98 protein-coding genes, 2 pseudogenes and 2 other annotated features are annotated in these 107,972 nt (G+C 37.9%); of the genes and pseudogenes, 77 read left to right on the plus strand and 23 right to left on the minus strand.

Going from position 1 to position 107,972, the window contains the following annotated elements; all coding sequences use genetic code 11:
• The first annotated feature begins 100 nt into the window (after nucleotides 1-100).
• The 5 genes from RUH74_RS06435 (at nucleotide 101) to RUH74_RS06455 (ending at nucleotide 7,320) form a co-directional block, all read left to right on the plus strand.
• Nucleotides 101-1,468, plus strand: a complete 1,368-nt coding sequence (locus RUH74_RS06435; RefSeq protein ID WP_313799451.1) for a sigma-54 interaction domain-containing protein — start codon at nucleotides 101-103, stop codon at nucleotides 1,466-1,468.
• A gap of 303 nt (nucleotides 1,469-1,771) precedes the next feature.
• Complete coding sequence (locus RUH74_RS06440; protein ID WP_313799452.1) at nucleotides 1,772-3,091, plus strand: GntP family permease; 1,320 nt, start codon at nucleotides 1,772-1,774, stop codon at nucleotides 3,089-3,091.
• Nucleotides 3,092-3,139: 48 nt separating this feature from the next.
• Complete coding sequence (locus tag RUH74_RS06445; RefSeq protein ID WP_313799453.1) at nucleotides 3,140-3,916, plus strand: 3-hydroxybutyrate dehydrogenase; 777 nt, start codon at nucleotides 3,140-3,142, stop codon at nucleotides 3,914-3,916.
• 175 nt (nucleotides 3,917-4,091) lie between these two features.
• Nucleotides 4,092-4,315 (plus strand) — a binding site (T-box leader).
• Between the two features lie 173 nt (nucleotides 4,316-4,488).
• Entirely contained in the window at nucleotides 4,489-6,906 is a 2,418-nt protein-coding gene (gene leuS / locus RUH74_RS06450; protein ID WP_313799454.1) for a leucine--tRNA ligase, read from the plus strand.
• A 96-nt stretch (nucleotides 6,907-7,002) separates the two neighbouring features.
• Nucleotides 7,003-7,320: a rhodanese-like domain-containing protein gene (locus RUH74_RS06455; RefSeq protein WP_313799455.1), complete on the plus strand. Its 318-nt coding sequence runs from the start codon at nucleotides 7,003-7,005 to the stop codon at nucleotides 7,318-7,320.
• 53 nt (nucleotides 7,321-7,373) lie between these two features.
• Here the strand turns inward: RUH74_RS06455 and RUH74_RS06460 are convergent, their stop codons facing one another.
• On the minus strand, nucleotides 7,374-8,270 hold the full coding sequence (locus tag RUH74_RS06460; RefSeq protein ID WP_313799457.1) for a selenium metabolism-associated LysR family transcriptional regulator: 897 nt from the start codon (nucleotides 8,268-8,270) through the stop codon (nucleotides 7,374-7,376).
• 228 nt (nucleotides 8,271-8,498) lie between these two features.
• Between RUH74_RS06460 and RUH74_RS06465 the strand changes: the two genes are divergently transcribed.
• Complete coding sequence (locus tag RUH74_RS06465; RefSeq protein WP_313799458.1) at nucleotides 8,499-8,681, plus strand: sporulation protein Cse60; 183 nt, start codon at nucleotides 8,499-8,501, stop codon at nucleotides 8,679-8,681.
• A 320-nt stretch (nucleotides 8,682-9,001) separates the two neighbouring features.
• Here the strand turns inward: RUH74_RS06465 and RUH74_RS06470 are convergent, their stop codons facing one another.
• Nucleotides 9,002-10,273: a BaiN/RdsA family NAD(P)/FAD-dependent oxidoreductase gene (locus RUH74_RS06470; protein WP_313799459.1), complete on the minus strand. Its 1,272-nt coding sequence runs from the start codon at nucleotides 10,271-10,273 to the stop codon at nucleotides 9,002-9,004.
• 267 nt (nucleotides 10,274-10,540) lie between these two features.
• Here RUH74_RS06470 and RUH74_RS06475 point away from each other — a divergent pair, with 267 nt between their 5' ends.
• The 7 genes from RUH74_RS06475 to RUH74_RS06505 all read left to right on the plus strand — a co-directional run bounded on the left by RUH74_RS06475 (nucleotide 10,541) and on the right by RUH74_RS06505 (nucleotide 16,251).
• Nucleotides 10,541-10,783 (plus strand): sulfurtransferase TusA family protein, encoded by a 243-nt coding sequence (locus RUH74_RS06475; RefSeq protein WP_313799460.1) that lies wholly within the window; start codon nucleotides 10,541-10,543, stop codon nucleotides 10,781-10,783.
• A gap of 45 nt (nucleotides 10,784-10,828) precedes the next feature.
• The gene (locus RUH74_RS06480) at nucleotides 10,829-11,191 is read left to right on the plus strand and encodes a DsrE family protein (protein WP_313799461.1); all 363 of its coding nucleotides are present in this window, start codon (nucleotides 10,829-10,831) and stop codon (nucleotides 11,189-11,191) included.
• Nucleotides 11,192-11,215: 24 nt separating this feature from the next.
• Nucleotides 11,216-11,929: a sulfurtransferase TusA family protein gene (locus RUH74_RS06485; RefSeq protein ID WP_313799462.1), complete on the plus strand. Its 714-nt coding sequence runs from the start codon at nucleotides 11,216-11,218 to the stop codon at nucleotides 11,927-11,929.
• Between the two features lie 11 nt (nucleotides 11,930-11,940).
• Nucleotides 11,941-13,119 carry a cobalamin-independent methionine synthase II family protein gene (locus tag RUH74_RS06490; protein ID WP_313799463.1) on the plus strand — a complete coding sequence of 393 codons (1,179 nt, stop codon included), beginning with the start codon at nucleotides 11,941-11,943 and terminating at the stop codon, nucleotides 13,117-13,119.
• A 19-nt stretch (nucleotides 13,120-13,138) separates the two neighbouring features.
• Nucleotides 13,139-13,579 carry an OsmC family protein gene (locus RUH74_RS06495; protein WP_313799464.1) on the plus strand — a complete coding sequence of 147 codons (441 nt, stop codon included), beginning with the start codon at nucleotides 13,139-13,141 and terminating at the stop codon, nucleotides 13,577-13,579.
• 285 nt (nucleotides 13,580-13,864) lie between these two features.
• Entirely contained in the window at nucleotides 13,865-15,478 is a 1,614-nt protein-coding gene (locus tag RUH74_RS06500) for a putative polysaccharide biosynthesis protein (RefSeq protein ID WP_313799465.1), read from the plus strand.
• A 53-nt stretch (nucleotides 15,479-15,531) separates the two neighbouring features.
• Nucleotides 15,532-16,251, plus strand: coding sequence for a pseudouridine synthase (locus RUH74_RS06505; protein ID WP_313799466.1), 720 nt, complete (start codon nucleotides 15,532-15,534; stop codon nucleotides 16,249-16,251).
• Between the two features lie 108 nt (nucleotides 16,252-16,359).
• On the opposite strand, the gene RUH74_RS06510 is transcribed toward RUH74_RS06505, so the two are convergent.
• Nucleotides 16,360-16,581 carry a DeoR family transcriptional regulator gene (locus RUH74_RS06510; protein ID WP_053477612.1) on the minus strand — a complete coding sequence of 74 codons (222 nt, stop codon included), beginning with the start codon at nucleotides 16,579-16,581 and terminating at the stop codon, nucleotides 16,360-16,362.
• A gap of 393 nt (nucleotides 16,582-16,974) precedes the next feature.
• Between RUH74_RS06510 and RUH74_RS06515 the strand changes: the two genes are divergently transcribed.
• From RUH74_RS06515 to RUH74_RS06555, 9 genes are all read left to right on the plus strand, one after another.
• Nucleotides 16,975-17,688 (plus strand): ABC transporter ATP-binding protein, encoded by a 714-nt coding sequence (locus tag RUH74_RS06515; RefSeq protein ID WP_313799467.1) that lies wholly within the window; start codon nucleotides 16,975-16,977, stop codon nucleotides 17,686-17,688.
• Nucleotides 17,681-18,871, plus strand: a complete 1,191-nt coding sequence (locus RUH74_RS06520) for an ABC transporter permease (protein ID WP_313799468.1) — start codon at nucleotides 17,681-17,683, stop codon at nucleotides 18,869-18,871. Before RUH74_RS06515 ends, RUH74_RS06520 begins: the two co-directional genes overlap by 8 nt.
• A 105-nt stretch (nucleotides 18,872-18,976) precedes the next feature.
• The gene (pepV, locus tag RUH74_RS06525) at nucleotides 18,977-20,395 is read left to right on the plus strand and encodes a dipeptidase PepV (protein ID WP_313799469.1); all 1,419 of its coding nucleotides are present in this window, start codon (nucleotides 18,977-18,979) and stop codon (nucleotides 20,393-20,395) included.
• A 115-nt stretch (nucleotides 20,396-20,510) separates the two neighbouring features.
• Complete coding sequence (gene dat, locus RUH74_RS06530; protein ID WP_313799470.1) at nucleotides 20,511-21,368, plus strand: D-amino-acid transaminase; 858 nt, start codon at nucleotides 20,511-20,513, stop codon at nucleotides 21,366-21,368.
• A gap of 154 nt (nucleotides 21,369-21,522) precedes the next feature.
• The gene (gene thpR / locus RUH74_RS06535; RefSeq protein ID WP_313799471.1) at nucleotides 21,523-22,092 is read left to right on the plus strand and encodes an RNA 2',3'-cyclic phosphodiesterase; all 570 of its coding nucleotides are present in this window, start codon (nucleotides 21,523-21,525) and stop codon (nucleotides 22,090-22,092) included.
• A 37-nt stretch (nucleotides 22,093-22,129) separates the two neighbouring features.
• Nucleotides 22,130-23,110: a nuclease-related domain-containing protein gene (locus RUH74_RS06540; protein WP_313799472.1), complete on the plus strand. Its 981-nt coding sequence runs from the start codon at nucleotides 22,130-22,132 to the stop codon at nucleotides 23,108-23,110.
• Between the two features lie 35 nt (nucleotides 23,111-23,145).
• Nucleotides 23,146-24,093: a diacylglycerol/lipid kinase family protein gene (locus RUH74_RS06545; protein ID WP_313799545.1), complete on the plus strand. Its 948-nt coding sequence runs from the start codon at nucleotides 23,146-23,148 to the stop codon at nucleotides 24,091-24,093.
• Between the two features lie 24 nt (nucleotides 24,094-24,117).
• On the plus strand, nucleotides 24,118-26,274 hold the full coding sequence (gene pulA / locus RUH74_RS06550; RefSeq protein WP_313799473.1) for a type I pullulanase: 2,157 nt from the start codon (nucleotides 24,118-24,120) through the stop codon (nucleotides 26,272-26,274).
• Between the two features lie 218 nt (nucleotides 26,275-26,492).
• Complete coding sequence (locus RUH74_RS06555) at nucleotides 26,493-27,281, plus strand: phosphotransferase family protein (RefSeq protein ID WP_313799474.1); 789 nt, start codon at nucleotides 26,493-26,495, stop codon at nucleotides 27,279-27,281.
• Here the strand turns inward: RUH74_RS06555 and RUH74_RS06560 are convergent.
• Nucleotides 27,269-27,547, minus strand: coding sequence for a YtzH-like family protein (locus tag RUH74_RS06560; RefSeq protein ID WP_313799475.1), 279 nt, complete (start codon nucleotides 27,545-27,547; stop codon nucleotides 27,269-27,271). The genes RUH74_RS06555 and RUH74_RS06560 overlap by 13 nt on opposite strands.
• 286 nt (nucleotides 27,548-27,833) lie before the next feature.
• On the opposite strand from RUH74_RS06560, the gene trmB reads away from it, so the two are divergent.
• The 4 genes from trmB to RUH74_RS06580 all read left to right on the plus strand — a co-directional run bounded on the left by trmB (nucleotide 27,834) and on the right by RUH74_RS06580 (nucleotide 32,077).
• Complete coding sequence (gene trmB, locus RUH74_RS06565) at nucleotides 27,834-28,472, plus strand: tRNA (guanosine(46)-N7)-methyltransferase TrmB (RefSeq protein WP_313799476.1); 639 nt, start codon at nucleotides 27,834-27,836, stop codon at nucleotides 28,470-28,472.
• A 199-nt stretch (nucleotides 28,473-28,671) separates the two neighbouring features.
• Nucleotides 28,672-29,769, plus strand: coding sequence for an enoyl-CoA hydratase/isomerase family protein (locus RUH74_RS06570; protein WP_313799477.1), 1,098 nt, complete (start codon nucleotides 28,672-28,674; stop codon nucleotides 29,767-29,769).
• A 33-nt stretch (nucleotides 29,770-29,802) separates the two neighbouring features.
• The gene (locus tag RUH74_RS06575) at nucleotides 29,803-31,164 is read left to right on the plus strand and encodes a sigma-54 interaction domain-containing protein (protein ID WP_313799478.1); all 1,362 of its coding nucleotides are present in this window, start codon (nucleotides 29,803-29,805) and stop codon (nucleotides 31,162-31,164) included.
• A gap of 109 nt (nucleotides 31,165-31,273) precedes the next feature.
• Nucleotides 31,274-32,077 carry an enoyl-CoA hydratase/isomerase family protein gene (locus RUH74_RS06580; RefSeq protein ID WP_313799479.1) on the plus strand — a complete coding sequence of 268 codons (804 nt, stop codon included), beginning with the start codon at nucleotides 31,274-31,276 and terminating at the stop codon, nucleotides 32,075-32,077.
• Nucleotides 32,078-32,153: 76 nt separating this feature from the next.
• Here the strand turns inward: RUH74_RS06580 and RUH74_RS06585 are convergent, their stop codons facing one another.
• Nucleotides 32,154-32,975, minus strand: a complete 822-nt coding sequence (locus tag RUH74_RS06585; protein ID WP_313799480.1) for a hypothetical protein — start codon at nucleotides 32,973-32,975, stop codon at nucleotides 32,154-32,156.
• 369 nt (nucleotides 32,976-33,344) lie between these two features.
• On the opposite strand from RUH74_RS06585, the gene RUH74_RS06590 reads away from it, so the two are divergent.
• From RUH74_RS06590 to RUH74_RS06620, 7 genes are all read left to right on the plus strand, one after another.
• Complete coding sequence (locus RUH74_RS06590) at nucleotides 33,345-34,109, plus strand: enoyl-CoA hydratase/isomerase family protein (protein ID WP_313799481.1); 765 nt, start codon at nucleotides 33,345-33,347, stop codon at nucleotides 34,107-34,109.
• A 13-nt stretch (nucleotides 34,110-34,122) separates the two neighbouring features.
• Complete coding sequence (locus RUH74_RS06595) at nucleotides 34,123-34,965, plus strand: 3-hydroxyacyl-CoA dehydrogenase NAD-binding domain-containing protein (protein ID WP_313799482.1); 843 nt, start codon at nucleotides 34,123-34,125, stop codon at nucleotides 34,963-34,965.
• 58 nt (nucleotides 34,966-35,023) lie between these two features.
• Nucleotides 35,024-36,604: a long-chain-fatty-acid--CoA ligase gene (locus RUH74_RS06600; protein WP_313799483.1), complete on the plus strand. Its 1,581-nt coding sequence runs from the start codon at nucleotides 35,024-35,026 to the stop codon at nucleotides 36,602-36,604.
• Nucleotides 36,601-37,767: an acyl-CoA dehydrogenase family protein gene (locus RUH74_RS06605; protein WP_313799484.1), complete on the plus strand. Its 1,167-nt coding sequence runs from the start codon at nucleotides 36,601-36,603 to the stop codon at nucleotides 37,765-37,767. Before RUH74_RS06600 ends, RUH74_RS06605 begins: the two co-directional genes overlap by 4 nt.
• Nucleotides 37,767-38,465: an alpha/beta fold hydrolase gene (locus tag RUH74_RS06610; RefSeq protein ID WP_313799485.1), complete on the plus strand. Its 699-nt coding sequence runs from the start codon at nucleotides 37,767-37,769 to the stop codon at nucleotides 38,463-38,465. The genes RUH74_RS06605 and RUH74_RS06610 overlap by 1 nt, the downstream gene beginning before the upstream one ends.
• Nucleotides 38,466-38,552: 87 nt before the next feature.
• The gene (locus tag RUH74_RS06615; protein WP_313799486.1) at nucleotides 38,553-39,926 is read left to right on the plus strand and encodes a hypothetical protein; all 1,374 of its coding nucleotides are present in this window, start codon (nucleotides 38,553-38,555) and stop codon (nucleotides 39,924-39,926) included.
• 139 nt (nucleotides 39,927-40,065) lie between these two features.
• Complete coding sequence (locus RUH74_RS06620; protein ID WP_313799487.1) at nucleotides 40,066-41,496, plus strand: NAD-dependent succinate-semialdehyde dehydrogenase; 1,431 nt, start codon at nucleotides 40,066-40,068, stop codon at nucleotides 41,494-41,496.
• A gap of 202 nt (nucleotides 41,497-41,698) precedes the next feature.
• On the opposite strand, the gene RUH74_RS06625 is transcribed toward RUH74_RS06620, so the two are convergent.
• The gene (locus RUH74_RS06625) at nucleotides 41,699-42,013 is read right to left on the minus strand and encodes a PepSY domain-containing protein (RefSeq protein WP_313799488.1); all 315 of its coding nucleotides are present in this window, start codon (nucleotides 42,011-42,013) and stop codon (nucleotides 41,699-41,701) included.
• 163 nt (nucleotides 42,014-42,176) lie between these two features.
• On the opposite strand from RUH74_RS06625, the gene RUH74_RS06630 reads away from it, so the two are divergent.
• The 8 genes and pseudogenes from RUH74_RS06630 (at nucleotide 42,177) to murC (ending at nucleotide 51,294) form a co-directional block, all read left to right on the plus strand.
• On the plus strand, nucleotides 42,177-43,250 hold the full coding sequence (locus RUH74_RS06630; protein ID WP_313799489.1) for a M42 family metallopeptidase: 1,074 nt from the start codon (nucleotides 42,177-42,179) through the stop codon (nucleotides 43,248-43,250).
• 184 nt (nucleotides 43,251-43,434) lie between these two features.
• Nucleotides 43,435-43,943: pseudogene (locus RUH74_RS06635) on the plus strand (DUF84 family protein).
• A 146-nt stretch (nucleotides 43,944-44,089) separates the two neighbouring features.
• The gene (locus tag RUH74_RS06640; RefSeq protein WP_313799490.1) at nucleotides 44,090-44,596 is read left to right on the plus strand and encodes a hypothetical protein; all 507 of its coding nucleotides are present in this window, start codon (nucleotides 44,090-44,092) and stop codon (nucleotides 44,594-44,596) included.
• Between the two features lie 123 nt (nucleotides 44,597-44,719).
• Complete coding sequence (locus tag RUH74_RS06645; protein ID WP_313799491.1) at nucleotides 44,720-45,037, plus strand: thioredoxin family protein; 318 nt, start codon at nucleotides 44,720-44,722, stop codon at nucleotides 45,035-45,037.
• Nucleotides 45,038-45,123: 86 nt separating this feature from the next.
• Nucleotides 45,124-45,924, plus strand: coding sequence for a DUF1444 domain-containing protein (locus tag RUH74_RS06650; protein WP_313799492.1), 801 nt, complete (start codon nucleotides 45,124-45,126; stop codon nucleotides 45,922-45,924).
• A 377-nt stretch (nucleotides 45,925-46,301) separates the two neighbouring features.
• A complete protein-coding gene (locus tag RUH74_RS06655) occupies nucleotides 46,302-48,557 on the plus strand; it encodes a DNA translocase FtsK (protein ID WP_483863901.1) in 2,256 nt (751 codons plus the stop codon).
• Nucleotides 48,558-48,631: 74 nt separating this feature from the next.
• Complete coding sequence (locus RUH74_RS06660) at nucleotides 48,632-49,729, plus strand: nicotinate phosphoribosyltransferase (protein ID WP_313799494.1); 1,098 nt, start codon at nucleotides 48,632-48,634, stop codon at nucleotides 49,727-49,729.
• A 269-nt stretch (nucleotides 49,730-49,998) separates the two neighbouring features.
• Nucleotides 49,999-51,294 carry a UDP-N-acetylmuramate--L-alanine ligase gene (gene murC, locus RUH74_RS06665; protein WP_313799495.1) on the plus strand — a complete coding sequence of 432 codons (1,296 nt, stop codon included), beginning with the start codon at nucleotides 49,999-50,001 and terminating at the stop codon, nucleotides 51,292-51,294.
• Nucleotides 51,295-51,353: 59 nt separating this feature from the next.
• Here the strand turns inward: murC and RUH74_RS06670 are convergent, their stop codons facing one another.
• A complete protein-coding gene (locus tag RUH74_RS06670; RefSeq protein ID WP_313799496.1) occupies nucleotides 51,354-52,469 on the minus strand; it encodes an aminopeptidase in 1,116 nt (371 codons plus the stop codon).
• A 232-nt stretch (nucleotides 52,470-52,701) separates the two neighbouring features.
• On the opposite strand from RUH74_RS06670, the gene RUH74_RS06675 reads away from it, so the two are divergent.
• The 3 genes from RUH74_RS06675 (at nucleotide 52,702) to ytxJ (ending at nucleotide 54,069) form a co-directional block, all read left to right on the plus strand.
• Nucleotides 52,702-53,178 (plus strand): DUF948 domain-containing protein, encoded by a 477-nt coding sequence (locus RUH74_RS06675; protein WP_313799497.1) that lies wholly within the window; start codon nucleotides 52,702-52,704, stop codon nucleotides 53,176-53,178.
• Between the two features lie 16 nt (nucleotides 53,179-53,194).
• Nucleotides 53,195-53,665 (plus strand): YtxH domain-containing protein, encoded by a 471-nt coding sequence (locus tag RUH74_RS06680; RefSeq protein WP_313799498.1) that lies wholly within the window; start codon nucleotides 53,195-53,197, stop codon nucleotides 53,663-53,665.
• 74 nt (nucleotides 53,666-53,739) lie between these two features.
• On the plus strand, nucleotides 53,740-54,069 hold the full coding sequence (gene ytxJ, locus RUH74_RS06685) for a bacillithiol system redox-active protein YtxJ (RefSeq protein ID WP_313799499.1): 330 nt from the start codon (nucleotides 53,740-53,742) through the stop codon (nucleotides 54,067-54,069).
• Nucleotides 54,070-54,082: 13 nt separating this feature from the next.
• Here ytxJ and RUH74_RS06690 read toward each other — a convergent pair whose 3' ends face one another.
• Nucleotides 54,083-56,248 carry a cell division FtsA domain-containing protein gene (locus RUH74_RS06690; RefSeq protein ID WP_313799500.1) on the minus strand — a complete coding sequence of 722 codons (2,166 nt, stop codon included), beginning with the start codon at nucleotides 56,246-56,248 and terminating at the stop codon, nucleotides 54,083-54,085.
• Nucleotides 56,249-56,705: 457 nt separating this feature from the next.
• Between RUH74_RS06690 and RUH74_RS06695 the strand changes: the two genes are divergently transcribed.
• The 4 genes from RUH74_RS06695 to motS all read left to right on the plus strand — a co-directional run bounded on the left by RUH74_RS06695 (nucleotide 56,706) and on the right by motS (nucleotide 60,715).
• Nucleotides 56,706-57,779, plus strand: coding sequence for a bifunctional 3-deoxy-7-phosphoheptulonate synthase/chorismate mutase (locus RUH74_RS06695; protein WP_313799501.1), 1,074 nt, complete (start codon nucleotides 56,706-56,708; stop codon nucleotides 57,777-57,779).
• 339 nt (nucleotides 57,780-58,118) lie between these two features.
• Nucleotides 58,119-59,117, plus strand: coding sequence for a catabolite control protein A (ccpA, locus tag RUH74_RS06700; protein WP_313799502.1), 999 nt, complete (start codon nucleotides 58,119-58,121; stop codon nucleotides 59,115-59,117).
• Nucleotides 59,118-59,163: 46 nt separating this feature from the next.
• Complete coding sequence (motP, locus tag RUH74_RS06705; RefSeq protein WP_313799503.1) at nucleotides 59,164-59,982, plus strand: flagellar motor protein MotP; 819 nt, start codon at nucleotides 59,164-59,166, stop codon at nucleotides 59,980-59,982.
• On the plus strand, nucleotides 59,972-60,715 hold the full coding sequence (gene motS, locus RUH74_RS06710; protein WP_313799504.1) for a flagellar motor protein MotS: 744 nt from the start codon (nucleotides 59,972-59,974) through the stop codon (nucleotides 60,713-60,715). The genes motP and motS overlap by 11 nt, the downstream gene beginning before the upstream one ends.
• Before the next feature lie 233 nt (nucleotides 60,716-60,948).
• Here motS and RUH74_RS06715 read toward each other — a convergent pair whose 3' ends face one another.
• From RUH74_RS06715 to RUH74_RS06725, 3 genes are read right to left on the minus strand one after another with little or no spacing between them, the layout of a single operon-like run.
• Entirely contained in the window at nucleotides 60,949-62,121 is a 1,173-nt protein-coding gene (locus tag RUH74_RS06715; protein ID WP_313799505.1) for an acetoin utilization protein AcuC, read from the minus strand.
• On the minus strand, nucleotides 62,118-62,765 hold the full coding sequence (locus RUH74_RS06720; protein WP_313799506.1) for an acetoin utilization AcuB family protein: 648 nt from the start codon (nucleotides 62,763-62,765) through the stop codon (nucleotides 62,118-62,120). The genes RUH74_RS06715 and RUH74_RS06720 overlap by 4 nt, the downstream gene beginning before the upstream one ends.
• A gap of 33 nt (nucleotides 62,766-62,798) precedes the next feature.
• Complete coding sequence (locus RUH74_RS06725) at nucleotides 62,799-63,431, minus strand: GNAT family N-acetyltransferase (RefSeq protein WP_313799507.1); 633 nt, start codon at nucleotides 63,429-63,431, stop codon at nucleotides 62,799-62,801.
• Nucleotides 63,432-63,727: 296 nt separating this feature from the next.
• On the opposite strand from RUH74_RS06725, the gene acsA reads away from it, so the two are divergent.
• Entirely contained in the window at nucleotides 63,728-65,446 is a 1,719-nt protein-coding gene (gene acsA, locus RUH74_RS06730; protein ID WP_313799508.1) for an acetate--CoA ligase, read from the plus strand.
• A gap of 71 nt (nucleotides 65,447-65,517) precedes the next feature.
• Here acsA and RUH74_RS06735 read toward each other — a convergent pair whose 3' ends face one another.
• Entirely contained in the window at nucleotides 65,518-68,442 is a 2,925-nt protein-coding gene (locus RUH74_RS06735) for a transglycosylase domain-containing protein (protein ID WP_313799509.1), read from the minus strand.
• Nucleotides 68,443-68,649: 207 nt separating this feature from the next.
• Nucleotides 68,650-68,876: a binding site (T-box leader), on the plus strand.
• A gap of 88 nt (nucleotides 68,877-68,964) precedes the next feature.
• Between RUH74_RS06735 and tyrS the strand changes: the two genes are divergently transcribed.
• Nucleotides 68,965-70,221, plus strand: a complete 1,257-nt coding sequence (gene tyrS, locus RUH74_RS06740) for a tyrosine--tRNA ligase (RefSeq protein ID WP_313799510.1) — start codon at nucleotides 68,965-68,967, stop codon at nucleotides 70,219-70,221.
• 332 nt (nucleotides 70,222-70,553) lie between these two features.
• Here the strand turns inward: tyrS and RUH74_RS06745 are convergent, their stop codons facing one another.
• The 3 genes from RUH74_RS06745 to RUH74_RS06755 form a co-directional block, all read right to left on the minus strand.
• Nucleotides 70,554-70,688: a hypothetical protein gene (locus tag RUH74_RS06745; RefSeq protein ID WP_313799511.1), complete on the minus strand. Its 135-nt coding sequence runs from the start codon at nucleotides 70,686-70,688 to the stop codon at nucleotides 70,554-70,556.
• A 319-nt stretch (nucleotides 70,689-71,007) separates the two neighbouring features.
• A complete protein-coding gene (locus RUH74_RS06750) occupies nucleotides 71,008-71,199 on the minus strand; it encodes a DUF1272 domain-containing protein (protein WP_313799512.1) in 192 nt (63 codons plus the stop codon).
• Nucleotides 71,200-71,567: 368 nt separating this feature from the next.
• On the minus strand, nucleotides 71,568-71,957 hold the full coding sequence (locus tag RUH74_RS06755) for a hypothetical protein (RefSeq protein ID WP_313799513.1): 390 nt from the start codon (nucleotides 71,955-71,957) through the stop codon (nucleotides 71,568-71,570).
• A gap of 210 nt (nucleotides 71,958-72,167) precedes the next feature.
• Between RUH74_RS06755 and RUH74_RS06760 the strand changes: the two are divergent.
• Both RUH74_RS06760 and RUH74_RS06765 read left to right on the plus strand, forming a co-directional pair.
• Nucleotides 72,168-72,414, plus strand: a pseudogene (locus tag RUH74_RS06760) (IS1595 family transposase); the annotation flags it as partial.
• 79 nt (nucleotides 72,415-72,493) lie between these two features.
• On the plus strand, nucleotides 72,494-72,976 hold the full coding sequence (locus RUH74_RS06765) for an HXXEE domain-containing protein (protein WP_313799514.1): 483 nt from the start codon (nucleotides 72,494-72,496) through the stop codon (nucleotides 72,974-72,976).
• A 330-nt stretch (nucleotides 72,977-73,306) separates the two neighbouring features.
• Here the strand turns inward: RUH74_RS06765 and rpsD are convergent, their stop codons facing one another.
• A complete protein-coding gene (gene rpsD, locus RUH74_RS06770) occupies nucleotides 73,307-73,909 on the minus strand; it encodes a 30S ribosomal protein S4 (protein WP_313799515.1) in 603 nt (200 codons plus the stop codon).
• Between the two features lie 350 nt (nucleotides 73,910-74,259).
• Here rpsD and RUH74_RS06775 point away from each other — a divergent pair, with 350 nt between their 5' ends.
• From RUH74_RS06775 to megL, 3 genes are all read left to right on the plus strand, one after another.
• On the plus strand, nucleotides 74,260-74,856 hold the full coding sequence (locus tag RUH74_RS06775; RefSeq protein WP_313799516.1) for a hypothetical protein: 597 nt from the start codon (nucleotides 74,260-74,262) through the stop codon (nucleotides 74,854-74,856).
• Between the two features lie 114 nt (nucleotides 74,857-74,970).
• Nucleotides 74,971-76,842 (plus strand): sensor domain-containing diguanylate cyclase, encoded by a 1,872-nt coding sequence (locus RUH74_RS06780; protein WP_313799517.1) that lies wholly within the window; start codon nucleotides 74,971-74,973, stop codon nucleotides 76,840-76,842.
• A 139-nt stretch (nucleotides 76,843-76,981) separates the two neighbouring features.
• A complete protein-coding gene (megL, locus tag RUH74_RS06785) occupies nucleotides 76,982-78,169 on the plus strand; it encodes a methionine gamma-lyase (protein WP_313799518.1) in 1,188 nt (395 codons plus the stop codon).
• A 45-nt stretch (nucleotides 78,170-78,214) separates the two neighbouring features.
• Here the strand turns inward: megL and RUH74_RS06790 are convergent, their stop codons facing one another.
• On the minus strand, nucleotides 78,215-78,694 hold the full coding sequence (locus RUH74_RS06790) for a GAF domain-containing protein (RefSeq protein ID WP_313799519.1): 480 nt from the start codon (nucleotides 78,692-78,694) through the stop codon (nucleotides 78,215-78,217).
• A gap of 172 nt (nucleotides 78,695-78,866) precedes the next feature.
• Between RUH74_RS06790 and refZ the strand changes: the two genes are divergently transcribed.
• Nucleotides 78,867-79,499, plus strand: coding sequence for a forespore capture DNA-binding protein RefZ (refZ, locus tag RUH74_RS06795; RefSeq protein ID WP_313799520.1), 633 nt, complete (start codon nucleotides 78,867-78,869; stop codon nucleotides 79,497-79,499).
• Nucleotides 79,500-79,517: 18 nt separating this feature from the next.
• On the opposite strand, the gene hisJ is transcribed toward refZ, so the two are convergent.
• Nucleotides 79,518-80,324 carry a histidinol-phosphatase HisJ gene (hisJ, locus tag RUH74_RS06800; protein ID WP_313799521.1) on the minus strand — a complete coding sequence of 269 codons (807 nt, stop codon included), beginning with the start codon at nucleotides 80,322-80,324 and terminating at the stop codon, nucleotides 79,518-79,520.
• A 244-nt stretch (nucleotides 80,325-80,568) separates the two neighbouring features.
• On the opposite strand from hisJ, the gene ezrA reads away from it, so the two are divergent.
• Nucleotides 80,569-82,257, plus strand: coding sequence for a septation ring formation regulator EzrA (gene ezrA / locus RUH74_RS06805; protein WP_313799522.1), 1,689 nt, complete (start codon nucleotides 80,569-80,571; stop codon nucleotides 82,255-82,257).
• Nucleotides 82,258-82,355: 98 nt separating this feature from the next.
• On the opposite strand, the gene brnQ (RUH74_RS06810) is transcribed toward ezrA, so the two are convergent.
• Together brnQ (RUH74_RS06810) and brnQ (RUH74_RS06815) are read right to left on the minus strand one after the other, a co-directional pair.
• The gene (gene brnQ / locus RUH74_RS06810; protein ID WP_313799523.1) at nucleotides 82,356-83,696 is read right to left on the minus strand and encodes a branched-chain amino acid transport system II carrier protein; all 1,341 of its coding nucleotides are present in this window, start codon (nucleotides 83,694-83,696) and stop codon (nucleotides 82,356-82,358) included.
• 311 nt (nucleotides 83,697-84,007) lie between these two features.
• Complete coding sequence (brnQ, locus tag RUH74_RS06815) at nucleotides 84,008-85,345, minus strand: branched-chain amino acid transport system II carrier protein (RefSeq protein WP_313799524.1); 1,338 nt, start codon at nucleotides 85,343-85,345, stop codon at nucleotides 84,008-84,010.
• Between the two features lie 359 nt (nucleotides 85,346-85,704).
• Between brnQ (RUH74_RS06815) and RUH74_RS06820 the strand changes: the two genes are divergently transcribed.
• From RUH74_RS06820 to RUH74_RS06850, 7 genes are all read left to right on the plus strand, one after another.
• Entirely contained in the window at nucleotides 85,705-86,847 is a 1,143-nt protein-coding gene (locus tag RUH74_RS06820) for a cysteine desulfurase family protein (RefSeq protein WP_313799525.1), read from the plus strand.
• Between the two features lies 1 nt (nucleotide 86,848).
• Nucleotides 86,849-88,054, plus strand: coding sequence for a tRNA uracil 4-sulfurtransferase ThiI (gene thiI / locus RUH74_RS06825; protein ID WP_313799526.1), 1,206 nt, complete (start codon nucleotides 86,849-86,851; stop codon nucleotides 88,052-88,054).
• A gap of 110 nt (nucleotides 88,055-88,164) precedes the next feature.
• The gene (locus tag RUH74_RS06830; protein ID WP_313799527.1) at nucleotides 88,165-88,368 is read left to right on the plus strand and encodes an alpha/beta-type small acid-soluble spore protein; all 204 of its coding nucleotides are present in this window, start codon (nucleotides 88,165-88,167) and stop codon (nucleotides 88,366-88,368) included.
• 255 nt (nucleotides 88,369-88,623) lie between these two features.
• Nucleotides 88,624-90,210 (plus strand): acyl-CoA synthetase MbcS, encoded by a 1,587-nt coding sequence (gene mbcS / locus RUH74_RS06835; RefSeq protein WP_313799546.1) that lies wholly within the window; start codon nucleotides 88,624-88,626, stop codon nucleotides 90,208-90,210.
• Between the two features lie 80 nt (nucleotides 90,211-90,290).
• Nucleotides 90,291-91,913: an amidohydrolase gene (locus RUH74_RS06840; protein ID WP_313799528.1), complete on the plus strand. Its 1,623-nt coding sequence runs from the start codon at nucleotides 90,291-90,293 to the stop codon at nucleotides 91,911-91,913.
• A 93-nt stretch (nucleotides 91,914-92,006) separates the two neighbouring features.
• Nucleotides 92,007-92,939, plus strand: a complete 933-nt coding sequence (gene rarD, locus RUH74_RS06845; RefSeq protein ID WP_313799529.1) for an EamA family transporter RarD — start codon at nucleotides 92,007-92,009, stop codon at nucleotides 92,937-92,939.
• Nucleotides 92,940-93,004: 65 nt separating this feature from the next.
• The gene (locus RUH74_RS06850) at nucleotides 93,005-94,618 is read left to right on the plus strand and encodes a M20/M25/M40 family metallo-hydrolase (RefSeq protein WP_313799547.1); all 1,614 of its coding nucleotides are present in this window, start codon (nucleotides 93,005-93,007) and stop codon (nucleotides 94,616-94,618) included.
• Between the two features lie 48 nt (nucleotides 94,619-94,666).
• Here the strand turns inward: RUH74_RS06850 and RUH74_RS06855 are convergent, their stop codons facing one another.
• Nucleotides 94,667-95,467 carry an NAD kinase gene (locus RUH74_RS06855; RefSeq protein WP_313799530.1) on the minus strand — a complete coding sequence of 267 codons (801 nt, stop codon included), beginning with the start codon at nucleotides 95,465-95,467 and terminating at the stop codon, nucleotides 94,667-94,669.
• 153 nt (nucleotides 95,468-95,620) lie between these two features.
• Between RUH74_RS06855 and sppA the strand changes: the two genes are divergently transcribed.
• The 9 genes from sppA (at nucleotide 95,621) to RUH74_RS06900 (ending at nucleotide 103,593) form a co-directional block, all read left to right on the plus strand.
• Nucleotides 95,621-96,631: a signal peptide peptidase SppA gene (gene sppA, locus RUH74_RS06860; protein WP_313799531.1), complete on the plus strand. Its 1,011-nt coding sequence runs from the start codon at nucleotides 95,621-95,623 to the stop codon at nucleotides 96,629-96,631.
• A gap of 11 nt (nucleotides 96,632-96,642) precedes the next feature.
• The gene (locus RUH74_RS06865) at nucleotides 96,643-97,209 is read left to right on the plus strand and encodes an RDD family protein (RefSeq protein WP_313799532.1); all 567 of its coding nucleotides are present in this window, start codon (nucleotides 96,643-96,645) and stop codon (nucleotides 97,207-97,209) included.
• A gap of 67 nt (nucleotides 97,210-97,276) precedes the next feature.
• Nucleotides 97,277-97,981, plus strand: a complete 705-nt coding sequence (locus RUH74_RS06870) for a DUF2953 domain-containing protein (RefSeq protein WP_313799533.1) — start codon at nucleotides 97,277-97,279, stop codon at nucleotides 97,979-97,981.
• 17 nt (nucleotides 97,982-97,998) lie between these two features.
• The gene (gene ytfJ / locus RUH74_RS06875) at nucleotides 97,999-98,478 is read left to right on the plus strand and encodes a GerW family sporulation protein (protein WP_313799534.1); all 480 of its coding nucleotides are present in this window, start codon (nucleotides 97,999-98,001) and stop codon (nucleotides 98,476-98,478) included.
• 216 nt (nucleotides 98,479-98,694) lie between these two features.
• Nucleotides 98,695-99,195: a thiol peroxidase gene (gene tpx, locus RUH74_RS06880; RefSeq protein ID WP_313799535.1), complete on the plus strand. Its 501-nt coding sequence runs from the start codon at nucleotides 98,695-98,697 to the stop codon at nucleotides 99,193-99,195.
• Between the two features lie 323 nt (nucleotides 99,196-99,518).
• Nucleotides 99,519-100,505 carry a class I SAM-dependent methyltransferase gene (locus tag RUH74_RS06885; RefSeq protein ID WP_313799536.1) on the plus strand — a complete coding sequence of 329 codons (987 nt, stop codon included), beginning with the start codon at nucleotides 99,519-99,521 and terminating at the stop codon, nucleotides 100,503-100,505.
• Nucleotides 100,506-100,892: 387 nt separating this feature from the next.
• Nucleotides 100,893-102,080, plus strand: a complete 1,188-nt coding sequence (locus tag RUH74_RS06890; protein WP_313799548.1) for an acetate kinase — start codon at nucleotides 100,893-100,895, stop codon at nucleotides 102,078-102,080.
• Between the two features lie 161 nt (nucleotides 102,081-102,241).
• Entirely contained in the window at nucleotides 102,242-103,084 is an 843-nt protein-coding gene (locus RUH74_RS06895) for an EcsC family protein (protein WP_313799549.1), read from the plus strand.
• Entirely contained in the window at nucleotides 103,081-103,593 is a 513-nt protein-coding gene (locus tag RUH74_RS06900) for a MogA/MoaB family molybdenum cofactor biosynthesis protein (RefSeq protein ID WP_313799537.1), read from the plus strand. The genes RUH74_RS06895 and RUH74_RS06900 overlap by 4 nt, the downstream gene beginning before the upstream one ends.
• A gap of 127 nt (nucleotides 103,594-103,720) precedes the next feature.
• On the opposite strand, the gene RUH74_RS06905 is transcribed toward RUH74_RS06900, so the two are convergent.
• On the minus strand, nucleotides 103,721-104,035 hold the full coding sequence (locus RUH74_RS06905) for a hypothetical protein (RefSeq protein WP_313799550.1): 315 nt from the start codon (nucleotides 104,033-104,035) through the stop codon (nucleotides 103,721-103,723).
• A 216-nt stretch (nucleotides 104,036-104,251) separates the two neighbouring features.
• Between RUH74_RS06905 and RUH74_RS06910 the strand changes: the two genes are divergently transcribed.
• From RUH74_RS06910 to RUH74_RS06920, 3 genes are all read left to right on the plus strand, one after another.
• Nucleotides 104,252-105,460, plus strand: coding sequence for an argininosuccinate synthase (locus RUH74_RS06910; protein ID WP_313799538.1), 1,209 nt, complete (start codon nucleotides 104,252-104,254; stop codon nucleotides 105,458-105,460).
• Nucleotides 105,457-106,845, plus strand: a complete 1,389-nt coding sequence (gene argH, locus RUH74_RS06915) for an argininosuccinate lyase (RefSeq protein WP_313799539.1) — start codon at nucleotides 105,457-105,459, stop codon at nucleotides 106,843-106,845. The genes RUH74_RS06910 and argH overlap by 4 nt, the downstream gene beginning before the upstream one ends.
• Nucleotides 106,846-107,003: 158 nt before the next feature.
• On the plus strand, nucleotides 107,004-107,174 hold the full coding sequence (locus RUH74_RS06920; RefSeq protein ID WP_313799540.1) for a DUF2087 domain-containing protein: 171 nt from the start codon (nucleotides 107,004-107,006) through the stop codon (nucleotides 107,172-107,174).
• A 37-nt stretch (nucleotides 107,175-107,211) separates the two neighbouring features.
• Here RUH74_RS06920 and RUH74_RS06925 read toward each other — a convergent pair whose 3' ends face one another.
• Entirely contained in the window at nucleotides 107,212-107,664 is a 453-nt protein-coding gene (locus tag RUH74_RS06925; protein ID WP_313799541.1) for a universal stress protein, read from the minus strand.
• 113 nt (nucleotides 107,665-107,777) lie between these two features.
• Between RUH74_RS06925 and RUH74_RS06930 the strand changes: the two genes are divergently transcribed.
• Entirely contained in the window at nucleotides 107,778-107,939 is a 162-nt protein-coding gene (locus RUH74_RS06930) for a hypothetical protein (protein WP_313799542.1), read from the plus strand.
• Nucleotides 107,940-107,972 lie beyond the last annotated feature (33 nt).

Raw genomic sequence — 107,972 nt, forward strand, 5'->3', positions numbered from 1 at the left:
TTGTTATGTGCATAAAAGCAGAAAAAAATACTACTCAACAATGAATTATCAGAAAAGTGTGATAAGATGATGGTAAATTATTTTTGATAAGGGGATTTCAATGAAAAGTGCATTATTAGATATACCAATAGATATCGTTGAGACCATTGTGGAAAATGCTTTTGGCTGGCTCGTCGTCGTTGATAAAAAGGGAAAGATCATTTATATAAATAAAAATTACTGTGATTTTCTAGAAGTAGAGCGTGATGCAGTGATTGGGGTACATGTGTCCAAGGTAATAGAAAACTCCCGGATGCATATCGTTGCTGCCACGGGAAAAGAGGAAATTGCCGATCTTCAGTACATAAGAGGGAACTATATGATTGCTAATCGCATTCCAATTATTTCAAATAATCATGTGGTTGGCGCATTTGGGACTGTCTTTTTTCGTGATACAAAGGAATGGATGAAAATGAACAGTCATGTAAAAAGCATGCTGACGAAAATTCAAAGCTATATACAAGAAATTGACCGTAGTGTGAAATATAGCTTGGATGATCTTTTAGGAAGCTCAAAGCAAATCCAGAGCTTAAAGGAAAAGGTAAAATTGATTGCAGCAAGTGATATTTCAGTGTTAATCCGCGGAGAAAGCGGGACAGGAAAGGAATTATTTGCTCATAGCATTCACCAATTAAGCAACAGGAGTCACCAGCCTTTTGTGAAGATCAATTGTGGGGCAATTCCAGAGCATCTTCTGGAATCAGAATTGTTTGGTTACGAGGAAGGTGCTTTTACTGGAGCTAGAAAAGGTGGAAAGAAGGGGAAATTCCAATTAGCAGACGGTGGAACTTTATTTTTAGATGAAATTGGTGATATGCCGATCAATATGCAGGTGAAGCTATTAAGAGCTTTACAGGAGGGAGAAGTGGAGAGTGTAGGGGGAACTGAGCCCGTTCATATTGATGTCAGAATAATTGCAGCCACGAATCGCCCGCTTGAAAAAATGATGGAAGAGAAAAGATTTAGAGAAGACTTGTTTTATCGAATAAACGTAGTGCCGTTTACGATTCCTCCATTACGCGAGAGAATGGAAGATGTTCCTATATTAATGGATTATTTTATAAAAAAAATTACTAAGAAGTCGGGAAAAAGAATTATGTCCATAGACGAGGATGTACTTGAAAGGTTTAATCAATATAGCTGGCCAGGAAATATAAGAGAATTAGAAAATGTGATCGAAGCTTCCATACATTTAACAAACAAGGAAGTGATTACATTAGAATCCCTTCCGGATTATTTGAAGGAGTCAGCACTTTTTCCTGTCGGAAAGAAAAAATTAAAGGAAATCCTTGAAGAGACGGAAAGGCAAATACTACTGCAAAGCTTGGCAAAATTCGAGAACAATAAGCTTGAAGCAGCAAAGGCATTAGGGATTAGTAAGTCATCATTGTATGAAAAACTTAAAAAATATGAAATTGCCCATTTGTAGTCCAGAATTTCGGAATTCTTTCCAGAAATCTGGACTTTCCTAGTTTTCAACAATCACAAAGTATTTTAGGAAGCTAATTCCTTTCTATGATTCCGAATATCTGGAATAAAAGTTCACATAATTTTCAAATTTATCTGCCGCATATTGCTTTTAATTTTTGGCATGCTACTTGCATTAAAGGAGAAAGAGGAGCATTTTGACCTTGCTAGATTGTTATTTCGAAATGTAATCGTTTACAAAAGGGGGATGGAATACGGCAAATAGGTAATTTAAGCTTCAAACTCAAAAAAAGGAGGAACTAAAATGCTTAGCATGATCGGATTAATCGGTGGATTGGCCTTATTAATTTTTTTAACCATGCGTGGAATGAACCTTCTTGTTGTCGGTCCTTTGTCAGCCATATTTGTTGCTGTGTTTAGCGGGATGCCGTTATTTCCGCAGCTAGCTGGGGAGGGAGAAGCAAATCTGGTAGGCAATTATATGTCAGGGTTCTCCGGGTTTGTTACCTCGTGGTATTTAATGTTCCTATTAGGTGCAATTTTTGGAAAAGTAATGGAGGATAGCGGAGCTGCAGATAGTGTTTCTAAGCTGATAGTCGATAAGCTTGGAATGAAGTATGCAGTTCTTGCCATTGTCGTTTCCTGTGCTTTTTTAACCTATGGGGGTGTCAGCTTATTCGTTGTTGCCTTTTCTGTTTATCCAATGGCATTAAGCTTATTTAAGCAAGCAAACTTGCCGAGAAGATTTATACCAGCTGCACTTGCTTTCGGGTCGGTCACATTTACAATGACCTCTGCGGGGTCTCCAGAAATTCAAAACTGGATTCCAATTGAATATCTCGATACAACTCCATATGCTGGCTGGGAGGTTAGTTTAATTGTTGCGGTCTTTATGATGATTTTTGGCTATTGGTGGCTGAAGAGAATGATTACTAAAGCTGTTCAAAGAGGAGAGACATTTATAGCAAGAGAAAAAGATCCTGTGACAATGGACAAAAATTTGCCAAACCCGCTGATGGGAGCAATCCCATTAATTGTAGTACTCGTTATTTCATTCATTTTCCATGATTCGCTTAAACAATCGGCACTAATCATTGCTTTATTAGGCGGGGTAATTGCTACTTACCTATTAAATCGCAAGTATTTCAATGATTTCTGGAATGCAGTTTCTGAAGGAACTCTGGGGGCATTAATTGCCATTGGAAATACAGCAGCAGTTGTCGGTTTCGGCGGTGTGGCTAAGGCAGTACCTGCGTTTGAAATGGCAGTAGAATTTATGACGGATATTCCAGGTAGTCCGTTAATCGGGGCAGCGATTGCAGTTAGTGTTATTGCAGGAATGACTGGGTCGGCCTCCGGTGGACAGGTCATTGCACTTCCGCTTTTAGCACCACACTATATGGATATGGGGGTTAACCCGGAAGCGCTGCATAGGGTCGCTGCCATTTCTTCAGGTGCACTAGATTCACTTCCTCATAATGGGTATGTTGTAACAACGGTTCGTTCCATTTGCGGGGAGAGTCATCAGGATGCCTATGGTGCAGTTGGTGCGGTTACGGTTATTGTACCGTTAATAGGCCTTGGAATTGCAATTATTTTATTTTCTATTGGAATGGGCATCTAAATCTAAGAGTTTCTTTTTCTAGCATCGTTTTTCGAAAGGAGCTTATACATGATTCAGAAAAAGGTAGTTTTTATAACCGGAGCAGCACAAGGCATCGGTTATGAAATGGGAAAAAAATTTGCAGCAAACGGTGCAGCAATCGTTTTAACAGATATCCAAGAAGAATCTGTGAAACGATCTGCCGAAAAATTGCAGGAGGAAGGCTACAAAGCGATTGGACTAAAATGTGATGTCACCTCAGAAAAAGAAATAGAATGTTGTATACAAGAAACCATCCGGCATTTCGAAAGGCTGGATGTTCTTATAAACAATGCAGGGCTTCAGCATGTTTCAATGATTGACGATTTTCCAACAGAAAAATTTGAATTCCTTATAAAAGTTATGCTGACGGCTCCTTTTATTGCAATCAAACATGTCTTGCCAATCATGAGGCAACAAAAATTTGGACGGATTATTAATATGGCATCAATCAATGGGTTAGTAGGATTTGCTGGGAAGGCAGCCTATAATAGTGCAAAGCATGGAGTGATTGGGTTAACAAAAGTGGCAGCATTAGAAACAGCAGAGGATGGGATTACTGTTAATGCCATATGTCCCGGCTATATTGATACCCCTCTTGTCCGTAACCAGCTTAATGACCTTGCAGCAATGAGGCATGTTCCTATTGAAAAGGCTCTTGAAGAGGTTATATTTCCGTTAGTCCCGCAAAAAAGGCTATTAACAGTTGAAGAAGTTGCTGATTATGTTATTTTTCTGTCAGGTGAAACGGCAAGAGGAGTAACAGGCCAGGCAATAGTTATTGATGGGGGATACACGGTGCAGTAAGCGGGGAGAAGGGCAGAAGAACGCTGCCCTTTTTTAAATCCCAAATAATAAATAATATTCTTCCAAAGGAGCACTTTCCCTGATTCTATGCATATACTATCTATTACACTTCCCGTCAGGATGAGCCCTCTTGCATCTTGGCGGGAAATTTTATACAATAGCAATAAAATATTAACTATCTGCCATGAGAAGGAGCAGTAATGGTGTCGAATCCTTTTTAGAGAGCTGACGGAAGGTGCAAGTCAGCAGGAAGCATCATGAACTCGCCTTTGAGCTGCAAGTGTGAAGGATTAGTAATGCTTGCCGTATTCCGCGTTAAGGATGAATGAAGCGAATGACTATTGTCATTAATGTGGGTGGTACCGCGGGAGATTTATACATAATCCTCTCGTCCCTATTTAGGGATGAGAGGTTTTTTTATTACTTGCTTTGTTACTGTTGATTAAGAGCCCTTTGTATACATGTGAATGTGTTTAAGTCAAATGAATAATTTAATGAACAGGTTTACCAAGGGTGGACAAATGCGTCAACAATTAACAGAGCCCATTACTTAAAAACAGGAGGAACATATTATGAGCTTCAATCATAAAAAGATTGAAAAAAAATGGCAAAAAGTCTGGGAAGAAAATAAGACCTTTAAGACAAGTGAAGATAAAGGAAAAAATAAATTTTATGCATTAGATATGTTTCCATATCCGTCTGGTGCTGGCCTTCATGTAGGACATCCAGAAGGCTATACAGCTACAGATATTCTATCCCGCATGAAGCGGATGCAGGGCTTTAATGTTCTTCATCCAATGGGATGGGACGCATTTGGATTGCCGGCTGAGCAGTACGCATTAGATACAGGCAATGATCCAGCTGAATTTACAGCACAAAATATTAATACATTCCGCCGTCAAATTAAAGCATTAGGTTTTTCTTATGATTGGGATCGTGAAGTGAATACGACGGATCCTGAATATTATAAATGGACGCAGTGGATTTTCTTAAAGCTTTATGAAAAAGGGCTTGCTTATATTGATGAAGTAGCGGTTAACTGGTGCCCCGCACTTGGAACTGTGCTTGCCAACGAAGAAGTAATCGATGGAAAAAGTGAGCGCGGTGGACATCCAGTTGTACGTAAACCTATGAGACAGTGGATGCTGAAAATTACAGCTTATGCTGACCGCTTACTTGAAGACTTAGATTTATTGGATTGGCCAGAAAGCCTTAAGGATATGCAGCGCAATTGGATTGGCCGCTCAGAAGGCGCAGAAGTCACTTTCCAAATTGAGGGACATGAAGGAACCTTTACAGTATTTACAACACGCCCAGATACACTTTTTGGTGCAACGTACGCGGTGTTAGCTCCGGAGCATGCTTTAGTTAATGAAATAACAACTGACGATCAAAGAGCAGCAGTTGATGCTTATATCGAAAAAATTCAAAGCAAAAGTGATCTTGAAAGAACAGATTTGGCAAAAGAAAAGACAGGTGTATTCACGGGTGCCTATGCAGTAAATCCAGTAAATGGCGAAAAGATGCCAATTTGGATTGCTGATTATGTATTAGCCAGCTACGGAACAGGTGCGATCATGGCAGTTCCAGGACATGACGAGCGTGATTATGAGTTCGCAAAGCAATTTAACCTTCCTATCATTGAAGTAGTTGCTGGCGGAGATGTTCAAATAGAGGCATACACTGGGGACGGAGAGCATGTAAACTCAGGCTTCTTGAATGGAATGAACAAGGAAGATGCCATTGAAAAGATGATTGCGTGGCTTGAAGAAAAAGGGATCGGGACCAAAAAGATAACCTATCGTCTTCGTGATTGGTTATTTAGCCGCCAGCGCTACTGGGGTGAGCCGATTCCAATTATCCATTGGGAGGATGGCACAATGGAAGCTGTTCCAGAAGACCAGCTTCCATTAATCCTTCCAAAGACAACGGAAATCAAGCCTTCTGGTACAGGAGAATCTCCACTTGCGAATATAGAAGAGTGGGTAAATGTTGTAGACCCTGAAACTGGTAAAAAAGGCCGCAGAGAAACGAATACAATGCCGCAATGGGCTGGCAGCTGCTGGTATTATTTACGCTATATCGATCCGAAAAACACAGAAGCACTTGCAGATGCAGAAAAATTAAAAGAATGGCTTCCAGTTGATATTTATATTGGCGGAGCAGAGCATGCCGTTCTTCACCTTCTATATGCACGCTTCTGGCACAAGGTTCTATATGATATCGGTGTCGTTCATACAAAGGAGCCTTTCCAAAAGCTATTTAACCAGGGGATGATTCTTGGAGAAGGCAATGAAAAAATGAGTAAATCAAAAGGGAATGTTGTAAACCCAGATGATATCCTTGAAAGCCATGGTGCAGATACACTTCGCTTATATGAAATGTTCATGGGCCCATTAGATGCATCGATTGCCTGGTCAACAAATGGATTAGATGGATCCAGAAGATTCTTGGATCGAGTTTGGCGATTATTAATTGAGGAAAATGGCGAGCTAAATCCAAAAATCCAAGCAGTTGAAGAAGCCGGTGACTTAGAGAAGGTTTATCACCAAACAGTGAAAAAGGTAACAGAGGATTATGAAGGATTGCGCTTCAATACCGCTATCTCGCAATTAATGGTCTTTATAAATGAAGCGTATAAATCAACTGTTCTTCCAAAACAATATATTGAAGGATTTATAAAATTACTATCACCAATCACACCTCACGTCGCAGAAGAGCTTTGGGAAAAGCTTGGCCATAACGGCACGATTGCATATGAAGCATGGCCAGCATTTGATGAAGCAAAACTAGTGGACGATGAAGTTGAAATTGTTATTCAGATTAACGGAAAAGTAAAAGCGAAACTTCGCGTTCCATCTGATGCCCAAAAAGATGCACTTGAAAAAATCGCCATGGATGATGATAAAGTGAAAGAGCAAATTGATGGGAAAACAATCCGAAAAGTGATTGCCGTTCCAGGAAAGTTAGTTAATATAGTGGCTAACTAGGAAGGTGCAAGCGATTATCAAAACATCCTCCGATTGTGTTTTCGGGGGATGTTTTTTACAATAGGGAATAAATACTTTTTAGAAGGGATTTTTTCAATGGAATCAATCGAAATCATTACAACAGATGAATTAGAGGAAAAAATTGCTGCCGGTGAAAAGCTGGAGCTTGTTGATGTAAGAGAAGACGAAGAAGTGGCACAGGGGATGATCCCAGGTGCTAAGCATATCCGCATGATGACTATTCCCGAAAACCTAGATTACTTTGATAAAGATAAAGAATACATTTTTATTTGCCGTTCTGGCGGGCGCAGCGAGAACGTTTGCCATTACATGCAAGACCAAGGATTTAAGGTTAGAAATATGATTGGCGGCATGCTGAATTGGTCTGGGGAAACAGTAAAGCCTCAGAAATAAATATAATTCTCCAAAGAAAAGAACAGACAATGTGTATAGCAGCCTGTTCTTTTTTAATACGCATCTTTTTCTAATTCTTTTACATTCTCGATAAATAACTTTGCAGCTAATGATAATGTTTTGTTTTTATGATAAACAAGGTAGAAAAATCTTTCATCATGAAAGTCTTTGATTTCGTACATGTGAATTAAATTGGCAGCTGCAAATTCTCGTGCAGCCATTTCAGAAATAATAGAGATGCCCACATTTTGTATGACAAATTGAATTAAGCTATTCCCAGAATCTGTATGAACAACAATGTTTAAATGTTCCTTTGAAATCTGTTTCTTCTCTAAAAACTTATTTATTAGTGACCTTGTTCCGGAATCAGAGTTTCTCATAATTAAAGGATGCTTAATGATTTCCTCTAAACAAACAGGTTCATTAAATTCCAGTTCATTTGAAGCAATTAATACTAATTTTTCTTTTTGAATAGGAAGATAGAAAAGCTTATCATTTTCATATTTTTCTCCTAGAATTCCAATATCAACCGTCCGATTAAGGACATATTCTACGACTTTTTTTGAGGAGGATTCTGAGATATGAAAAGAAATATTCGGATAAATTTGATGGAAATGTTTAATCATATTTGGAATGATAAATGAGCCAGGAACAGAGCTTGTCGCCATTTTTACAATGCCGCGAAAGTCCATCATTTCCCTCTTTAGATCTAGCAAGGCTTCATCTTTTAAGAGTAAAATTTTTTGTGCCCAATGATACAACCGTTCCCCATGCGGTGTTAATATTGTATCTCTTCCTTCCCTGTCAAATAGTTTAAGGTTTAAACTTTTCTCTAATGCCATAATATGTGAACTAACTGTCGACTGGCTTAAAAAAACGTCATCTGCTGCTTTTGAAAAATTCCTATGCTCAACAACCTTTGTAAAAACAAATAATTGATGCAGGTCCATTTTTTCTCCCTCCAATCTCATGGATCGTATCGATTGAATATTATTTATGAAATCGATTAGTTGTATGTATATAAGAATACCATTTCTATATGAGATAAGTGTGTGGAGTTTTGTCCAAAATTAAAACCTTTATCCGAATATGCTTCTAGATTAATTTGTTTTAAAATGACTAAATATTGACTATTCAGTTAATAATGGTTTTAAAACGCTGGAAAGGGTGAGGGGTCTTTGATTCAGGTCAAATTATTTGATCAAGAGCATGAGAAAGATCTCGAGTTGGAAATGAATCGTTTTTTACAGAAAATTGAAGAGAAAAAACTGCTCGATATTAAGTACAATGTAGCAGCTGTTCATGAGGATGAAGATGAGCAGATTTACTGTTTTTCGGCAATGATTATATACCGATCTTAACGGGTTCCGTTCACTTTGTGTGAGCGTTCTTTTTTTTGCTTCTTATAAAATTAGTCGAGTAACAAGATATATGAACCCAAAAATGGTAATAAATGAAAAAAACAGTCGCGTAAAAAGATTTATGAACCTGAGAATGGTAATAAATGCAAAAAAAGGTCACGCAAAAAGATTTATGAACCCGAAAATGGTAATAAATGAAAAAAACGGTCACGTAAAAAAATTTACGCACCCAAAAATGGCAATAAATCCAAAAATCGGTCACATAAAATGTTTATGTGACCGCAAATTAATCATCATGTAATTCTGTGCAATCCATACATCTATTTAAGATTACGCGCTGTTAATGCAGCATTGATGCCAGCGAGCCTTCCGGTTACAAGTGCAGAGGTGATATTGTATCCGCCTGTATAGCCGTGGATATCAAGAATTTCTCCGCAAAAAAACAAGCCAGCCATTAATTTTGAAGCCATTGTTTGCGGCTCGATTTCTTTGACAGAAACGCCCCCGCCAGTTACAAATGCTTTCTCTAATGGAAGTGTCCCATTCACTTGAAATTGGAACTTTTTGCAGCTATTCACAAAGCTTCTCAGTTTTTCATTTGAGATTGCTGCACCTTGAGCGGAAGGATCAATTTCACTTTGTTCGAGAAGGAATAATAAGTATCTTTCAGGTAAATAGCCTTTTAAAAGGTTTTTAATGCTTTTCTTAGGTTCATCCTTAATGAGCTTATATATTTCCTGGAGCAATGGTTCTTCTTTTTTATCAGGAATGGCGTCAAGGCTTATTGTAACTTCACGTAAATCCCATTTTTTCATCGCCTTGACGACAAATTGGCTGCAACGTAAAACGGCTGGGCCGCTGACACCAAAGTGTGTAAAAATCATATCCATCCGATGGGTAACCAATGCCTTGCCTTTTGGATTCAATACACTTAAAGCTACACTTCGTAAAGATAATCCTTGCAAAGTTTTGTTTTTAATAAAAGGTTCTGCGGATGTGACTGGCACTTCTGTTGGAAATAAATCAGTTATCGTGTGACCAGCCTTTTTTGCCCATGCATAACCGTCCCCTGTAGAGCCTGTATGTGGCACAGACTTTCCGCCGACGGCAATAACGACTGAATCTGTTTCATATACCTTTCCATTTTTCAGTTCAACCGATTGGACTTGTCCGTTCTTATAATGAACATGGCTAATGGGACAATTTGTTTTGATCTCTACCTTTAAATCCTTCAATCTTGTAAGCAATGCATCGACAACAGACTGTGCTTTATCTGTAACAGGGAACATTCTGCCGTGATCCTCTTCTTTAAGCTGAATCCCAAGCTTTTCGAAAAACTTGATGATGTCTTCATTGCTAAAAAGTGAAAAGGCACTATACAAAAAGCGGCCATTTCCTGGAATGTGCTTAATAATTTCATCAACTGGCAGCCTGTTCGTCACATTGCATCTGCCCCCGCCTGAAATGGCTAACTTTCTTCCTAGCTTGTCTCCTTTATCAATAAGGAGGACCTTTGCCTTTTTTTCTGCTGCACCGATCGCTGCCATCAAGCCAGAAGGTCCTCCGCCAATTACTATTACATCATATTTCATTTATTCACCAACTTATTTCATCCTAATTTACTTAACAATTATAAACGATTAGCGATGAAATACATAATATGCTTTAGTTTATTTGTTTGAAAAAGCCAGATTTAACCTTCTGCTTTAACTATTCGAAAAGACGATACATCTACATTGATACTATAGATAGATTGAATTTATCTTGTCATACGAATTCATTATAATTGAGTAGAAAGCGCTTTATTTATTAGTATTTCCCAATCTTTTACCATCAGCATGATAAAAAGGTGGTGTCAAATGGAAAATCACATGTCAGTGGATGTTACTTATGATGCCGGTCCAACCGGGTGTGGAGAGCTAATAATGAATTTATTTCTTACGATGAGGAAAATGGAGGAAGGGAATATCATTAAGGTAATCTCATATGATCCTGGTGCACGTGAGGATTTGCCTGCATGGTGCCGAATGCAGCACCATACACTGTTAAACCGCCTCGATGAGGGGCATATCAGCCATTATTTTATTAAAAAAGGGAAGTAACTTAGATCGATTATTCATTTAAATTAAACCTTGGGAGGAATTATTATGTCAGGAACATTCGCAGTGAGTATTACAAGTGCCAAAAATGATACAGATAAAGCAACAGTTGGATTTGTTGTTGCCAATGCAGCAGTTGCATCAGGTCAGGAAACAGTTGTTTTTTTAAATGTTGAAGGGGCATATTTAGCTGAAAAGGGATATGCAGAAGATATTCATGAAGAAGGCTTCGCTCCATTAAAACAATTAATGGATCAATTTGTTGAAGCAGGTGGTACGATTTGGGTGTGCAGTCCTTGCTACAAAAAGAGAGGGCTATCAGAAGATCATCTAATCGAAGGAGCAACGATTGTCGGAGGAGCTAGATTAGTAGAATTTCTATCACAAGGTGCTGCTTCAATTACATACTAATCTTTCTGTTAGGAGGCAGCACTTATGTTAATTCCACATGCTGTTTGCGATGGCGGAGATCTTGATTGCGGATCAGGTTTATTATTAATAATAAATAAAAGTATGAATCCGCTTGCTCCTGGACAAGTCTTGGAAATTAGAAGCAGAGAAAGAACGGTTGCTGATGATTTGCCTGCTTGGTGCCGTATGGTAAAGCATGAATTTATCGGATCAGAGCAAGGTGAGAATACGGTTAGGTACTTTGTCCGTAAAGGCCAAGGTAAATCAGTAGTAGAGAGCGATCTTGCGGCTGCGAAAGGATACAAATGGAATGTCCGCGTACAAGGGGAGAAAGATTTAAAGGCAAAAGTGTTTGCAAGAAATCACCACTTTTACTCAGGTCAGCCTGCAGACTTTAGCGCCCGTGTGGATGCTCCTAGTTCAATTGATTATTTACTTGCTTCTCTTGCTTCTTGTTTAACAGTTGGATTCAAAGCGCATGCATCAAGAAGAAATATCGTTGTTGACCAAATCGAATTATCAATTAAATGCGCTATAGAGAATATTTTATCTCACTTGGAAATTGAAGAAAATGGGAATCCTAATATCCAGCAAATTTCAGGTACATGCTATGTATCCTCTGCTGCGGATGAAGATTTATTGAAAGAGATTTGGCAAATTACTTTAAATAAGTCACCTATCTATCAAACGTTGAAAAGGGCAGCAGAGATCAAACTGACGTTTTCAATTGTTTACTAGGAGGAAATCAAATGGAATCAACACTCTTTGCTACATCTGTCATTGGCAGCTGGCCTCGATCAGTTGAAGTGCAAAAGGCAATGAGAGAAAAAAGAGCTGGCAGAATGACAGAAGAAGCATTTCAAACGATTGCAGATCAGGCGGTTATAGAGTGCCTCCGTCTGCAAGAAGCAGCAGGCATAGATATCGTTTCTGATGGGGAGCAAAGAAGAGATAATTATATATCATTTGTTGCTGAGCATTTACATAATGTGAAAATGCTAACGGTTTCTGAGCTGCTTGAATACATCGATGACAAAGCAAGCTTCGAGGAAATTCTTGGAACACTTGACGTTCCAGCCTTTTCCCTATCCAATCCTGCAGCAGCAGGAAAAATTAGCCGGAAGAAACCACTTGCATTAAATGACTTTCGATTTCTCAAGAAGCATACGGATAGAAAGATAAAAGTAACGCTTCCAGGCCCATATTTGTTAACAAGGTCTATGTGGGTTGAGGGGCTATCGGAAGAAGCATATCCAACAAAAGAAGACTTAGCAATCGATATTGTCAGCGTTTTACGAGAAGAATTGGAAGATTTGATTGCCGAAGGAGCCGATTTTGTTCAATTTGATGAACCTGTACTGACGGAGCTTGTATTCACAAAGAAAAATGAAAACCGAACATTTATGTGTGGTGCCTTGACAGCAAAGGCGGATGCTGAGGTTGAAATGGAACTTGCACTTGGGTTAATGAATCGGGTAATGGAAGGAATGCGTGGGAGAGGAACGAAGATGGGTGTTCATATTTGCCGCGGAAATTGGAGCAGAGAAGATGACATCCTTTTAAGAGGTCCATATTTTCCACTTATCCCGTATTTATCAAGGGTAGATATAGATCAGCTTGTTCTTGAGTATGCGACGCCAAGAGCTGGGGAAATTGAGGCGATTAAGGAGTTTACTCATGCTGAAATTGGTTTTGGCGTTGTGAACCCTCGAACGGAAGAGATTGAAACCGCAGAAGAAATTGTTGAGAAGGTTAATCATTTACTAAAGCTCATACCAGCTAATCAGATCTATTTAAATCCAGATTGCGGGTTTGGAACCTTTGCCCAAAGACCGATGAATAGTGAACAGATTGCTAGTAAAAAGCTTAAGGTGCTGAGTGAAGCCGCAAGCTTATTAAGAGAGCAAATTAAATTAGCAAATCTGTGAGTATGAGGAGGGGGATTAGATGAGCCAAAAACTTACTTTTAAATTAGATGTGACGGGTTCTGGAATGAGGACAGATTCTGCAAATGGCAAACATATAATCAGCATTGATGAACCAGAATCTTTTGGGGGAAAAGATTCTGCTCCTGATCCAATGTCTACCATGTTAGCTGCCCTCGCAGCTTGTGAGAATGTAATGGCACAAATAATTTCAAAAGAAATGAATATCCAAATAGAGGATATTTCTTTTAAAGTCGAGGGTGAACTTGATCCTAGCGGATTAATGGGAAATTTAGATGTAAAACCGTACTTTGAAAAAGTGAAGGTAGAGGCTTTCCTAAAAACATCAGCCTCTCAAGAGCAAGTGGATGAATTACGTAAAAAAGTGGATCAAAGATGCCCTATTTTCCGAACAATAAAGGATGCTGGAATTCCAATTGAGAATTTATGGGTGAAAAACTGAATATTACTGAAAAAAGCCAAATTCCGCTGGCTTTTTTTCTTTTTTATGAGTATTTTGTTCTGCAAAGCGATTTTTATAAGCTCTAAGTAGAAATCCTGTAAGAAGAGGAGTAGAATACAAATAGTGTGCAAAAAAATTTGTGATGGTTATTTACATAAATAAATTTTCCTATAGAATATCTTTTGTTACGATAACTTAATGGTGAAACGCAGACAGCTGAGGTTTCTTTAAATAAGAGGACTTTAACTGGCAAGTTTAGCGCTTTTTTGAAGGGGAATGGGTTCTATGTCATCAAAGCTTTTAAGGGGTACTTTTATAATGACCTTAGCTACGATTATTTCAAAAGTACTTGGGTTATTTTATGTGATTCCTTTTTATCATATTGTTGGGGAAGAAGGGAATGCGCTTTATTCTTTTGCCTATATTCCTTATACAATCTTTATTAGTTTAGCAACAGCAGGTATACCTGCCGCAGTTTCAAAGTTTATTTCTAAATACAATGCATTAGAGGAGTATGCCGTAGGAAGAAAGCTATTTAAATCAGGGCTAGTTGTGATGTTATGTACGGGTACATTATCCTTTCTATTCCTATATTTTTTAGCCCCATCGTTAGCAGATTTTATTATTCCTGATAATGTGGATACGAGTGTGAAGGATGTAACAACTGTTATTCGAGCTGTAAGTTTTGCGCTTATTGTTGTTCCGATTATGAGTTTGATTAGGGGCTTCTTTCAGGGACACCAATCGATGGGACCTTCAGCTTTATCTCAGGTCATTGAGCAAATTGTCCGGATTGTGTTTGTTCTCGCAGGTGCATTTATTGTTCTATATATCATGAAAGGCAGTCTTGTTCAGGCAGTAAGTGTAGCTACCTTTGCTGCATGTATTGGAGCAATTGGCGGACTAGCGGCACTTCTTTGGTATTGGTATAAAAGAAAGCCTTATTTGGATGGCCTTTTATTGAATGATAAAGGCACAATGGATATTTCTTTAAAGGAAATGTACAAAGAGATTATTGTGTACGCGGCACCATTTATTTTTGTCGGCTTATCTGGTTCGCTTTTCCAATTTATTGATCAGCTGACTTTTATCAAAACGATGGCAAAGATTGGTTTAGAAGATGTAGCGGTTTCATCCTTCGCCGTATTAAACTTCCAGACACATAAGCTTGTCATTATTCCTGTATCTTTGGCGACTGCTTTTTCTTTAACACTTGTGCCGAGTATTACGAAAGCATTTGTGGAAAGCGATCGTACCAATTTAAATCATCAATTGAATCAAGCGTTTCAGGTACTATTATTTCTAACACTTCCAGCAGTTGTAGGTCTTTCCTTATTGGCAGAGCCAATATTTACATTGTTTTACGACCATAATGAGCTTGGAACAGAAGTGCTTAGAACCTATGCGCCTGTGGCAATTCTTTTTGCTTATTTCTTAGTTACTGCAGCCATTTTGCAAGGAATAAATGAGCAGCGGTTTACGGTTCTAAGCTTGCTAGTCGGGTTATTGCTTAAATTGAGTTTAAATATCCCTCTTATCAAACTGATGGAAACACAGGGGGCTGTTGTAGCAACAGCTATCGGCTACTCGGCTGCTATTTTAATAAACTTATTTGTAATAAAAACGTATGCTAAGTATCCATTTAGGCTTGTGCTCAGAAGAGGAATATTGATTGTAATTTTTACAGCACTGATGTTTGCGGGTGCAGGAATTACGTATAAGCTTCTGACACTATTCTTATCACCTGCAGCTAATTTGCAGGCGTTCATCATCGTGGTCATTTGTGCAGCGGTTGGTGCGGGAATCTATTTCTATTTAAGCTTTAAAACAAAGCTCGTTTATTTCTTATTTGGGCAAAAGGTCGATCGGTTATTGAAGAAGGTCAGATTGCGCGGATAATGGGAAACAACGTTTATTTAGGTTTCACACAGCCCACTAAAAGAGGTGAAAATATGAGAATTGATAAAATGCTAGCTAATTTAGGCTTTGGAAGCCGAAAGGATGTTAAGCAGCTTTTGAAGAGCGGGGCTGTAGTAGTCAATGAGCAGAAGGTAAAGGATGCGAGCAAGCACGTCGACCCGGAAAAAGATGTGGTAACAATCAACGGAGAAGAAGTGGTGTATAAGGAGTTTATTTATTTAATGATGAACAAGCCTCAAGGAGTGATCTCCGCAACAGAGGACTCGCAGCATGAGACAGTTTTAGATATATTAGAGCCAGAGGATAGTATATTCTCGCCATTTCCTGTTGGACGGCTTGATAAAGATACAGAAGGGCTGCTGCTGTTGACGAATGACGGCCAGCTTGCCCATCGCCTCTTATCACCGAAAAAACATGTACCGAAAACCTATTTTGCTGTTATAAACAGTGAAGTAACAGAAGAAGACATTGCTGCTTTTAAAAAAGGTGTTATTTTGGATGATGGATATGAAACAAAGCCAGGGGATTTGAAGATTATAAAGTCCGGTCTCACATCAGATATTGAACTAACGATTACAGAAGGAAAATTTCATCAGGTGAAAAGAATGTTTGAGGCGGTTGGGAAGCGTGTCATTTATTTGAAGAGGCTATCGATGGGACCGCTGCTGCTAGATGAAACTCTAGAGCTTGGTGAATATAGGGAATTAACAGAGGAAGAATTATCCAGCTTAATCGAATATGAGGTCAAATAAAAATCGCCTAGGTTGGCGATTTTTTTTCATACTATTTTTTTACAATCGTAATGTGGTTCCTCACTTCAGACATCAGACCTCATATGAGATCAGTGCACGAAAGGAAACTTATGATGACATCTTTACCTTCTTTTTTGTAGTTGTCCATTTTCCTCGACTAGGGCTTTTCACTAAGTCGTTATAAACAAGAACATTTAAATCTCTCTGAATGGTGCGAGGAGTAATACCAAATTCCTCTACAAGCTCTCCCGTTGTTACAGTTCCACGCTTATTAATAAACATGTAGACGGATTTGATACGGTTTAACATCCGGTTAGTCGAAGGTTTCAAAAAACCACTCCCTATCCTTTTTTCAAACCAATGGCAAATTCCTGCAACTGACAGTTCATTGAAGAAACTATGTCCTTCAAGCATATGTAGTTTTCTTTTCCTCAGCCAACTCCTTTGCAAATATCAGATGTATTTTCTAGAGATGTCAATCTTACCTTCATTGTACTCCTAATTTTTGATAATTTCTACTTTATTAAAGAATTTACACCATATTCATATAAACTATTCCTTTCTCTTTATTAAATTCTTTATATATCCTATGGTGTAACACACTTATATTATGTTGGAAAATTCTAAAAACTACTTCCTTCAGATTTTATGAAGAATAATTTTGGGGAAAAAGCAAACCTTTTCCACTTGTCATTCGTAAAAAATAGGTAGGGGGAATAAAAAATGACTTTATTAGATGTAGATATTAAATCAGCAGGCTATGATAAGGAAAAAGCCATTATCCATAATATTCATTTTACTGTTAAAGAAGGGGAGCTAATTGGATTAATTGGTCCAAATGGTGCCGGAAAAAGCACGACAATTAAAACGGTTCTTGGGTTATTGGAGAACAAAGAAGGAGACGTTTCCTTCAGGAAGAATACAAAATATTCTTATGTGCCGGAAAGACCCATTTTTTATGATGAGCTGACGTTATGGGAGCATCTAGATTTTATTGCTGCTGTTGAGGGACTCCCGGATAGGGTATACAAAGAGAAAGCGGAAGAATTACTGGAACAATACAAGCTAACGGAGCATGCACATGAATTTCCAGGTAAATATTCAAAGGGCATGCAGCAAAAAGCTATGCTGATTTTAGCGATGATTACAAGTCCAAATGTATATATTATTGATGAGCCATTTATTGGTCTCGACCCGAATGCAATGAAGCTTTTTTTAAAGCTAATCGAATCAGAACAAAAGCGGGGGGCTGGCATATTGATGTCCACCCACGTATTAGATACTGCGGAAAAGGTATGTGACCGCTTCTTAATGATTCATAATGGGCAGCTGCAGGCAGCTGGAACACTTGATGACATTCGAAAACAGTGTAAGCTTCCAGATGGCTCCCTGTATGACTGCTTTCACTTAATAGCAGAGGGAAATCCGGATGAGTAGTTGGAAACTATTTCGTGACCGGTACATAAGAGAACGAAAATATCAGTATGGGGTTATCCGATCTATTGCTGATTGGACAATCATGGTTTATCTTATTATTCCAGCAATTTTATTTATCATTTTTCGATACCGCTCTTGGTGGCTGGAACTGCCGGGCTGGATTGAATCGATCCCATTTATCCTTATATTCATGCTCCTTTATCTTTTGTCGTGGAACGTTAGCATTCGTACATATGTAGAGGAAGCTGACAAAGTATTTCTAATAAAGAAGCAGCGAATCTTTTTTGGAATGAAAAAATGGGGCTATACATGCTCGCTCCTTTTACAGTCGACTGGAACGGTGATTACATTTCTTATTCTATTGCCATTCTTAAGAAATCATTTCATACTTAGCTGGCTGGAAATTTGTACACTGCTATTTTACTTTATTGCATTAAAGACATTGATTATGCTCCTAAAATATCATCTGAAAAAAATAAACAAAAGATTTAAAAAACTGACATTTAGTTTTCTATTGTTTGTTCTCTTATGCTGGTTGAGCCAGCTAATCTTTTTCCTTTGGGATAAAGGGTCAATGTTTCTCGTTTGTTTATTTGGTAGTGTTCTGTTAACTGCTTCAATCTATTTCAGTTTAAAGGCAATCCAAAAATTATCAACAATTGATCATGAAATTGATATGGGTCGAGCGGATAAAACGAAAAATATTGAGTTTATATTCATGCTTTCAAATGAGATCGAAAAACCTATCGTTACGAAAAGAACGAAGCCACTGTTATTCCGTCGTTCAAAAAGAATCTTTAAACAGCGGACATCAGTAAACGGATTTATTGAATTGTTTTATAAGGTTTTTCTAAGAAACCGTTCGTATGTGATGAGCTATTTTCAAATTATTTCCGTCGGAACAGTTGCAATCGTACTCATTCCCCCTCTCTGGATAAAGATTATCATTTTCTTCGGTTTTCTTATTATGATGAATTCATGGCTTTCACTCGTTTGGGATAAGATTGCATCATCAAATCCACTAAGCAAAAAATATACTGAAACAGACTTCTACTTTACAGCAAGGAAAAAGGCTGTTAGGTCATTATTCATTACAGCGATCATCCTGCTATGTATGTTTATATTATGTTGGCATAGCATAGTGTCTCATTTTGGAATGCCATTTGGTCTGTTTAAAGGGTAGGAAAGTATTTCTATTTAATTGTGTTAGGTGTATGATGGTGCATAAGGAAAAATGAATTGATATAATTTTAAATAGATTTAATTTTTTTACACTGGAGGATTAATCATGAACGTGATAGATTGGCAAAAAGAAGTCGAACAAAGAAAAGACGCACTGATTGAAGATGCAAAAAAACTGCTGCAAATAAAAAGCGTCCTGGATGAGGAAAATGCAACAGAGAATGCTCCATTGGGAGAAGGGGTAAAGGAAGCATTGGATTTTATGCTTCAGCTTGGCGAGAACGATGGGTTCACCTCTAAGAATGTAGGAAACCTTGCAGGACATTTAGAATTTGGGCAAGGGGAGGAAATTGTTGGGATATTATGTCATGTGGATGTTGTACCAGAAGGGGACGGCTGGTCAAGTGATCCGTATGGTGCCGAAATCCGCGATGGGAAAATATTTGCAAGAGGAGCCATTGATGACAAAGGCCCAACCATGGCTGCTTATTATGCAATGAAGATTGTGAAGGAATTGGGGGTGCCATTAAATAAGCGTGTCCGCATGATTATTGGAACGGATGAGGAAAGTGATTGGCGTTGTGTAGATCATTACTTTGAACATGAAGAGATGCCGGCAATGGGATTTGCACCAGATGCGGATTTCCCTATCATCTATGCAGAAAAAGGGATTGCTGATTTCGACCTTGTCCAAAGTGGGGAAGGTTCTAAGTATGATGGAGAAATAAAGGCCACTGTTCTCTCCTTCGAATCAGGCAGAAGATATAATATGGTTCCAGACTTTGCAAAGGCATCACTTGAAGTGAATAATGAACCTACAGAGATCGTGCAAATGTATGCTGATTTTCTTAAACAGAATGAATTGCCGGGAAAATACTATATTGAAAACGGTGTATTAATTCTTGAGGCGGAAGGAGTTTCAGCCCATGGGATGGAGCCGAATAACGGGAAAAATGCAGGTCTCTACATGGCTAAGTTTTTATCAGAAATGAAAATTGATTCAAAAGCAAGCCACTTTTTCCAGTTTGCGACTACTTATTTTTATGATGAGTCAAGAGGAAAAAAACTGGGTATCGCCTATTCAGATGAGATTACAGGAGATTTAACTATCAATGTAGGAAAGCTTGCTTTTTCACAGGAAAAAGGAGGTCGTCTAGGGTTAAATGTTCGCTATCCTGTTACAAATAATATGGATGATACGAAAGGCAAGCTTGAAGATTTACTAAAAGAAGAACAGTTTATAATTGAAAACTTCTCAGATTCGAAGCCGCATCATGTGGCTGAAGATGATTTTCTTATTCAAACGCTAAAGAAGGTATATGAAGAACAAACAGGTGAGAAGGCAGAATTGCTATCTATTGGTGGAGGAACCTATGCACGTTCGTTAAAGTCTGGTGTGGCATTCGGTCCATTATTTCCGGGGAGAGAAGACATCGCTCATCAAAAGGATGAATATATGTATTTAGAAGACATGTTAAGAGCAACAGCCATATATGCACAGGCTATTTATGAACTAGCTAAGTAATTGTAATTACAAAATAGTATGTAATTCTCGGTTGGCATAACCGGTTATTCGGTTAGCCGACCGACAATTTGCTTTCTGCAAATAAAAAAATCCACAAACAGGGAGTCAAGGAGAAATGGCATACGTTATCGTAAATGGAGAGTTTGTTCATCGTTCAGAAGCAAAAATAGATATTGAAGATCGAGGATACCAATTTGGAGATGGTGTTTATGAGGTAATCCGTGTATATAACGGGAAAATGTTTACCGGCACAGAGCATCTTCGTCGTTTGATTGATAGCGGAAAGAAGATTGGGATGGAGATTCCTTATACAGTTTCTGATTTAACGCAACAGCTTAAGCATCTAATTGATAAAAACGGGCTCATTTTAGGAACCTTGTACTTGCAGGTCACACGAGGAATAGCCCCAAGGAATCATGCCTTTCCTTCAAGCAATGTTCCGCCAACTTTTGTTGCTTATTCAAAGGAAGTGGAGCGACCTGTTGAAAATATGAAATCAGGGGTAAAGACGATTCTGAACGAGGATATTCGCTGGCTTCTCTGCGATATTAAAAGTTTGAATCTTTTAGGTAATTTAATGGCTAAACAAAAAGCTGTGGAGGCAGGCTGCTTTGAAGCAATCCAGCACCGTGATGGAGTGGTAACCGAGGGAAGCTTATCCAATATTTCAATCGTCAAAGATGGAAAAGTAATCACACATCCTACTAACAATCTTATCCTTAATGGGATAACAAGACAGAAGGTTTTAGAAATATGCAGGCATAATGGCATTCCTTTTTCTGAGACTCCTTTCACACTTGATGATTTAAAGGATGCAGAGGAAGTATTCCTTTCAGGAACTACAGTTGAAGTGACACCAATTGTTGAAATAGAAGGGGAAAAAGTAGGAGATGGCAGTGTAGGCCATCTTACAAAAAAATTACAGGCACTTTTTGTTCAAGAAATTGAAAAGGAATGCGGCGCGATTAGCTAAATATAATTGATGGAAAAAGTAAGCAATGATCATCTGAAAGGTTGCTTGCTTTTTTCAATTTAGTCGAAAAAGTCACCCTCACCGCCGAATAAAGTAGAACCTATTATCAACATCTGCTAAAATAAGTTCAAATATTGCTCATTGGAGGATGAAGATGGAACAATCAACTCATTTTTTCTTTGCGGTTAGCTTACCTGAGGAAGTTAAAAAGGAGTTACATAAGCAATGTTTAGCGATAAAAGAAAGGTTTCCGTTTCAGCGGTGGGTTCATCAAGAGGATTATCATATTACGCTAGCCTTTCTAGGAGCTGCAGCAGAGGACAAGCTTGAGAAGGCAAAAAAGCTCGTCATGACAGCGTTGAACGGACAAAAGGCCTTTCCTCTTCAGATTAATCAGCTTGGTGTGTTTGGAAAAGTCGATTCACCAAGGATATTTTGGGCAGATACAGCAAAAGAGGAACGATTAAATACGATACGAAGCATCGTATTTTCTGCTTGCCTAGAGGCTGGATTTAAGCTAGAAACGAGGGCATTTAAATCTCATATTACGCTAGCAAGAAAATGGGTTGGAAATCATCCGTTTGAGGTGAAACATTTAAAAAATCATCCATTTGAAAAAGCGCCTCTCGCTTTTCAAGCGAAAGAAGTTGTTTTGTATCAAACACATATCGATCGAATCCCCAAATACGAAAAAATAGCAGCATTCCCGCTGCTGGAAGAATAAATGAATACTAGAGATAAGACAAGGCAGGCAAAGATAAATGGGACAGTTAATTAAAATGCAAGATTATGCTTCGCGGTATGAACAAAATATTTATTTATATCCATCCCGCTATGTTAGGCTTAAAAAGCATCAATGGGAAAAGTTAAAAGCTGCGTGGGAAAATAATGATGCGTCTGTATTTATGAACCAGTCGCAGGAAGAAAATCCTGATTGGCTTGAAGAAGAGAGAAAGCCTTTAATAGATAAGCTAAAAGGGCTATGGAAGTTGGGCAAGAAGGGGAATGAAGAGGAAGATTTGTTAGACATAGAGCAGATAGAGCATGATAGCGAAGAAGAAACCATTCTGCAATTCGAAACAAACTTTACCTATCGCCCGGATACAGTGGAAGAATTAAAACACCAATTCCTGGATCAACTATTCCGTTTTCAAATGAAATGGGCAAGCTCTACTTTGACTGAAAAATCGTTTGTGGACAAACGATTTTATTATGATGAACGATTAAAGTTTTTTCTTCAACGATTTCCCGATACATTTCTCGTTCTCTATTTACCGCTATTTTTATTGAAAAAGGCACCGGTGGAAGTAGAAACAATTATTATAAGTCCGACGGGCGTCTGGTGTATTAGTCTTCTAGAGGAAGAAGATTCTTCTGTTTTTATTGGTTCAAAAGAACGTTTCTGGGTGAAACGGGTGAATGGGGAAGAAAAAAAGGTGCTGAATCCAATATTAGCATTGAATCGAACAGCGAAAATTGTCCACCAAATATTTCGCATGAATGACATCGAATTACCGATCCATAAAGCAGTTTTATGTAGAAATGGATATATTGACCACCCTGCAGCCCCCTTTGATGTCCAATTGATTGAAAAAAGGAATTATGAGGAATGGTTTAATAATATGAGAAATCTTCGTTCCCCGCTTAAACATATACAGCTTAAAGCAGCCCAAGGCTTATTACAATATTGCCAAACGACATCAATCAGAAGGCTTGAGTGGGAGATTGCTGAAGAAGAATAAGTGAACAAAGTCTATATAGAAGGTAGAATAATGTGATGAAAAATCTGTATTTTATCATAAATCCTCAAGCGAAAAATGGCCGTTGTCAAAAGATCTGGAGGAAATTAGAGAAAATACTTAATGATAAAGATATTTCATACGAGGCATTTTTTACAGCGTATCATGGTCATGGAAAGGAAATCGTTCGGTTTATTTCTAGAAAAGAGACTGCTAAAGAAATAGTCATTGTCGTTGTTGGAGGAGACGGGACCATGCACGAAGCAGTGAATGGTGCTGTAGGTAATAAGCAGATCCATTTCGCCTATATTCCTGGTGGGTCTGGAAATGATTTTTCTAGGGGATTTGGCATCCCAAGAAATCCAGTTGCAGCGCTTAACCATCTTTTAGAACAACTAAAGGAAGAATCTTTACTTATCGATCTAGGGCTAATAAAGAATAAAGACGAGAAGGAAATCTACTTTGTCAATAATATGGGTGTTGGACTGGATGCACATATAGCAAGGAAGGTAAACCTTTCAAAAATAAAAAAGGTTTTAAACCGTATTTCCCTAGGAAAGCTGGTTTATGTTTATTTTTTGCTAAAAAGCGTGTTTACTTACCAACGATCATCCATTGAAATAATGGTAGATGGGGAACGGTATACGTTTGATTCTACTTGGTTTGTAACCGTTTCAAATCAGCCGTTTTATGGCGGGGGAATGAAGATATCCCCTAATGCTTCCCCATTTGATGGTCACCTAAATATTACTGTTGTCCATAATTTATCCCGATTGAAGCTCTTATTTGTATTTATTACTGTTTTTTGGGGAGGACATGTTGCATTCAAGGAAGTGGAAACGTTTACTGGTAGTGAGATTAGAATTTTTTCAACCGACCCGATACAGGCTCATGCAGATGGAGAGGGTATCGACAGTACTCCATTAACAACCATTACTTGCCGAAGATCCCTTCCAATCCTTTCAAAGGCAAGTGGACAGGAATAAATATTTGAAATTGGAGGTAGGATCATGAAAGTCATTAATCGAAAATTTTTTGCTTACTTAGATGACATGCAAATCATTACGATCTTACTTCCTTACGATTATTTCGGAGGAAAATCTTCCTATTTTTTTATTAGAAAAATGACCGAGAAAGAGCAGCTTTCTCTGACAATTAAGAATCGAATCCCATTAGAAGATAGAGTTAAATATATTTGCCAGATTGAAGGGAGACTAGTAATTGGTGAACAATATTGGGTATTCGATGAGAATGGCGAGAAGACGGACTTGCAAATAGGCGCTGTCATACGAACAGATGCTTTTGATACAGAATTTTTCTATGATGGGACACTTGGGTGCTTTTATCATTCTGATCAAACTTTATTCAAGCTTTGGGCGCCCACTGCAACAAAGGTGAAATTAAAATTGTTCCCAGCAGGTTCATCCAAGGCTGAAATAGTCTATCCGATGACGAGGAAAGAGAAAGGTGTTTGGCGCATAACGGTAAATGGAGATCTTGAATACTATAACTATTCCTTTCTAGTATGTGTGAATTTAGAATGGAGAGAAGCGGTTGATCCTTACGCCCTTTCGGTTAGCCCTAATGGAGAATATGCTGCTGTCATTGATCTGAATAAAACAAAAGTAACGAAACCCCCCCTTCCCCTTTTCAAACAACCTACTGATGCAATTATCTACGAAACACACATAAGAGACTTAACCATCCATTCAAATAGCGGAATTACAAATAAAGGCAAGTACCTGGGTGCTTCAGAACTGAATACAGTGGCGATAGATGGAACGCCAACAGGGCTTTCGTATGTTAAGGAGCTCGGTATTACACATATTGAATTTCTTCCATTTAATGATTTTGATGGGATAGATGAAAGAAGGGATACGAACGACTACAATTGGGGGTATAATCCATTGCACTTTAATGCACCTGATGGCAGTTTTTCATCAGACCCTTCTAATCCATATGCTAGGGTAAAAGAATTGAAAGCTATGATTCAGGCATTCCATATACAAGGTATAAGGGTAATAATGGATGTTGTTTATAATCACGTGTATATTCGGGAGTGCTCATCTTTTGAAAACATTGTTCCCGGCTACTATTTCCGCCATGATGCATATGGAATGCCATCCAATGGAACAGGTGTGGGCAATGATTTTGCCTCAGAACGACTGATGGGAAGGAAGTTCATTATTGATTCCGTTATGTATTGGCTGAAAGAATACAAAATAGATGGCTTTCGATTTGATTTGATGGGGATTCTTGACGTTGAAACAATGAATGAAATCAGGAAAGCAATTGATTTCATTGATCCTGCCATTCTTATTATTGGAGAAGGCTGGGATATGGATACCCCAATTCCCGCTGATAAAAAGGCTTGTATTCGCAACCAAGAAAGACTTCCAAGAATTGCCCATTTTAATGACAGATTCAGGGATACGGTTAAGGGGAGTACATTTCAGTTAGCAGATAAAGGCTATGCGTTCGGAAATGAACATTATTATGAGACTGCTAAACAGGTTCTAGCAGGAAGCGTTGGCCTAGAAAAGAAAGACAAAGGGTTATTCCATTCCCCTGTTCAGTCGGTCAATTATGTAGAATCGCATGATAATCATACGCTATGGGATAAATTAGCGGTCTGCTCTGCTTCACTAAGTAAGGAAACAAGACAAAAACAGCATAGGCTCGCAACTGCAATGGTGCTCCTTTCGCAAGGCATTCCTTTTTTGCATAGCGGGCAGGAGTTCTTTCGAACGAAGAAAGGGGACGGAAATAGTTATTGCTCCTCTGATGAAATAAATCAGCTAGATTGGGATCGAAAATCCTTTTATAAAGCGAATGTAGCTTATTTTCGTGAATTGATTCGAATTCGCAAGTCGCATGGAGCCTTCCGGTTATCTAATCAGCAGCTTATCCGCAAGCATATGTTCTTTCTTCCTGTTGAAAAGCCGGTAATCGGCTTTCTTTTAAATGATGTTGCTGAATATGGAGATTGGGGAAAGATAATTGTATTTTTTAATCCGGCCTGCTCAAAAATAATGGTTAAGCTTCCAGATGGGCAATGGCAGGTACTTGCGGATGAACATACCGCGAATATGAAGCCGATAAGGACGCTTGAAAAAAATACGTTAGAGCTGCCACCTATATGTTCTTATGTCCTTGTATGTAAGTGAAAAATAAATAAGCTTGACGATAAAAGCATGAAAGAGATAAAATTTATAGAGATAGCTATTGAGAGATCGTAAAACGATAGCTATCTTTATTTTTTGAAATGGAAAAGTTACTTTGAAATAGATTGTCTAGCGTGAGCTGCTTGCCCCATAAAGAACTTGGTGCCTTTGTTGGGAGTAAGCTAGGCGTTTGCGCTTTTCTACTAAGCAGGTGAACAATTTTGGAACATATATTAGGTAATGAGTGGGAGATTGTTCCCGCGGGCGGGGCGACAGGTGAAGCTTTTTTTGCTAAGCATAAAGGGCAGCAGCTGTTTTTAAAACGGAACACATCACCATTTCTTGCTGTACTATCCGCTGAGGGAATTGTTCCTAAGCTTATTTGGACAAAAAGACTGGAAAATGGGGACGTGATCACTGCACAGCAGTGGGAAAGCGGAAGGGAACTCAAGCAAGCAGACATGAACAATGAACGAGTCGCTAAGCTGCTGAAAAAGATCCACGGCTCCAAGCCTTTACTTAGCATGCTTGAAAGATTAGGAAAATCCCCGCTAACTCCAGAAATCATCCTTCAAATCATCGAAGAAGATTTGGATGCTGAATTAAGGGATATGGATGTAATTATTCAATCAATCGAATTTTTAAGGAAGGAAATTGACCATATTCATTGTGAAGAGATGACTGTATGCCATTGCGATGTGAATCATAACAATTGGCTGCTAGCAGAAAACAACCAGTTATATTTAATTGATTGGGATGGGGCAATGATAGCTGATCCTGCCATTGATCTTGGCATGCTATTGTACTGGTATATTCCGAAACACGAATGGGACGGGTGGATTATTCGGTACGGTTTAACTCTTACAGATGATTTACAATTAAGAATGAAATGGTATGTCATTGCTCAAACAATTAATTCCATCCAATGGCATAAAAGCAAAAGCCGTTTTGAGGAAATGGATAGATGGGTCCAATTCCTCATTGAACTTCATAGAGCCTATGAAAATTGATTAATTGAATTAACCCATCCAGATAATTCCTGCTGGTGCATTTCAATATGGTTGTCTAAATGAGATGAGTTTATTCCATTCTGACTGTAATTATATATTTCTTCTAAAACTGTTTTTGCATGTTGATCTACATTCGGACTGCTAATTAATGATTTAACTAATCGTTCAAGCTGTTCACATTCTGATACTGACCCGCAACAATCTATTTGATGGTTGCTTAATATATCTTTTAATAAATTTAGCTGATCCTGCTGATTGATTGGCATGATTGACACCCTTTCAACTATTATAAAAGGAATTCACCTTAGGTTGTGAGTTCCTTTTTCGATTTATACATGCTTCATTAGGAAAGAGTTTCTGTGAAAAAATAAATTGTCGGACTGCATAATTGAACAAACCATTATGTACGAAGTAATAACCAGCGCAGTGAAATTAGGCAGACCGTCATTTACATGTTTGGTTGGTAGCAGATACTCATGATAATCTTTTAGTTGCATCACTGCCATTTGCATGATAAGGTTTGAGCGATATAACTTTTATAGGAGTGTAAGTATGAGACAAAGAAATAAACCATGGGCAAAGGAAAAGCTTGCTGAGTATCCGCAATATGTCATTCAATCCCCTGATCAATGGAAGGGGAAATGGCATGAAGTATTTGACAAAAAGCAGCCGCTTCATATAGAAATTGGAACAGGAAAGGGCCGTTTTATAAGCGGGATGGCGAAGGCAAATCCCGATATTAATTATATTGGAATTGAGTTACAAGACAGCGTGATAGTAACCGCCCTTGACCATATTATTGAAGCTGAATTACCGAATGTAAAACTTATGAATGTAAATGCGAATGATCTTCATACATTTTTTGAAAAAGGAGAAGTGGACAGGGTGTACTTGAATTTTTCTGATCCTTGGCCGAAATCCCGTCATGCGAAGCGGAGATTAACTTACAAAACCTTTCTTAAAATTTATGAGGAGATCTTAGTTGATCAAGGAGAAATCCATTTCAAAACAGACAATCAAGGATTATTTGAGTATTCCTTAATTAGCTTTTCCGAATATGGATTGCTGTTGAAATATGTAAGCCTTGACCTTCACAATAGTAATTTTGAAGGAAATATTATGACTGAATACGAAGAAAAGTTTTCTAATAAAGGAAACCGTATTTATCGCTGTGAAGTTCAATATAGATAATGGTTCGCTTATCCAATCGGATAAGCTTTTTTGATTGATGGAATACTTATTAAAAAGGGTTAAGATGTTGTGCAAATCCTCTGTCACAGCTATTTTTTAATTAATAGTTAACCTTTAATAATATGTTATAATCAGTGATAATACAGAAAATTGTGTATATTATTCTAAGAAATTAATAGTGGAAGGAATAGTACATATTATGATGACTGAAAATGATGTTTGGTTTGAAGAAAATCAAGGGACTGGATGGATTATACTAAATCGTCCTAAAGCTTTAAATGCATTATCCCTTCGGATGGTTAAAGATATTTATAAGCAACTAAGGGTGTGGGCCCATAATGAAAGCATTGCATTGGTTTGTATAAAGAGTCAAAGTGAAAAGGCATTTTGTTCAGGTGGAGATGTGCGGGCTGTATACGAAAGTGTTAAATTACATTCTGATAGGACGGTTCCTAAAGAATATTTTATAACAGAGTATAAAATGGACTTACTCATTCATGAATACAACAAGCCTATACTAGTTTTTATGGATGGTATCGTAATGGGAGGAGGTGTAGGTCTCTCTGTTGGCGCTCGATTTAGAATAATCACAGAAAAAACGAAATGGGCCATGCCTGAAATGAATATTGGCTTTTTTCCTGATGTAGGGGCGAATTATTTTCTTAATCAAATGCCTGGTAGAATTGGATTATATCTCGCATTAACAGCAAAGATAATTATGAAAGGGGATATTATTTCTACAAATATGGCCGATTATTATCTTGAAAGTAGTAGGTGGATAGAAGTAGAGGAGTTTATAAAGGCACATACATGGACATCAGAAAATGTAGAAAATGAATTGGTTAAATGTTTAGAAAGTATTTGTATAAGGTCTGATCAACTCCCTCATGATTTAAACGTAGAAAAGATTAACCATTATTTTCAATATGAAACGATAGAACAAATCATACACTCATTGGATGTAGCTGCCAGTAATGGAGATGATTGGGCATCCGAAACGAAGAACACTCTTCTTAAGAAATCACCTACATCACTAAAAGTTACTTTAGAATTAATGAAGAGAGGGAAAGGCAAGACCCTTAGGGAGAGTTTTGCAATGGATACTGAAGTTGCTCTAAACTTTTTACATACTGAAGATTTCTTTGAAGGGGTACGGGCAGTATTGGTTGATAAAAATCATATGCCAAAATGGAAACCAGCTTCTTTTAGCGAAATTAGTAATGAAAATATTAGCCAATTCTTTCAAGTTGATTGGAAAAATGGATGTAATCCGTTTAATAGCCATAACGATCATTAGTGGAAATTACGCTGCTAAAAAAGGAGAGGTTATATGAAGTTAGAAAAACATTTGCTCTCTATCTTAGAATCACTCCATGATGCAGTTATTGTTATTGTAAGGGATAGTACAATCGTTTTTGTAAATAAAGCGTATTCGGAACAATTTAAAGTTCCCGCTAAAAAGATTATTGGCAGAAAGTTAAAGGACATAGAAGGGGATTCGCGGATCCTAGAAGTATTAAAAAGTGGTAAATCCTTAATCAATGATTGCAGTTACGTTCATTCACTAAAAAAGGATGTATGTGCAAATATTACTCCATTAATTGAGAATGGTGAAATGATTGGGGTGGTTACAATCATGAAGGATATTACGGAACTCACTAAAGTCCAGGACGAATTAACAAAATATAAAAGGGACGTGTCCTATCTTCAAGAGCAATTAGATAGAAGATATTTTTATAAACTTGAAAGTAAATCGAGGGGAATGCAAAAGGCTGTTCAGTTATCAAAGCAAGTGGCAGATACTGATGCATCAGTTATTCTTTATGGAGAAAGTGGAACCGGTAAAGAAATTTTTGCAAATTCAATTCACGAAGCTAGCAAAAGAAATAATAAGCCATATATTGCAATTAATATTGCTTCAATACCTGATTCGTTGTTTGAAAGTGAAATGTTTGGGTATGAAGAAGGATCTTTTACTGGGTCTAGGAAAGGCGGGAAAAAAGGACTTCTTGAAATGGCAAATGGCGGTACACTCCTTCTAGATGAAATAGGAGAAATGTCATTAAATTCGCAAGCGAAGATCCTTAGAGTCATCCAAGAGCGAAAATTTCAAAAAGTGGGTGGAACAAAGCTTTATCCGATTGATGTAAGAATCATATGTGCAACCCATAGAAATTTAAAAGATATGATCAAAGCAGGTCAGTTTAGAGAGGATTTATATTATCGAATTAATGTCGTTCCAATCCATATTCCCCCTCTACGGAATAGAAAGGAAGATTTGTCCTTTTTATCAAATACAATTCTCAATGAATTATGTTTGAAATATAGTAAGCATGTAAGAATGAGTGAAGAAGTATTACGTATTATGGAACAGTATGATTGGCCAGGAAATGTTAGAGAACTAGTGAATGTTTTAGAAAGAATGCTAGTCGTCTGTACAAAACAATTTTTAGAATTAGACGATCTTCCAGATTATTTCTACTTAGATAGACACCCTTCCTCAAATAATTCTAATTCATCTATTGCATCACCCTTGTTTACAACTAAGTTAGACGTTCTTTTGGAAAAAATGGAAAAAGAACATATTGAATTTATTTTAAAAAATGCTCGAAATCGAACGGAGGCCATTCAGAAGTTAGGGATAAGCAGAAAATCCTTTTATACGAAACTGAAAAAATATCAAATTGAATAATAATGAAATAGTTTTAATTCCTTGTTACATTTTATTATAAATTTACATCGATTGTGGCATGAAAATTGCATTGAATTTTATAATAACTTTGACAAGGAGGAAAAAACAAATGAAGGTTGATATACAGAGAATGAAAGATGAGCAGGCAAAAATTATCTATCAGGAAACAGCTGGATTGGCTATTATCACTATACACAGACCACAAAAAAGAAATGCATTAACTGCAAATATGTGGAAATATTTATCTGGAATTGGACAAAAGATATTAGAAAATCCCAAAAATAAGGTTGTGATTTTAAGGGGGGCAGGGGAACAATTTACAGCCGGTTCTGATATCAGTGAGTTTCATCAAATGTCACTGGAAGAGGCTGAAAACTCCTTTAGCTTAATGGAAAAGGCTATTTCGACTTTTGAAAATTTACCAATTCCAACAATAGGAGTTATTAATGGTCCTGCAATGGGAGCGGGTCTTGAGTTGGCCTTAGCCTGTGATTTGCGGATTGGTTCCAGTAAGTCCCGATTAGGTATTCCTGTAGGGAAATTGGGAATAACATTAAACAATAAATTTGCACAACGTCTTGTTAATCTAATAGGCCCTAGTCTAACGAAGGATTTAGTTTATACAGGCCGAGTGCTAAAAGCGGAAGAAGCTTACCGTTTAGGAATGATCAATTACTTGGTACAAGATGATGTATTAGATCGTTATTCCATAAGGATGGGTAAGCTGGTAGCTTCTCAGGCACCATCTTCATTACTAGCTGTTAAGCAATCTGTCAATCAATGCGTGAATAGTGTACCAGTATTATGGGAGGGATCGACTCCTTTTGTAGATAAATATGATTTTCCGGAAGGAGTAGCTGCATTTGTTGAAAAACGAATCCCTCGTTTTTCTCGACGCTCAATTTCAAATTAAAGGTATATTACTGTTGTCGCCTACTTGGTTATATGTCAATTCACCTCAGAATGTTAACCTGATTTTTAAAGGAAGCTCATCTTCTTCTAGGGCTTCCTTTCTCTATTTTGTTTACTGAAATATTGATAGAGGATAGTTCAATATTTAGATAATCAAGAAAATGTTGATAAATTTCCATTTGCAATGCTGTTAATTTCTCAAAAATATTATTATGAATGGGAAGTCTTATGGATACGTTTAAATTTAGCTTGGGGAGTCCTTGTAGCTGGATCGAAACGGATTCGTAATTTACAAATTCTTTAAATTTCACACAGATATATTCAACAAGTTGTTTAAAAACTTTTTTATGGATATTAATCGTTCCATGATGGAAATCAGGATAAACGATTGTTGTTTCTCCAATTCTTTCCTTCTTTGTTGAAAAGACCTCCACCCCCTTATAGATTAATTTTTTAAAGAAATTTTGATCAACTTGCTTATACGGTATGGGGATCACATGCTTTCCCTCTGTATTTCTTACATATTGTGCTATTTTGATTTCACTGGATGATCGAATGTTTTCAACATAGTAATAATGTTTGATTTTACCTAATTCAAGACGCTTGGCTATTAAGTTGACCATTTTATCTGAAGTTCCAATGATTAGGATCTTGCCAATAAAATGATTGCGAATGGCTTGTTGAACTTCTTTCTTATGCTGCACGTCAAAAAAAGTAGCTCTTTTGACTGCTGAAATATAATTCTTTTCAAACTTAGCAGATGAACCAGCAATTTTTTGCCCGTTCAAAACTAAGAGGCCATCATCTATGATAGCTGGAATCCTTTTTTTATACGCGAAAGATAGCGCACTAGTACTTTTCCCTGTCCCACTTGCTCCACTTAACGTATAAATTTCCACTGTTTCCACTCCTTTATGTCTATTTTTTCCAGTGATTGATAGAACCAAATTGAAAGTAGTTGATAAGCTCACTACTCATTATAAAGTAAAGAGTCTGTTTAATATATGGAATATTTTTAATTTTGTTATTTTAGAAGAGGCAGAAGGAGTCCTAATTGCATTGGATTTTTTTGTTTCTATTTGATAACAACTGTATCAAGAAGAAACAAAGTTGTATCATCTGGAAACAGTTATTTCGAGGGTTTAAAGGTTGTAGATGAAACTAGATGATCCAATGGAACTCTATTTAGGAAAAAATAGATATTTGTTTTTTGGCACGAAAATTGCAAGTGTAAATTTGAAGGTCAAGAAAAAATAGGAGTGATAATTATGGGAAAGGTCAGGTATGAGAGGAAAAATAACATTGGGATTATCACTATTGATTCCCCCCCTGTGAATTCCTTAGACCGCGATGTTTTTAATAAGTTAGAGGAAGTTGTTCTGCAACTAGAAGATTGTGTAAGAGTCGTTATTATCGAAGGTGCTGGTACAAAGGCGTTCGTAGCAGGCGCAGATATTAAAGAATTCCCAGGATTAACATCTGAAGAAGGGGAAGCGCTTTGTTTAAGAGGGCAGGCAGTATTTAATCGAATAGCTGCTCTTTCACAGCCAGTGATTGCTGCTATTGATGGATTCACATTAGGTGGGGGTCTAGAGCTTGCACTTGCTTGTGATATTCGAATGGCTTCTAATCGTTCACAATTTGGTCTCCCAGAAGTAAAGCTTGGAATTATCCCTGGTTATGGCGGTACACAAAGACTGCCTCGACTGATCGGACAAGGAATGGCGAAGAGGCTAATTTTTTCAGGTGAGTTTATTTCGGCTGATACAGCATATAAATATGGCCTCATTGAGGAGGTAATAGAGGACGATGTACTATCTAAAGCAATTGAGCTAGCCAATATTATCGCTTCAAGAGGACCGATTGCTGTACAGAAAGCGAAGGAAGCAATCAATGTGGGAGCGGAAATGACTTTAAATGAAGCCCAACAAATTGAAGCGAAATTATTTGGAGAAATCTGTTTAACAGATGATAAAGAAGAAGGCGTATCTGCATTCTTGAAAAAAAGAGAGCCATTATTTAAAGGAAATTAAGGAGGAAAATCTTATGAAAACAATAGGTGTAATTGGTTTTGGAACAATGGGGTCAGGCATTTCACAAGTTTGTGTGGAGGCAGGGTACCAAGTAATTGCAATCGAACAGGAAAAGGCATATTTTGATCGGGGCTTAAAACAAATAAGTAAAAATTGGGCAAGGGCTATTGAAAAAGGAAAAGCTAACAAAGAAACAATAGAGGGGTACGAACAATTATTAAGTACTTCTACTGAATGGGAAAGTATTGCAGATGCTGATTTTATCATTGAAGCAGTAAGCGAAGATATGGGGTTGAAAAAGGAAGTTTTTAAGAGGATTGATCAAATGGTTAATGAGAAAGCAATTATTGTAAGTAATACATCTGGATTAAGTATTACAGAAATTGCAAGTGTAATGAAAGATCCGGGTAGAGTAATGGGGTTCCATTTTTTTAATCCAGTGCCAGTAATGAAGTTGGTAGAACTTATAAAAGGATATGATACTACTGAAGAAACTTATCAAAGGTCAAAAGAGCTGGTTGAATCTCTTGGGAAAGAAGCTGTTGCAGTAAAGGAATCACCATTGTTCGCAGTAAATCGCATTTTGGTTCCTATGATTAATGAAGCAATATTTGTGTTACAAGAAGGTGTCGCAAGTGCTGATGATATAGATAAAGGGATGAGGCTAGGAGCAAACCATCCAATCGGACCGCTTGCTCTAGCCGATTTAATCGGATTAGACACGCTATTATTTGTTCAGGATTCATTATATGAAGAAACACAGGATTCAAAATATCGAGCAGCACCGCTGCTTAGAAAATTAGTTCGAGCCGGACATTTAGGAAGAAAAACAGGAAAAGGTTTTTATGAATACTAAGTGTTTGATAATAGTAGAGACAGATTAAAGATGCCTATTGAACAGAGGAGGAAAAGAGATGACAACCACGATTGGAGAGATAATAGAATGGACGGCACATAATTACCCTGATAAAACAGCACTCATTTATAAAGAGAAAAAGCAGCAATTTACATTTTATGAATTAAATATAAAAATAAATCAATTTGCCAACGCATTAGCAGAATTAGGGGTACAGAAAGGAGATGTGGTTTCTACCTTTCTCTATAACAATAGTGAATTTGTCATTGCATTATTTGCTTCGGCAAAACTTGGAGCGGTCTTTAATCCTATTAACTATCGATTAACAGCAAATGAACTTCAGTTTATTTTAAACAATGCTCGTTCGAAGGTGCTTTTGTTTGAAAGGGAAGTGGCAGAAGTTGTAAAAGAGACCATCCAATTAGGAATAAATGTTGAACAGTTTGTATACACAGATGAAAATGCTCCAAATGGTTCACTTGATTTTTATAAAATGTTAGAAAAAAGTAATGGGGCAGCACCAGATGTTCAAGTAACTGAAAATGATACGTATATCATGATGTACACAAGCGGAACAACTGGACGACCAAAAGGTGTAATCCATAAACATCGTGACATGATTCATCATAATTTTTTAATGATTGAATGTATGAAATTAAATAAAAATGATATCGGATGCTCGGTTGCACCCTTAAATCATACAGCGGAGCTTCATACTTCATTTCTTCCGAGAGTGATGGTAGGGGCAACTACTATTATCATGCATCATTTTGAAGCAGAAAAGGTGCTAAGAACAATTGAAAAAGAAAAAGTAACTCATATCTTTGCTGCACCAACAATGGTGAATATGCTACTAAATGTAAAGAGTTTTGACTCATTTGATTTATCCTCTCTGAGATTATTAGGATACGGGGGAGCGTCAATGGCTCCAGTATTAATCAGGAGATTTCAAGAGAAAACAAATGCAGATCTGGTGCAGATGTTTGGTACAACAGAAATGGGACCTGTAATGAGCGTTTTATATCCAGATGAACAGCTGACCAAGGCAGGCTCTGCTGGAAAAGCCATACTTACCCATCAAATAAAGATTAGCCGTATTGAGGAGAATGATAGACCTACAAATCCCGAAAATGAATGTTTAGTTGGTGAAATTGGTGAAATTTTAGTCAAAGGTCCTTGCATGATGAAAGAATATTATTGCCGTCCAGAAGCAACCGAAAAGGCGCTTGCTTACGGCTGGTATCATACAGGGGATATGGGGTATGTAGATGCAGAAGGCTATATTTGGATTAAAGACCGTATGGATTACATGATCAACACGGGAGCTGAGAATGTATACCCAAGAGAAGTAGAGGACCAAATTCTTGAACATCCAGAGGTATTAGAAGTAGCGGTAATCGGCAAAAGCGATCCAATCTGGGGAGAAACGGTTGTTGCGTTCGTAGTCAAAAAAGCAGGTAGTCATATTACGAAAGAAACGATTGATAGGTTTCTAGTCGAGGGAAAAAAACTAGCAAAATATAAGAGACCGAGAGAGTATTACTTTGTGGAAAGTCTTCCGAAAACTACTAGTGGAAAAATGCAAAAGTTTGTCCTTACAAAACAGCTTTCGGAATATAGCGGGGAGGGAGTACAATGAACGCGGAAAAGCTTTTAAATAATTTTGACTTATCAGAAGATCATCTTCAAATTAAACAGGAGATTTACCGTCTAGCACAGGAACGGATAAAACCAAGAGCAATTGAAATTGATGAACAAGCGGAATATCCAATGGATATTTTACATCTCCTTTCGGAATATGGATATATTGGCGCAAATATGCCAGAAGAATATGGTGGACTGGGGCTTGATTTACTTAGCTTTTGCTTGATTGTCGAGGAGATTTCCCGCGTTTGTGCCTCTTCTTCACAGGTAGCCGTTGTACAGGAATTAGGCTCATTGCCAATTATTATCGGTGGAAATGATGCTTTGAAAAAAAGATTTCTTCCGGATTTAGCGAATGGACAAAAAATTGCGGCTTACGCTTTGACAGAACCTGATGCAGGGTCCGATGTAAAGAGCTTAAAAACTCGCGCTGAGCGAGATGGAGATTCATATATTCTAAATGGGCAAAAGATGTTTATTAGCAATGGCGGTGTAGCAGATGTATATTCAGTTTTTGCGCAGACGGATAAAGGAATTACGGCTTTTGCAGTAGAGAAGGATACCCCTGGCTTTGTTGTAGGAAAGCTGGAAAAAAAGATGGGAATCAAAGGGTCACCAACTGCTCAACTATATTTTGATCATTGCAGAATTCCTATAGAAAATAGGATTGGTGAAGAGGGGGATGGATGGATAATCGCTATGAAAACCTTTGATAAGTCCAGGCCAACAGTTGCTGCACAAGCTCTAGGAATTGCTCAAGGGGCATACGATGCTGCATTACAATATGTACAAGAAAGACAACAATTTGGGAAAAACATTTCTTCCTTTCAAGCTATTCAATTCATGCTTGCAGATATGGCAACACAGATAGAAGCTGCACGTGGTCTTGTGTATAAAGCTGCTTCAAAGGTGAATGAACTTTCAGCTACAGGGAAAAACCCAGAATTGACACAATCATCCTCAATGGCAAAAATGTTTGCTGCAGATGTTGCAATGAAGGTGACGACAGATGCTGTACAACTTCTAGGAGGATATGGATTCATTCAGGAGTACCATGTTGAAAGAATGATGAGAGATGCGAAAATAACACAGATTTATGAGGGGACAAATCAAATTCAGCGAGTTATTATCGCTAGAACAATCTTAGGAGGGAAATGATGGGGAATGTAAAACTATTATTTATTCATGGTGCAGGGGGAACAAGGAGCAAATGGAGATCACTTAGAATTCCCTCATCATTACTATATGAAGTAATAGATCTGCCTGCGCATGGAGAGAACGAGTATAATATTATTTCTTCTATTCAAGATTATGCGGCATATATTGATCAATCTATTCAAGAAGATACGATTGTTGTAGGACACTCAATGGGGGGGCTAATAGCCATTGAATTAGCTGCTCGAAACAAAAAAGTGAAAGGATTAGTCCTTGCTGCAAGCTTTTATGAACTACCAGTACATCCGAAAATACTTGATAAGTTAGCAGATGGTGAATTTCCGGATTCTCTTTTTTATGCATCGTATAGTAATGAGGTGTGTGCATCTTTATTAGAAGAGGAAAGAAAAGAGTTGAGCTTAGTGCCAATAGAAATCACTCATGCAGATTTCCAAGCATGTAATGAGTATTCAGAGGGCAGGGAGGTATTATTATCACTACAAATTCCAGTATGTGCTATTTTAGGTAGTCAAGATAAGCTTTTGCCTAGGGGAGCAGGGGATTTACTAAGAAAAATAAAACCTACTATCCATGTTTCAGAAATTGAGGGTTCAGGTCATTATGTAATGTTGGAAAAGAAAGAGGCATTTCAGATAGCATTAAATAAGTTTGTGGAAATAGTTGAGAAACAAACAGTATAAATGCTAGTGGTTTTAAACATAGGAATCACTATGAAAAAAGTGTCGTTATAAGTAATAAAACGAATTGCAATATGAAGGGGTGGGAAGATGGGCCTGTATAAAAAGAGGAAAGATGGCAGTGAACAACCTTCAATGCTAGGACCTTTAAAGTTAAGGTTGCCATTTATTCATTATAAAATAGAATATCCTGATTGGATTCAAGGTGCAATATTATGTGTAGTTCCAATGGGGATAACAGCTGTAATGATGGATGTGCTAGGTATTCCATTTGAATTGGCGATTGCTTTCGTCATTATTAATAACTTTCTTTATCTGCTCCATACCCATTTTGGTGATCCCTCAATTGCTGGGTGGATCACAGCGGGGATTCCGTTGTATGTTGGGTTTTTGGTTGGTTTTCCAGAAGGAGAAGCAAGAATTCTTGCATTAATAGCACTACAATTAACAGTGGCCCTCATTTTTTTATTAATGGGACTATTTAAAGGGGCGGACATTTTAGTTAAACGACTGCCGACCTCATTGAAAGCGGGTATTTTGTTAGGGGCTGGGTTTGCTGCCGTTTATGGGGAGTTTTCAGCTAATGGTCGTGTTTGGACAATGCCAGTTACCATCCTGGTAGGAGCAGCTTTTGGCTTTTTTATGATGTTTTCTAAAACAGCCGCACCTCTTAGGGAAAAATATTCATTTTTTCGGTATATCGCTCAATTTGGTATAGCTATCCCATTTGCAGTATCTTATATTATTGGTTTGGTCATCGGCGAAGTAGCTGCCCCAAATATTTCATGGGACTTAGTACCACTCCCAATAGGTGAAATCATTGCTAATTATAGTATCTTCGGAGTAGGATTTCCACCAGTTGAATATTTCCTGAAAGCGCTACCAATGGCGATTGCAGCTTATATTATTGCATTTGGTGATATATTAGTAGTCAGTTCCCTTCTAAATAGTACGAACGAAATACGGAAGGACGAAAAGATTGTTTTTAATGCTAGCAGAAACAGTATAATTGTTTCAATTCGTAATTTTATTGAAGGGATATTTATGCCTTATCTGCCTTTATCAGGTCCGCAATGGACTGCTGGACAGGTGCTTGTTGTAAATAGGTTTATGAGTAATGGCCGTAGTCAAGTGGATAGCTATTGGGGAGGAGCAACAGGGATATTTTGGGGAATGAGTATTGCACTAATGCTTGGACCTATTGTTTCAATTTTTCAGCCTGGAATAAATATTGGAATGGCACTGACCATGCTCATTCAAGGGTATCTATGCGGCTATCTGGCAATGGACGTATTAAAAGAGAAGGGCACTCTAGAAAAAGGAATTGCAGTAATTATAGGTGCGGTTCTAGCAACACAAGGTGCAGCTTGGGGACTTGGTGTCGGAATTGTACTATGGCTTCTTCTAGAAAGAAATTGGTTTAAGAATGGAGACAGGGAGGTACCTGAAACAAAGTCAGCATAGATATTTGCCGATAGAAGGTTTTGAATATTCAGACAAAAAGCGAATTACCCTGTCCTTATTACTATAATTTTAAAGCGATAGCTTTGAAGTTAGAAAATGGTCTTGTTTTTGTGTGTTCTCATAATAGGAGGTTATTAACTTGCTTTATATTGATGGCAAATGGACTGAATCAGAATCACAAAAAAGATTTCCAGTTTTTAATCCAGCAGATGGGAAGGAAATTAATAAAGTGGCAGACGGAAATAGAAATGATACAAAACAAGCGATTAAAGCTGCTTCGTCGAGTTTTCATAAATGGTCGCGACTAACTGCATATGAACGTTCTAATTATTTATACAATGCATATGAAATCATGATGCAGCGTAAAGAAGAACTTTCGCAATTAATGACCATTGAGCAAGGAAAGCCATTGAAATCTTCACGTAATGAGGTTCAATATGCTGCTGATTTTCTTTTATGGTATGCAGAAGAGGCAAAGCGCGTTTATGGCGAAGTGATTCCTTCGTCAAGACGAGACCAGAGGTTTATCTCAATTCGAAAGCCAATAGGAGTAGTAGGTGCAATTACCCCATGGAATTATCCGGTCTCTATGATTACCCGGAAAATTGCTCCAGCTCTTGCAGCGGGCTGTACAATTGTCTTAAAACCTGCAGAAGAAACACCATTGTGCGCAATGGAAGTATTTAAAGTTTTTGATGATGCTGGGATTCCTAATGGGGTAGTAAATTTAATTTCCTCAACAAATGCTGAACTGGTTGGTGATGAGTTATTAACTAATCCTGCTGTTAAAAAGATAACATTTACTGGATCAACTGAGGTAGGAAAGCTTATTGCTGAAAAGGCAGCAAGGAATGTAAAAAGAGTTTCTATGGAACTAGGGGGGCATGCGCCCTTTATCGTTTATGAGGATGCCGACCCTATCCGTGCAGCAAAGGGAGCAGCACTTGTGAAATTTCTAAATACAGGGCAAGCATGCATTAGCCCAAATAGGATATTTGTACATCGTTCAATTGCGGAGGAATTTACAAATACACTTATTAATAGAGTTAGAAACTTAAGGGCTGGGAATGGGTTGGAGGAAGGTATTAGTATTGGTCCACTTGTGAATGAAGCTGCGATTGAGAAGGTTGATGGACAAGTAAAGAATGCGGTTGAAATGGGAGCAACCATTGAATTAGGTGGATATAGACTGTTGGATAAGGGGCTAGATAAAGGCGTTTTTTATGCACCAACAATTCTATCGGGGGTTCATAAAGATATGAGGATCTTCCGGGAAGAAACATTTGGTCCGATTGCTCCGATAGTTATATTTGACAATAATGAGGAAGTAATAGAGATGGCCAATGAAACGAATTACGGTCTGGCTGCATATGTTTACACGAAAGATATTTCGCAAGCGATGAAAGCTTTTGAGGAACTGAACTTTGGCATAATTGGCATCAATGATATTAACCCAACAGCTGCTTCAGCACCTTTTGGGGGGATGAATGAAAGTGGATTGGGGAGGGAAGGAGGGAAGGAAGGGATCGCAGAGTATCTTGAAACAAAACTGGGTGGATTTTCAATCTAGATTTATATGTTAATTATCTTGCATAGATTATTTAAGAAAATGTAGACTGAATCATTAATATTTAAATTGGAAATATCAGGAAAACACATCCCGTAGAGCCAAGCAAATTTTCTGCGAGATGTGTTTTTAGAAAGTAATTAGGAAGAACATAGCTAAGTTGTCCAACATGTATAGCAATGTGCTAATTTTGGGTACTCTTCTGCTAGCTTAGTTTATATGCATCCAAGATGATGCCAGTTCCTGCATCCGCAATAAACTCATATTGTTCGTGCGCTTCACCGTCTTTTCTTGAAATGCCTCCCCGATATACTTCATATGCTAAATGTCCCTTTTTATAGGGTTCCTTCGTCATTTGGATCCATGAGCCGCTAATCGGCCCATCTTTCTTGAATGCTTCCTTTGCATTAGCTAATGCTCGTTCAGGAGAAATAGACGTTTTCTGTGCCAATAGCTCCCTTGCTGCATATCCACCTGCTAATCCGACTCCAACACCTAATAAAAATGATTTCCAGTTCATATGATTCACCCCCATAAAGAAATATTTAGATTAATTTTTCTAGGCTCCGTATCCATCTTACCAAAAATTACGAGATGTTAAAAATTCTATTAGTGGCAAGTGCTGTGAAAGTTCTGTAAAATAAAAGAATACATACTATTATTCTAATTCAAGGAGATAAACGATGAACGATAAAACATTGGAGCTCTTCAAAACATTAACGGAACTGCCTGGCGTGCCGGGAAATGAACATCTTGTCAGAAATTTTATGCGTGAGCAGCTTAGCCAGTATGCGGATGAAGTAGTTCAGGATAAGCTGGGCGGTATTTTCGGGGTGAAAAAAGGCGACGAAAATGGACCGACAATTATGGTGGCGGGCCATATGGATGAAGTTGGTTTTATGGTCACCTCCATAACAGAGAATGGGATGATTCGTTTTCAAACACTTGGTGGATGGTGGAGCCAAGTGCTACTTGCACAAAGGGTGCAAATTATGACAGATAATGGACCTGTGATCGGTGTCATTGGCTCGATTCCCCCGCATCTTTTAGACGAAACAAAGCGCAGCAAGCCGATGGAAATTAGTAATATGCTGATTGATATTGGTGCCGACGATCGGGAGGATGCGAAGAAGATTGGTATTAAGCCAGGACAGCAAATTGTCCCTATATGCCCATTTACACCGATGGCAAATGAAAAGAAAATCCTAGCAAAAGCCTGGGATAATCGTTATGGCTGTGGATTAGCAATCGAATTGCTTGAAGAAGTAAAGGATGTAAAAATTCCGAACATTCTTTATTCTGGAGCAACGGTTCAAGAAGAGGTTGGATTAAGAGGTGCACAAACAGCAGCTAACATGATCAACCCTGATCTATTTTTTGCAATGGATGCAAGTCCTGCGAATGATATGTCAGGTGATAAAAATGAGTTTGGCCAATTAGGAAAAGGAACGCTTTTAAGAATTCTTGACCGTTCAATGGTGACCCATCGCGGCATGAGAGAATTTGTCTTAGATACAGCTGAATCAAATAAGATTCCTTACCAATACTTCGTTTCCCAAGGCGGTACAGATGCGGGCCGTGTCCATGTCTCGAATGAAGGTGTCCCAAGTGCAGTAATTGGGATTTGCTCCCGCTATATTCATACACATGCTTCAATCATTCATATTGATGATTATGCAGCTGCAAAGGAATTAATTGTCAAGCTAGTGAAAGCATGTGATCGTACAACAGTTGAAACCATTCGACAAAACAGTTAGGCTGTGGGGAGGCAACCATATGTTGCCTCTTTTTTGTATTAAATAAATTGTCGGTTGGCGTACTGAACAAGCCTTTATGACGAAAGGAATAACCAGCACAGAGAAGTATGCCAACCGACATTTACATGTTTGGTTAGGAGAGACCCATAAAAGTTTTATATTTTAGTAAAAAGGAGCTGCTATCATGAAAATCATTATTGGATCCAAAAATCCTGCGAAGGTAAAAGCGGTTCAGGATGTATTTCAAAAGTATGGAGCAGAATATATGACCTTAGACATACCATCTGGGGTGAATAATCAGCCATTTTCAGATGAAGAAACAATTAAAGTGCAATAAACAGAGCCTATGGAGCGCTAGAGGCAGGAAATGGAGATATCGGTATTGGCCTCGAAGGTGGCGTTCAAGACACTGAATTCGGCCTTTTTTTATGTAACTGGGGTGCACTTGCAGAGAAAGGAAAGCCGCCGATTATTGCTGGAGGAGCGCGGATTCCGCTGCCTGATGCTATTGCTGCAAAATTAGCAGCTGGTGAAGAACTTGGCCCTGTGATGGATGATTTTACAAATAAGAATGACATTAGGAAAAAAGAAGGAGCAATTGGTGTTTTTACAAATGGAGAGATTAGCCGTTCTGACATGTTCTCACATGTTATGAAGCTTTTGGTCGGGCAGTTTGAATATCGGAAAAAATAGTAGGTCATAAGCTCTTTATTTTTCTCCCTTTTATAGGACGTTATTTAAGATAAGCCTGACAATTCCAAAAGAAGGGTTGTCAGATTATTAGGAAGAAATGTATGATAGAAAAGTATGATGGAGTTCCCAGCAAGGAGGAAAAAAGTATGAGAAACATATCGAAAGCTGCCTTGCTCTTATTTACTGTTGTTTTACTGCTAAGTGCTTGTTCTGCTTCTTTAAAAGAAGAGCAAAAAGCTGCTAAGGATGCTGTAAATGAGGCATTCAAGGACACACCAAAAGAAGTTAACAACAAAAATGAAGATATATCGTTTTATCTGCCTTTTGGTGTGGAAGTGAAAGAAAAATCGCCTAATAATATCATTTTGAAAAATGGCTCAAAAACATATATTCTTTTTTATAATCAGCATGAGGGTCCAGAAAGTAAAGTGGTATATGAAGCGACAATGAAGCAAAAGGACTATGATTTAAACGAAACATTTGAAAAAGATCAGCATTTTGGGTTTTTATTAATTAAGAATACAGATAAAAAAATGAATGAAATGACGATTGGTGTTGGCGGTGTAAAAATAACTTCGCAGTCGAAAACAAAACAATTGTCATCTGATGCGGCAATTATGAGTGAGATTGTTAATTCAGTTACGATGAAATAAAATAAAGCGAAGAGGGGCATCCCCTTACGCTTTATTTATTTTCATTGGTTTAGAATTTTGTTATGATCAGAATATATGAGGAGAATTTTGACGATAGAACTGTCCGCATAGGAGGAAATAAATATGAAAAAGCTTGAATCAATGGAACAATTTGAACAATTTAAGGAAAATGGAAAATATATCTTTATGTTTTCAGCAGACTGGTGTCCGGATTGCCGCATAATCGAACCTATCATGCCTGAAATTGAAGCAAAGTATCAAGAATACACGTTTGTTTATGTTGACCGTGATCAGTTTATCGATCTGTGTGTTCAGCTTGAGGTGTTTGGTATTCCAAGCTTTATTGGCTTTAATAATGGGCAGGAAACAGGCCGTTTTGTCAGCAAAGATCGTAAAACCCAAGAAGAAATTGAAAATTTTATAGATGGCCTAAGTGAATAGAAAGCAGTAAATCTCCCCATCCTTTATCGATGGGGGTTTTTCATGTACAATATTAGTTGGAATAGCTCCTTTAAGGAGGGACTTATATGAAAATGGATAGTATAAAAATGAAGAACGAATTAGAAAAACGATTACTTCATTCGAATCGTTCTTTATCTTTCGATAAGAAGAAAGATGAACTGAGAATTGAAAATAAACAGACAGGTAAAGGGATCACAATTTCCTTACCGGGTATTATCGCCAAGTGGGAAGTACAAAAGGAAAAGGCGATTGATGAAGTGGTTTACTATGTAGAAGAAGGACTTCAAGCGATGGAAGGAGATATTCAGCTTTCGGGGCAGGAGAAAAACATCTTTCCGGTTATTCGTTCCACCTCTTTTCCTTCTGAATCTGAAGAAGGGAACTCCTTCTTATTTGATGAGCATACAGCAGAAACTAGAATTTATTATGCACTTGACTTAGGCACAACCTATAGGCTAATCGATAAAAAACTCATGGAGAAAGAAGGGTGGGTTCACGATAGAATCAAGGAAACAGCTCTATTTAATGTACGCTCTCTTTCTACAGATATGAAAAGTGATGAGGTTGCTGGAAATACGTACTACTTTCTGAATAAAAATGATGGGTATGATGCGAGCAGAATATTAAATGAACCATTTATTAAGAAGATGGAGCAGAGAATAGAAGGCTCTATGGCGGTGGCTGTTCCCCATCAAGATGTATTAATCATAGCAGACATTAAGAATGAGACAGGATATGATATACTTGCCGAGCTAACAATGAGCTTTTTCGCCAGCGGTCGTGTACCAATAACTGCGTTATCCTTTCTTTATGAAAATGGAGAATTTGAACCAATTTTCATCCTTGGGAAAAATCGAAAACAATAAATATAATTACTTATATGAGGATCACTTCTAGTGGTCCTTTTTGTCTAAAAGTTAAGGAGTTATAAACTTCGAATCAGAGATTGTCATGCTCTAGCGCCTATTAAACTTCAGATCGTCTCCCTGAGATTAGTCAGCTTCGATTCGCTCACGCTCATCATGGTTCCTTGATCTCAGTTGAAGCCCTTCAGCGTTTGTACGGTGTTGATTATGGTGCTATCGCTTTTCGTATTTTTTTCTCCAAACTTTGCGAAATACTGCTAAAATAAGAAAGATAGAATGAAAGAAAGAGTTGGTATACATTGAGTTTGTTTAAAAAGTTTTTTCAATTATTTAGGAATGATGAAGAAGATTATAAAGATGAGGTAAGTCAAGAATACATGGATCATCAGCGGATGAAAAGACAACATGAAATGCCAAAAGAGATTGATGCAAAAATCGTGTATCAATACCCAAAGGGCCAATTTCGTTTCCCGTTAATTCCTGATGAGCCAAAGAATAGAGAGCCAAGAGTGAGGCAGGCAAATAAAAGAGAGCCAGTGGAAAAACGAGAAGCAGCTGAGTCCATTTCAACTCCTTCTCAACCGTCTAAAAAGTCGAAAGAAAGGTCCGAACCAGTAAAAAAGAGAGGACCGTTTAGACCAACGGAAATTCCTTCTCCGATATACGGCTTTGATCGTCCAAAAGCAAAAATGAGAATGACAGAACAACATAAGGATGTTGAACCAATAGAATACGAATTAAACGATTCATTTAAAATGGGGGATACATCTGCAGTCGAAGAAATAGAGGTTTACGAAAACAATAATTATGGACCAAATCATCCGCAGGATGTAGCTGAAAATGAAATAGATCTTCCTTCAAATCATGAGGGAATTCATCCGGAAGCGTTAGTAGAAGAGCCTGAACAGAATATGGAAGAGCCCTATCCTATTTATAGAGAAGTTGAAGAAAGAGAAGAAACCGAGGCAGTGACAGAAGAAATAAATCATTCTTCAGAAAGTCAAGAGGAGATTGCCGAGAAAGTGAAACCCGTTTCTTCAGCAAGAAAGCATATTCCATTTAATGTAATCATGCTTAACCAAGATAAAAAAATTCTGGCTGAGAATATCAACCCTTTCAAATCAGAATTAGAAGCGGCGCGTCCTTCTGCTGCAAGAGTTGAATCGGTTCCTCCTAGCGATAAACAAATGCAAGATGAGGGAATTTCCTATTATAAATTTCCATCAAAGGCACTCCTGACCCCTGCTATCGATCAGGAAGAATCATCTGAATGGATACAGGAACAGGAACATTTATTGAACTCTACTTTAACAAACTTTAATGTACATGCGAAAGTAGTTAATATTACGCAAGGCCCATCCGTAACGAGGTATGAAGTCCAGCCTGAGCCAGGTGTAAAGGTAAATAAAATCACAAATCTTTCTGACGATATTAAATTAAGCCTTGCTGCAAGGGACATTAGGATTGAAGCCCCAATTCCCGGTAAGCATACCATTGGAATAGAAGTGCCAAATAAAAAGAGCAGACCCGTATATATAAGCGAAATTATCAATAGTCCTGAATTTCGTAACAGTACCTCGCCATTAACAGCAGTCCTAGGGCTAGATATTGCTGGCAATCCGATAGTAACAGATTTAAGAAAGATGCCTCATGGATTAATTGCAGGAGCAACAGGGTCAGGAAAAAGTGTATGCATCAATTCAATATTAGTCAGCTTATTATATAAGGCAACGCCTGATGAATTAAAGTTAATCCTAATTGATCCAAAAATGGTTGAATTAGCACCATATAACCGCATTCCACACTTAGTTAGTCCGGTTATAACAGATGTGAAAGCCGCAACTGCTGCATTAAAATGGGCTGTAGAAGAAATGGAACGTCGGTATGAGTTATTTGCCCATGCAGGTGTAAGAGATATTAATCGCTTTAATGAACTGGCTATGGAGCATAAACGTTATGCCGATAAGCTTCCGTTCATGGTTATTATTATTGATGAGCTTGCTGATTTAATGATGATGTCACCTGCAGATGTCGAGGAAGCCATCTGTCGAATTGCTCAGAAAGCAAGGGCGTGTGGCATTCATTTGATCATTGCTACACAAAGACCGTCGGTGGACGTCATTACAGGCTTAATCAAAGCAAATGTTCCAACTAGAATTGCTTTTTCTGTTTCATCGCAAATAGATTCACGGACGATCATTGATATAAGCGGAGCTGAAAAGTTGCTTGGCCGTGGAGATATGTTATTCTTAGAAAATGGCAGCTCTAAACCAGTTCGCCTCCAAGGCACTTTTGTGTCTGATAATGAAATCGATGATGTCGTGGCACATGTAAGAAAGGAAAGAGAGCCTGAGTATTTATTTGAACAGGAAGAGTTATTGAAAAAGGCACAAGTGCTCGAGGAAGAGGATGAGCTTTTCTATGAGGCATGTGAATTCGTTGTGGATCAAGGAACAGCCTCAACCTCTAGTCTCCAAAGAAGATTTAAAATTGGCTATAACCGTGCTGCACGGTTAATCGATATGATGGAAAAACAAGGAATGATCTCTGAGGCACGAGGAAGCAAGCCGCGTGATGTTCTTATTACCGAGGCGGATCTTGAATCCGTCCAAGGTACTAGTACAATAAATTAATCCATGGTATTCTTTACTTGCATGTAAAAAATAATAAGAATAAATATTTGTTAATTACTGAGGAGCTTTTAGAAATGAAAGAAATTGAGTTAAAACTTCAAGGGAAAATTAAACGTCTAACAAACCAGACATTTAAATTCGATGAACGCGTGAAGGACGGTTGGTTTTCTGCTGTTTATTTTTTAAAGACGAGAGAGATCGTGAATAAATACAAGAAGGATAACATTGTCACGATGCAGTTCTTTCAAAAAAATCATGCGGTATTATGTGGAACAGATGAAGTGATCGCACTTCTTAAAACTTTTGCTGATAATCCCGATGAACTTGAAATATATTCATTAAAGGATGGCGATCAAATATCACCATTCGAAACAGTGTTAACCATTACAGGTCAATACCAGACGTTCGGCTACCTTGAAGGTGTGATCGATGGAATTCTTTCAAGACGGACATCTGTCGCTACAAACGTATATAATGTTGTTAAGGCGGCAAGTGCTTCAGGAAAGCAGAAGCAAGTAATCTTCATGGGTGATCGCGACGATCACTATATTACACAGGCTGGAGATGGATATGCAGCCCATATTGGCGGGGCAACAGCTCAGGCGACCCATGCTATGAATGAGTGGTGGGGAAAACAAGGCATGGGGACCATGCCGCATGCCCTTATTCAACTATTCAATGGAGATATTGTTGCTGCAACTAAAGCTTATCAAGAAACCTTCCCTGAAGATGATCTAGTTGCTTTAGTGGATTACAATAATGATGTAATTACGGACTCTCTCAAAGTTGCAAGAACATTTGGCAAGGATTTAAAGGGAGTTCGCTTAGATACTTCAAGAACATTGATTGACCAATACTTCTTACGTAATCAGCATCTGTTAGGTACGTTCGACCCTAGGGGTGTAAATGCAGAATTAGTATTCGCCCTTAGAAACGCTTTAGATGAAGAAGGATTTACCCATGTGAAAATTGTTGTTAGCGGCGGATTTAATGAATCACGGATTCAGGAATTTGAAGAAAGAGGCGTCCCAGTTGACACATACGGGGTTGGAAGCAGTTTATTAAAAATTAACATCGGATTTACAGGTGACAATGTGTTAATTAATGGAAAACATGCAGCTAAAGCAGGCAGACGGTATCGGCCAAACCCAAGACTAGAAAAAGTAGAATAAATAAAAAAGAAAGCATAGGGACAATCGTTAAGTAGATTGTTCCTAGCTCCTGCTTGACGGTAAAAAGGGACTACTTTTCATCCTTTTTATTACATAGTTATTAACGATAAATAATGGTATAATGATTGAATATGAATTTTAAATGGATAATTTATTGTCTTTTAAAAATTTATTCTGCTTAAAAAGCATGTCTTAGATTGAGATGTGCGCAAAACTAGATAAATGTCATATACTGTTTTACAGATATACGATGGTTGGAGGTTCTTTATATGACTATTTACCATTTCGTAGGTATTAAGGGGTCTGGAATGAGTGCCTTGGCTCAAGTTCTCCATGATATGAATTTTCAGGTTCAAGGCTCAGACTATGAAAAACATTTCTTTACTCAATTGGCCCTTGAGCAATCTGGAATAAAGATCCTTCCCTTTCAAAAGGAAAATATACAGCCAGGTATGACGATTATTGCCGGGAATGCGTTTCCGGATACTCATGAAGAAATACAGGAAGCGATGAAGCTTGGCTTGCCAATTATACGTTACCATCGCTTTTTAGGTGACTTTATGAATAACTTTACGAGTATCGCCATTACTGGTGCACACGGGAAAACGTCAACTACAGGCTTGCTTGCTCATGTAATGAAAGGTGCAAAGCCCACTTCATTCCTAATTGGAGACGGTACAGGAAGAGGAGAAGAGAACGCGGAGTATTTCGTTTTCGAGGCATGCGAATATAGAAGACATTTCTTATCCTATTTCCCTGATTATGCAATCATGACAAATATTGATTTTGATCACCCAGATTACTTTGCCAATATTGACGATGTATTTTCTGCTTTCCAGGAAATGTCATGGCAAGTAAATAAGGGTATTTTTGCATGCGGAGACGATGAACATTTGCAAAAAATTCAAGCGAAAGTTCCCGTTCTTTTTTATGGATTCGGTGAAGAAAATGACTTTCAAGCGCGGAATATCATTAAAACAACAGAAGGAACAACATTTGATGTCTTTGTTAGAAATACTTTTTATGAAACGTTCTCCATTCGTTCCTTTGGGGACCATAATATCCTAAATTCACTGGCAGTTATTGCAATTTGCCACTATGAAGAAATCGACTCTCGTATTGTTCAAGAATATCTTCAATCCTTTGAAGGGGTAAAAAGAAGATTCTCTGAAAAAGAAATTGGAACGCAAATTATCATAGATGATTATGCACACCATCCAACAGAAATCAAGGCAACAATCGATGCGGCCAGACAAAAGTACCCAGAACGGGAGATTGTTAGTGTTTTTCAGCCTCATACATTTACTAGAACACAAACCTTCCTCGATGATTTTGCGGAAAGTTTAAATTTAGCAGATAAAGTTTATTTATGTGAAATCTTTGGATCTGCACGGGAAGTTCATGGACAGCTTTCCATTGAGGACTTAAAAGAAAAAATTCCTGATGCCGAAATCCTGTTAGAGGAAGAAACTTCTATTTTGAAAACACATGACAATGCCGTTATCATTTTTATGGGGGCAGGAGATATTCAGAAGTTTCAGGAAGCATATGAAAAACAGCTATAAAAGAGATGCAGCTATATGTAGCTGCATCTTTTCTATTAGATCGGGGCAATTCTGCTTTTCTATTTTAAATTCTCTGGATTAAGTGCGTCTAGCTCAGGGATAACGAAGCGGCCGTCCTTACGGATAAGACGATCGTCAAAATAGATTTCCCCGCCGCCATAATCTGGTCGCTGGATATTGACCATATCCCAATGAATATTTGATTTATTGCCGTTATAGGCATCATCATATGCTTGACCTGGAGTAAAATGGAAGCTGCCATCTATTTTTTCATCGAATAAGATATCCTGCATCGGATGCTGGATGAAAGGATTTACGCCAATGGCGAATTCACCAATATAACGAGCGCCCTCATCTGTATCAAATATTTTATTAATTCTCTCTCTATCATTTGCAACTGCTTCAACAATTTTTCCATCCTTAAAGGTTAATTTCACATTTTCGAATGTGAAGCCCTGATATGGAGAAGGAGTATTATAAGTGATCACTCCATTTACCGAATCACGGACGGGAGCAGTGTAAACTTCTCCGTCAGGGATATTCATTTGCCCTGAGCATTTAATCGCCGGAATGTCCTTGATTGAGAATGTTATATCTGTTCCAGGGCCAGTGATTTTTACTTTGTCTGTCTTATTCATTAATTCAACAAGATTGTCCATCGCTTGATCCATTTTTCCATAATCAAGATTACATACTTTGAAGTAGAAATCTTCGAAAGCTTCTGTACTCATTTTAGCTAGCTGTGCCATTGAAGAATTCGGATATCTAAGAACAACCCACTTCGTTTTTGGAACGCGAATGTCACTATGGACCTTTCTGCCAATCGTTGAACCGTGGATTCTCATTTTTTCATCTGGCACATCTGCATGTTCATTAATGTTATCGCCGGATCTAAGACCTATGTATGCATCCATTTTACTCATCACGTTTGCTTCAAAGTCTGCCATCATAGTAAATTGCTCTTCCTGTGCACCTAGTAAAAGAGCACGATCCACTTGATGATCTTTCAGTGAAACAAATGGAAAGCCGCCAGCTGCATATGCTTCTTTAACCAGGGCAATCACAAGCTCTCTTTGGAGCCCAAAGTTCTCAATAAGAACTTTCTCACCTTTTTGCAGGCGGACTGAATAGTTTATTAAATTTTTTGCCAGTGTTTCAATTCGAGGATCTTTCATTTTTATCCCTCCGAATAAATAATTAGTATGTCACCATCCTATTGTACCCGAAATAACCATTTTTGTTTATTTAAACCCTTCAAATATGATAAATTTATATTTGTAATGGAAAATGTCGAAAACAAAAGAAGGAATGCACTGGGTAGTATGGAGATGGTAGGGAAATAAAGGTTTATGTCGAACAAAAGAGGGTAGAAAAATAGTAGTAATATTCCATTGGGAGGTGCTTTTATTGCAAATTATATTATATTTGAGTATAGCGGTTATTGCGATTGCATTTTTGATTCTAGTTATTTATTTATCAAAAACATTAAAATCTTTACAGGTAACATTTGATAGTGTATCGAAAACATTAGTAGGGCTTGAAAAACAATTAGATGGGGTAACAAGAGAAACAACTGAACTTTTACATAAAACTAATGCACTTGCAGAGGATATACAACATAAGTCAGAAAACCTAAATAGTGTAGTTGTAGCGGTTAAAGATGTTGGAGAGACCGTTCGCAGTTTTAACGGTTCGATTCAAAAGGTCACAACATCTGTGAATAATCAATTTGAAGAGAATAAAGATAAAATTGCTGCAGTGGTTCAATGGAGTCAAATTTTTCTCGAGATGAAGGATAAATGGAAAATGAGAAAACAAAACTCCAATCAAATAGTGGAGGGCGAACAAGTCCTTCAGAAAAAAAGGGTTAGAGGAAGAAACTAAAGGAGGAGTAATGAGTATGGGTAGTCAAGAACGAATCCAAAATGATCAAAATCAGTCGAAATCAGATGAAAGTATCAACACAAAGGATTTTTTGATTGGCGCTTTAATCGGTGGGATCGTTGGTGCTGCAACAGCTCTTTTCCTAGCGCCTAAATCTGGTAAAGAATTAAGAAGCAATATGAATGAACAGGCGATTGTGCTAAAAGCAAAAACTGGCCAAATCCGTGAAACCGCAGTTGCAAAGGGAACAGAATTGGCAAGTGCAGCAAAGGAAAAAACCAATGCCATTACAAATACAGTTTCCAAGCAAAGTGTAGAAATTCTGAATAAGGTAAAAGGTTTAAAAACCAGTGGTGAATCGCAGCCTTATGCTGAGAAAAGTAATAAAGGACATATTGCTTTGCCTGCACATGACTCTGAGATTCAAAAAAGACTGGAAGAAACGAAAAGAGCTTTCGATGAAACAGAGGAAAAGGTTCGTCAATAAAGGGTGTAATTGTATTATAAACGGTGAAGTGGTAAGATAGCTTCACCGTTATTTGTGACCAAGGAGGGATTACAATGGAAAGATTGAATGAAAATGTATCATTTGATAAGAAAGTTGATGAAGGAGAAATGTTCCTTCTGTTCAAGCATAGTTCAACTTGTCCGATTAGTCAGGCTGCTTATGAGGAATATAGCACGTTTGCAAATGAAAATGAGATTGTAAAGACTTATTATCTTATCGTACAAGAAGATCGTCCTCTATCCAATCATATTGCTGAAAAATTTCAAATCAAACATGAATCACCACAAGCGATTCTCTTTAAAAATAGTGAACCGGTTTGGCATGCATCTCATTGGAAAATTACAGTTGATTCCCTTAAAAAAGCAATTGAAGAAAATGAATAACAAAAAACATCCATTAAATGGATGTTTTTTGTGTGGATGGCCATACAATTGTAAGGTCATCTCCTGGCTCTAGCTTGCTCTGAAAGGTTGTCTGTTCCCCGTTTTTTAATAAAACGAAGTTTCCATTTGCCTGTTCAGGCATTTTAATGTCAACATGACCAAATAAATCTTGAAATAGGAAGGGTTCTAGCTTTCGATGCTCAATTAAAATATGATCCCCATCTTGGATGGGATCACTTTCTGCTAAAATTGTATCTTTTCTTCTAATGATTGAAAGAGGCTTATGAAGATGGATTTGTTCCCCATTAAATGAGATGGGAATCGAATGCGATAGCAAAATTTGTTTCACTTCAGCTATTTCCTTCGTCGTAGGTATTGTTTTTTTCTCTATGATAATATGATCTTTATGTTCATAGCTGTTATGTAGCTTAACTTCTATGCCGTTACGATAAATCTTGCCAGATAACGATGGGATAAATGTTTCTTTTCCATTAATATTAACTCTGAATGGGCGTGATTCTATTATATATTCATGCAAGTTTAGTGAGGTTAGCATGTCTTCAATCGTCTCTGGAACTTTGCATTCAATTACATCACGATCTTCAACAACTTTGTCTGCTGTAACAACCTTCCCATTACATGTGATTTTCGCCTCTATCGAAAATTCTTCATCGTTTATTTTTACTTCTCTTTTTGGAATTTCATCAATCAGATCTTTTATTTGTAGCTCTGCCCGTTGGCCATCCATCCCTTTTTCAATATGGAGCTGATCTCCGTTTTCGATTTCGCTATCTAATGAACTTATATGTCCATTCCGCAGTATAGCCGGTGCCTCGCCATGTCCGCCAGGAATGGTAATATTTTGCCCGTTTAACGTAACAATAAGAGCTAAGCCTGGCTTTCCATATAGCTTATTCATTTTTATGCCAGCTGCAAGCAGACAGTCACCGACAGTCAGCTTTTTAACCTCGAATAATCGGACAGGCTGTTCATTCACATAGATTGTTTTATATTGAACAGGTGAGTGATGTGCAGCTATGGCGATTCCGATTGGTGTAACAAGCTCTGGCCCTTGAGCAATATGATCAGCGATTGTTAATGATCGAATGGCATCGATTCCCCTGATTGCCACCCTGTTTTCAGGAAGATTTAGTTTTTCAGCAACTCTTTTTGGCAATTCTGGCGTCAGACTCCCGCCGCCGACAAGCATAACTGCTTTAGGAGGCTTGTTATTGTTCAGGCTTAATATTTCATTACAAATAGATGTAGCAAGCCGATCAAGAACAGGGGAAATTTGGGACACGAGGTCTTCTTTTCTTACTTCCGTTTCAAATCCTAGAATATCCGTAACTGTTATTGTATCATTCTGATATAATTCTCTTTTTGCTTCTTCTGCAAATGGGAAATCTAAGAGTAACTGGTCGCTAATTGCTTCAGTTATTTCGTCACCAGCAACAGGAACCATTCCATAAGCAATAACTGTTCCTAGGTCTGTTATAGCAATATCTGATGTCCCTGCACCAATATCAACTAATGCAACATTTAGTCGGCGCATAGAGGGAGGAATTAACACATGAATGGCAGCAATAGGCTCCAGTGTTAATGCTTCCATTTCAAGGCCGGCTCTGTGAAGTGCTGACAGCAGCGATTCGACAACCACCTTTGGCAAAAATGTGGCAATAATTTCAACCGAAGCTTCTTTTCCCTGCTGATCGATTAAATTGCCGATTTCTTCTCCATCCAGTCGGTAATAAAGAACAGAATAGCCAACACAATAATAATAATGGCTTTGATCGGATTCATGTTTCTCTGCGACAACAGATTGAGCTTGTTGGACGGCAGAAAGTTCGAGATGAAGAATATCCTGGTTTTTAATTAGCGGTTGTCCATTTATATCAATCGTTACTTTCGAACGTTCCGTTTTTAATGCTCTACCAGCAGCAGCTACACAAACCTTTTTCAGCGGACCATGTCTTTCCTCGAGCCCTTTTTTAATTTCAGAAATAATTTTTGATACAGATAAGACATCATGTATTTGTCCATCAAGCATTGCTCGTTCAGTATGCTCTTTAACTAGACTGTCTACAACATGGTAGTGCCCTTCGTGTTCTTCAAGGATAATACCAATTACAGAACGTGTACCAATATCTAAGGCAAAAAGCTTTTTTTGTTCTAGCAAGGGAAACACCTTCTTCATCGTTCATTAAATTCTTTATCACTTAAAAGCGTTTAATCAATAAAGAAATTATTAGTGACATACTAAGATAATTCATATATAATAACTCTAATTATTTAAAATGTAACACATAATATCGGGTCGATAAAGAAGAAAAGCGCAAGCGCCTTGATCATCGCCGTACAAACTGGAAGGACTCCGCAATCTAGCTGCGGCTCCTAGCCCCTCGAGGTCATAAGTTGTACTGCTCTGTGGCAAAATACGTCACTCCGCAGCCCATCTTATGCTTGTCGGGGCTAAACAGTCGCCTCGCCTTTTAATGACTGAGATATAGGAAGCACGGGGAGCGAGAGCGAACCGATGTTGACTTATCGCAGGGAGGGGCCTGAAGTTTGAAAGGCAATTATCAAAGTAAACTTTTTTCTGACTCAACATTTAAAATGGAAAGGAAGGGAATGGAATGAGTAAGGAACTTGATCAACTACGAAATCGTGTGGATGAACTTAACCTTCAGCTTTTATCATTAATTAATGAAAGGGCTAAGCTTGTTCAGGAAATTGGAAAGGCGAAGGAAACACAGGGAGTTTATCGCTATGATCCTGTAAGAGAGAGAAAAATGCTTGATCAGATAAAGGAGCATAATGATGGGCCATTTGAAAACTCAACCATTGAGCATGTGTTTAAGGAAATTTTCAAAGCTGGCCTTGAACTTCAAGAGGATGATCATCGCAAGGCTCTATTAGTTTCTAGGAAAAAGAAACCTGAAAACACAATTGTTGATCTTAAAGGAGAAAGAATTGGTGATGGGAAACCGCACTTAGTTTTTGGCCCGTGTGCGGTGGAATCCTATGAACAAGTAGCAACTGTTGCTAATGCTGTAAGAGCAAAGGGGCTAAAGCTTCTGCGTGGAGGGGCTTTTAAACCAAGAACATCTCCATATGATTTCCAAGGCCTTGGCTTAGAAGGCCTAAAAATCTTAAAAAGAATTGGTGACGAGTTTGATCTTGCTGTTATTAGTGAGATTGTCAGCCCTGCTGATATTGAAGTGGCAGTGGACTATCTCGATGTCATTCAAATTGGCGCAAGAAATATGCAAAACTTTGAACTATTGAAGGCAGCTGGCGCAGTAAATAAACCTATCCTTTTAAAACGAGGGATTTCAGCTACGATTGAAGAGTTTATAAATGCTGCTGAGTATATTATGGCTCAAGGAAACGGGCAAATAATCCTTTGTGAACGTGGAATTCGGACGTATGAACGAGCAACAAGAAATACGCTAGATATTTCTGCAGTTCCAATTTTGAAGCAAGAAACCCATTTACCAGTATTAGTAGATGTCACGCACTCGACTGGAAGACGCGACCTGCTACTCCCTGCAGCAAAGGCAGCTCTAGCGATTGGCGCTGATGGGGTGATGGCTGAAGTTCATCCAGATCCAGCAGTAGCGCTTTCAGATAATGCGCAGCAAATGGATTTAAATCAATTTGATGAATTTATGAATGAGCTTCGATCATTTGCCTTTGCCAGAGTTTAATATTGAAAGGCCTTCTGCATTTTGTAGAAGGTTTTTTTTGTGAAAAGCAAATAGGCATTCGGTATACTGAACAAGCTTGAGCCGAATAACTAGCTCAGGTGTTGTAATACCGACTGATATTTACATACTTAGGTGTGAGCAGATGCTCCCGATCGTTTATGTATTTTTTATAAAAAATTAGGTCTTTACATTGCGGCTTGTCAATTACTGTCGTATGATTGAATACATAATTATACATATATTTATAATCAGATTCGAAGAGAATGAGTAGGTTGCGGCAGGTTGCAGTAAACTACTTATAAACAATATGAATCGCTATCATAATAGGGAGTGAAAAATATGAATGTAACAATATATGATGTGGCAAGAGAAGCCAATGTATCAATGGCAACTGTTTCAAGGGTTGTTAATGGGAACCCAAATGTGAAGCCGGCAACCCGAAAGAAAGTATTGGAAGTAATTGATAAACTAGGCTATCGTCCAAATGCTGTTGCCCGGGGTCTCGCCAGTAAAAAAACAACAACTGTTGGCGTAATTATTCCCGATATTTCAAGTACATTTTTTGCTGAGCTAGCCAGAGGCATTGAAGATATTGCGACAATGTACAAATATAATATTATTCTTAGCAATTCAGACCAAAACTTGGATAAAGAGCTGCATTTATTAAATACAATGCTTGGAAAACAAGTGGATGGAATTGTTTTTATGGGAGGAAATATTACTTCGGAACTTGTTGAGGAATTTGAAAAGTCTTCTGTACCGATCGTACTAGCAGGTTCTATTGAAGAAAGTGAGAAAATCCCGTCAGTAAATATTGACTATGAACAAGCTACATATGATGCGATTCATTCGTTTATCGAAAAGGGACATAAGGAAATAGCGATTGCTATTGGTCCTTTAGTGGAGCCGATTAACCGGGAAAAAAAATTAGCAGGGTATAAACGAGCACTTGCTGAAGCAGGAATTCAATTTAAAGAAGACTTCGTAGTAGAAGGGGATTATACATATGATTCCGGAATAGAAGTCATTGAAAAGCTTCTTGAACAAAGTACGAAACCAACGGCGATCTTTTCAGGATCAGATGAAATGGCCTTAGGGGTTGTTCATGGAGCAGAGGATAGGGGCTACAATATCCCTGACGATTTTGAAGTGATTAGTTCGGATAATACTCGTTTATCATTAATGGTAAGACCGCAGCTCACTACTGTTGTGCAGCCTTTATATGATATTGGTGCAGTTGCAATGAGACTTCTTACAAAATTAATGAATAAAGAAGAAATCTCCGATCATATTATTGTTCTTCCCCATCGAATTGAACAACGAAACTCAACTAAATAATGGAGTAGTAGATCATACATTATTTTAAATGATTGGGAGAGGGAATATGAAAAGATTTGATGCGTTAACACCCATTGGATTAATCGTTGGTTTTGGGATGCTTATTTTTGGGGTAATTACAAATGGAGGAATTAGTGGATTTCTTTCGTTTATTGACCCTGCCTCTATGTTAATTGTAGTTGGCGGTCTAATCGCTGGACTGCTTGTAAGCTTCCCATTAAAAGATATGAAGCATATGTTTACTGTCATTAGACATGGATTTTCACATAATGAGCAAAATTTAAGCGAATTAATTAAGACATTTGTTCATCTATCTGATCGTGCACGACGTGAGGGATTATTATCGTTAGAAACACAATTAGATGAGGTTGATGATCCGTTCATACGCAAAGGGATTTTACTTGCAGTTGATGGGATTGAGCCGGATGTTATTAATGATATTATGAATGCAGAAATAATAGCAATGGAAGAAAGACATAGAAAAGGCAGAAGTATTCTTGAAAAGGCTGGAGAATATGCTCCAGCATGGGGGATGATTGGTACGCTGATCGGCTTAGTTCTTATGCTAAAAAGCCTGAATGACCCATCCTCATTAGGACCTAATATGGCCATTGCATTATTAACTACCTTATATGGAACACTTTTAGCCAATTTATTTTTCCTGCCTTTAGCCTCCAAGCTAGCTTTAAAGACAGAGCAAGAGGTATTTTTTAAACAAATCATTATTGAGGGAGTTATCGGTGTGCAATCAGGCCAGAACCCAAAATTATTGGAGGAGAAATTAAGTGCCTTTTTATCCTCTAAAGAGCGAAAAGAAGCAATTCATGCTATGAATTCAGGGGAGGCTCTGGATAATGAAGCTTAAGAGAAGACCAGCTGGGCGAGCAAAAGGTGCCCCGAGCTGGATGGTCACATTCTCTGATCTGGTTACACTCATATTAGTTTTTTTTATTTTGCTATTTTCAATGTCACAAATAGATATGATCAAATTTAAAGCCATTACTGAATCATTTCAGGAGCATTTTTTTGATTTTTATCCTTCGATGGTCCCCCTAGAAAACCCGGCTGTAGGGGAGGCGGACTTGCCTGAGAAAAATAGTGAGAAAGATATGACTGAGAAATCCTTACAGAATTTATTATCCGAAGTACAAAGCTTCTTAGACAAAAATGGATTAGAGGATGTAATTATTGCCAATCGTACGGAACGTGGAGTCGTTCTCGTTCTGCAAGAGCAGGTTTTATTTGATCCGGGGCAAGCGACTCTTCTTGGGGATTCATATGCGTTTTTAAATAAGGTAGGGGAACTTTTAGTGAAACTGCCTAATTTAGTTAAGGTAGAAGGCCATACAGATGATATTCCAATGAGTTCTTTTAGATACCCATCCAATTGGGAGCTTTCCGCTGCACGTGCCAGCAGTGTAATAAATTACCTGATAGAAAGCCACCAGCTTGATAGCCGCAAATTTATTGCAGTTGGCTACGCGGATACAAGGCCAATTGTATCAAATGACAGCCCCGAAAATCGGCAGAAAAATCGCCGGGTTGAAATTATTATTTCAGATCCAAAATATAATGAAGATGATCTTGTTTCAAAATAAAAAGGACCCATTCGGTCCTTTTTTTAATAGAAGAAAGTATAGCTTTTGTACGGCGATGGTCAAGGCACTTGCGCTTTTCGATATGTCTATCTCCAGCGCCTATCGCCTATCAAACTTCAGGCCCCCTCCCTGCGATAAGTCAACATCGGTTCGCTCTCGCTTCCCGTGTTTCCTATATCTCCGTCGCGGTCCTTCCAGTTTGTACGGCGATGGTCAAGGCGTTTGTACTTTTCTTATATCGATTCTGTTTTTTTCTGATTTCTGATTGGGTATAGTGCTTTTTCTAATGTTTGTCTGTTTTTTTCGGTTATTTCTAATTTGCGAGGGATTGGCTTGTACATATCTTCTGGGTCATCCCATTCTACTGGGAGAGGGATTGGTGCTTGATCCTTCCAGATATTGATCCATTCTGATGGCAAACTGCCATAACAGTTAGAGTTTTCAGTCATTTCCATCCAGATTAGCGCCCATGCTCGTGGAACGACTCGCCATATGTCATAGCCGCCGCCTCCAACAGCTATCCATCTTCCATTGCAATACTGATGGGCAATTTCATGAGCAAGTTTTGGGATTTCACGGTAAATTTTCATCGTTGCTGATAAATGAGTAAGGGGGTCATGATAATGTGAGTCAGCTCCGTTTTGAGTAAGTATGACATCGGGTTTGAAAAATTCAGCTACTTCTCTAATGGATGAGCGATATATATCCAGCCAGGATTCATCTTCAGTAAACGCGTCTAGCGGGATATTAAACGAGTATCCGTATCCTTTTCCCTGCCCTCTTTCATTCACATTTCCTGTCCCAGGAAATAAATATCTGCCTGTTTCATGGATGGAGAGTGTACAAACATTCGGGTCATCGTAAAAGGACCATTGGACGCCATCTCCATGATGGGCATCAGTATCAATGTATAGTACTCTCGCATTATATTTCTCTTGAATATACTTAATAGCAACCGAACTATCATTATATACACAAAAGCCCGATGCTTTTCCCCGAAAGCCATGATGCAGTCCGCCGCCTAAATGAAGGGCATGTTTTGCCTGTCCGCTCATCACCCAATCAACTGCTGTTAAAGTTCCTCCGACGAGCAATGAACTTGCTTCATGCATATTTTGAAAAATCGGAACATCCTCAGTACCAAGTCCATAATTATCTGCTTGTTCAAGAGAGAGCTGCCCGCTTCCTGCGAGCTTGACTGCTTGTATATATTTAGGGTCATGAATTAATTGTAGCTCGTCATCTGTTGCAGGACGCGGAGGAATAAGCTGATTGTCCCGAATCGCCTGCAAATGTTGAAGCAAATCAAGTGTTAATTTGATTCTTATTTGATTAAAGGGATGATTTGTATTAAATCTGTAGCTTAGCAAATCCTCTGAATAAATAAATACTGAATCTTGTATCATGATGGCATCCCTGGGTAATTGGGCCATAAAACTTGAAGACCCGCATTTTTTAAATCCTCTATCAATGAAAGAGGGTTCATCGTTTGTAGTCTTATGACAATTATTTTATATTTGTCATCACTTTTATCAGGATAAACGAGTACACTTTGAATATTTGCATTTTTATTTCTAATTACGCTTGAAATTTCATGGAGCATTCCTGCTTTGTTAGGAACTCTTACCTCAATTTGAGATCCTGGCTGGTGTGCCCCGGTCAATTCAACTAAGGTTCGAAGCAAATCTGTTTCTGTTACAATCCCGACTATTTTTTTATTGTTTATTATTGGAAGACAGCCAATTCGGTGCTCATATAATAAAGCAGAGATTTCTTCAACAAAGTCAAGCGGGTGACCGGTAATTACATCGGTTTTCATGATCATTCTCAGTGGATTTTGTAATCCGGCTTTAAACTTCTCCGTTTCAAATATGGATGGTGTTGCATCACGAATATCTCTATCTGTGACTAAGCCAACTAAATGTTGTTCATTATTTATAATAGGAAGATGACGAATTTTCTTCTCACCCATTAGTCGTATAGCATCTGCTATACTATCATTCTCAAATAATGCAACAACATCCTTCTTCATAATTTCTTCAACAATCACTTAAAATCCCTCCATCCTAATATGATTGTAAATCTAGTACATAAATCGGTTCATAAAACGGAGACGATCAAATTTCTGGATGGATTCTATATCGACTCTTTTTCCTATTTTTGCCATTAAACAGTTAGCAGGATGTGAACTGATTTCAGGATCATCTGTTGCATACCAGACAAGACCTCCTGCATTCATCATTTTCTCCATTATTTTACGGTATTCCCAAACATTCAGTCCTGTTCCTTTTAAGTCCCAGTGCCAATAGTATTCGGTAGTGATCGTTATATAGTCTTCCATAGCATCATCCATCATGGAAACCCTCAACAAATTTTTGCCTGTTCCAGATCCTCTGAATTCAGGTATTACTTCAATGGCTCCTAACTCAATTAAATTTTCCATTTTTCCTTCAGACCATCTTTCTAATGGATCAGGATATACATAGGTAACGTAACCAATAATCACATCCCTGCTTCGGGCAATAATAATTCTCCCTTCAGGTAAACCAGCAATTTCGATAAGTGCCTTTTTTTGCTGTTCAGCTGGACGAAAAGCTGTTAAATCTTTATGAAATTCGTATCCCATTAATTTTTCGGGTGTGATAGGGCCCTCGATAAGCACAGGTCCCCGTGGCGTCTTTATTTCTTTCGCATTATACGTTTTTCGATGTTCCATTTATACACCGCCTATAAGTATGATAAGTAATTCTATTATACATAATATCTAGCATGTTTAAGCGCTTTCAAATGATTTTCTAGCGTATTCCCTTTTTTTTGTGACAAATATATAGCCATTCTACTAAGTTACTAAAAAATTGGCGAGAGAATATTTTTAAAATTGAGAATTAATTGAACTTATACTATAATAGTAAACAATTAAGAAAAGCAAGAGCGCCCTGCTTACTCTTGAATACTTTTTCTTACATAGGATGGGAAGGGCTGAAGTTACTTTTTATCAAAGGGGGATTTTTTATGAAAGTGGAAGCGTTACCAGCGACTAAAGGGGACTATAATCTTAAAAATTATGATGATTTGTACAGCAGCTTTGATTGGAAGGATGTAGAGAAAGAATTTTCATGGAGTGAAACGGGCCTTGTAAATATGGCCTATGAGGCAATTGACCGGCATGCAGAAACTTATAGAAAAAATAAAATTGCTCTTTATTTCAGGGACGGCTTAAGACAGGAAAAATATACGTTTAAAGAAATGAAGGAGTTTTCGAATAAAGCAGGAAATGCTTTGAAAGCATTTGGAGATGTAGAAAAAGGAGACAGGGTCTTTATCTTTATGCCTCGTTCCCCAGAGCTATATTTTGCTGCTCTAGGTGCAATCAAGCTTGGAGCTATCGTAGGACCATTATTTGAAGCTTTCATGGAGGGAGCAGTAAGGGATCGGTTAGAGGATAGTGAAGCAAAGGTTTTGATTACGACACCAGATCTATTAAAGCGTGTTCCTGTCGATGAGCTTCCAGCACTAAAAACGATTTTCCTAGTAGGAGAAAATATTGTAGAAGAAGGACCGTATATAGATTTTAATAAACGAACTGCCGAGGCAAGCAATAAGCTTTCCATCGAGTGGGTTGACCGGACAGACGGTCTTATTCTTCATTATACTTCTGGATCCACAGGTAAGCCGAAGGGGGTCCTTCATGTTCATAATGCGATGATCCAGCATTACCAAACAGCCAAATGGGTGCTGGATTTACAAGAGGATGATATCTACTGGTGCACAGCCGATCCGGGATGGGTTACAGGCACTTCCTATGGGATGTTTGGGCCATGGTTAGCGGGAGTATCAAATGTCATTATTGGGGGGAGATTTAATCCGGAATCATGGTATAAAATGATTGAAGAATATGGTGTTTCGGTCTGGTATAGTGCACCAACTGCATTTAGAATGCTAATGGGTGCTGGAGATGAGATCGTTAAGAGATTCGATCTGAGTACTCTTCGTCATGTTGTGAGTGTTGGAGAGCCATTAAACCCTGAAGTTGTTAAATGGGGAATGAAGGTATTTCATTTAAGAATTCATGATACATGGTGGATGACAGAAACAGGTGCACTGTTAATTTGTAATTATCCATGTCTAGAAATTAAACCAGGCTCTATGGGGAAACCCATTCCTGGAGTAGTTGCAGCAATTGTTGACGATCAAGGAAATGTATTACCTCCATATCGAATGGGGAACCTTGCGATTAAAAAGGGCTGGCCAGCGATGATGCACACGATCTGGAATAATAAACAGAAGTATGAATCGTATTTTATGCCTGGTGATTGGTATGTATCTGGTGATTCTGCTTATATGGATGAAACTGGATACTTCTGGTTCCAAGGACGTGTAGATGATGTCATTATGACCTCGGGTGAGCGGGTTGGCCCATTTGAAGTAGAAAGCAAGCTGCTGGAGCATCCTGCTGTTGCAGAGGCTGGTGTGATCGGCAAGCCGGACCCTGTGAGAGGAGAAATTATTAAAGCATTTATCGCGTTGATAGATGACTATGAACCAACGGAGGAACTAATTGAGGATATCCGCCAATTTGTGAAAAAAGGGCTTGCAGCCCATGCGGCACCGCGCGAAATTGAATTTCGTGATAAACTGCCAAAAACAAGGAGCGGAAAAATTATGCGCCGGGTATTAAAGGCATGGGAGTTGGATCTTCCAGCAGGTGACCTTTCGACAATGGAAGATTAATGTATCGAATATAAATGAAGGAACCGCGACCAAGATGGTGCGGTTCCTTTCATTTATTCATTTTAAAACAATTATTCGTTAGTAGTAGGAGGAGTCTCGGTGTTATCTCCATCAGAATCTCCACTTGTATCTCCGTCACCAGGTGGGGTACCAGAACCGCCTGGATTTTTATTGCCGCCATCACCAGGAGGGTCTTTCGGTTTTTCTTCTACTGGCGGTGTTGTTACCTCTTGTTCTGTTTCTGGTGTTTTTCCAATCTGAATGATATTAGATGGAGCAGATTCTTTACCTGCGATATCAACAGCGGTTACATAAAATTCTCCATTTGGTGCACTAAATGACAGCGGCTGGCCAGCGGTAATACTTCCTATCTTCTTTGCTCCGCCTTCTGTCTTTTGGTAGACACGGTATCCGATCACATCCCCTTCAGGATGTTTGCTCCATGTAATGAGAGAATCTTTTCCACTAATGCTTGGTGCCCCAGGATTTTTTCCATTTTCCTCGAGTCTAGACTCTGCAACTAAAAGATTTCCCCATCTATCTAAATTTGGTATTAATTTTGACGTATCCTTTATTGGGATGCCGTATTTATTCTCAAAGTATTTTGGACTCAATATAACACCAGAGGATGTAAACTCTTCAGGAGTGCTCTCCAATGCCATATAGCGATTTTCGCCTATTTGAACATATCTTCCACTTGCGAAGCTGTCATCAGAGCTGGAAGGAACAAATTTTGCGTTATACCAATCTGATTCTACAAGCCCTGCTCTTGAGCAAGCATCTGAAGGCAGAAGGCCAGATGCAGCACAATAAGATCTACGGACGATTCCTCCTGGCATTTGGAATTGTGTATCAGGGTCCACAATACTCGGGGCTACGTCATAGGCGGCATTCATTAAGTGTGCCCATAAATAAATAATACGCGGGCTATGATGAATTCCTTTGTAACGAAGCTCTAATGATTTGGGTGTATCATATCCAGTCCAGACACCAAAGCTAACGTTCGGATTGACAGCGACGAACCACGTATCCTTTAGATCTTGGCCAGTTCCAGTTTTTCCAGCCCAATCTGAGCTGAATTTCAATCGGCTTTTTAAGGAATTAGCCGTCCCGCTTTTTACAACATCTCTCATCATATCAATAGTTAACCAAGCGGTTTGAGGACTAAATACTTCGACTGGCTTCACCTCATGCTGATAAATGACATTCCCAGAATTATCAACAATTTTTTCAATGATATAACTATCAATGAATTTTCCGCCATTAGCAAATGTTCCGAAAGCATTTACGTTTTCTTCAACAGTGACCCCATTTGTTATCCCACCAAGTGCGAGCGAAGGATTGTGATAATCATTTTCGATCACTGATGAGAATCCCATTTTTTCTAAATATTGTGCTGGGCGTTTGTCCATGATTGTTTTGTAAGTCAACATTGCTGGTACGTTATAGGACATCTTTAATGCATGACGGGCAGACACTAATCCACTGTAGCGCTTATCATAGTTGGTTGGGTAAGGAACACCCGGCTTGGCGGGATTAAGATACACGGGGACGTCAGGTATGACTGTCCCAGGTGCAACAGCGCCAAGCTCCATCGCGGGAGCGTAAACAACTAATGGTTTCATTGTCGATCCGTTCGGTCGTAATGCATCTGTTGCATGGTTTAGCTGCTTTGTTTCGTAATCTCTTCCGCCAACAAATGAAAGAATCCTTCCGGTACTATTTTCAATTAGAATGGCACCAAGTTGAACCGGTTCAACTACCTCTTTATTTTCCCCGGTTTCAGGGTCTTTGACAATTTCTACTTTATCGCTGCCATAGTATTGATAGGTATCTTTTGCCGCTTGCATGGCATCATATATTTCTTTCTTTATTGTCGTATGAATTTGATAGCCATTCTGTCTTAAATTTCGGTCAGCAAGTATTTTGTACTCATTTTTAAGTTCACTGTCCTCCATTAAATCCTGTTCATCATAGCCGTCTTTTTCTGCTAAAATAAGGGCCATTACTTCTACTGCTCGTTTCTCAATTTCAAATGTTAAAAAAGGATATTTTTCAATTGAACTTTCTACACGAGGGATGAAATCTTTTGTAATATCATAGGCTATTGCCTCATCATATTGCTTCTGATCTATTTTTCCATCATCGAACATTCTTTTTAAAACCGTTTTCATCCTCGTTAATCCTGGTTCCAAACCTTCAGGAGACTTTAGTTCTCCACCCTGTGAATATGGTGTATAGCCGAATGGGCTTTGCGGGAGACCAGCAATGAACGCTGCTTGTGGAATATTCAATTCCTTTGCACTCACACCAAATAAACCTTTAGCTGCTGCCTGAACTCCTGCAATGTTTCTTCCTGAAGAGTTTCTGCCAAAAGTTGAAACATTCAGGTAGGCTTCTAGAATTTCCTTTTTATCAAAGAATTTTTCAAGGCGAAGAGCAAGCAGGATTTCCTTTGCCTTCCGCTCAAAAGATACTTCATTTGTTAATAATTGATTCTTGATTAATTGCTGTGTGAGCGTACTTCCGCCAGATTGGACAGAGGAATTTGTCACCTCTTGGAAAATAGCACGCATAATCGCTTTAGGCACAACGCCGTCATGCTCATAAAAATATTCATCTTCCGTTGCAATGACCGCATCTATAACATGCTGGGAAACATCTTCCAGTTTAACTTCCTCGCGTTCTAAATCAGTCCGGAGCTTGCCAAGGTAAACATTATCTGCGAAGTATAATTCCGATGTTTCCTCATAGTTATAAATATCTTTTTTCATGTTTTCATATGGCCGTATTTGCTCATCTTTCACGAGAGAGGCAAAGTAGCCAGCACCAACACCGCCAGCAAACGAACCCCCAAGAACGATTAAGATAATAAATAATAAGACAAGATTCCACGTTACTTGAAAGGTAATGCTTGCACCCTTCGTCGTTTTTTTATTTGTAAAAATAGAAAGCCATGATTTCAATTTATCCAAAAGGTTCCGGTTTTCTTTCATTCAATCATCCCCCTAAAATCACATACATTATAGCATAAACTTGCATACTATTATCTCAAGGTTCGCTTTTTTTCTGAAATTCCCTTCTTTTTGTTTGTCGAATGAAATAGGTGTTTAGTTTCAATTTTTATGAAATATTTTGTTATTATCCATGTTGACATTTGTTTGTTGTATATGATAAAAATGATGCTATATCCTAAAAATATTTTATAAGCATTGACGGGATCCCGAGTAGTGCTTCTATCTCTGTTTCAGAAAGCTGGCGGCTGCTGTGAGTCAGTACATGTAGAAGGATGAATTACCTCCCCGAGCTTTCACTGTCAATTTACATTTGTAATAGTAGCAGTGGACGGTAATCCGTTATCATGTAAGAGTGGAGGATTTATTTGTCCTCAATTTGGGTGGTACCGCGCAAATAAATATGCGTCCCTGCATTTAAGCAGGGGCGTTTTTTGTTTTTAGGAAAGGCTTTGTTGAGTCATGTGGGATCAAGTTTTACGATAATAGAAGGAGGTACTTAATATGAATTTACTTGAAGATTTGCAATGGAGAGGCATCATCTACCAGCAAACAGATGCAGAGGGAATGAAGGAGACGCTTGAAAAGGAGAAAATCTCTTTATATTGCGGTATGGACCCAACTGGTGACAGCATGCATATTGGCCACCTGCTGCCATTCCTTACATTAAGAAGATTCCAAAACCATGGCCACCGCCCAATTGTTCTTGTTGGCGGGGCCACAGGATTAATTGGTGATCCAAAAGCAACGGAAGAAAGAACCTTGCAAACGGTTGAAACTGTGCAGCATAATGTTGAATGCTTGACAAAACAGCTGAAAACGATTTTTGATTTCGAAGGCGAAAATGGAGCAATCATGGTAAACAACTATGATTGGACGTCAGAGATGAATATGATTACTTTCCTAAGAGATTACGGGAAGCATATCGGAATCAATTATATGCTAGCAAAGGATACAATAGCGAGCCGTTTAGAAACGGGAATCTCGTTTACAGAATTTGCTTATACGATTATGCAAGGGATGGACTTCAAGCATTTATATGAGAATCATCAGTGTAAATTGCAAATTGGCGGCAGTGACCAATGGGGGAATATTACAACTGGCCTAGAGCTTATCCGCAAAATGGTTGGAGAAGGCTCAAAAGCTTATGGCATGACAATTCCACTTGTGACAAAAGCGGATGGTACAAAATTTGGCAAGACAGAAAGCGGAGCAGTTTGGCTGGATCCAGAGAAAACAACACCATATGAATTCTACCAATTCTGGATTAATGCTGCTGATGCCGATGTGATTAAATACTTAAAATACTTCACATTCCTATCACGTGAGGAAATTGAAGCATTAGAGCAATCTGTTCAAGAGGAAGCACATCTCCGTAAAGCTCAAAAGGCGCTTGCAGAGGAAATGACTCGTTTAATTCATGGGGAAGATGCATTGAATCAAGCGATCAAAATTTCTGAAGCCCTTTTCAGTGGAGATATTAGAAATCTTTCAGCTGCAGAAATTATGCAAGGATTTAAAGATGTGCCGTCTTACGAGCATACTACAGGAGAAGATATTAATATCGTTGAATTGCTCGTTGAGGCAAAAATCTCCCCTTCTAAGCGCCAAGCGCGTGAAGATGTAGGAAATGGTGCTGTTTATGTGAATGGTGAGCGTATAACAGAGCTAGAATATGTAATTTCTGAAAAGGATCGGATTGAGGGACAATTTACAGTTATTCGTCGCGGGAAGAAGAAGTACTTCTTAATTAAATATTAATTAGTAGAGCCCTCTTTTTTGGAGGGCTTTTTTGATGTTAAGACAATGTAAATATATATTTTTGAACAATAGTATGTTTACTAAAAAACATTTATAGGCATCTGCTTACAATTGCTTTTGTAAATGTCGGTCTGCTGGTTATTACTTCGTACATAATTGCTTGTGTAATTAATCAACCGACCGCTTTTTACACAGCAGAGGACACGTGGTAAGTGCCCTTCAAACGCTGACATGGAGAAAAGTCTTATTTGAGAAATAGAATTTGTACTCTGTTTATTTGAGTATCTCAGACTATGAAAAAAGCGCTAAGAAACTTAGCGCTCTCAACAGTATTAAGATTGACAAGGTCTCGGTTTATATATGTCATCACCAATACACCCATTGGCTTCAGCATTAATAGCTGGAGTTGCAGCAATAGCTACTGTAAAACCAAAAGCCATAACTATGTATAACAATTTCTTTTTCATAGTTTCACCCCTTCCATATACAACATAATTATAACAAATATTGGTAGTTTAGCAGGGGATTAAAATTCGTAAAAATCAGACAATAATAGCTGTTAATCGACAAATGAATTACTATGTTCATTTAAAAAGGGAGAATATCTCCCTGGGAAAAAAACGCTCTCATTTTACATCACTTTTTTGCATTTGTTTATATGTTAACAAATTTTATCATTTAGAAGTGGTAATGAAGAGTAGAAAGGGGTGAGGTGAGAACTGTAATTAAGACTTTTATGAAATGCAAGAGTAATAATGAATAAAAAAACAGGAGAAATCCAAGTTGCTATAAGGAGCAAACTTGTAGGGGGCTCTTTGGTCTTCTTACTAATTCACCGCCACAATTTGGACAGATATTTTTCATTTCTTCTGTACAAGGCAAGCAAAAGGTACATTCATGTACACAAATAAAAGCTATTGAATCATTATCGAATGAAGATGTACAACGTTCACATTCTTTTCTCATTTCTAAAGCCATTTTAATTACCACCTTTGAATAATAGTTATGATTGTCTATTTTACTTCAAGGAAAAATATTGAAAAAGGTACAGATTTCGAAAAAATAAAAAGGACAGACTGAAAAATAATGATAGTAGCTACTAAATATTTCGTGAAATTAATTTATACGCAGTCCGAGCTTGAAGTGAACTAAATGTTAGGAGTATATTGCAATGGAAATGAAAGTTTCTGATAGGAGTCCAATACGGTTATTAGAAGCATATAGTCATTTTAATTAAATTCCTGTTCGAACCAATAAGGAGCAAGGTTGTCTTGCTGAATTAAGGTGTGCAAATTTTGTTGAGAATGGAATCAAAATGATAGAAAAAGAACCCACTTAGGTTCCTTTTAAAAAGAAATGTCCTTTTCGTTAATTCCTAGAATCTTGGCAGTTAATTTAATACTAATTGCTTCTAATTCTTCAGGATTAAGCTCGTTATTTGTACGATTCATTGAATCGGTATCCATGTCCTTATCTGAATCAGTTTGAAAGGACTCTTTATGATCATTGTTTTTAAAAATAGGCTCTTTATCAGTCTTAAGTATTTTTGCATCTATACTATCTAATGCCTTCATTATTTTTTTTTCATTGCTTAATTTTATCATTAACATAAACAAGTCTTTAAAATCATTCTTCTCATCTTTATTAAAGTTAATTTGTTTTTGGATATTAGTTTTCATTAATGCTCGATTTAGATTAGTTGGTAAAACAGCAAAACTATTTTTTTGAATATTCATTTGATATCACGCCCCTGTGGTTTATTATACCTTATTAGTAAAATGTTAACAAAGGGCTATTAAGTAAACATAAGGTAGGTTTTGTATACCAAGCTCAAAAGGAGGTCTAAACATGTATGCAATCAAATGATGGGGTGCTTTTTTATTTGCAAAAAAAGGGGGGATTTCTCCTGTTGTCGAAATAAGTAGGCAGAGGAAACTTGTTAAAGAAAAACCTATGCAAGAGAAAAGGGCTTAGAACATTATCGGATTAAATCAGACGATGGCAGACACGTTATTAAGGGCTTGTATCACATTCAAAATGTCAATGGTCTCCATTCTCGTTTGAAACAATGGATAGACCACTTTAAAGGTTTGGCTACGAAATATCTTGATAATTACCTTGCTTGGTTCTTCTAAACAGCATATAAAGGAATTTCTATTAAACTCCTTTTTATTTAAAATGATGGGCACATAAGACAGCCTGAGACTACCAAAATTTAATGTGTAATTCTTATTAAATTAACGTGTATGTTACTTTGAGGGGGGAAAGGCATATGGACAATTATCTCGTAGTATTTTTTTGTTTTGCTATTACACTTCATAATATAGAAGAAGCAATTTGGTTGCCTAAATGGTCACAGCAATCTTCAAGGTTTCAAAAGCCAGTTACTTCTAGTGAGTTCCATTTTGCAGTTATTTTTATAACTATTCTGGCTTATTTAGCTGCATTTAGTTTTTTATATATGCCAGAATCAGATTTTACGAAATGGATTTTTATTGGATTTTTAGGTTCAATGATTTTTAATGCTATTTTTCCACACCTTATTGCGACCGTTTTGATGAAAAAGTATGCACCTGGACTTCTCACTGGTTTATTACTTAACGTTCCAATAAATTCATTAGTTATCTATCAAATGTTTTCAAAGAATTTAATTATATGGAAAGAGTTAGTCATATCAACATTTGTAGTAGGAATGATTTTGTTGGCACTTATTCCTTTTTTGTTTAAAGTTGGCGGCAAAATAGCTCCTTCCTAATTTGTTGATTGAGGACTAATAAATTTATTGAATTAGGAAAAAAGGGGAATCGTCTGTAAGCAGCAAGTTGAAATGGACCTAACACAAGGTAAAGCGAAAAAGAAAAAGAGAGTTCTCCCACCTGTGTGATAAACTCCCATGTGAAATAATAATTATAAGTTAAAGCGTCTATCCACTTGAAAATTCAGCCCTAATAAGTCCCAATCACCCCCAAATGAATGCTTAATAATAGTGTATTTCACAAAGCACAATATAAATAAAAAACCCTAGAAGCGTTGAAATAACGCGATTTCTAGGGTTTTCTACATTACTGTTTACACAGCAATGCTATTAACGAGAGTAGAACTCAACGATAAGTGATTCGTTAATTTCAGCAGGAAGTTCAGAGCGCTCTGGTAAGCGAGTGAAAGTTCCTTCTAATTTATTAGCATCGAAAGTTACGAAGTCAGGAACGAAGTTGTTTACTTCGATTGCTTCTTTTACGATGTCAAGGTTGCGAGATTTTTCGCGAAGTGTAATTGTTTGACCAGGTGCTACGCGGTATGATGGGATATCAACGCGGCGTCCATCAACCATGATGTGACCGTGGTTAACAATTTGACGAGCCTGACGGCGAGTGCGAGCAAGACCTAAACGATAAACAACGTTGTCAAGACGTGATTCTAAAAGAATCATGAAGTTTTCACCGTGCTTACCAGGCATTTTGCCAGCTTTATCAAATAAGTTACGGAATTGGCGCTCATTTACACCATACATATGACGAAGCTTTTGCTTCTCTTGTAATTGTAATCCGTACTCAGATAATTTTTTGCGTTGGTTAGGACCATGTTGTCCAGGAGCGTAAGGACGCTTTTCTAATTCTTTACCAGTACCGCTTAGTGAAATACCAAGACGACGTGATAATTTCCAGCTTGGGCCAGTATAACGAGCCATGAATGACTCCTCCTTTAAATGTTTTTATTTTGTAAAATAAAAACAGATGCACGCAACAATCATGTCCATTTTGTTTTCATGTACCTTCGCCCCAGCAGCAGGGGGTTACGCAGTACCCCATCATCAGAAATAAACAAGATAAATCTGATTGAGGAACAAAATGAGAGCATCAAGGCGCTCACATAGGCTGCAATATTTTACACAAAGAGTATTATATAATTGTTTATGATTAAAAGTCAAGGTGTATTTCTTATTGTGTACTTTTGAATATCAAACTTTTTTACTATTTCCTTGTTTAAATATGCTATAATACTGGTAGATGTAAACTGATAATAAAGAGTGATTTTTAAATGAAAGAATCGTTGAAAGAAAAGCGTATCCGGTTTGTATTAATCGGTTTTTTTATTTTTGTAGTTATTGGCGCATTTTTATATCGCTATGAAATAAGGGAAACTCAAGAAATGAACGAGTCCCCTCCTTTAGCCCTTATTTTAAAGAAAAGTAAGGATATAAATGATCATCCCATTGTTGCATTGTATGAATACAAAAACGGCAAACATATTTTAGCTGTTTATGAAATTGAAAGAAAGAATAAGTATAAATTTAATGCGAAGCATGTAATTGAACTGAACGAGGCTCCTGAACAAATTTCGCCTGATAGGACAGAGGAAGGAATTTGGGTTAAAGCTAATAATAACTGGAAATATTATTCCGGAAGTTTACAAGAAGTAGACAGAATGCATAAAAATAGAATAACGGATACTTCTTCTAAAACTCCTTACACCTTTGATGACAAAAAGGCGATTTTAACTATAAACAGCAACCATTCTATAGTCTTGGAGGAAGGTGAGAAGCCTACCGGATTATTTTCTTTATCTGAAGATAAATCTTTATGGCTTGTCCTTACAGAAAGAAATATAAAAATAGCTGCGATTGATACGAAATAGACAAAAATATGCAAGGAATTTCAGATATACATCTATATAATAGATATGTAAGAAAATACAATTTTTATTTCGTAGCAATAAGGAATAGTTATTACTAATAGGTGATGATTAAAGATGGAACAGCTCGAGCAAAAATTGATAATGAAATTAAAAAGTCATTTTTTAGATATCATTGATATAGAAAATGGCTTATTACATTTTGATGAAATTTTAATATCCATGCTTCATTTAGTAAAAGAAGTAACTGGCGCAATGGATGCTTCCTATTTCAGCATGAATGAGTGGAACAAGCAATTATTTATGGAAGCATCAACAATTAAAGATAAAAAGCCATCTGTTATTCCACCTTCCTTATCTGATTTAGATTGCCAAAGAACAGTCTTAAGACAAGAGCTTCCTGGATTTGAAGAATATACGATCATTCTGTTATTAAAGAAGAATGAGCAGTCACAAGGCTGTATTGCATTAAAAGGAGATAATGAACTATTCATCCGATTTTCAGATGATGTTCTTGACAAAATAAGTGAAGAGTGTGCGCGTTTTTTGCATACTGCACGATATTTCGTAAAAACAATTTTAGAAGAAAGAAGATATAAACAGCTCTATCGAGTGACGGAGAAATTCCATTCCTCCATGAATATGGATGATGTACTTGGTGAAATCATTTGTACATTACAGGAAGTTTATCCAACCTTTACGTATTATCTTCTCCTATCACATGACAATAATAAGCTTGAAGATTTGCCAATTAAAGATTTAGAATATGATAGTGAAAATATTGCAGCCATGCAGGCGTATGTAACAGGTGTTCCACAATTTGAAGATTCTCTTCGTGAAAAAAAATCTGTGCTATATGCCCCTTTAAAGGGGAAACAAGGCGTATATGGAGTACTGCAAGTGATTGCGCCGAATACAATTGTATTTCCTAATAATGAGGTAGAATTCATCACCCTTTTGGCAAATACTGCTGGGACTGCACTTGAAAATGCTCAGCTGTATCAGCAATCAAAGCGCTTCATTAAGGATCTACAGCTTATTAATGAAACTTCTCATCGGCTAAACTCGAATTTACGATTAACTGAGACAATGGCATTTATTACTGAACAGATTACACAATCATTCGATGCAGAAGAAGTCGGATTTATCTTGTTTTCGAAGGATTATAAAGAATTAAAAGTGTTACAAGGAAGTACCGACTTCTTCCAGCAGATAGAAGCAAGACCTTATATAGATTTTATAAAAGAAAAAGTAGAAGCTGATGAGGAAGCTTTGTTTATAGGGGATTTCAATCTAGTAGGCGATGACGATAATAAACCTGCATGCTATAAGTCAATTATGGCGGTTCCTATGACTCAATCCGGCGTGCTTAAAGGCATAGCCCTAGTTATGCACCAATCACCATACCATTTCTCTTTTGAGACGTTTAAACTGCTGCAGTCACTAGTACACCATTCTACACTTGCAGTTACGAACTCCATGCTAAGAGAAGAGCTTGAAAAAATGGTTGTTACAGACCACTTAACAAAACTTTTTTCACGAAGCTATCTGGATGATAAAATTCATCAATCCATGAATGAGGACCATGAGGGTACATTCATGATGATTGATATTGACAATTTCAAATTGATAAATGATACATTTGGCCATCAAGTTGGAGATGATGTCATTATTCAGGTGGCGGAACTTATCAATGCTAATATAAGGGGCTCTGATATTGGTGCTAGGTGGGGCGGTGAAGAGCTGGCCATTTATTTACCAGGTGTATCTTTACCTGCAGGCCTTGTAATCGCGGAAAGGCTTGTAAAAAGAGTGGCCGAAAGTACGAAGCCGCAAGTGACGATTTCATGTGGCGTTTCACATTGGAATAGAGGACGCTATGATTCTTATTCAACCTTATTTAGGCGTGCGGATAGGGCACTTTATATAGCAAAGCAAACGGGGAAAAATAAGGTCGTTGTTCAAGAACAGAATGAAGATAGTAAATAAGACTGAGGCCAATCGCTTACAAGCGGTTGGTCTTTATTATTTCAAACTACTTTCCAAATAGTCGGAATTGTCATATGATAAACATGTGATATTTTTTTATACCTATTTGAAAGCGTTTACAACAAGGGAGGAGAGAATAGTGACAGAAATTTACCCAACAAAAATTGAAACAAAAGTTATTCATGAAGGATATGATTCGGAAAAACATAGTGGAAGCTTAGCGCCGCCAATTTTTCAAACATCAACCTTTACATTTGAAACAGCTGAACAAGGTGAGAAACGCTTTGCAGGAGAAGAAGAGGGCTATATTTATACAAGATTGGGTAACCCGACGGTAACTATGCTTGAGGAACGAATGGCTGCACTAGAACAAGGGGAAGCAGCACTAGCGTTTAGTTCAGGAATGGCAGCTGTCTCAGCTATTCTGTTTGGATTAACGAAAACAGGTGACCATATTTTATGCTCGCAAGGAGTGTATGGCTGCACATTCGGTTTATTAGAAATGATGGATCAAAAATATAAGATTAGCCATAATTTTTCGGCGATGGAATCAAGAGAACAATTATTACAAGCACTACGACCAGAGACAGCTTGTATTTATGTTGAAACCCCCATCAATCCTACAATGAAATTAGTGGATTTACAAATGATTGCGGAAGTTGGCAAAGAAAAGGGGATCCCTGTTGTAGTGGATAATACATTCTGTTCCCCCTACCTGCAAAACCCTATCAAATTTGGGTGTGATGCCGTTATTCATAGTGCGACGAAATATATTTGTGGCCATGGGGATGTGATCGCAGGTATAGCCGTTGGGAGAAAAGAGTTTATTGGGAAAATAGCGATGACAACACAGAAGGATATCGGAGGTGTCATTTCTCCGTTCGATGCTTGGCTTTTGCTTCGTGGGTTAAAAACATTGGCAGTAAGAATGGATCGTCATTGTGATAATGCAGCAAAGTTAGCTGATTATCTAGTAAGCCATCCGAAGGTAGCCAATGTATTTTATCCTGGTGATGAACAAAATCCCGATTTTCAGATAGCACAAAAGCAAATGAGAAAGCCTGGTGGATTAATTTCCTTTACGTTAAACGGAAATAAAGCAACAGCACAAGCATTTATGAATGAACTAAAGCTTATCAAAATTGCTGTCAGTCTTGGTGATGCAGAAACATTGATTCAGCACCCTGCCACAATGACACATGCAGTTGTACCGAAAGAATCCAGAGAGGAGATGGGGATCGACGATACACTTCTTAGATTATCCGTTGGTCTAGAATCTTGGGAAGATATTCGCAATGATCTTGAGCAAGCATTCAATCATATCTAATCAAAAGAGGGGGCAACGATTATAAATCATTGCCCCCTCTTTTACCTATAAAAACTTGATTAAAACATTAACAAATGCTTCTAATTTCTGCTGGTCAAGCTCGTCGAAACGGCTTTTTTCAGGTGAATCAATATCTAACACACCAATCAGCTGACCATCTTTTACGAGCGGAACAACAATCTCTGATTGTGATGCAGCATCACAGGCGATATGTCCAGGGAATAGATTTACATCCTCCACACGAACTGTTTCTATTAATTTAGCGGAAGTTCCGCAAACTCCCCTTCCAAGAGGAATTCTAACGCATGCTGGAAGACCTTGAAATGGACCAAGTACAAGCTCCTTGTCTTCGAGAAGATAAAATCCGACCCAGTTGATTCGGTCCAAAAACAAATTTAAAAGAGCAGATGCATTGCTTAAATTTGCAATTCGGTTTGACTCGCCTTCAAGCAATGCAGCAAGCTGTTTTATGACTAAATTGTAGTTTTCCTCACGTGTTCCACTATATGCTTCGACATTAAACATGAATCAATCACCTAACTTCCTAAAATATTAATTTGATTATAGCAAAACTAGAAGAAATAAGTGAAACTTTGTCGAGAATTATATAAAGGAAAAGGCGAATGAAACAAGAATGTCTATACAAGAGTGAATTTGGTTGGCTATATAGGCGACTCATTTTGAAAGAGGTGGTTGTGTGAAAGGGAATGCCAAAGAAGCAATCGTTCGTGCATCAATAAATTTATTTAATGTAAATGGGTTTCACGGAACATCTATTAGAGATATTGCTAAAAAAGCAAAGGTAAATCCCGCTAATATTGCCTATTATTTTGATAACAAGCATGGGTTGCTAGAGCACTGTTTCACAATCTTTTTTGAGAGATATGTGGAGGAGATTGAAAATGGATATGGATTCATTGAACAAGGGGCAGCCATCTCTTTAAAAAAAATAGTAGAAAACATTATGATTTTTCAGTTTGAAAATACTCATTTAACAAGATTAATCTTGCGAGAAATATCACTGGATACGCAAATTGTACGTGAGATCATGTCCACCTATTTAATGAAAGAACGGTATTATATTAATAGAGTGATTGAAAAAGGGATAAGGGCAGAGGAGTTTCGGCATACGTCACCTGATTATATTACTTTGCAGCTGAAGGGTCTTTTGCATATGCCTTTTTTGAATACACATTATATGAATGAAGTGCTGCATGTTCGTCCGAATGAGAAATACTTTGTAGAAAAATATATTAGAGAGATATATAAATGGATAGATGGCGTACTTTGTCAGAGTGAATACAATAAAGCTTATGTAGCGGTCAATTAAATATGGAAAGGAAATAGATTATCTATTCCCTTTCCATAATGGCATCATGTTTAGGCCTTGTCCTAATTCCTTCGTTTGATGTGCATCAGAACCGTAAACTAGAGGGATTTTCAGATTTACAGCTTTTTCAGCTACCCAGTCTGGGGGATAAGCCTCTTTACAGAGGGGCTTTGAGAAGCCGGCTCCGTTATAGTCGATTTCATAACCTTGGACTTTGATCGCTTTTAAAATTTCCATTATTTCATGAGTAAAATCCAAATTTACAGGAAACCTTTTTTGAAATTTTTTCACTAATGTCATATGTCCGATTCGTTTTGGCTTATAAGGACCTAACTCACAATAAATAGATTGAAGTAAGGTCTTAAAATAAGAACGGTATACTTCTTCAATGGATCCGTTTAGTTCAACCATTTGGCCGAAAACATCCGGTGAATAATCAAGGCAATTATAGCGATTCCCGAATTTTAGAAAATGAACAGAAAGGATGGCATCATCTAAATATTTTCCGTATTGATTAAGAAATTGTTTAGTCTCTTTTTCAAAGCCTTCGATAAAATCAACCTCTAGCCCCGTATTAATTTTAATTTTTCCACTATAAACAGACTTCACCTTGTTAATCTTATTTAAATAGTCCTCCAACTGTTCAATATTCATAGAACTGTCTCGTTTGGGAGTTGGATCCATAAATCCAGCAGGCAATGGAGCGTGCTCTGTAAAAGAAATTTCTTGAAAACCTAAAGAAAGTGCCCTTTCTACATATGATTCTATGGGATCTTGCGTGCCGTGAGGACAAAACGGTGTATGGATGTGGCCATCTTTTATCATAAATCTTTCACCACCCTTAAGGAAGTTGATAAAACCGAAGTGAAATATTTGAAAATTTGTACAATAAAAAGATAAAATGTTTAAGTGAATATGCTTTTTCACAATAATTTAGATAAAAAAATGAAATAAATAGTCAAAAAATGTCGTTTACATGGTATCATAAAAACATTGAACTGAACATGATTTTAATTATATACATAGGTCATCATATATCGGCTCGGTACAGAACAGGGGGCTTTAAAAAGTGGAATGGATTATTGGCGTTATCGTCATTCTTATCGGCTTATTTTTAACAGGATTTATATTAAAGAAAAAATACTTTAAAGAAATTGATCGGCTTGAAGCATGGAAGATGGATATTGTGAATCGCCCTGTTCTTGATGAAATGTCAAAGGTAAAGCAATTGAATATGACAGGTCAAACAGAAGAGTTATTTGAGCGCTGGCGAACAGAATGGGATGATATTGTTACAGCACAATTGCCAAATGTAGAAGAGTATTTATTTGATGCAGAAGAATTTATCGATAAATATCGTTTTAATAAAGCAAAGCAAGTGCAGAGAGAAATTGATAAGTATTTAACAGAAATTGAAGAGAATATAAAGAAATTATTAAATGAATTAAACGACCTCGTAGGAAGCGAAGAGAAGAACAGGACCGAAATCGAAGAACTAAAAGACATCTACCGTGAGAATAAAAAAACACTGCTTGCCCACCGTCATACATATGGAAAAGCAGCAGATCTTATAGAAAAGCAGCTAGATGAATCATTTGCAAAGATTCAGGACTTTAATGAGAAAACGGAGAGCGGGAACTATTTAGAGGCAAGGGAAATTGTATTAACGATAAAGGCGGAATTAGCCCAGGTGAACGAGAAAATGGAAGTCATCCCGACTTTTATGCTTGAGTGCTTCTCGAAAATTCCTGCACAATTAAAAGAATTAAAAGATGGCTATAAAGAAATGCTTGAGCAAGGATTTATTCTTGAACATATTCAAGTAGAGAAAGAAACAGAGCGGTTAGAAGAAGCGATCAAAGGCTATGCGGCACTTATTGAGCAGACAGAAATCAATGATGTTCAAAAAGGAATTAGTGAAGTGAAGGATAGCATTGATTTATTATACGATCTTCTTGAGGAGGAAGTACATTCAAGGCATTTTATTGAACAGCAAGATGAACCGACTAGAAATATGCTGTTTACAAACAGGGAAATTAATAAACAGTTAAAGAATGAGCTTGAAGTCATTCGTCAAAGCTATCATGTCTCGGAGAAAGATATTGAAGTTCAATCTCAGCTCGAAAAAAAATTAACACAGCTTTTTAAAAGGTTCGAGGTGCTTGAACATAAAATTTTAAGTCAAACGATTGCTCATTCAATTCTTAAAGCAGAACTTGATGAAATAAGAAACCAGCTTGAAGAGGTTGAGGATGAACATGCTTCATTCGCAGAAAAGCTTCAAATGCTTAGAAAAGATGAAATGAGTGCCCGTGAAAAAGTTAAGGAACTAAGAAAGAAAATTGCTGAAACGGTAAGGCTTGTTTCAAAGAGTAATGTACCAGGCTTGCCGCAGGATTATAAATATTTAATGCAGGATGCAAAGGAAAGCATTGAAAATGTAATGGCAAAGCTTGAGGAGCAGCCATTAAATATCCAAACGATCCAGCAATATTTAGAAGTCGCTGTGTTAACAGTAGATAAGGCAGTTAACACAACAGATGAAATGATTGAAACCATCGTTCTCGTAGAAAAAGTCATTCAATATGGGAATAGATATCGAAGCAGATACCCTTCAGTGGAAAAAGGATTACTTGAAGCGGAAAGCTTATTTAGAGGATTTGAGTATAGAACAGCATTAGAGCAAGCAGCAGCTACAATAGAAGAAATTGATCCGGGTGCAATAAAAAGGATTGAAGAATTAATAAGTGAACAGTAAGACAGACAAAAGGGTCCGCCAAATCTGGCGAACCCTTTTGTCTTACGGAATATAAAAAAGGAATTGACCAAAGTCAATTCCTTTCATTTTATTTACTCTTAGTTACTTGCTGATGCAGTTTTCTTTGATTCTCCAGCTGCTAGAGCGATACAATAACCGACGATAGCACCAACGATTGATGGAACTAACCAGCCGATGCCTTGACTAAAGAATGGAAGGACACTTAGGACATCTGTAACTGCAGAGACATTCAGGCCAGCAGCATTTAAACCATCTACAAGACCGATTAAACCTGTTGGAATTAATGCGAAAATATAAACAAATGAATAACCATTAAATAAATTATGGACAAATGATAGTAGTATTAGCACGATTGCTAATGGATAGATAAACACTAATACTGGAACGGAGAAGCTAATTAGCTGTGTTAATCCAACATTGGCAATAACTGCGCTGAAAAGTGAAAAGATTAGAACGAAAGATTTATATGAAATCTTAGGCAATAACTTATTAAAATATTGAGAACATGAAGAGATTAAGCCAACTGCAGTTGTTAGACAAGCGAATAAAATTGCTAAACCAAGAACTACTGCACCAAATGATCCAAATAAGTGATTAGCTGCTGCTGATAATAGGGAACCGCCATTTTCCTTTAAGCCAATGGCATCTGGGCTAGTAGAGCCAATATAAGCAAGTGATAAGTAAACGAGTGCAAGTCCAGCTGCTGCAACTAAAGCGGCTTTTACACAAAGATTAGTCAATGTTTTTTTATTTGTTACACCCATACCTTTAATAGAAGCAATAACCATTCCGCCAAATACAAGAGACGCGATGGCATCCATGGTTAAATACCCTTCAACAAATCCCTTAAAAAATGGTCCATCTGCATATGGGCCGACTGGTGCTTGTGGTTCTCCCATTGGAGTAATAAAGCTTTTTACTACAAATAAAGTAAGAACAATTAATAATGCAGGTGTTAAAAACTTACCGATACGGTCAACTAATTTAGATGGATTCATCGATAACCATGCAGCTATAGTAAAATATACAATTGTAAATATTAATAGACCAAAGCCATTGGGAGTAGATCCTTCAGGTAAAAATGGCAATACACCGATTTCAAAAGCAACTGTTCCTGTACGTGGAATTGCGAATAGTGGTCCAATTACTAGATACAAGACAACTGTAAAGATTACTGCATAAACTGGATGAACTCGATTTGCTAATGTCTCTAAATCACCAACCCTCGCAATCGCAATAACCCCTAGTAATGGCAAACCAACACCAGTGATTAAAAAGCCAATAATGGCAGTCCAGACATTTGTTCCGGCATCCTGACCTAAAAATGGAGGGAAAATCATGTTCCCGGCACCGAAGAATAGTGCGAATAGCATAAGTCCAATTGCTGTAATTTGCTTGCCTGATAAATTTGTGTTCATTCTTCTGCCTCCTGCTGTGTTTACGAAATTTTATGAAAATTTAGATCAAAATAATAAAAGAATTATACTTAATGATATTATTAAGGAAATAATTCGCTTGTTGTATTTAGATTCATCCTTATTTCCTCCTAAAGTGATAATGACAAAATGTTATGACAATTTAGAATAAAAATTATTTAAGAATACTAAATTTACTATGATTATATATTAAGGTGAAGATTCTGTAAATTACAATTATAAAAAAATGTTATTCCTTTTTTTTGAAAGAGAAGCAATTCTATCAATTGCTCCTCTCTAATCGGTGAATTTTATTAATTAGTCGGCACAGTTTTTTTTGATTCACCAGCTGATAAAGCAATAAAATAACCAACTATAGCACCTATAATTGCAGGTATAATCCAGCCAATTCCTTCTGCAAATAAAGGCAAGAAACTTAGTGCGTCTACAATTGAAGACACGTTTAAACCAGCTGTATTTAAGCCATCAATAATACTGATAATTCCTGTAGGAATTAGCGCACAAATATATACCAATGAATAACCTTTAAAAAGGTTATGGAAAAATGATAAAACGATTAAAACGATGGCTAACGGATAAATAATAACTAAAACTGGAACAGAGAATGCGATAAGCTGTGTTAGACCAACATTAGCAATGATCATGCTGAAAATTGAGAAGACAAGGACGATTGTTTTGTAAGAGAAGCGTGGCAATAACTTATTAAAATAAGTTGCACATGCTGATACTAATCCAATTGAAGTTGTCAGACAGGCAAAAACAATTGCAAGTGCAAGAATAACTGAGCCAAATGATCCGAATAAATGCTTGGCAGCTCCTGAAAGAATAGCACCGCCATTTTCTTGTAATCCTAAAGCGTCCGGAGCAGTTGATCCGATGTAAGCAAGTGCTAAGTAAACAACAGCTAAACCAGCAGCAGCAATTAATCCAGCTTGTACACAAATCTTTGTAATTGATTTTTTATTTGAAACCCCTAATCCTTGAATAGAACTAATAACAATAATACCGAATACAAGTGCTGCAATGGTATCCATTGTTAAATACCCTTCAACAAACCCCTTGAAAAATGGTCCATCCATGTAAGGACCAGTTGGTGCCTGTGGATCACCTAATGGTGTGATAAAACTTTTAATAACTATAAGCGCTAAAATAATTAATAGAGCAGGTGTTAATACTTTTCCAATCGTATCTACTAATTTTGTTGGATTCATTGCAAGCCATGCTGTAATCGCAAAGAATACAATTGAAAAAATAACAAGCGGCAGTGGACTATTGACAGCGTTTTCAGACAAAAACGGGATAACTCCGATTTCAAATGAAACAGTGCCGGTACGAGGAATAGCAAACAGTGGTCCGATAACTAAATACATGACTACTGTGAAAATTACTCCATAAACGGGATGTACACGGCTAGCCATTGTTTGGACATCACCTACTCTCGCAATTGCGATGATGGCTAGTAAAGGCAGCCCTACACCAGTGATTAAAAATCCAATAATTGCAGTCCACACATGTGTACCTGCTTCTTGCCCTAGAAATGGAGGGAAAATCATATTTCCAGCCCCGAAAAATAGTGCAAATAACATGAGCCCAACGGCCATGATTTGCTTTGTTGATAAATTCGAATTCATACTTCATCCCCCTGAATCAGTACCCTAAATATTTTGAACATTTTACATAGTAACATAGTTGTTAAAAAAATTGTCGAATATTATCAAAGTCTTAATTTTAAATATATTGAGATAATAATATCTAGGCAATTTTCCTTACTTATTCTAGTATAATTATTCCCGAAAATAAAGTGTTTTATTGATTTTTTATGAGAAACGAATTTCCTTATAATTGCTATTAATGGGCAAAATATTATAATGAAAAACAACATCTCCTTTAAAAAATTATTCAGTTGTTAAGTATTTTGAAATTTTATTACTGAAATATTTATGTTATGATTTAAAGTTGGCAATACGGTTTTAGATGGAAGGAGAAGAAAATGATCTACTTGGATAATAGTGCAACAACAAAACCTTATAGAGAAGTTTTAGAGTCATTTAACAAAGTATCAACAGAATATTTTGGTAATCCGTCCTCCTTACATGGCCTTGGAGGGGATGCAGAAAAGCTCCTTTCACAGTCGAGGGAACAAATCGCCAAGCTTTTAAAAGTTCAAGCAAATGAAATCTTCTTCACCTCAGGCGGGACAGAGAGCAATAATATAGCTATTAAAGGAACTGCCCTTATGTATAAAGGCAGGGGCCGCCATATTATAACAACAAAAATCGAACATCCTTCCGTAAATGAATCAATGGAACAATTAAAATCACTTGGATTTCGAATTACTTATATTCCAGTAGACAAGAATGGCGTAGTAAGGATAACAGATATAGAGGAGGCCATTTCTGAAGAAACGATATTGGTATCTGTGATGCATGTCAATAATGAAACAGGGTCCATTCAGCCAATCAAAGAAATTGGTCAACTGCTAAAAAAATATTCAAAAATTTTATTTCATGTGGATTATGTTCAAGGAATTGGAAAGGTCCCACTTCATTTTCAAGAATGCCATATTGATTTATGTACAATATCGGGACATAAGTTTCATGGCTTAAAAGGGACGGGTGCCCTTTTTATCCGTCAAGGAGTAAGGATTTCTCCTTTATTTTCTGGCGGGGGCCAAGAATGGAAGCAAAGAAGTGGAACTGAAAATGTGGCAGGGATCGTTGCAATGGCTAAGGCATTAAGATTAACATTGCAAAGACAGGAACAATGTGTCGCTGACATGATAAAAATAAGAGATTTTATTCGAATGGAATTGGAAAAAATAGACGGGATCAAGGTTCATACACCAGTCTTCCCATGTGCACCACATATTATTAATTTTTCTATTCTTGGATTTAAAGCTGAGGTGTTTGTTCATGCCCTCGAGGAGAAAGGGATATATGTTTCAACAACGAGTGCATGCTCTTCTAAAACAAAAAAAGCGAGCAGTACGCTTCTTGCGATGGGGGTTTCGAAAGATGAGGCGCTCAGTTCCATTCGGGTAAGCCTCTCCTATGAAAATACAATGGAAGAGGCAGTACAATTTATTGATGCAGTAAATGAAGCTGGAAATAGGCTAAGAAAGGTTATGAATTAATATGAATTATGATCGCATTCTTATTCGGTACGGAGAACTTTCGACGAAAGGCAGAAATAGAAAAGGGTTTATCGACAAATTAAAACGGAATATAAAAAGGGTTTTACGAGATTTTGAAAAAATTAAAATTGAAGCAAATAGAGAGCGGATGTTTATTCTTCTAAATGGAGAAAATGGTTTTGAAATTGTGGAATTGCTAAAAAGTGTATTCGGAATTCAATCCTTTAGTCCAGCTATTAAAACGGACAAAGAACTTGAAAACATGAAGGCTGCTGCCCTAGATCTGTTTGAAAAAATCCATCAAACTGGACATACATTCAAAATCACAACAAAAAGGTCGGATAAAAACTATTTTTTAGATACAAATGAAATCAATCAAGCATTTGGTGCTCATTTGTTGAAAAATATTCCTGGTCTAAAGGTAGACGTGAAAAATCCAGATATCAATCTGCAAATTGAAATTCGGGATGATGCGGTTTACTTTTCATGTGAGACTATTCCAGGTGCTGGTGGACTTCCCGTTGGCTCCAGCGGAAAAGGAATGCTTATGCTTTCAGGTGGAATTGACAGCCCGGTTGCAGGATTCCTATCAATGAAAAGAGGCGTTGAGATAGAAGCGGTTCATTTTTATAGCCCGCCTTTTACAAGTGAACGTTCCAAACAGAAAGTGATCGACTTAACAGAAAAACTGGCAAATATCAGTGGGTCAGTTAAACTTCATATCGTACCTTTTACTGAAATTCAACAGCTCATCGCGAAGCAAGTGCCTGAGAATTATTCGATGACAACAACAAGAAGGCTAATGCTTCAAATTACAGATGAAATAAGAAGAAAAAATGGTGGATTAGCGATTATTACCGGTGAGAGTCTTGGGCAGGTAGCCAGCCAAACACTTGAAAGTATGTACGCAATTAATGATGTAACAAATACTCCTATTTTAAGACCGTTAATTACAATGGATAAAAATGAAATCATTGACATTTCAAGAGCAATTGATACGTTCGAGATTTCTAATCGTCCATTTGAGGATTGCTGTACCGTATTTGTTCCAGCTTCCCCAAAAACTAAACCGAAGAAGGAAAAAGTTCAATACTTTGAAAGTTATATTGAGTTCGCACCGCTTATAAGCAAGGCAGTAGAAAATACAGAAGTAATCGTTATTAAGCCGCAGGCAGCAGATAAAGAGGCGTTTGATAATTTATTTTAAGTTCATTGCTTCTGGCTCTCTCTGGTTTTCAATGCAGTAATTACCAGTAAATATTTGAATATGGCCATGTGATTTTACACATTCTATACTCACAAGGAGGTGAACATCACATGGCAAACAACAATAACTCAAACCAGCTTTTAGTACCAGGCGTACAACAAGCTCTAGACCAAATGAAGTACGAAATTGCTTCTGAGTTCGGCGTAAACTTAGGTGCAGAAACTACTTCTCGTGCAAACGGTTCAGTAGGTGGAGAAATTACGAAGCGCTTAGTTCAAACTGCTCAACAACAATTAGCTGGTTTTGGACGATAAAAAAATAAATAATATGGCTACAAGGAGCAGGATTTATATCCTGCTCCTTATTTACGTTGTTCTAGCTTGATCGTTTCCCTGGCTTAGAGTACGTACTAATATCGTCAATGGAAGGACAAGGCAAGCTACATGAGCAATGCATAAGTACGACTAAATAAATAATTTAAAATTTTTAAATAATTTAGTATAATAATTTTTAATGATAAAGCATCTTTGTACAGACATCTGTTCGACTTACTTTTAGGGGGAGATATGATGAAACGAGAAGATCTATTGGCACCGGAAAAGTATAATCTAGTTTCTGAAATAGAGCGTTACGCGGAAGATACGGGCAGGTTGGCACTCAGATGGGAAGATGAACAGGGCGAGAAAAAAGAGGTTACATATCGTGAATTATTAAAAAATGCAAATAAAATTAGCAACGTTTTTTCAAAATATGGTTTAGAAAAAGGGGATGTCGTTCTCGTTATCGTCCCTCGGTTAATAGAAGCCTATCAAGTATATATTGCTGCCTTGAAAGCGGGGCATGTTGTTATCCCCAGCTCTGAGATGCTTCGCGCAAAAGACCTTCAATATCGTATTATTCATGGGGATGTTAAAGGAATTGTCAGTTATTATCCATATGTCGATCAACTCTCACAAATAAAAGAGGCTGAAGCTTTGCCGAAATTCGTTATTGGCGGCCAATCAGAGAATTGGATCGATTTAAATAGTGAAATGGCTCATGCATCTGATGAGTTTCCATTTGCAGATACAAAACAGGATGATATGGCATTTCTATCTTATACGTCCGGTACAACAGGAAACCCTAAAGGGGTCGTGCATACACATGGATGGGCGTACGCACATTTAAGAACAGCTGCACCAAACTGGTTATGCATTGAGGAAGGCGATACCGTTTGGGCAACGGCGGGGCCTGGCTGGCAAAAATGGATATGGAGTCCTTTCCTTTCTGTTCTTGGTTCCGGAGCAACTGGGTTTGTGTATAATGGAAAGTTCGAGCCGAAGAAATATTTACAGCTTCTAGGAGATTACAATGTAAATGTTCTATGCTGTACACCGACTGAATACCGCATAATGGCTAAAGTGGACAATATTCAGGAATACAAGCTACCGAATCTTCGCAGTGCGGTATCAGCGGGTGAACCGTTGAATCGTGAAGTTATTGATATTTTTAAGAAAAACTTTAATGTAAATGTTCGTGATGGCTATGGTCAAACGGAAAATACTCTGCTCGTTGGTGTAACAAAAGGAATGGCACTAAAACCAGGTTCAATGGGAAAGCCGACCCCGGGTAATCGAGTAGAAATTATTAATGAAGAAGGGAAGCCGTGCGGTGTAAATGAAGTAGGTGATATTGCCGTACATATTGAAACTCCAGCTTTATTTAAGAACTATTACAAAGATCCAGAAAGAACAGCAATGCAGTTCCGTGGGGATTATTATGTAACAGGCGATAAAGCAAAAATGGATGAGGAAGGATATTTCTGGTTTGAAGGGCGGGGGGATGATATTATCATCAGTTCAGGTTACACAATTGGACCATTTGAAGTGGAAGATGCCCTTGTTAAGCATCCATCAGTTAAGGAATGTGCCGTTGTTGCAAGTCCAGATGAGGTTCGCGGGTACATTGTTAAAGCCTTTGTAGTATTGCGTGAAGGGGTGGATGAAAAGGATCCGGACTTGATCCCAAATCTTCAGGAACATGTGAAGGAACTTACTGCACCTTATAAATATCCCCGTAAAATTGAGTTTTTAGCTGAGCTGCCGAAGACGACTTCAGGGAAAATTCGTCGAGTAGAGCTTAGGAAAAAGGAAATGGAAACATCTGCACAAAAGTAAATGTAGGTTCATGGATGCAGGCGTGTAATCGCCTGCATTTTTGATATAGTAAAATTGAAGAATTAAGGGAGGGATTGGCTATGGGAACTTTATGGTATGGGGGCAATATTTATACATTGCAAGAAGAAAATCAGCGAGTGGAAGCGGTTTTTACAAGAGCGGATAGAATTATTGAGATGGGATCGATCCAGATTCTTGAGGAAAAGTATGGGAATGAAATTATTAGCAGGATGGATTTAAAAGGGCGAACAATGCTTCCAGGCTTTACCGACAGTCATATGCATTTAATCGGACATGGAGAAAAGTTAATTCGCTTGGATTTATCAAACTGTCACTCGAAAGAATCGGTTTTTCAAGCGGTGCAGCAATATGCGGAAACTCTTGAAGAGGACGAATGGCTTATAGGAGAAGGCTGGAATGAAAACCTCTGGGAGGAATCGACTCCTATCATTGCTGCAGAGCTAGATAAATGGGTACCTACCCACCCTGTTATATTGAAACGGGTTTGCCGGCATGCTGTTGTTGCGAATTCGCTGGCGTTAAGGGCAGCATCAATTAATGAACATACAGAAAATCCTCCAGGTGGTGTCATTGAAAAGGACGAGCTTGGCAAGCCAAATGGATTATTGAAGGATCAGGCACAGGAATTGGTGTTTGAAGTGCTTCCAGAGGTTTCGGAAGTCTACTTAAGAAAAGCACTGCGTGCGGCAATAAAAGATGCGCATACACTTGGATTAGTAGGTGCACATACAGAAGACTTGAATTATTATGGAGGTTTTGAAAGGACTTTTCAGGCTTTTAAGCAAGTAATTGAAGAGGAGGGAAGGCTTTTCCGTGCCCATCTTCTAGTTCACCATGAGGTTGTAGGTGATATGCAAAGGGCTGGACAGAATTTTTTAAGTGGAAATGAATGGATTGAATTTGGGGCAATGAAGATTTTTGCAGACGGTGCCCTGGGTGGAAGGACGGCATTACTTAGTCATCCATATGCAGATGACCCGTCTACATCTGGAATAGCGATTTTTTCACAGAAGCAATTAGACGACCTTATAAAAAAGGCAAGGGAGCATAGGCTGCCAGTTGCCATTCATGCAATTGGAGACTTGGCATTTGAAATGGCCTTAAACTCCATCGAAAAATATCCCCTCAGCGGAAAAGGAAGAGACCGGCTCATTCATGCCCAGATTCTCCGGAAAGAACTAATTGATCGCTCGAAGAATTTACCGCTCATCCTTGACATTCAGCCTAGATTTTTAGCTTCAGATTTCCCTTGGGTCATTGATCGGATTGGGGAGGAGCATATGGACTACTGTTATGCGTGGAAGTCATTATTGACTGAAGGGCTGCCGTGTGCAGGAGGATCAGATGCACCGATCGAACCGTTAAACCCATTGTTAGGTATTCATGCGGCAGTAACAAGGACAAACATCGATGACCCTGAGAAAAAGACCTATTATCAACGTGAAGCTTTAACAGTTTATGAAACGGTCTGCTTATTTACGAAAGGCAGTGCTTACGCTGCCAGTCATGAAAATGATCGAGGGATGATAAAGGAAGGCTTTTTAGCTGATTTTACTATTTTAGAAGATGATATCTTTAAAATAGCTCCAGATGAAATGGCTGATATAGCCGTTGCTCAAACAGTAATCGGCGGACAGATTGTGTTCGATGCACAAACGAAAGAGAAAGACTTCCCTATTTAATAATTGAATCAAAAAAATAAACATTGTCAGCATCTTGCCATTCAGCCTATAATATAAATATTTCGATAATAGAAAGAATTGAGGCTTGTGAAGATGAAAAACAATGAAGGAAAAATGGGGATTATTTATGCAGGCTTTTCGTACTTTTTATGGGGATTATTGCCGATTTATTGGAAGCTCGTACAACATGTGAATGCAGATGAAATTTTGGCCAATCGAATTTTTTGGTCGTTTTTCTTTATGGTAGCTGTCCTGCTTTTTACTAAAAAATGGGGGGCATTTATTCAAACGCTTATTCATTTTCGCTCGAATAAAAAACAATTAGCAGCGCTAGTTGTTGCCTCTCTATTTGTTAGCTGTAATTGGTTCATCTACATATGGGCGGTTAACTCAGGGCATTTAATTGAAGCAAGTCTCGGCTATTATATTAACCCATTAGTCAGTGTAATTCTTGGAATGATCGTTTTTAGAGAGAAGCTGTCATTAACCCAGTACGCATCATTTGGAATGGCATTAATCGGCGTGCTAATTTTAACGATTTCTTACGGACAGTTCCCGTGGATATCCATTTTTCTGGCATTAACATTTGGGTTATACGGCTTAGTGAAAAAAATGGTGACAGTAGATTCTGCAATTGGTTTAACATTAGAAACTCTAGTTGTGGCTCCGTTTGCACTTATTTACATGGTTGTTCTTTTTGTGAATGGCTCTCAATCATTTTTAGCTGTATCCGCAGGAACAGATTTATTATTGATCGGTGCTGGTGCAGCAACAGCGGTACCCCTCCTCTATTTTGCGAAAGGGGCGCAGAAAATTCCTATGTCAACGCTAGGATTCTTGCAATTTATTGCTCCAACCTTAACATTAATTCTTGGGGTTTTTATTTATCATGAACATTTTTCAAACATTCACTTAATCTCATTTATCTGTATATGGACTGCCATTACAATGTACTCCCTAACAAAAACAAAAGCCTTTACCCAGCTCGAAACAAAATGGAAGAAACACAAAAATTTAGGAATATAAATGGGACAGAGGGACAGGTCCCTTGTCCCTGGAAAAATAAGTTTTATAAAGGAGCACTTGGAGTGATGGGAAAAACATCGATGCAATCAGCTGAGCAATTACTTATTCTATTAAATGATCTCGTTTCAATTGGCAGTATTTCTTTATCAGAGGCAGAAATACAATTCCCATTAAGGGTCGAGCATCATTTACGGCAAGTCTCTTATTTCTCGACTCATCCTTCCTATATCACGAATCATTTAACAACGGATGGAAGGTCTTTTTTAACAGCCTTATATAAGCATGAAGAGGCGGTTAAAACAGTTGTCATGATCAGCCATTTTGACGTTGTTAACGTAGAAGATTATGGGGAGTTGAAGCATCTTGCGTTTCAGCCTCTTGAGCTGACGGAGGAGCTTTTTAACCGGGCGGACGAATTGCCTGAGGTCGCCAGAGAAGATTTGGAAAGTAAGGAGTGGCTCTTCGGCCGTGGAACGATGGATATGAAATGTGGCCTTGTTCAGCATATGTCCCTGCTGGAAAAAGCCTCAATGGAACAATGGAAGCTAAATTTATTATTATTAACAGTTCCTGATGAAGAGGTCAATTCTGTTGGGATGAGGGAAGCCGTCCCGAAGCTGCTGCAACTTGCAGAGGCGCATGAGCTGAACTATACTCTATTTTTAAACTCTGAGCCCATGTTTGCTTTAGAACCTAATGATAAAAATCATTATTTTTACACCGGGACAATCGGGAAAATTATGCCTGCAGCCCTTTGCTTTGGAAAGGAAACACATGTAGGGGAACCTCTTTCAGGCATAAATGCTGCTTGGATGACATCAATGCTTACACAAGAGATTGAATGGAATGAAAAGCTATGTGAAACCGTAAATGGCCAAATAAGCCCTCCGCCGACATTATTGTGGCAGCGTGATTTAAAAAAGGACTATTCAACGCAAATACCCCACCGATCTGTTAGTCTTTATAATCTTTTATTGATGAACAGGAATGCTGCTGATGTAATGGAGGAGATGAGGGGAATTGCTGAGGAAGCAGCAAATAAGATGGAAAATTTCATGAAAGAAAAATATCTCACTTTTCAGCTTGATTCAAGTCAATTGCCAAGTATTCGGGTATTATTATTTGAAGAATTAAAAGAATATGCTTGTAAAAAAATGGGGGATGAGTTTATTGCAGTTCTGGAGCAATCTGTAGTTACACAAACAATTGGAGATAGCCGTGAACAATCGATTCAAGTCGTTGATCAATTAGCGATGCTTTGCCAAGAGCTTGGCCCAATGATCATCTTGTTCTATGCTCCCCCATATTATCCCGCAATTAATACAGCTGACCATCCAATTATTCAAGAGCTTTCTGATTCTGTCATTCATTATTCAAAGGAGAAGCTTGGTTTTGAATTATTACCGGTTGATTATTTTAATGGAATATGTGATTTGAGTTATGCGGGTCTACAAGGAAAACTCTCTGATATGCACCGATTTGATACGAATTTGCCTGGAGGACAAGAACTTTATTCCATTCCGTTTCATGACATGGCAAAGCTCACTGCCCCTGTCATTAACGTTGGCCCAATCGGAAGAGACGCCCATAAAAAAACCGAGCGCCTGCATATGCCATTTGCATTCGAACAGCTCCCGAAACTATTAACTCATCTTTTGTTAACTCATAAAGATCAATGAAAAAGGAAGAAAGTGATGACATGCAAATTGTCATCACTTTCTTATTTATTATAGAAAAGTCCTCTTTACTTTCTCCCAGAATGAGTTATCCTTCAGCTTTACAGTTTTAATTTTCTTCTCGCTAAGTTTGATATCAATTTTCTTCACATGCTGAATGCTGAGCGCCTCATTGTCCATCCCCATGGTTGGATGGTCATTACCGTCCTGTACGACTTCTAATGTTAGCTTTCGTTCGCCGCTTAGAATAAAGGAAGACCCAAGTGTTCGATAGCGATTATTATTTAATGAAGCCATTTCACTTACTTGCAGGCAAGAAAGCAGCGGATCAACAACAGACCCTCTCAGTGATTTATTGTATGCCGTGCTTCCTGTTGGCGTGGCTACAACCATACCGTCTCCTCGGAATGTTTCAAAATGAAGGTCGTCAATATAAACATCTAGTAAAAAGGTTTTAATAATTGCAGATCGGATGCTAAATTCATTTAAGCAATGAAACGAAGTTTGATCGTCTATAGTTATCTCGATAGTCGGGTAGCGGCGAACTTCAATTTGCTCCTTTGTCATCGCTTCGATCATTTTTGGCTGATCATCTAAATGAAAGTCACAGTATAGGCTAAGGCTTCCCGTTGTAGATATCCCAGCATATAAACAATCATCCCGAAATCCCGTTTTCCTGACAGCCTGCAAAAATGCCCCATCTCCGCCAATGCTAACTATAATATTTGCCTTTTTATAATCAGTAACAATATTAAAATCGTATTCTTTAGCAAGTTGATAAAGTGGTTTGACCTTATCCAGCATATCCGCATCCTTATTATGATAAAAAAATAAGTTTCGGCGAACAGACATATCGATTCCTCCAGACGCTGGGTAGCACGTAAGTTTTACCCATATAATTAATTATTTGGTATGATAATGGTTGTCGAAATCAGTTTACACGTTTTTGAAACATTTTAAAAGTTAATCCCGTAAAGACTATTGGAGAATAAGGAGGATGATTAGATGAATGGAAAACGCTGGGCTGCATTAGCCATCGCGGCAGCAATATTTGTATTCTCAGTTATTACAAATATTGCGACTGGAATCATGTTTACGGATGTAGAAAGCTCGATAACTGAAATGTTTGCTGGCAGTAATGCTGCTTTTACCGAGGAAGTAGTAGAAGAGGGCAGTGAATTGAAAAAAATTGCTGTGCTCGATGTGAATGGAACCATTCAGGATACTGGAGATGCGACATCCTTTTTTGCATCTGGCGGCTATAACCATAAAGGATTTATGGATAGGCTTGAACAGGTGAAAGAAGATAATGCTGTAAAGGCTGTTATTATTCAAGTGAATTCTCCAGGCGGTGGGGTCGTTGAAAGTGCCCAAATTCATGACAAGATAAAAGAAATTCAAGAAGAAACAAAAAAACCGGTTTATATTTCAATGGGCTCAATGGCTGCATCTGGCGGCTATTATATTTCTGCTCCAGCAGATAAAATCTTTGCTAGCCCAGAAACGTTAACGGGGTCTTTAGGTGTGATTATGCAAGGCGTCAATTACGCAGGTCTTGCCGAAAAATATGGGGTTGATTTCGTCACAATCAAAAGCGGACCTTACAAAGATATTATGAGTCCATCAAGAGAAATGACAGAAGAGGAAAAACAAATTCTTCAATCGATGATTGATAATTCATATGAAGGATTTGTGAAGGTCATATCAGAAGGCCGTAATATTCCCGCAGCTAAAGTGAAAGAAATTGCTGATGGAAGAATATATGATGGCCGCCAAGCGCTTGAACTTAATTTAATTGACGGGTTTGGCTATGTAGATGATGTGATTGATGTCTTAAAGAAGGATCATAAATTAAATGGGGCAAAGGTAGTTAAGTATACGGACAACCTAGGCTTCGGCTCTTTATTTAGTATGGGAGCGCAAAAAATAATGGGGCAAGATATCGAAATGGCAGGCTTGATGAAAATGCTATCACAGCCTAACTCTCCAAGACTGATGTATCTATATGCGGAATAGGAGGTGTAGAGATGACTTCAAATGAAACGAATGAAAGGGATCATAAAAATAGTGAGATGATCGATGATCAAACGATTGAAAAGGGAGATCCAGTTTTAATAAAAGGCACCTCTTCTAAACCACAGCTCTCTACAGATAATGGCCATTTTATCGGCAATCATATTCCGGTTAGGTTTGCCGGCTTCTGGATGCGCTTTTGGGCATATCTGCTTGATTTAATTGTAATTGGCAGTATTGAGCGATTGATTATCAACCCAGTATTCAGATTGCTTGATATTTCATTGAATGAGTTTAGCATCTTTGCGCCGATCTCAATTGTGACTGCCATTATCTTTTATGCGTATTTTGTCTTAATGACGCGATTCTTTAATCAAACATTAGGGAAGATGGTATTTGGCATTAAGGTTGTTGATTTAGAGGGGAAGCATTTGTCATGGGGCACCATTTTATTTAGAGAATGGATTGGGCGGTTTATATCTGCTACTTTTGTGGTAGGCTATATAATCGTTGCGTTTTTACCAAAAAAGCAAGGATTACATGATTTATTTTCAGATACAACAGTTGTTCACGAAAAATAGCAATAAACCTGCTTAACTGGCAGGTTTATTTTTTTTGTACTCGGAAATACTATTAGGCTGAAAGGGTGTGAAGGAATTGAAATGGCTGTTCATCACCTTAATCGTCCTTATTCTATTAATCATAAGTATCATTCTAACGAAAGTGAAAATTTTCTTTTATTATTATCACAACAATGACAATGATCATTTGAAAATTGAGTTTAAAGCATGGTTTGGATTAATCAAGTATAAAAAGGAAATTCCTCTTATAAAAATCGATGATCATTCACCGTCCATTGTAACAAAAGGAACGAAAGCTTTCGGCCCTTTAGGGGGGACAGAAAAGAAAGATACGAATCAATATTCTGCCAAGGATTTATTGAATAGTTTGCAGGATACAAAAGAGCTTCTCACGCATGTTGTCTCACTGCATCGAATTGTGCGAAATTTTTTAAAGTCGATTTCTATCAAGGAATTCTCATGGCATACGATGATTGGGATTGGTGATGCAGCTTATACAGGCATGCTTACCGGCGCTTTTTGGGCATTAAAAGGAAGTGTAATTGGACTGATTAGCCACTATATGAAGTTGAAGGCGGTGCCCGCTATTACGATTACTCCTCAATTCCAATTTGCTGTTTCACAAACGGTAATTTCATGTATTATTCAATTTCGAATCGGACATGCTATGGTAGCAGGTATCAAATTAATTAAATATTGGAAGGGCGGAATGGCTTCCTTTAAAACAAAGCCATTATCTGCTCTATCTAATGATAAAACTAAATCAGTATAGAAGGGGAGGCTTTCGTTATGTCTGACCATCCAATTCAAGGGTTAATGACGACTGCTATGGAAAATCTAAAGGAAATGATTGATGTAAACACGATTATTGGTGATCCTGTCGAAACACCTGATGGCAGTGTTATCCTAACCGTTTCAAAAGTTGGCTTTGGGTTTGCTGCTGGTGGAAGTGAGTTTAAGCTTGATAGTCAATCAAGCAGCAGCGGACAAGGGCAATCCGGCGGACATCCATTTGGCGGAGGAAGCGGAGGCGGTGTTTCTATCACGCCAATTGCATTCCTCATTGTAAACTCGAAAGAAGTAAAAATGGTGCATCTTGATGAAAGTACACATTTATATGAGAAAATTCTTGATTTAGCTCCACAGGCGGTAGATAAAATTCAGCAGATGTTTAATAATAAAAATAGCAATCAAAATAATCAAGATAGCCATCAATCTGGGAGCAATAAACAAGAGTATGATGGAGCTAAGCATGAGTTAGATATATAATGAAAAGGTTAACTTTCCTAGGATGGAAAGTTAACTTTTTTTCTGGCTAAGAGATTTAAGAACGACCTTACATCCAGCTTGTCTTGTGCTTGTCGGGGCTGTACAGTCGCCTCCGCTAATATGATTCTCACTTTTTCTAAACTAAACCTTTGCAAAAAGGTTACTGAAAAGATATTATTTACAGTGTACATATGAAGTTTAAGGAGGATGAGTGAAGTGGCATCAATTACATTTAAAGGAAACCCAGTTACATTGTTAAGAAATGAAGTAAAGGTTGGGGAGAAAGCTCCAGATTTTAAAGTTCTTGCAAACGATTTATCTGAAGTGACTTTAGCAGATACAAAAGGGCAAGTTCGTTTAATTAGTGTTGTTCCTTCTATTGATACCGGTGTTTGTGATGCGCAGACTCGTCGATTCAATGAAGAAGCTTCTAAACTAGGAAATGTCAAAATTCTTACGGTTAGTGTAGATTTGCCATTTGCACAAAAACGCTGGTGTGCCGCAGCTGGAATTGAAAATGTTCAAACGGTTTCAGACCATCGTGAACTTTCTTTCGGTGAAGCATACGGAGTTGCTATTCAAGAGCTTCGTCTTCTGGCACGTGCAGTTTTTGTTGTTGATTCAAGTGATACTGTTACATATGCAGAATATGTGAGCGAAGCAACAGATCATCCAAACTATGAAGCTGCAGTCGAAGCTGCGAAACAAGCAAAGTAAATTGATTTTAATTCCTAGACATCGAGCATGCCCCGGGCCATTATCCGGGGCGTTTTTCTTGTGAGATAAAGAAAGTATAACTTTGGAGTTAGAATTGTCTTGCTCCAGCGCCTATCGCCTATCAAACTTCAGGCCTCCTCCCTACGATAAGTCAACATTCGTTTGCTAACGTAAACCGTGTTTCCTTTATCTCAGTCGGAGCCCTTCTGCGTTTGTACGGAATGATCGAGGCGCTTGCGCTTTTCTAGGCTATTTAAAAAACTTGAGATACGGATTATTCCATTTTAAAATAGGACGAAGAATAAGAACGGGAGGATTTATGTATGAGTGTAGCGCCGGTAGAAGAATTATTTACCGTTTTTAATGAAACAGCCATGATCATTCAAGAAGAGTTGGCATGTACGTATTTAGAGGCATTAGCTGAATCGGGAGAGAATATTTTTCAAGGGAGTATTCTGCAAAAAGATGAACTGAGTGAGTTGACAATTAAAAGGTTAACCAAGAGTTATGACTCGATTCATTTAGGTCGCTTCTCTAATGAGGAAATTCGAAAATCATTTCAGTTAGCTATTCTTAAGGGCATGAAGGAGATTGTCCAGCCTAATCATCAAATGACGCCTGATGCTGTTGGAATGTTAGTTGGTTATTTAGTTGATAAATTTGTACAGGATAAGTCCTTTCGTCTTCTTGACCCGGCGGTTGGAACAGGAAATTTATTAACGACTGTTATTAATCAACAGCCTACGAAATCAGTCGAGGCGATCGGGCTTGATATTGATGATATTTTAATTAAGCTAAGCTATGTAAATGCGAATCTACAGCAGCATCCCATCCAATTTTTTAACCAGGATAGTCTTGAACCATTGTTTATAGAAGAAGCGGACGTCGTTGTTAGTGATTTGCCTGTAGGGTATTATCCCAATGATTTAAGAGCGGCTGATTATGAAATGAAGGCAGAGGACGGGCATACATATGCACATCATCTGTTTATTGAACAGAGTATGAGGCATGTAAAAGCCGGCGGCTATTTATTTTTTATTGTTCCAAATGGAATTTTTGAGAGTGAGCAAGCCCCGAAGCTTCATGAATACATAAAGAAGTACGGGATCATTCAAGGCTTATTACAGCTTCCTCTTAGTTTATTTAAAAATAAAAATGCCGCGAAAAGCATTTTTATTCTCCAAAAAAAGGGAGAGGGCGTAAAACCTCCCAAGCAGGTACTTCTCGTCAATCTGCCTAGCTTATCAAAAACAGCTGAAGTAGAAAAAATTCTAGGTAAAATTGATGGATGGTATAAAGAAAATAAATAAGTTCTAGAAGCCGATTTGTTAATTTCGGCTTCTTTTTATATAGGAATAGGAAATATAACTTTTAGCTGTCTAGCTTCAGCATCTATCAAACTTCATGTCTTGTCCCTAAGATAAGTCAGCATCGGTTCGTTCACTCTCACGATGATACCTTTATTTCCGTCATTTAAGGGAGGAAGCAACAGTACGGAGATGAACGAGGCGCTCGCGCATTTCTTAATTCTGAAATATTTTATTTTTTGTGAAAACGATAACATTGTCAGCACCATCTTGAAAAGTTCGGCTGACAATGTTTAAATGAGGAATTGAGAGATATTAATAATGTCCGTTGTACAAAATAAGCTTGTACTGTTTTTTGTGATGTTGTTATGTAAAAGGAGCGGTAGAATGATGGCAAAAATTATTGCAATTAACGCCGGCAGTTCCTCATTAAAGTTTCAATTATTTGAAATGCCGAGTGAGGAAGTGATTACAAAAGGTTTAATTGAACGGATAGGCTTGAACGATTCAATTTTTAATATAGTAGCAAACGGGGAAAAGGTAAAAGAAACATTGGATATACCTAATCATGACGTGGCAGTTAAGCTTTTACTAGAAAAATTAACTGGGTTAGGAATTATTCAATCTCTTGATGAAATAGAAGGAATCGGACATCGTGTTGTACATGGCGGGGAAGAATTTACCGATTCCGTTCTTATTACGGATGAAGTTTTAGCGAAAATTGAAGCTTTATCTGAGCTAGCTCCTCTTCATAATCCAGCGAATATTACTGGAATTAGAGCATTTCAGCAAGTGCTGCCTGATGTACCTGCAATTGCCGTATTTGATACAGCATTTCATCAAACGATGCCTGCTAGCTCATTTCTTTATAGTTTGCCATATGAATATTATAAGAAATATGGAATTCGTAAATACGGCTTCCATGGCACCTCTCATAAATATGTGTCACAGAGGGCCGCAGAAATGCTTGGCCGTCCATTGGATCAATTGCGCTTAATTTCCTGCCATCTTGGAAATGGTGCAAGTATTGCCGCGATTGAAGGCGGAAAATCAATCGATACATCCATGGGGTTTACTCCTCTTGCAGGTGTGACAATGGGAACACGTTCAGGGAATATTGACCCTGCTTTAATTCCTTTTATTATGGAAAAAACGAATCAAACAGCGGATGAAGTATTAGATGTGCTGAATAAAAAGAGCGGAATGCTTGCAGTATCGGGGTTTTCTAGCGATCTACGTGACATTGAGGTTCAAGCATCTGAAGGAAATGAACGGGCCAGATTAGCGCTTGAAGTTTTCGCGGGAAGAATTCATAAATATATCGGTTCTTATGCTGCAAAAATGTACGGGGTAGACGCAATTATCTTTACTGCAGGAATTGGAGAAAACAGTGATGTCATTCGTGAGCGAGTGCTCCAAGGTCTTGAATTCATGGGCGTATATTTTGACCCTTCTCTTAACAAAGTGCGTGGGGAAGAAGCGTTTATTAACTTCCCTCATTCACCAGTTAAAGTCATGATTATTCCTACAGATGAAGAAGTCATGATTGCCAGAGATGTTGTCAGATTATCTAAGTAATTGATTGCCACAGCTTATTAAATGAGCTGTGGTTTTTTGTTGGTTGGATTCAGGGTTTGTCCAATAAAAAAATTGATAAGCTGGCTGAATATCCAACAAGAATTCCCTTTTTCAATTATGCTATACTTTAGCAAAAGAGGTAGGAGATGGAGGAGTTCATTATGACATTGTCCGAGCGTGAGAAAAGGGTTTTGGCAGAGATTCAAGAATGGGAAACGAAATTATATAGCTATGAACCGAATGATTTTGAATTAACATATGAGAGATATATAGAAAAATCGTTTTCATTGCTGCCGGAAAAAGTTCAGGCGCAATTCTTTTCTACACTGGATAATTGGCTATTTCATCTGCATGCACTCATTCAAGGATCCCAAATGCAGATGGATGCAAGGGAACGGATATTAACCGCTGGACGCGTGTTTAACCCAGAAATTGAATCGATTGAAGATCTGAAACATTTGCGTATTGATCAACTTCAGTACATTGCCGATCAGCAAATTGCCCGCCATCGGCTGTACTCATTTGCACAAGGAGGAATGGCAGGGGCAGGCAGTTCACTCATGCTCGGTGCTGATATCCCAGCAATGGCTGTAATCAATTTAAGAGTGGTCCAGCTCATCGCAATGACTTATGGGATAGAGGTAAATACGCCATATGAAATGATGACTTCACTCAAGGTTTTTCATGCCGCTACCCTTCCTTCGCGCATGCAAAGCAGGATATGGGATGAACTGATGCGTGAGCTGCAAAGCCAAGAAGAATATTACTTTTATGAAGGCAAAGAAGAGCTTGCTGATGTGACGTGGATAGAGCAGCCAGCCAAACAATTATTAAAAGGATTAGCTATTCTTATCTTTCGTAATCGAACAATTCAAGGCATTCCATTCATCAGTATGGCTATTGGAGCTAGTGCAAACTACCAGCTAACACGAAAAGTATCAGAATTTGCCCACAAATATTACCAGTATAGATATTTACATAAGAAAGCAGGGAAGAATCAATGAGTACACATGAGCATAAAATGGAAGCGCCTAAACAGGTTGCCTGTAAAGTGATTACAGTTAGTGATACAAGGGATAAGACTACAGATAAGAGCGGGAAGCTAATGATGGATTTATTAGAAGGAGCAGGACATAACGTAATCAGTTATTGCATTGTTAAAGATGAAGCAGATGAGCTCCGTACAGAAGTATTGAAAGGGTGCAATGACCCGGAAATAGATGTCGTACTTATAAATGGCGGGACGGGTATTGCACTAAGAGATATCACAATTGAAACAGTAAAAGCATTATTTGATAAGGAAATTAGCGGTTTTGGAGAGCTCTTCCGAATGTTAAGCTATCAAGAAGATATTGGTTCTGCAGCAATATTGTCGCGTGCCGTAGCAGGGACTATTAAAGATAAAGCAGTTTTCTCAACACCTGGTTCTTCAGGTGCGGTGAAATTAGCTATGAACAAGCTGATTTTGCCTGAGCTTGGACATGTGGTAAGAGAGTTGAAAAAGGATTTATAAACCCGCCAATGTCATTATCAATATTTTTATCATAAAACAGGAAAAAACAGTCGCGTAAAAATAAATATGACTTTGTATCACCCAAAATAACAAAAAATCCTTTCAATATGCGAAAGGATTTTTATTTTTACATATGAATTTTTTCTGAGATATCCTGATGCGTACGGTACCATAGCCATAGATCATTAATTATGGAGGCAAGTTCCGCAATTTCGCTGTTTAACTCGCAAGATTTATTAAAGTTTTCTTCATTTGAAAGCAATGCTTGTTTCGAATTGATATGGTCTTCCAATTCTGCGATTCTGTCTGGAATCCTGCCACGGATTTTCTCCCAATGAAATAAAATGGTTTGCTGTGTCTCTTTTGAATAATCATCCCAGTCCTGATGAAAGGAAGGGATGGGAATACCAAGTCGTTCATTATATGAAAAGTAATCCACAATTAAACATCCTCCAGCATTAGGTTGCTTCTATTCTACTATACTATGCCTATTCCTTCCACGGATTGTTATCTTAAATAAAACAGAATGAATAAATTATTATACATTTTGATGAATAACTATTGATTAATATTAAAAATATGGTATCTTATAAACATATAAATGAATAAAAACAAACAACGATGAATAATTATTCGTGCTTAGAGGAGGAAAATTTTTATGTCAAATCCAAAAGTTGTACTAGCCTATTCAGGCGGTCTAGATACATCAGTAGCTATTAAATGGTTGGGAGATCAAGGATATTCAGTGGTAGCCTGCTGTTTAGATGTGGGGGAGGGGAAGGATCTTAATTTTATTCAAGAAAAAGCGCTAACGGTTGGTGCTGTTCAATCGTATGTGATTGATGCGAAGAATGAGTTTGCGAGTGAATATGCATTAATGGCACTGCAAGCCCATGCATTATATGAAAATAAGTATCCATTAATCTCTGCACTTTCAAGACCGCTAATAGCGAAGAAACTTGTTGAAGTTGCTGAAAAAGAAGGAGCAGTCGCTGTAGCGCACGGCTGTACAGGAAAAGGAAATGATCAAGTCCGCTTTGAAGTAGCCATTCAAGCCTTAAATCCTAACCTTGAAGTTTTAGCTCCTGTCCGTGAATGGAGCTGGTCACGAGAGGAAGAAATAGAATATGCAAAGCAGAAAAATATTCCAATCCCTATTAATTTAGATTCTCCATTTTCAATCGATCAAAATTTATGGGGGAGAAGCAATGAGTGTGGTATTTTAGAGGATCCTTGGGCAGCTCCGCCAGAGGAAGCATATGAGCTGACAGCAAGCCTAGAAAATGCACCGAATACGCCAGATATCGTAGAAATCGGCTTTGAAAAAGGCGTTCCTGTTAGCTTAGATGGAAAAAACTACCCATTAGCACAGCTTATTTTAGAATTAAATACATTAGCTGGAAAGCATGGAGTTGGCCGTGTAGACCATGTTGAAAATCGCCTAGTTGGGATTAAATCACGTGAAGTGTATGAATGTCCGGGAGCGATGACTCTAATCAAAGCGCATAAAGAGCTAGAAGATTTAACATTAGTTAAAGAAGTAGCACACTTTAAACCGGTAATTGAGAAGAAAATCGCAGAACTTATTTATGAAGGGCTATGGTTCTCACCGCTTCAAACTGCTTTGGCTGCTTTCCTCCAAGAAACACAAACCTATGTTACAGGGACAGTGAGAGTAAAACTATTTAAAGGTCATGCGATTATTGAAGGAAGAAAATCTCCGTATTCTTTATATGATGAAAAGCTAGCCACTTATACATCTGAAGACGAGTTCGACCATAACGCAGCAGTTGGATTCATCAAGCTATGGGGTCTGCCTACAAAGGTGCAAAGCATTGTTCAAAAGAATAAGAAGGTGACAGTGTGAAAAAACTATGGGGCGGCAGATTTACAAAATCAGCAGAAGAATGGGTCGATGAATTTGGCGCCTCCATTTCGTTTGATCAAGAACTCGTAATGGAGGATATAGAAGGAAGCCTTGCTCATGTATCGATGCTTGCGAAATGTGGAATCATTTCTGATGAAGAGGCAGGCATGATCATGGATGGACTGAATCAGCTTAAGAAGAAAGCAGAAAATGATGAGCTTTCTTATTCCGTTAAATTAGAGGATATTCACTTAAATCTCGAAAGCTATTTAACGGAACTAGTGGGTCCAGTTGGCGGGAAGCTGCATACTGCCAGAAGCAGAAATGACCAAGTGGCAACAGATATGCATCTATACTTGCGCAAGCAGGTGAAAGTGATTATCGAACTAATTCAGGAAATGCAGGAAGCTCTGATTGATCAAGCAGAACAGAATATTGAGACGGTCATGCCTGGCTATACGCATCTTCAGAGAGCACAGCCTATTTCATTTGCTCATCACCTGATGGCCTATTTTGGGATGCTTGAAAGGGATAAAGAACGTTTCAGTGAAAGTTTGAAGCGAATTAATCTCTCACCACTGGGTGCTGGAGCACTAGCAGGGACGACATTCCCGATTGATCGACATGTGACAGCTGAATTGCTTGGATTTGACGGGATTTATGAGAACAGCCTTGACGCTGTTTCTGATCGAGATTTCATTCTTGAGTTTTTATCGAATTCCTCCACTTTAATGATGCATTTGTCGAGATTAAGTGAGGAATTTATTCTTTGGTCTAGTCAGGAATTCAAGTTTATAGAACTGGATGATAGTTTTGCAACAGGAAGCAGTATTATGCCGCAGAAGAAAAACCCAGATATGGCGGAGCTAATCCGCGGGAAAACTGGCCGGGTCTATGGTAACTTAATGGGGCTTTTAACCGTACTGAAAGGACTGCCATTAGCTTATAACAAGGATATGCAAGAGGATAAAGAAGGCATGTTTGATACAGTGAAAACCGTAACAGGCTCCCTCAAAATCTTTGCTGGCATGATTCAAACAATGAAGGTGAACAAGGCGCACATGGAAAAAGCAACGAGAACTGATTTTTCCAATGCAACAGAGCTCGCTGATTATTTATCTGATAAAGGTATCCCGTTCAGAGAAGCTCATGAAATTGTCGGGAAACTTGTACTAACATGTGTCCAGCAAGACTGTTATCTTGGTGACTTGCCATTAGCAGAGTATAAAAAGGCAAATCCGCTTTTTGAAGAGGATATTTATGTGGTGTTAGATCCAGTCACTGCTGTGAAGAGAAGAAATAGTGCAGGTGGAACGGGATTCCAGCAAGTTGCCATTGCTCTTGAAAAAGCAAAAGCGTTGGTAAATCATAAAATAGAAGTTTAATAGTAAGTCGAAAAAAGAGCTGATCTAATTGAATCAGTTCTTTTTATTGAAAACTAGGAAAACTCTGGCTAGATCTGCATGTCTAAAATGAAATGACGGAGCAGAATCTTATCCGTTTGGTTACAAGGATATCAGCTAGTTCAGAGAGGATGACAGTCATGTACATAAATAAGTCTTACTCGGAAAAAGAAGTCAATGAACGATTATCATCGATCTATGCTGACTTTGCTATTTTAAGAAGATATTTAGTGAATTCCCATTTACTCGAAAGAAGTAATGATTGCAGGGAATATTGGGTAAATGAGGAATTAGCGAAAAATAAAAAATGATGCATGGACAACTACTCTCCATACATCATTTTTTTATTTATTCCTCTCCTTTATTTGTCCGAACAATTAGTACATCACAAGGAGCATAGCGGGTAATATTTTCAGATACGCTGCCGATTAGGAAACGTTCAACGGCATTCATCCCAGTGGCACCGCAAATAATTAGGTCCACTTCACGCTTCTTTGCAATATCCTTTGGAATTTTAATTTTTGGAGAACCGTAATCAATAATAAAATCTACATGTGTAACACCAGCTTTTTCAGCTTCACTTTTGTATTTTTCCATTAATTCTTTTGCGAACATATTGGCTCTTTCTGCAATGGTGCGGTCATATGCCTCCACGGTTGCAAACGTGCGATTATCGATAATATGAGCAAGCAAAATATGTGAATCATTTCTTTTGGCGATTTCAATGGCCTTTTTAAATGCCCATTCTGCCTCTGTTGACCCGTCTACAGCGACTAAAATATTTTTATACTTCATTCCCATATCAATTCCCCTCCTCTCCCTTAATTATACAGTAACAAAAAGGGTATATCTGTAGCAAAAAATCGAACAATAAAAGAGGCAGTTCAATTTATGAATAAAGGAGAGAACACCTCATGAATAAACGGGAACCTAAAAGCCAATCAAATTTATTTTTCGATGAAGAAGGAACGAGTGCAGTAAGTGAGCAAATTATGGATGTTTATAATAGTGGTGTGATTGACCAGTCAAATGCTAATTTTGATCTTGATGCAGGACAAGAAGAAGCAGAACGTTAATTTCTTAAAAACTAAAAAAGCTGTCATGCGCAT

Origin of the sequence: Cytobacillus sp. (genome assembly GCF_032154635.1) — a bacterium.
Classification (GTDB): Bacteria; Bacillota; Bacilli; order Bacillales; family Cytobacillaceae; genus Cytobacillus.

Bases quoted from the DNA above. Each gene is read 5' to 3' on its own strand.
- RUH74_RS06855 (WP_313799530.1), bottom strand. From the start codon at position 95,467: ATGTCTGTTCGCCGAAACTTATTTTTTTATCATAATAAGGATGCGGAT.
- RUH74_RS06575 (WP_313799478.1), top strand. From the start codon at position 29,803: ATGAAGTTAGAAAAACATTTGCTCTCTATCTTAGAATCACTCCATGAT.
- ccpA (WP_313799502.1), top strand. From the start codon at position 58,119: ATGAATGTAACAATATATGATGTGGCAAGAGAAGCCAATGTATCAATG.
- pepV (WP_313799469.1), top strand. From the start codon at position 18,977: ATGAACGTGATAGATTGGCAAAAAGAAGTCGAACAAAGAAAAGACGCA.
- RUH74_RS06910 (WP_313799538.1), top strand. From the start codon at position 104,252: ATGTCAAATCCAAAAGTTGTACTAGCCTATTCAGGCGGTCTAGATACA.
- RUH74_RS06515 (WP_313799467.1), top strand. From the start codon at position 16,975: ATGACTTTATTAGATGTAGATATTAAATCAGCAGGCTATGATAAGGAA.
- RUH74_RS06640 (WP_313799490.1), top strand. From the start codon at position 44,090: ATGAGAAACATATCGAAAGCTGCCTTGCTCTTATTTACTGTTGTTTTA.
- rarD (WP_313799529.1), top strand. From the start codon at position 92,007: ATGAAAAACAATGAAGGAAAAATGGGGATTATTTATGCAGGCTTTTCG.
- RUH74_RS06570 (WP_313799477.1), top strand. From the start codon at position 28,672: ATGATGACTGAAAATGATGTTTGGTTTGAAGAAAATCAAGGGACTGGA.
- RUH74_RS06660 (WP_313799494.1), top strand. From the start codon at position 48,632: ATGAAAGAAATTGAGTTAAAACTTCAAGGGAAAATTAAACGTCTAACA.
- hisJ (WP_313799521.1), bottom strand. From the start codon at position 80,324: ATGATAAAAGATGGCCACATCCATACACCGTTTTGTCCTCACGGCACG.
- RUH74_RS06455 (WP_313799455.1), top strand. From the start codon at position 7,003: ATGGAATCAATCGAAATCATTACAACAGATGAATTAGAGGAAAAAATT.
- RUH74_RS06645 (WP_313799491.1), top strand. From the start codon at position 44,720: ATGAAAAAGCTTGAATCAATGGAACAATTTGAACAATTTAAGGAAAAT.
- RUH74_RS06475 (WP_313799460.1), top strand. From the start codon at position 10,541: ATGGAAAATCACATGTCAGTGGATGTTACTTATGATGCCGGTCCAACC.
- RUH74_RS06630 (WP_313799489.1), top strand. From the start codon at position 42,177: ATGAACGATAAAACATTGGAGCTCTTCAAAACATTAACGGAACTGCCT.
- RUH74_RS06750 (WP_313799512.1), bottom strand. From the start codon at position 71,199: ATGGCTTTAGAAATGAGAAAAGAATGTGAACGTTGTACATCTTCATTC.
- RUH74_RS06655 (WP_483863901.1), top strand. From the start codon at position 46,302: ATGGATCATCAGCGGATGAAAAGACAACATGAAATGCCAAAAGAGATT.
- RUH74_RS06840 (WP_313799528.1), top strand. From the start codon at position 90,291: ATGGGAACTTTATGGTATGGGGGCAATATTTATACATTGCAAGAAGAA.
- RUH74_RS06480 (WP_313799461.1), top strand. From the start codon at position 10,829: ATGTCAGGAACATTCGCAGTGAGTATTACAAGTGCCAAAAATGATACA.
- motS (WP_313799504.1), top strand. From the start codon at position 59,972: ATGAAGCTTAAGAGAAGACCAGCTGGGCGAGCAAAAGGTGCCCCGAGC.
- motP (WP_313799503.1), top strand. From the start codon at position 59,164: ATGAAAAGATTTGATGCGTTAACACCCATTGGATTAATCGTTGGTTTT.
- tyrS (WP_313799510.1), top strand. From the start codon at position 68,965: ATGAATTTACTTGAAGATTTGCAATGGAGAGGCATCATCTACCAGCAA.
- RUH74_RS06435 (WP_313799451.1), top strand. From the start codon at position 101: ATGAAAAGTGCATTATTAGATATACCAATAGATATCGTTGAGACCATT.
- RUH74_RS06540 (WP_313799472.1), top strand. From the start codon at position 22,130: ATGGGACAGTTAATTAAAATGCAAGATTATGCTTCGCGGTATGAACAA.
- RUH74_RS06885 (WP_313799536.1), top strand. From the start codon at position 99,519: ATGAGTGTAGCGCCGGTAGAAGAATTATTTACCGTTTTTAATGAAACA.
- RUH74_RS06930 (WP_313799542.1), top strand. From the start codon at position 107,778: ATGAATAAACGGGAACCTAAAAGCCAATCAAATTTATTTTTCGATGAA.
- RUH74_RS06920 (WP_313799540.1), top strand. From the start codon at position 107,004: ATGTACATAAATAAGTCTTACTCGGAAAAAGAAGTCAATGAACGATTA.
- RUH74_RS06595 (WP_313799482.1), top strand. From the start codon at position 34,123: ATGAAAACAATAGGTGTAATTGGTTTTGGAACAATGGGGTCAGGCATT.
- RUH74_RS06790 (WP_313799519.1), bottom strand. From the start codon at position 78,694: ATGTTTAATGTCGAAGCATATAGTGGAACACGTGAGGAAAACTACAAT.
- RUH74_RS06545 (WP_313799545.1), top strand. From the start codon at position 23,146: ATGAAAAATCTGTATTTTATCATAAATCCTCAAGCGAAAAATGGCCGT.
- rpsD (WP_313799515.1), bottom strand. From the start codon at position 73,909: ATGGCTCGTTATACTGGCCCAAGCTGGAAATTATCACGTCGTCTTGGT.
- RUH74_RS06780 (WP_313799517.1), top strand. From the start codon at position 74,971: ATGGAACAGCTCGAGCAAAAATTGATAATGAAATTAAAAAGTCATTTT.
- RUH74_RS06590 (WP_313799481.1), top strand. From the start codon at position 33,345: ATGGGAAAGGTCAGGTATGAGAGGAAAAATAACATTGGGATTATCACT.
- RUH74_RS06755 (WP_313799513.1), bottom strand. From the start codon at position 71,957: ATGAATATTCAAAAAAATAGTTTTGCTGTTTTACCAACTAATCTAAAT.
- RUH74_RS06680 (WP_313799498.1), top strand. From the start codon at position 53,195: ATGGGTAGTCAAGAACGAATCCAAAATGATCAAAATCAGTCGAAATCA.
- RUH74_RS06925 (WP_313799541.1), bottom strand. From the start codon at position 107,664: ATGGGAATGAAGTATAAAAATATTTTAGTCGCTGTAGACGGGTCAACA.
- RUH74_RS06895 (WP_313799549.1), top strand. From the start codon at position 102,242: ATGACATTGTCCGAGCGTGAGAAAAGGGTTTTGGCAGAGATTCAAGAA.
- RUH74_RS06890 (WP_313799548.1), top strand. From the start codon at position 100,893: ATGGCAAAAATTATTGCAATTAACGCCGGCAGTTCCTCATTAAAGTTT.
- RUH74_RS06650 (WP_313799492.1), top strand. From the start codon at position 45,124: ATGAAAATGGATAGTATAAAAATGAAGAACGAATTAGAAAAACGATTA.
- RUH74_RS06820 (WP_313799525.1), top strand. From the start codon at position 85,705: ATGATCTACTTGGATAATAGTGCAACAACAAAACCTTATAGAGAAGTT.
- acsA (WP_313799508.1), top strand. From the start codon at position 63,728: ATGAAAGTGGAAGCGTTACCAGCGACTAAAGGGGACTATAATCTTAAA.
- murC (WP_313799495.1), top strand. From the start codon at position 49,999: ATGACTATTTACCATTTCGTAGGTATTAAGGGGTCTGGAATGAGTGCC.
- mbcS (WP_313799546.1), top strand. From the start codon at position 88,624: ATGAAACGAGAAGATCTATTGGCACCGGAAAAGTATAATCTAGTTTCT.
- RUH74_RS06670 (WP_313799496.1), bottom strand. From the start codon at position 52,469: ATGAAAGATCCTCGAATTGAAACACTGGCAAAAAATTTAATAAACTAT.
- RUH74_RS06445 (WP_313799453.1), top strand. From the start codon at position 3,140: ATGATTCAGAAAAAGGTAGTTTTTATAACCGGAGCAGCACAAGGCATC.
- leuS (WP_313799454.1), top strand. From the start codon at position 4,489: ATGAGCTTCAATCATAAAAAGATTGAAAAAAAATGGCAAAAAGTCTGG.
- RUH74_RS06560 (WP_313799475.1), bottom strand. From the start codon at position 27,547: ATGCCAATCAATCAGCAGGATCAGCTAAATTTATTAAAAGATATATTA.
- RUH74_RS06580 (WP_313799479.1), top strand. From the start codon at position 31,274: ATGAAGGTTGATATACAGAGAATGAAAGATGAGCAGGCAAAAATTATC.
- RUH74_RS06735 (WP_313799509.1), bottom strand. From the start codon at position 68,442: ATGAAAGAAAACCGGAACCTTTTGGATAAATTGAAATCATGGCTTTCT.
- RUH74_RS06490 (WP_313799463.1), top strand. From the start codon at position 11,941: ATGGAATCAACACTCTTTGCTACATCTGTCATTGGCAGCTGGCCTCGA.
- RUH74_RS06470 (WP_313799459.1), bottom strand. From the start codon at position 10,273: ATGAAATATGATGTAATAGTAATTGGCGGAGGACCTTCTGGCTTGATG.
- thiI (WP_313799526.1), top strand. From the start codon at position 86,849: ATGAATTATGATCGCATTCTTATTCGGTACGGAGAACTTTCGACGAAA.
- RUH74_RS06695 (WP_313799501.1), top strand. From the start codon at position 56,706: ATGAGTAAGGAACTTGATCAACTACGAAATCGTGTGGATGAACTTAAC.
- brnQ (WP_313799523.1), bottom strand. From the start codon at position 83,696: ATGAACACAAATTTATCAGGCAAGCAAATTACAGCAATTGGACTTATG.
- RUH74_RS06850 (WP_313799547.1), top strand. From the start codon at position 93,005: ATGGGAAAAACATCGATGCAATCAGCTGAGCAATTACTTATTCTATTA.
- RUH74_RS06830 (WP_313799527.1), top strand. From the start codon at position 88,165: ATGGCAAACAACAATAACTCAAACCAGCTTTTAGTACCAGGCGTACAA.
- RUH74_RS06900 (WP_313799537.1), top strand. From the start codon at position 103,081: ATGAGTACACATGAGCATAAAATGGAAGCGCCTAAACAGGTTGCCTGT.
- RUH74_RS06460 (WP_313799457.1), bottom strand. From the start codon at position 8,270: ATGGACCTGCATCAATTATTTGTTTTTACAAAGGTTGTTGAGCATAGG.
- dat (WP_313799470.1), top strand. From the start codon at position 20,511: ATGGCATACGTTATCGTAAATGGAGAGTTTGTTCATCGTTCAGAAGCA.
- RUH74_RS06485 (WP_313799462.1), top strand. From the start codon at position 11,216: ATGTTAATTCCACATGCTGTTTGCGATGGCGGAGATCTTGATTGCGGA.
- RUH74_RS06775 (WP_313799516.1), top strand. From the start codon at position 74,260: ATGAAAGAATCGTTGAAAGAAAAGCGTATCCGGTTTGTATTAATCGGT.
- RUH74_RS06725 (WP_313799507.1), bottom strand. From the start codon at position 63,431: ATGGAACATCGAAAAACGTATAATGCGAAAGAAATAAAGACGCCACGG.
- RUH74_RS06865 (WP_313799532.1), top strand. From the start codon at position 96,643: ATGACTTCAAATGAAACGAATGAAAGGGATCATAAAAATAGTGAGATG.
- pulA (WP_313799473.1), top strand. From the start codon at position 24,118: ATGAAAGTCATTAATCGAAAATTTTTTGCTTACTTAGATGACATGCAA.
- RUH74_RS06715 (WP_313799505.1), bottom strand. From the start codon at position 62,121: ATGATACAAGATTCAGTATTTATTTATTCAGAGGATTTGCTAAGCTAC.
- trmB (WP_313799476.1), top strand. From the start codon at position 27,834: ATGAGACAAAGAAATAAACCATGGGCAAAGGAAAAGCTTGCTGAGTAT.
- RUH74_RS06610 (WP_313799485.1), top strand. From the start codon at position 37,767: ATGGGGAATGTAAAACTATTATTTATTCATGGTGCAGGGGGAACAAGG.
- RUH74_RS06625 (WP_313799488.1), bottom strand. From the start codon at position 42,013: ATGAACTGGAAATCATTTTTATTAGGTGTTGGAGTCGGATTAGCAGGT.
- ytfJ (WP_313799534.1), top strand. From the start codon at position 97,999: ATGTCTGACCATCCAATTCAAGGGTTAATGACGACTGCTATGGAAAAT.
- RUH74_RS06495 (WP_313799464.1), top strand. From the start codon at position 13,139: ATGAGCCAAAAACTTACTTTTAAATTAGATGTGACGGGTTCTGGAATG.
- RUH74_RS06600 (WP_313799483.1), top strand. From the start codon at position 35,024: ATGACAACCACGATTGGAGAGATAATAGAATGGACGGCACATAATTAC.
- RUH74_RS06745 (WP_313799511.1), bottom strand. From the start codon at position 70,688: ATGAAAAAGAAATTGTTATACATAGTTATGGCTTTTGGTTTTACAGTA.
- RUH74_RS06615 (WP_313799486.1), top strand. From the start codon at position 38,553: ATGGGCCTGTATAAAAAGAGGAAAGATGGCAGTGAACAACCTTCAATG.
- RUH74_RS06605 (WP_313799484.1), top strand. From the start codon at position 36,601: ATGAACGCGGAAAAGCTTTTAAATAATTTTGACTTATCAGAAGATCAT.
- RUH74_RS06520 (WP_313799468.1), top strand. From the start codon at position 17,681: ATGAGTAGTTGGAAACTATTTCGTGACCGGTACATAAGAGAACGAAAA.
- thpR (WP_313799471.1), top strand. From the start codon at position 21,523: ATGGAACAATCAACTCATTTTTTCTTTGCGGTTAGCTTACCTGAGGAA.
- RUH74_RS06765 (WP_313799514.1), top strand. From the start codon at position 72,494: ATGGACAATTATCTCGTAGTATTTTTTTGTTTTGCTATTACACTTCAT.
- RUH74_RS06500 (WP_313799465.1), top strand. From the start codon at position 13,865: ATGTCATCAAAGCTTTTAAGGGGTACTTTTATAATGACCTTAGCTACG.
- RUH74_RS06440 (WP_313799452.1), top strand. From the start codon at position 1,772: ATGCTTAGCATGATCGGATTAATCGGTGGATTGGCCTTATTAATTTTT.
- sppA (WP_313799531.1), top strand. From the start codon at position 95,621: ATGAATGGAAAACGCTGGGCTGCATTAGCCATCGCGGCAGCAATATTT.
- brnQ (WP_313799524.1), bottom strand. From the start codon at position 85,345: ATGAATTCGAATTTATCAACAAAGCAAATCATGGCCGTTGGGCTCATG.
- RUH74_RS06505 (WP_313799466.1), top strand. From the start codon at position 15,532: ATGAGAATTGATAAAATGCTAGCTAATTTAGGCTTTGGAAGCCGAAAG.
- ytxJ (WP_313799499.1), top strand. From the start codon at position 53,740: ATGGAAAGATTGAATGAAAATGTATCATTTGATAAGAAAGTTGATGAA.